This is a genomic window from Microbulbifer mixtoriginis (SeqCode) (genome assembly GCF_052467515.1).
The window spans coordinates 1784386-1899728 of sequence record NZ_CP174314.1; the positions used below are offsets into that span (position 1 = coordinate 1784386).

111 protein-coding genes and 1 tRNA gene (1 of these 112 running past the window's edge) are annotated in these 115343 nt (G+C 50.6%); 79 read left to right on the forward strand and 33 right to left on the reverse strand.

Annotated elements, in window-relative coordinates; all coding sequences use genetic code 11:
- The 3 genes in view from ACJJIT_RS07675 to ACJJIT_RS07685 are tightly spaced (at most 4 nt apart) and all read right to left on the reverse strand, a layout consistent with a single transcriptional unit that may run on beyond the window.
- Window positions 1–369, reverse strand: the 5' portion of a protein-coding gene (locus tag ACJJIT_RS07675; RefSeq protein WP_444900545.1) for an ABC transporter ATP-binding protein. Its footprint begins 336 nt before the window's first position; 369 of the gene's 705 nt are visible here — the first part of the coding sequence; it begins with the start codon at window positions 367–369; the stop codon falls past the left edge of the window.
- Window positions 366–1142 carry an ABC transporter permease gene (locus ACJJIT_RS07680; RefSeq protein ID WP_444900546.1) on the reverse strand — a complete coding sequence of 259 codons (777 nt, stop codon included), beginning with the start codon at window positions 1140–1142 and terminating at the stop codon, window positions 366–368. The genes ACJJIT_RS07675 and ACJJIT_RS07680 overlap by 4 nt, the downstream gene beginning before the upstream one ends.
- 4 nt (window positions 1143–1146) lie before the next feature.
- Entirely contained in the window at window positions 1147–2391 is a 1245-nt protein-coding gene (locus ACJJIT_RS07685) for a glycosyltransferase (RefSeq protein WP_444900547.1), read from the reverse strand.
- 99 nt (window positions 2392–2490) lie between these two features.
- Between ACJJIT_RS07685 and ACJJIT_RS07690 the strand changes: the two genes are divergently transcribed.
- On the forward strand, window positions 2491–3609 hold the full coding sequence (locus ACJJIT_RS07690; RefSeq protein WP_444900548.1) for a glycosyltransferase: 1119 nt from the start codon (window positions 2491–2493) through the stop codon (window positions 3607–3609).
- Window positions 3609–4703: a glycosyltransferase family 4 protein gene (locus ACJJIT_RS07695; RefSeq protein WP_444900549.1), complete on the forward strand. Its 1095-nt coding sequence runs from the start codon at window positions 3609–3611 to the stop codon at window positions 4701–4703. Before ACJJIT_RS07690 ends, ACJJIT_RS07695 begins: the two co-directional genes overlap by 1 nt.
- A gap of 95 nt (window positions 4704–4798) precedes the next feature.
- Here the strand turns inward: ACJJIT_RS07695 and ACJJIT_RS07700 are convergent, their stop codons facing one another.
- From ACJJIT_RS07700 to ACJJIT_RS07725, 6 genes are all read right to left on the reverse strand, one after another.
- Window positions 4799–6502 (reverse strand): BatD family protein, encoded by a 1704-nt coding sequence (locus ACJJIT_RS07700; protein ID WP_444900550.1) that lies wholly within the window; start codon window positions 6500–6502, stop codon window positions 4799–4801.
- Between the two features lie 64 nt (window positions 6503–6566).
- The gene (locus ACJJIT_RS07705; protein ID WP_444900551.1) at window positions 6567–8438 is read right to left on the reverse strand and encodes a VWA domain-containing protein; all 1872 of its coding nucleotides are present in this window, start codon (window positions 8436–8438) and stop codon (window positions 6567–6569) included.
- Window positions 8438–9475, reverse strand: coding sequence for a vWA domain-containing protein (locus ACJJIT_RS07710; protein ID WP_444900552.1), 1038 nt, complete (start codon window positions 9473–9475; stop codon window positions 8438–8440). Before ACJJIT_RS07710 ends, ACJJIT_RS07705 begins: the two co-directional genes overlap by 1 nt.
- The gene (locus ACJJIT_RS07715) at window positions 9468–10019 is read right to left on the reverse strand and encodes a DUF4381 domain-containing protein (protein WP_444900553.1); all 552 of its coding nucleotides are present in this window, start codon (window positions 10017–10019) and stop codon (window positions 9468–9470) included. Before ACJJIT_RS07715 ends, ACJJIT_RS07710 begins: the two co-directional genes overlap by 8 nt.
- Window positions 10020–10119: 100 nt before the next feature.
- The gene (locus tag ACJJIT_RS07720; RefSeq protein WP_444884590.1) at window positions 10120–11091 is read right to left on the reverse strand and encodes a DUF58 domain-containing protein; all 972 of its coding nucleotides are present in this window, start codon (window positions 11089–11091) and stop codon (window positions 10120–10122) included.
- A complete protein-coding gene (locus tag ACJJIT_RS07725) occupies window positions 11091–12062 on the reverse strand; it encodes an AAA family ATPase (RefSeq protein ID WP_444884591.1) in 972 nt (323 codons plus the stop codon). The genes ACJJIT_RS07720 and ACJJIT_RS07725 overlap by 1 nt, the downstream gene beginning before the upstream one ends.
- 315 nt (window positions 12063–12377) lie before the next feature.
- Between ACJJIT_RS07725 and ACJJIT_RS07730 the strand changes: the two genes are divergently transcribed.
- Both ACJJIT_RS07730 and ACJJIT_RS07735 read left to right on the forward strand, forming a co-directional pair.
- The gene (locus tag ACJJIT_RS07730) at window positions 12378–17294 is read left to right on the forward strand and encodes an NAD-glutamate dehydrogenase (protein WP_444891735.1); all 4917 of its coding nucleotides are present in this window, start codon (window positions 12378–12380) and stop codon (window positions 17292–17294) included.
- A 130-nt stretch (window positions 17295–17424) separates the two neighbouring features.
- Window positions 17425–18462, forward strand: a complete 1038-nt coding sequence (locus ACJJIT_RS07735; protein ID WP_444900554.1) for a quinone-dependent dihydroorotate dehydrogenase — start codon at window positions 17425–17427, stop codon at window positions 18460–18462.
- A 139-nt stretch (window positions 18463–18601) separates the two neighbouring features.
- On the opposite strand, the gene rmf is transcribed toward ACJJIT_RS07735, so the two are convergent.
- Window positions 18602–18853 (reverse strand): ribosome modulation factor, encoded by a 252-nt coding sequence (gene rmf / locus ACJJIT_RS07740; protein ID WP_444884593.1) that lies wholly within the window; start codon window positions 18851–18853, stop codon window positions 18602–18604.
- Between the two features lie 438 nt (window positions 18854–19291).
- Between rmf and rlmKL the strand changes: the two genes are divergently transcribed.
- Window positions 19292–21475: a bifunctional 23S rRNA (guanine(2069)-N(7))-methyltransferase RlmK/23S rRNA (guanine(2445)-N(2))-methyltransferase RlmL gene (gene rlmKL / locus ACJJIT_RS07745; protein WP_444900904.1), complete on the forward strand. Its 2184-nt coding sequence runs from the start codon at window positions 19292–19294 to the stop codon at window positions 21473–21475.
- A 195-nt stretch (window positions 21476–21670) separates the two neighbouring features.
- Here the strand turns inward: rlmKL and ACJJIT_RS07750 are convergent, their stop codons facing one another.
- Window positions 21671–24007, reverse strand: coding sequence for a bifunctional serine/threonine-protein kinase/formylglycine-generating enzyme family protein (locus tag ACJJIT_RS07750; protein WP_444900555.1), 2337 nt, complete (start codon window positions 24005–24007; stop codon window positions 21671–21673).
- Between the two features lie 17 nt (window positions 24008–24024).
- Window positions 24025–24957, reverse strand: a complete 933-nt coding sequence (locus ACJJIT_RS07755; RefSeq protein ID WP_444900556.1) for a PP2C family protein-serine/threonine phosphatase — start codon at window positions 24955–24957, stop codon at window positions 24025–24027.
- A 329-nt stretch (window positions 24958–25286) separates the two neighbouring features.
- On the opposite strand from ACJJIT_RS07755, the gene ACJJIT_RS07760 reads away from it, so the two are divergent.
- Both ACJJIT_RS07760 and ACJJIT_RS07765 read left to right on the forward strand, forming a co-directional pair.
- On the forward strand, window positions 25287–26168 hold the full coding sequence (locus tag ACJJIT_RS07760; RefSeq protein ID WP_444900557.1) for an FHA domain-containing protein: 882 nt from the start codon (window positions 25287–25289) through the stop codon (window positions 26166–26168).
- Window positions 26165–26422 (forward strand): glutaredoxin family protein, encoded by a 258-nt coding sequence (locus tag ACJJIT_RS07765; RefSeq protein ID WP_444900558.1) that lies wholly within the window; start codon window positions 26165–26167, stop codon window positions 26420–26422. The genes ACJJIT_RS07760 and ACJJIT_RS07765 overlap by 4 nt, the downstream gene beginning before the upstream one ends.
- Before the next feature lie 130 nt (window positions 26423–26552).
- Here ACJJIT_RS07765 and ACJJIT_RS07770 read toward each other — a convergent pair whose 3' ends face one another.
- The gene (locus ACJJIT_RS07770) at window positions 26553–28556 is read right to left on the reverse strand and encodes a transglycosylase SLT domain-containing protein (RefSeq protein ID WP_444900559.1); all 2004 of its coding nucleotides are present in this window, start codon (window positions 28554–28556) and stop codon (window positions 26553–26555) included.
- Window positions 28557–28719: 163 nt separating this feature from the next.
- Between ACJJIT_RS07770 and ACJJIT_RS07775 the strand changes: the two genes are divergently transcribed.
- Complete coding sequence (locus tag ACJJIT_RS07775; RefSeq protein WP_444900560.1) at window positions 28720–30585, forward strand: ATP-binding cassette domain-containing protein; 1866 nt, start codon at window positions 28720–28722, stop codon at window positions 30583–30585.
- A gap of 59 nt (window positions 30586–30644) precedes the next feature.
- On the opposite strand, the gene ACJJIT_RS07780 is transcribed toward ACJJIT_RS07775, so the two are convergent.
- The gene (locus tag ACJJIT_RS07780; RefSeq protein ID WP_444884600.1) at window positions 30645–31088 is read right to left on the reverse strand and encodes a universal stress protein; all 444 of its coding nucleotides are present in this window, start codon (window positions 31086–31088) and stop codon (window positions 30645–30647) included.
- Between the two features lie 146 nt (window positions 31089–31234).
- On the opposite strand from ACJJIT_RS07780, the gene ACJJIT_RS07785 reads away from it, so the two are divergent.
- The 4 genes from ACJJIT_RS07785 to ACJJIT_RS07800 all read left to right on the forward strand — a co-directional run bounded on the left by ACJJIT_RS07785 (window position 31235) and on the right by ACJJIT_RS07800 (window position 35502).
- Window positions 31235–31759: a hypothetical protein gene (locus ACJJIT_RS07785; RefSeq protein ID WP_252081966.1), complete on the forward strand. Its 525-nt coding sequence runs from the start codon at window positions 31235–31237 to the stop codon at window positions 31757–31759.
- Window positions 31760–31973: 214 nt separating this feature from the next.
- Window positions 31974–34655, forward strand: a complete 2682-nt coding sequence (gene topA / locus ACJJIT_RS07790) for a type I DNA topoisomerase (RefSeq protein WP_444900561.1) — start codon at window positions 31974–31976, stop codon at window positions 34653–34655.
- Window positions 34656–35144 carry a DUF6586 family protein gene (locus tag ACJJIT_RS07795; RefSeq protein WP_444900562.1) on the forward strand — a complete coding sequence of 163 codons (489 nt, stop codon included), beginning with the start codon at window positions 34656–34658 and terminating at the stop codon, window positions 35142–35144.
- 103 nt (window positions 35145–35247) lie between these two features.
- Window positions 35248–35502 carry a hypothetical protein gene (locus tag ACJJIT_RS07800; RefSeq protein WP_152453256.1) on the forward strand — a complete coding sequence of 85 codons (255 nt, stop codon included), beginning with the start codon at window positions 35248–35250 and terminating at the stop codon, window positions 35500–35502.
- A gap of 86 nt (window positions 35503–35588) precedes the next feature.
- Here the strand turns inward: ACJJIT_RS07800 and lexA are convergent, their stop codons facing one another.
- The gene (lexA, locus tag ACJJIT_RS07805; RefSeq protein WP_252081962.1) at window positions 35589–36194 is read right to left on the reverse strand and encodes a transcriptional repressor LexA; all 606 of its coding nucleotides are present in this window, start codon (window positions 36192–36194) and stop codon (window positions 35589–35591) included.
- A 164-nt stretch (window positions 36195–36358) separates the two neighbouring features.
- On the opposite strand from lexA, the gene ACJJIT_RS07810 reads away from it, so the two are divergent.
- The 5 genes from ACJJIT_RS07810 to ACJJIT_RS07830 all read left to right on the forward strand — a co-directional run bounded on the left by ACJJIT_RS07810 (window position 36359) and on the right by ACJJIT_RS07830 (window position 40775).
- Window positions 36359–36997, forward strand: coding sequence for an LOG family protein (locus ACJJIT_RS07810; RefSeq protein ID WP_252081961.1), 639 nt, complete (start codon window positions 36359–36361; stop codon window positions 36995–36997).
- A gap of 393 nt (window positions 36998–37390) precedes the next feature.
- The gene (locus ACJJIT_RS07815; protein WP_444884603.1) at window positions 37391–38023 is read left to right on the forward strand and encodes a TetR/AcrR family transcriptional regulator; all 633 of its coding nucleotides are present in this window, start codon (window positions 37391–37393) and stop codon (window positions 38021–38023) included.
- Window positions 38024–38057: 34 nt separating this feature from the next.
- Complete coding sequence (gene nagZ, locus ACJJIT_RS07820) at window positions 38058–39074, forward strand: beta-N-acetylhexosaminidase (RefSeq protein ID WP_444900563.1); 1017 nt, start codon at window positions 38058–38060, stop codon at window positions 39072–39074.
- A gap of 79 nt (window positions 39075–39153) precedes the next feature.
- The gene (locus ACJJIT_RS07825) at window positions 39154–40260 is read left to right on the forward strand and encodes a mechanosensitive ion channel family protein (protein WP_252081958.1); all 1107 of its coding nucleotides are present in this window, start codon (window positions 39154–39156) and stop codon (window positions 40258–40260) included.
- 299 nt (window positions 40261–40559) lie between these two features.
- Window positions 40560–40775, forward strand: a complete 216-nt coding sequence (locus ACJJIT_RS07830; protein WP_020413094.1) for a cold-shock protein — start codon at window positions 40560–40562, stop codon at window positions 40773–40775.
- A gap of 661 nt (window positions 40776–41436) precedes the next feature.
- Here the strand turns inward: ACJJIT_RS07830 and ACJJIT_RS07835 are convergent.
- Together ACJJIT_RS07835 and mfd are read right to left on the reverse strand one after the other, a co-directional pair.
- Entirely contained in the window at window positions 41437–42396 is a 960-nt protein-coding gene (locus ACJJIT_RS07835) for a CsiV family protein (protein WP_444900564.1), read from the reverse strand.
- Window positions 42397–42533: 137 nt separating this feature from the next.
- Window positions 42534–46013, reverse strand: coding sequence for a transcription-repair coupling factor (gene mfd, locus ACJJIT_RS07840; RefSeq protein WP_444900565.1), 3480 nt, complete (start codon window positions 46011–46013; stop codon window positions 42534–42536).
- 306 nt (window positions 46014–46319) lie between these two features.
- Between mfd and ACJJIT_RS07845 the strand changes: the two genes are divergently transcribed.
- From ACJJIT_RS07845 to ACJJIT_RS07920, 16 genes are all read left to right on the forward strand, one after another.
- Window positions 46320–47780, forward strand: coding sequence for a glyceraldehyde-3-phosphate dehydrogenase (locus tag ACJJIT_RS07845; protein WP_444900905.1), 1461 nt, complete (start codon window positions 46320–46322; stop codon window positions 47778–47780).
- A gap of 393 nt (window positions 47781–48173) precedes the next feature.
- Entirely contained in the window at window positions 48174–49514 is a 1341-nt protein-coding gene (locus tag ACJJIT_RS07850) for a Na(+)-translocating NADH-quinone reductase subunit A (protein ID WP_252081955.1), read from the forward strand.
- A gap of 2 nt (window positions 49515–49516) precedes the next feature.
- Entirely contained in the window at window positions 49517–50728 is a 1212-nt protein-coding gene (locus tag ACJJIT_RS07855) for an NADH:ubiquinone reductase (Na(+)-transporting) subunit B (RefSeq protein WP_252081954.1), read from the forward strand.
- Window positions 50721–51503: a Na(+)-translocating NADH-quinone reductase subunit C gene (locus ACJJIT_RS07860; protein ID WP_444900566.1), complete on the forward strand. Its 783-nt coding sequence runs from the start codon at window positions 50721–50723 to the stop codon at window positions 51501–51503. The genes ACJJIT_RS07855 and ACJJIT_RS07860 overlap by 8 nt, the downstream gene beginning before the upstream one ends.
- Before the next feature lie 2 nt (window positions 51504–51505).
- Window positions 51506–52162 (forward strand): NADH:ubiquinone reductase (Na(+)-transporting) subunit D, encoded by a 657-nt coding sequence (locus ACJJIT_RS07865; protein ID WP_252081952.1) that lies wholly within the window; start codon window positions 51506–51508, stop codon window positions 52160–52162.
- Window positions 52163–52165: 3 nt separating this feature from the next.
- Complete coding sequence (nqrE, locus tag ACJJIT_RS07870; RefSeq protein WP_020413086.1) at window positions 52166–52774, forward strand: NADH:ubiquinone reductase (Na(+)-transporting) subunit E; 609 nt, start codon at window positions 52166–52168, stop codon at window positions 52772–52774.
- 17 nt (window positions 52775–52791) lie between these two features.
- Complete coding sequence (gene nqrF / locus ACJJIT_RS07875; RefSeq protein WP_252081951.1) at window positions 52792–54015, forward strand: NADH:ubiquinone reductase (Na(+)-transporting) subunit F; 1224 nt, start codon at window positions 52792–52794, stop codon at window positions 54013–54015.
- A gap of 14 nt (window positions 54016–54029) precedes the next feature.
- A complete protein-coding gene (locus ACJJIT_RS07880; protein WP_444900567.1) occupies window positions 54030–55088 on the forward strand; it encodes an FAD:protein FMN transferase in 1059 nt (352 codons plus the stop codon).
- Window positions 55088–55330 (forward strand): (Na+)-NQR maturation NqrM, encoded by a 243-nt coding sequence (gene nqrM, locus ACJJIT_RS07885; RefSeq protein WP_252081949.1) that lies wholly within the window; start codon window positions 55088–55090, stop codon window positions 55328–55330. The genes ACJJIT_RS07880 and nqrM overlap by 1 nt, the downstream gene beginning before the upstream one ends.
- A gap of 136 nt (window positions 55331–55466) precedes the next feature.
- Window positions 55467–56864 (forward strand): Si-specific NAD(P)(+) transhydrogenase, encoded by a 1398-nt coding sequence (sthA, locus tag ACJJIT_RS07890; protein ID WP_252081948.1) that lies wholly within the window; start codon window positions 55467–55469, stop codon window positions 56862–56864.
- Window positions 56861–57325, forward strand: coding sequence for a thioesterase family protein (locus ACJJIT_RS07895; RefSeq protein ID WP_252081947.1), 465 nt, complete (start codon window positions 56861–56863; stop codon window positions 57323–57325). The genes sthA and ACJJIT_RS07895 overlap by 4 nt, the downstream gene beginning before the upstream one ends.
- A 212-nt stretch (window positions 57326–57537) precedes the next feature.
- The gene (locus tag ACJJIT_RS07900) at window positions 57538–58572 is read left to right on the forward strand and encodes an acyltransferase family protein (RefSeq protein WP_444900568.1); all 1035 of its coding nucleotides are present in this window, start codon (window positions 57538–57540) and stop codon (window positions 58570–58572) included.
- 2292 nt (window positions 58573–60864) lie between these two features.
- Window positions 60865–62364 (forward strand): vanadium-dependent haloperoxidase, encoded by a 1500-nt coding sequence (locus ACJJIT_RS07905; protein ID WP_444900569.1) that lies wholly within the window; start codon window positions 60865–60867, stop codon window positions 62362–62364.
- 212 nt (window positions 62365–62576) lie between these two features.
- The gene (locus tag ACJJIT_RS07910) at window positions 62577–62771 is read left to right on the forward strand and encodes a helix-turn-helix transcriptional regulator (RefSeq protein ID WP_444900570.1); all 195 of its coding nucleotides are present in this window, start codon (window positions 62577–62579) and stop codon (window positions 62769–62771) included.
- A gap of 196 nt (window positions 62772–62967) precedes the next feature.
- A complete protein-coding gene (locus tag ACJJIT_RS07915) occupies window positions 62968–63294 on the forward strand; it encodes a helix-turn-helix transcriptional regulator (protein ID WP_444900571.1) in 327 nt (108 codons plus the stop codon).
- Between the two features lie 34 nt (window positions 63295–63328).
- Entirely contained in the window at window positions 63329–63649 is a 321-nt protein-coding gene (locus tag ACJJIT_RS07920; protein ID WP_444900572.1) for a hypothetical protein, read from the forward strand.
- A 332-nt stretch (window positions 63650–63981) separates the two neighbouring features.
- On the opposite strand, the gene trmA is transcribed toward ACJJIT_RS07920, so the two are convergent.
- Complete coding sequence (gene trmA, locus ACJJIT_RS07925; RefSeq protein WP_444900573.1) at window positions 63982–65070, reverse strand: tRNA (uridine(54)-C5)-methyltransferase TrmA; 1089 nt, start codon at window positions 65068–65070, stop codon at window positions 63982–63984.
- 55 nt (window positions 65071–65125) lie between these two features.
- Between trmA and ACJJIT_RS07930 the strand changes: the two genes are divergently transcribed.
- Window positions 65126–65530: a secondary thiamine-phosphate synthase enzyme YjbQ gene (locus ACJJIT_RS07930; RefSeq protein ID WP_444884653.1), complete on the forward strand. Its 405-nt coding sequence runs from the start codon at window positions 65126–65128 to the stop codon at window positions 65528–65530.
- Between the two features lie 9 nt (window positions 65531–65539).
- On the opposite strand, the gene ACJJIT_RS07935 is transcribed toward ACJJIT_RS07930, so the two are convergent.
- The 9 genes from ACJJIT_RS07935 to ACJJIT_RS07975 all read right to left on the reverse strand — a co-directional run bounded on the left by ACJJIT_RS07935 (window position 65540) and on the right by ACJJIT_RS07975 (window position 74539).
- Window positions 65540–65875 (reverse strand): TusE/DsrC/DsvC family sulfur relay protein, encoded by a 336-nt coding sequence (locus tag ACJJIT_RS07935; protein WP_444900574.1) that lies wholly within the window; start codon window positions 65873–65875, stop codon window positions 65540–65542.
- A gap of 8 nt (window positions 65876–65883) precedes the next feature.
- Window positions 65884–66174 (reverse strand): sulfurtransferase complex subunit TusB, encoded by a 291-nt coding sequence (gene tusB, locus ACJJIT_RS07940; protein WP_444900575.1) that lies wholly within the window; start codon window positions 66172–66174, stop codon window positions 65884–65886.
- 1 nt (window position 66175) lies between these two features.
- Window positions 66176–66538, reverse strand: coding sequence for a sulfurtransferase complex subunit TusC (tusC, locus tag ACJJIT_RS07945; protein ID WP_444900576.1), 363 nt, complete (start codon window positions 66536–66538; stop codon window positions 66176–66178).
- Window positions 66539–66540: 2 nt separating this feature from the next.
- Window positions 66541–66933 carry a sulfurtransferase complex subunit TusD gene (tusD, locus tag ACJJIT_RS07950; RefSeq protein WP_444900577.1) on the reverse strand — a complete coding sequence of 131 codons (393 nt, stop codon included), beginning with the start codon at window positions 66931–66933 and terminating at the stop codon, window positions 66541–66543.
- A 65-nt stretch (window positions 66934–66998) separates the two neighbouring features.
- On the reverse strand, window positions 66999–67682 hold the full coding sequence (locus ACJJIT_RS07955) for a Bax inhibitor-1/YccA family protein (protein ID WP_152453311.1): 684 nt from the start codon (window positions 67680–67682) through the stop codon (window positions 66999–67001).
- Window positions 67683–67860: 178 nt separating this feature from the next.
- Complete coding sequence (locus tag ACJJIT_RS07960) at window positions 67861–70308, reverse strand: endonuclease/exonuclease/phosphatase family protein (RefSeq protein WP_444900578.1); 2448 nt, start codon at window positions 70306–70308, stop codon at window positions 67861–67863.
- Window positions 70309–70317: 9 nt separating this feature from the next.
- On the reverse strand, window positions 70318–71592 hold the full coding sequence (locus tag ACJJIT_RS07965; RefSeq protein ID WP_444900579.1) for a glycosyltransferase: 1275 nt from the start codon (window positions 71590–71592) through the stop codon (window positions 70318–70320).
- On the reverse strand, window positions 71589–73832 hold the full coding sequence (locus ACJJIT_RS07970; protein ID WP_444900580.1) for a hypothetical protein: 2244 nt from the start codon (window positions 73830–73832) through the stop codon (window positions 71589–71591). Before ACJJIT_RS07970 ends, ACJJIT_RS07965 begins: the two co-directional genes overlap by 4 nt.
- The gene (locus ACJJIT_RS07975) at window positions 73832–74539 is read right to left on the reverse strand and encodes a TVP38/TMEM64 family protein (RefSeq protein ID WP_444900581.1); all 708 of its coding nucleotides are present in this window, start codon (window positions 74537–74539) and stop codon (window positions 73832–73834) included. The genes ACJJIT_RS07970 and ACJJIT_RS07975 overlap by 1 nt, the downstream gene beginning before the upstream one ends.
- A gap of 304 nt (window positions 74540–74843) precedes the next feature.
- Here ACJJIT_RS07975 and ACJJIT_RS07980 point away from each other — a divergent pair, with 304 nt between their 5' ends.
- The 5 genes from ACJJIT_RS07980 to ACJJIT_RS08000 all read left to right on the forward strand — a co-directional run bounded on the left by ACJJIT_RS07980 (window position 74844) and on the right by ACJJIT_RS08000 (window position 83346).
- Complete coding sequence (locus ACJJIT_RS07980) at window positions 74844–76166, forward strand: TolC family protein (RefSeq protein WP_444900582.1); 1323 nt, start codon at window positions 74844–74846, stop codon at window positions 76164–76166.
- A gap of 2 nt (window positions 76167–76168) precedes the next feature.
- On the forward strand, window positions 76169–77275 hold the full coding sequence (locus tag ACJJIT_RS07985; RefSeq protein WP_444900583.1) for an efflux RND transporter periplasmic adaptor subunit: 1107 nt from the start codon (window positions 76169–76171) through the stop codon (window positions 77273–77275).
- Window positions 77276–77293: 18 nt separating this feature from the next.
- Complete coding sequence (locus ACJJIT_RS07990) at window positions 77294–80983, forward strand: efflux RND transporter permease subunit (RefSeq protein ID WP_444900584.1); 3690 nt, start codon at window positions 77294–77296, stop codon at window positions 80981–80983.
- 129 nt (window positions 80984–81112) lie between these two features.
- Window positions 81113–81379, forward strand: a complete 267-nt coding sequence (locus ACJJIT_RS07995) for a hypothetical protein (RefSeq protein WP_444900585.1) — start codon at window positions 81113–81115, stop codon at window positions 81377–81379.
- 1028 nt (window positions 81380–82407) lie between these two features.
- Window positions 82408–83346: a UDP-glucose 4-epimerase family protein gene (locus ACJJIT_RS08000; protein WP_444900586.1), complete on the forward strand. Its 939-nt coding sequence runs from the start codon at window positions 82408–82410 to the stop codon at window positions 83344–83346.
- 215 nt (window positions 83347–83561) lie between these two features.
- Here the strand turns inward: ACJJIT_RS08000 and ACJJIT_RS08005 are convergent, their stop codons facing one another.
- Window positions 83562–84113 carry a hypothetical protein gene (locus ACJJIT_RS08005; RefSeq protein WP_444886374.1) on the reverse strand — a complete coding sequence of 184 codons (552 nt, stop codon included), beginning with the start codon at window positions 84111–84113 and terminating at the stop codon, window positions 83562–83564.
- A 542-nt stretch (window positions 84114–84655) separates the two neighbouring features.
- Between ACJJIT_RS08005 and ACJJIT_RS08010 the strand changes: the two genes are divergently transcribed.
- The 3 genes from ACJJIT_RS08010 (at window position 84656) to ACJJIT_RS08020 (ending at window position 86618) form a co-directional block, all read left to right on the forward strand.
- Window positions 84656–85822 (forward strand): patatin-like phospholipase family protein, encoded by a 1167-nt coding sequence (locus ACJJIT_RS08010; RefSeq protein WP_444900587.1) that lies wholly within the window; start codon window positions 84656–84658, stop codon window positions 85820–85822.
- Between the two features lie 93 nt (window positions 85823–85915).
- Entirely contained in the window at window positions 85916–86440 is a 525-nt protein-coding gene (locus ACJJIT_RS08015; protein WP_444900906.1) for an SOS response-associated peptidase family protein, read from the forward strand.
- Window positions 86397–86618: a helix-turn-helix domain-containing protein gene (locus ACJJIT_RS08020; protein WP_444900588.1), complete on the forward strand. Its 222-nt coding sequence runs from the start codon at window positions 86397–86399 to the stop codon at window positions 86616–86618. The genes ACJJIT_RS08015 and ACJJIT_RS08020 overlap by 44 nt, the downstream gene beginning before the upstream one ends.
- A gap of 46 nt (window positions 86619–86664) precedes the next feature.
- Here the strand turns inward: ACJJIT_RS08020 and ACJJIT_RS08025 are convergent, their stop codons facing one another.
- Window positions 86665–86868, reverse strand: coding sequence for a hypothetical protein (locus tag ACJJIT_RS08025; protein ID WP_252081910.1), 204 nt, complete (start codon window positions 86866–86868; stop codon window positions 86665–86667).
- Between the two features lie 118 nt (window positions 86869–86986).
- On the opposite strand from ACJJIT_RS08025, the gene ACJJIT_RS08030 reads away from it, so the two are divergent.
- The 18 genes from ACJJIT_RS08030 to ACJJIT_RS08115 all read left to right on the forward strand — a co-directional run bounded on the left by ACJJIT_RS08030 (window position 86987) and on the right by ACJJIT_RS08115 (window position 95246).
- Entirely contained in the window at window positions 86987–87241 is a 255-nt protein-coding gene (locus ACJJIT_RS08030) for a hypothetical protein (RefSeq protein WP_444900589.1), read from the forward strand.
- Between the two features lie 3 nt (window positions 87242–87244).
- Window positions 87245–87421, forward strand: a complete 177-nt coding sequence (locus tag ACJJIT_RS08035) for a hypothetical protein (protein ID WP_252081908.1) — start codon at window positions 87245–87247, stop codon at window positions 87419–87421.
- Window positions 87422–87573: 152 nt separating this feature from the next.
- Window positions 87574–87924 (forward strand): hypothetical protein, encoded by a 351-nt coding sequence (locus ACJJIT_RS08040; protein ID WP_444900590.1) that lies wholly within the window; start codon window positions 87574–87576, stop codon window positions 87922–87924.
- A gap of 12 nt (window positions 87925–87936) precedes the next feature.
- Window positions 87937–88413: a hypothetical protein gene (locus ACJJIT_RS08045; RefSeq protein WP_444900591.1), complete on the forward strand. Its 477-nt coding sequence runs from the start codon at window positions 87937–87939 to the stop codon at window positions 88411–88413.
- A gap of 4 nt (window positions 88414–88417) precedes the next feature.
- On the forward strand, window positions 88418–88642 hold the full coding sequence (locus tag ACJJIT_RS08050; RefSeq protein WP_444900592.1) for a hypothetical protein: 225 nt from the start codon (window positions 88418–88420) through the stop codon (window positions 88640–88642).
- 15 nt (window positions 88643–88657) lie between these two features.
- The gene (locus ACJJIT_RS08055; RefSeq protein ID WP_444900593.1) at window positions 88658–88897 is read left to right on the forward strand and encodes a hypothetical protein; all 240 of its coding nucleotides are present in this window, start codon (window positions 88658–88660) and stop codon (window positions 88895–88897) included.
- Window positions 88897–89343, forward strand: a complete 447-nt coding sequence (gene ssb / locus ACJJIT_RS08060) for a single-stranded DNA-binding protein (RefSeq protein WP_444900594.1) — start codon at window positions 88897–88899, stop codon at window positions 89341–89343. Before ACJJIT_RS08055 ends, ssb begins: the two co-directional genes overlap by 1 nt.
- 10 nt (window positions 89344–89353) lie before the next feature.
- On the forward strand, window positions 89354–89593 hold the full coding sequence (locus ACJJIT_RS08065; protein ID WP_444900595.1) for a hypothetical protein: 240 nt from the start codon (window positions 89354–89356) through the stop codon (window positions 89591–89593).
- Window positions 89590–89928: a hypothetical protein gene (locus ACJJIT_RS08070; RefSeq protein ID WP_444900596.1), complete on the forward strand. Its 339-nt coding sequence runs from the start codon at window positions 89590–89592 to the stop codon at window positions 89926–89928. Before ACJJIT_RS08065 ends, ACJJIT_RS08070 begins: the two co-directional genes overlap by 4 nt.
- A 188-nt stretch (window positions 89929–90116) precedes the next feature.
- Window positions 90117–90452 carry a hypothetical protein gene (locus ACJJIT_RS08075; RefSeq protein WP_444884679.1) on the forward strand — a complete coding sequence of 112 codons (336 nt, stop codon included), beginning with the start codon at window positions 90117–90119 and terminating at the stop codon, window positions 90450–90452.
- Window positions 90453–91105: 653 nt separating this feature from the next.
- Window positions 91106–91438, forward strand: coding sequence for a hypothetical protein (locus ACJJIT_RS08080; RefSeq protein ID WP_444900597.1), 333 nt, complete (start codon window positions 91106–91108; stop codon window positions 91436–91438).
- Between the two features lie 218 nt (window positions 91439–91656).
- A complete protein-coding gene (locus tag ACJJIT_RS08085) occupies window positions 91657–91977 on the forward strand; it encodes a hypothetical protein (protein WP_444900598.1) in 321 nt (106 codons plus the stop codon).
- A gap of 176 nt (window positions 91978–92153) precedes the next feature.
- The gene (locus ACJJIT_RS08090; RefSeq protein WP_444900599.1) at window positions 92154–92597 is read left to right on the forward strand and encodes a hypothetical protein; all 444 of its coding nucleotides are present in this window, start codon (window positions 92154–92156) and stop codon (window positions 92595–92597) included.
- Between the two features lie 475 nt (window positions 92598–93072).
- Window positions 93073–93489 carry a hypothetical protein gene (locus ACJJIT_RS08095; RefSeq protein ID WP_444900600.1) on the forward strand — a complete coding sequence of 139 codons (417 nt, stop codon included), beginning with the start codon at window positions 93073–93075 and terminating at the stop codon, window positions 93487–93489.
- Window positions 93465–93911 carry a hypothetical protein gene (locus ACJJIT_RS08100; RefSeq protein WP_444900601.1) on the forward strand — a complete coding sequence of 149 codons (447 nt, stop codon included), beginning with the start codon at window positions 93465–93467 and terminating at the stop codon, window positions 93909–93911. Before ACJJIT_RS08095 ends, ACJJIT_RS08100 begins: the two co-directional genes overlap by 25 nt.
- A gap of 122 nt (window positions 93912–94033) precedes the next feature.
- A complete protein-coding gene (locus tag ACJJIT_RS08105; RefSeq protein ID WP_444900602.1) occupies window positions 94034–94411 on the forward strand; it encodes a hypothetical protein in 378 nt (125 codons plus the stop codon).
- Window positions 94412–94428: 17 nt separating this feature from the next.
- Window positions 94429–94767 carry an SOS response-associated peptidase family protein gene (locus ACJJIT_RS08110; protein ID WP_444900907.1) on the forward strand — a complete coding sequence of 113 codons (339 nt, stop codon included), beginning with the start codon at window positions 94429–94431 and terminating at the stop codon, window positions 94765–94767.
- Between the two features lie 89 nt (window positions 94768–94856).
- On the forward strand, window positions 94857–95246 hold the full coding sequence (locus ACJJIT_RS08115; protein WP_444900603.1) for a LexA family protein: 390 nt from the start codon (window positions 94857–94859) through the stop codon (window positions 95244–95246).
- 98 nt (window positions 95247–95344) lie between these two features.
- Here the strand turns inward: ACJJIT_RS08115 and ACJJIT_RS08120 are convergent.
- The 3 genes from ACJJIT_RS08120 to ACJJIT_RS08130 all read right to left on the reverse strand — a co-directional run bounded on the left by ACJJIT_RS08120 (window position 95345) and on the right by ACJJIT_RS08130 (window position 99304).
- Window positions 95345–95432: transfer RNA gene (locus ACJJIT_RS08120), tRNA-Ser, on the reverse strand.
- 163 nt (window positions 95433–95595) lie between these two features.
- Window positions 95596–98505: an Rne/Rng family ribonuclease gene (locus ACJJIT_RS08125; protein ID WP_444900604.1), complete on the reverse strand. Its 2910-nt coding sequence runs from the start codon at window positions 98503–98505 to the stop codon at window positions 95596–95598.
- A gap of 607 nt (window positions 98506–99112) precedes the next feature.
- Window positions 99113–99304 (reverse strand): hypothetical protein, encoded by a 192-nt coding sequence (locus tag ACJJIT_RS08130; RefSeq protein ID WP_444900605.1) that lies wholly within the window; start codon window positions 99302–99304, stop codon window positions 99113–99115.
- On the opposite strand from ACJJIT_RS08130, the gene rluC reads away from it, so the two are divergent.
- Together rluC and ACJJIT_RS08140 are read left to right on the forward strand one after the other, a co-directional pair.
- On the forward strand, window positions 99303–100298 hold the full coding sequence (gene rluC, locus ACJJIT_RS08135; RefSeq protein WP_444900606.1) for a 23S rRNA pseudouridine(955/2504/2580) synthase RluC: 996 nt from the start codon (window positions 99303–99305) through the stop codon (window positions 100296–100298). The genes ACJJIT_RS08130 and rluC overlap by 2 nt on opposite strands.
- Window positions 100299–100310: 12 nt before the next feature.
- Entirely contained in the window at window positions 100311–100955 is a 645-nt protein-coding gene (locus ACJJIT_RS08140; RefSeq protein ID WP_444900607.1) for an HAD-IA family hydrolase, read from the forward strand.
- Here ACJJIT_RS08140 and ACJJIT_RS08145 read toward each other — a convergent pair.
- Entirely contained in the window at window positions 100945–101544 is a 600-nt protein-coding gene (locus ACJJIT_RS08145) for a Maf family protein (protein WP_252081840.1), read from the reverse strand. The genes ACJJIT_RS08140 and ACJJIT_RS08145 overlap by 11 nt on opposite strands.
- A gap of 107 nt (window positions 101545–101651) precedes the next feature.
- On the opposite strand from ACJJIT_RS08145, the gene ACJJIT_RS08150 reads away from it, so the two are divergent.
- The 17 genes from ACJJIT_RS08150 to bcp all read left to right on the forward strand — a co-directional run bounded on the left by ACJJIT_RS08150 (window position 101652) and on the right by bcp (window position 115294).
- Window positions 101652–102194 (forward strand): YceD family protein, encoded by a 543-nt coding sequence (locus ACJJIT_RS08150; protein WP_252081839.1) that lies wholly within the window; start codon window positions 101652–101654, stop codon window positions 102192–102194.
- A 74-nt stretch (window positions 102195–102268) separates the two neighbouring features.
- Window positions 102269–102463 carry a 50S ribosomal protein L32 gene (gene rpmF / locus ACJJIT_RS08155; protein WP_252081838.1) on the forward strand — a complete coding sequence of 65 codons (195 nt, stop codon included), beginning with the start codon at window positions 102269–102271 and terminating at the stop codon, window positions 102461–102463.
- 3 nt (window positions 102464–102466) lie between these two features.
- On the forward strand, window positions 102467–103513 hold the full coding sequence (plsX, locus tag ACJJIT_RS08160; protein WP_444884690.1) for a phosphate acyltransferase PlsX: 1047 nt from the start codon (window positions 102467–102469) through the stop codon (window positions 103511–103513).
- Between the two features lie 52 nt (window positions 103514–103565).
- Window positions 103566–104510 (forward strand): ACP S-malonyltransferase, encoded by a 945-nt coding sequence (gene fabD, locus ACJJIT_RS08165; RefSeq protein ID WP_444900608.1) that lies wholly within the window; start codon window positions 103566–103568, stop codon window positions 104508–104510.
- Window positions 104511–104555: 45 nt separating this feature from the next.
- A complete protein-coding gene (gene fabG / locus ACJJIT_RS08170; protein ID WP_444900609.1) occupies window positions 104556–105311 on the forward strand; it encodes a 3-oxoacyl-ACP reductase FabG in 756 nt (251 codons plus the stop codon).
- Between the two features lie 222 nt (window positions 105312–105533).
- Window positions 105534–105770, forward strand: coding sequence for an acyl carrier protein (gene acpP / locus ACJJIT_RS08175; protein WP_152453358.1), 237 nt, complete (start codon window positions 105534–105536; stop codon window positions 105768–105770).
- A gap of 195 nt (window positions 105771–105965) precedes the next feature.
- Window positions 105966–107207 carry a beta-ketoacyl-ACP synthase II gene (gene fabF / locus ACJJIT_RS08180; protein WP_252081834.1) on the forward strand — a complete coding sequence of 414 codons (1242 nt, stop codon included), beginning with the start codon at window positions 105966–105968 and terminating at the stop codon, window positions 107205–107207.
- 79 nt (window positions 107208–107286) lie between these two features.
- Window positions 107287–108018 (forward strand): aminotransferase class IV, encoded by a 732-nt coding sequence (locus ACJJIT_RS08185; RefSeq protein ID WP_444884692.1) that lies wholly within the window; start codon window positions 107287–107289, stop codon window positions 108016–108018.
- Entirely contained in the window at window positions 108012–109076 is a 1065-nt protein-coding gene (gene mltG / locus ACJJIT_RS08190) for an endolytic transglycosylase MltG (protein ID WP_444900610.1), read from the forward strand. Before ACJJIT_RS08185 ends, mltG begins: the two co-directional genes overlap by 7 nt.
- Before the next feature lie 5 nt (window positions 109077–109081).
- A complete protein-coding gene (gene tmk / locus ACJJIT_RS08195; RefSeq protein WP_444886359.1) occupies window positions 109082–109702 on the forward strand; it encodes a dTMP kinase in 621 nt (206 codons plus the stop codon).
- 67 nt (window positions 109703–109769) lie between these two features.
- The gene (locus tag ACJJIT_RS08200) at window positions 109770–110789 is read left to right on the forward strand and encodes a DNA polymerase III subunit delta' (protein WP_444900611.1); all 1020 of its coding nucleotides are present in this window, start codon (window positions 109770–109772) and stop codon (window positions 110787–110789) included.
- A gap of 128 nt (window positions 110790–110917) precedes the next feature.
- Window positions 110918–111271 (forward strand): PilZ domain-containing protein, encoded by a 354-nt coding sequence (locus tag ACJJIT_RS08205; RefSeq protein WP_020415211.1) that lies wholly within the window; start codon window positions 110918–110920, stop codon window positions 111269–111271.
- Window positions 111272–111278: 7 nt separating this feature from the next.
- Window positions 111279–112055, forward strand: a complete 777-nt coding sequence (locus tag ACJJIT_RS08210; protein ID WP_444900612.1) for a TatD family hydrolase — start codon at window positions 111279–111281, stop codon at window positions 112053–112055.
- Between the two features lie 28 nt (window positions 112056–112083).
- On the forward strand, window positions 112084–112707 hold the full coding sequence (locus ACJJIT_RS08215) for a dUTP diphosphatase (RefSeq protein WP_444900908.1): 624 nt from the start codon (window positions 112084–112086) through the stop codon (window positions 112705–112707).
- 131 nt (window positions 112708–112838) lie between these two features.
- Window positions 112839–113819, forward strand: a complete 981-nt coding sequence (locus tag ACJJIT_RS08220; protein WP_444890161.1) for a malate dehydrogenase — start codon at window positions 112839–112841, stop codon at window positions 113817–113819.
- A 394-nt stretch (window positions 113820–114213) separates the two neighbouring features.
- A complete protein-coding gene (locus tag ACJJIT_RS08225) occupies window positions 114214–114735 on the forward strand; it encodes a DUF2244 domain-containing protein (protein WP_444886357.1) in 522 nt (173 codons plus the stop codon).
- Between the two features lie 82 nt (window positions 114736–114817).
- Window positions 114818–115294, forward strand: coding sequence for a thioredoxin-dependent thiol peroxidase (gene bcp / locus ACJJIT_RS08230; RefSeq protein ID WP_252081827.1), 477 nt, complete (start codon window positions 114818–114820; stop codon window positions 115292–115294).
- The last annotated feature ends 49 nt before the right edge of the window (window positions 115295–115343 follow it).

A 115343-nucleotide genomic window follows, 5' to 3' on the forward strand; every position in this document is an offset into this window, starting at 1 on the left:
ATTAATTTCATCAAGTTTGCTGACGATAAAACGCTTTTTCAGGCCCATCATCATGCCGCTGATAACCGCGTTTTGGCGGCCGGAAAGATTTTGGTCGTATCCAACGGTCAAAGAGAGTAGCGCGGTCCTGTGGCCATGGTTAATCACTTCCCCGTAATCAGGTTTGATAATACCGTTTAATAGGCGAAGAAGGGTGCTTTTCCCTGCGCCATTCCGGCCGAGAACCCCAAGCGAGTCGCCTTGATTTAGTTCGAAGCTGATATCTTTTAGGGGGCTATATACACTGGTTTCTCGGGTGAATGGAATTCCTGAGCGGTAAGTCACCCGTACATTTTTTAAGCTAATGGCTGGCTTCTTGCTTCCACTCATCGTTGCATCAGTGCTCTTGCGAATACGGGATTTAGCTTTCTCATTATCAACCTAGCTAGGGCATAAAGTGAAATAGCTGCGCAGGTGTAAATTGTCAAACTAGCTAAGTTAGGCATTTGGTTATACATCAATATGTCTCGGTAACTCTCAATGATCCAGACCATTGGATTGTAAGCGAGAATAGCTTGAATGTTTTCTGGTAATGAGCTGACGGTATAGAGGATACCTGAGCCATACATGCCGAGTCGTAGTAAATGGGGAATCAAGTTAGAGAGGTCTGGTACAAATGGAATGAGCGCGCTGGCGATCAGGCCGCAGGCGTAATTCAACAGGAATTGTATTGCCAAAATTAGTGGTAGGTAAATATAGCTCCATGTGGGTGGATACCCCATTACCCACAAGCCGATTAGCAGTAATGTGAATACAATACTGAACTTGAAGGTGTCCATGACGATATTAATCGATGGGAGTACAACTTTGGGAAAGTTGACTTGGCTGATCAGTGCATGATTTTGAGTGATTGCGGCTGAGCAGTGGCTGACACATTGGGCAAACCATTGCCAAACTACCAATCCCACAAGAAGGAAGGGGACAAAATCATCTGTTCCCCTTTGAAATACAACAGCAAATATAAAGTAATAGATCGCCATCGAAAAAATTGGCTCTATTATCCACCAGAGGAAACTCAAGTAGGTTTTTGAGGCTTCCGATCGTAAATTACAGAGCGCCTTGTAAAAGACGATGTCTCTATGATGTTTTTGTAAAAAGATCACGGGGTTAAAACACTTTTTGGTATTCGGAGAAAATTTTTTCAGAAACTGCTTGCGCGGATAATCCCAAAGTAGGATGACCTATTTTCGATATGTCTTTTCTAGCTATATCTAGCAGTTCTTTCAATTGGTTCGCATTATTAACAGAGAAAATGGCGGCTGGAGAAAGTAGTTCTGCACAACCTGGAGTATTAGAAGCAAGTACGGGCTTCTTCCTGGCGGCTGCCTCAAGTAGCACTTGAGGTTGATTTTCTGGTGAGTTGCTAGGTATTACTAACAAGTCCAGAGAGTCTAAGAATTCTTTACTCTGTGACTCGCAAAGCTCACCGGCATACTCGGTAATTTTATAGGAGCCTAGGCACTGTTTGGCATAGCGTTGGTCAGAAATTCTTCCTGCGACCTTGAGTTTTATTTTTGAATCGTTAAGAGTATTTAGTGCATGGGTTAGAGTATGCAGGCCTTTGTGAGGAGCGACAGCTCCAAGAAACCCAACTACGAAAGGGGTAGTGTTCGTTTGTCGGACAGGAACTGTTTCGAACCAGGTATCCGAAAGACCTGCAGGAATATAGTGGCAATTACTGAGTGAGTAGTACTCTTTTATCAGTCTCAGGCTTGTTTTAGATAGGCAAATTACCTTTCTTGCTTTATTTAGGATTGAGGCCAATATTTGTTTACGATTTTTGTTTTCTAGTGTGGTCGCAAATGAAGTATTCTTTAAATATAGAATTTTAGCGACAGAATTCCTAACAAAGGTGAGCTGAGAAGCAGTTTTTAGCAGCTTGTTAGGATGTGTTTCTGCAATACATTGAAAACAAGTTTTTTGATCGATAAAGCCTGAGCAGAAATCGCCGGATTTGAGAGTCAATGTATGTTTGGGGCATAGCCACCAGAAGTCAGTAATCGAAATAAAGTATGGAATGCCTAATTTCTGAGCTGCATTGAGTAAATTAATACCAATATGTGCCGGATTCACCATGTGCAGGAGATCGGGCTTCAATTCAGAAAGTAAAGAAAGATAATTGTCTACTGAGTCACCTTCAGTTGTCCCCCATCCAAAAGTTGGAAGTTTGATTTGGCGAAATCCTCCTTCATCAATGAATGTGCGATTACCTAATATCCCTTCAGGATCGCCGCCCGCGACTATTACGTCACAACCGCGCTTACTTAAATCTAGCGCAAGATTGCGTATGTATTTTTCGGTTCCTTGATTATATCCGGGCCCGAATTGCATGGTAGAGAATAGTATTTTCACGTTGACACCGAGCCGCTGGGGGGCGTTAATATACCTTAATGTGTTATAAAACAACAGGTTACCAGTAGGTTACTAACCCATCAATTAAGCGAGTCTCAATTGTCCCCCGAACTTCAAATTCTCCACTGTTACCGTACGTTTTACCCAGAATCTCAAGGGGGGCTCGAGCAGGTAATCTTAGAGGTTGCACAAAAAACAGACAAGTGTGGTGTGCTAACTCTTGCCGATACTCCCGCAAATTTAAATGTGAATGGTCGGCTTCCTGTTGTTGCAAAAAAGCGTTGGTTCTCAATTGCTTCTTGCTGTATTGGGCCGGGTTTTTTGGGGGCTCTATATCGCTCAAAAGCCAAGCTGTTACATTTTCATTTCCCCTGGCCGTTCGGTGATCTAGCTTATTTTGTGGCTGGAAAGTCACGTCCGCTGGTGGTGACTTATCATTCCGATATTGTCAGGCAACGACTACTTGGTGCTATATATCGGCCTTTGATGCGTTGGTTTTTGGCTCGAGCAGATCGTATCGTAGCGACATCGTACAATTATCAAGAAAGCAGCCCTGTTCTTGCTGCTTATAAGGATAAAGTGAAGGTGATTCCCCTTGGGGTATCCGAGGATGGGTACCCTGAACCTTCGGATAAGACAATGAAAGGCCTTGAGCTGCAATTTGGCCGGGATTTTATGCTATTTGTTGGTGTTCTCCGGTATTACAAAGGGTTGGAATTTTTAATTAGAGCCGCCGCGAATCAGCCCTATCGTGTAGTTATCGCTGGTAAAGGACCTGAGGCCAGTCGCTTGAAATCTCTGGTGGATAAGCTTGGAGCAAGTAACATATGTTTTGCCGGTTTTGTCAGTGATGAGGAGAAAGTCGCGCTAATGAAATTATGCCGAGCCGTCGTATTCCCCTCGCATTTGCGCTCAGAGGCTTTCGGGGTAACCTTGATTGAAGGGTTGATGAACAGCAAGCCACTTATCTCTTGTGAAATCGGTACTGGAACCAGTTTTGTTAATCAAGATGGAGTAACGGGCCATGTTGTGAGACCGGCTGATCATCTTGCATTACGCGAAGCGATGGATGATTTGTGGTCTGACGCTGTTAAAGCTGAGGAGATGGGGTGCGCTGGTCGTAGTCGTTATGAGAGGTTGTTTACTGCTGACAAAATGGCAGAAGCATATCACCAACTCTATCGGGAAGTTCTCTTGGAAAGGGGAGTGGTGGATTAATGGCCAAAATAGCAGTGGATGCTCGGCCACTTTCAATTCCCACTACAGGCATTGGGCGTTATACCCGTGCACTTTTGGAACGAATGTTAAGAAGTGAGCATCATTGGTACTTATATAGCCATCAACCTCTTCTGGTTGATTTTCAATCCCTACCAAATGTGACTGTCCGGTCTGGAAACATTCAAAGGGGGAGTCTCAGTACTTTCTTTGCTCAGGCAGTTTTTCCATTTTGGGCTTGGAGGGATGAAGTAGATCTGTTTTGGTCCCCCCGTCACCACCTACCGCTTTGCCTGGGGGCATCGGTATCTAAGGTGCTCACAATCCACGATTTGGTATGGCAGCGCTTTCCTAAGACTATGTCGCGCTTGGGGCTGCAGCTTGAGAGGTTACTGATGCCTCCGGCTGTCAAGTCGGCTGGCTCAGTTATTGCCGTTTCTGAATCTACAGCAAGTGAGTTGAAGCAGTCATTTTCCGCTTGTGCTGAGAAGGTTGTGACTATTTATGAGGCTCCTTTTCTGAAGGTTTCTGAAGTCCCAGGCCCTCTTGGTGGGTATTTTCTATTTGTGGGTACGATTGAGCCCCGCAAAAACCTTAGGAGGTTACTAGAAGCTTATGCCTCATATCGTACGATAGTGGCAGAGCCGCTTCCGCTGAAAATTTGTGGTGGTAAGGGATGGGGAATGCCTGAGTTGCAAGAGAGAGTGCGGGCGTTGAACCTAGAGAGAAGCGTTGAGATTCTCGGTTATATGGCCGACGATCAACTGCCAAAGCTCTACCGGGAGGCTAGAGCACTACTAATTCCATCGTTATATGAAGGATTTGGCTTGCCAATAGTCGAGGCTTATAGTCAGGGAACCCCTGTTTTGACGGCTAACCGAGGTGCTATGGCTGAAGTTGCTGGGGATGCAGCATTAATGGTCAATCCAGATTCCACTGCAGAAATTACACAGGCACTCGCAGTAATGACTGAAGATCATTTGAAAGTAACTGAGTTGCAATCCTGTGCACTGAAAAGGGCGAGTGAGTTTTCTTGGGATAAGGCAGCCGCTGAGACTCTCTCAGTGATGGAATCTACTTTGAATCGGGCCCAGTAATAGCGCGCTGATCAAAGATATACCTGGGTTGGGGCTTGGCCGGCTAAATCGATAACAGGATTTGGTAGCTGTCAGGTCAAGCCCACTACTAAAATTCAGGTGAAGAGTTTCGGTAACTCTTCAACCTCCGATGCCTTGTCCATACCACCCTCTCGACTCATCAACCTATCAACCAGAACTTTTATCTTCACTATATTTAGCGGTTTAACAGGTTCTTGATAGATGGCTGCGCTGAGCAGCGATTGGATCTCATGAAGCTCCTCAAAGCCTAACTGGTGCGAAACCTCACTTAAATTATTACCCTCAACTTGTGGCCAGCGTTGCTGAAGCCAGTCGAGTAGGGCTTGTTGAATGTGTCTAGGGTCTTCACTTTCAAGAGCCTTCTTTAGCTTGGCTTCGTGGTGCATTTTTCTTGCTGGCTTGGCGCTCGTTGTGGGCTGTTCCAGCCGTTGGGGGCGATATCGATAGAGATAAAAAATCCACAGTAGGTGGGAGGCAAGGGCGGCTATGGCTAGGTTGCGCCAGAAATGATCTTGCTCCTCCAAAGTGGTGGTTCCAGGTACCAATGTGGGGAGATTTCCCGGCTCTTGAGTTTGGGGTGTGGCTGCAGCAGTACCGCTGACTTCAAAGCGGAAGGCGGGTAGCTGGGTGGCACGCTGTTTTTGGCTCTTGGTATCCCACCAAGTGAGTGTGACGGCGGGTAGCTGATAATTACCGGGCTGAGTGGCGACGATTGCGGTAGTTTCTATGCGGCTACCTGTTACCCCATTTGGGCCTATCTGATCTTCTTGTTGTGGTTGATCTGGGTAGGTTTTAAGGTCTTCAATATCCAACTTGGGGAGAGGTGGTAGTTGGGCTGCACGCAGACCTTCTGCCCGTATGGTGAGAATACGGGTTATGGGCTCGCCGACAGTGAAGGTATCCGGATTTTGGCTCCAACTTTGTACGATTCCGAGACTTGCAGCGGGCAGCCAGTGGACGCCGCTGTAGCTGTCAGGCTTGGGAAGGACCTCAATAGTTTTTGCCTGGGAGCGCAATCGTAATCTCTGGCTGTTGCGATTGAACAGTGAGAAAGGATCTCGGCGACCGGCAACCGCAACATAAGTCATTGCGGGGATAGAGAGCTGGCCAGAGCTATCGGGAAAAACGGCATAAGTGAGTTCATATACCGCATGGCTGACACCCCCGAGCTTGCGCTCATAGCGCTGTTCATCGACTTTTTCTACATGGGCGCCGGCTACTTGTAAAGGTTCGGTGGCGATATCGTGCAGACCGATTGTTGTGTATAGGCGCACCTTAACAAGTAGCTGTTCTTGTACGTAGACTTTATCTTTATCTAATTCGATCTCCAGAAAGGCTTTGCGATCGGCACCGTCGGGTGTACTACCGGCTTCGCTGACTTTTATGGGGATTGCATCCGAAACTTGTCCTTTATAGTGCAGAGAGGGAATAAACAGCTCTCCTTCCCGCTTTGGTGCCAGTGTGAGCGTCCATTCGACGAAGCTTTCCGCACGACCATTAATTACCCGATATTGGTTGGACTGCTGACGGGATAGAATATCGAAATCCTGCTCAAGTAATTCGAAATCGGGTTGGCCGCCATTCTCATCACCGGAGTAGCGTACGCGCAGATTCAGGGTCTCATCAATACCAATTTTATTGCGGTCCACGCTGGCATTGAGGTCGCTGCCCCAACTGCTTGCGGGCAGGCAAAAGAGAGCAAGAAAAAATAGCAGGCAATGAAGTCCTGTAAGGTTTAGTGGCCGAGTAAGATTATGTTTTCTAAAAAAGCTATCCATAAGCCTTCCTGGGGTTTGGTCACATCTAAAGCCGAAAATAATGTTGTGCATTGTGGGCATCTTTCTACCACCTCTGGGTAGCGCCGTTTTCAGGAGGCTCCCACTCGCCACTGCGATAGGCACGGCGTCTTTGCAGACTTTCGTATTTAAATTTTTCTCGCATTAAGCCGGCGGGGTCATCGGGAATTTGGCGGAGCCATTGGTCAAGAGCCTGCTGGGTTTCAGGATCTAATTGGCGCTCTTCGGCGCCGGCAGGTTGGGGCTTCCCTTGCTCTTCTTCGCCTTCGCCCTGTTGGCCTTGCTGAGACTGCTGCTCCTGCTCATTTTTCTGTTGCTCAGCATTTTCAGATTGCTGTTGGTCTGATTGCTCCTGCTCTTGGCCGGATTGTTGCTCGGAGGGCTGAGGTTCGCCAGAGGAGGGCTGCTGTTGGCTCTCCTGTTGTTGACTTTGTTGGTTTTGCTGTTGGTTGCCGGCCTGCTGCTCCTGTTGTTGGTCCTGCTTATCTTGTTGTTCTTGTTGATCACCGGATTGCTGTTGGTTTTGTTGCTGCTGGCGCTCTTGAAGCTCCTTGAGTTTCTCGGCAATTTCCCGGTTGTGTTGCGCATCGGAGAATTGCGGGGCTTGGGCCAGAGCCTGGTCATAGGCTTCAATGGCGCGCTCATAGTCTCCCTGTTGCACTAGGCTATTGCCCAGGTTGTATAGGCCTTGCGCATCATTTAATTGGGCAAAGTCCTGCTGAGCAGCGGCATAATCACCGGCGCGATAATTTGCCGTGCCGCGCCATTCCGGGTTGCGGAAAGTTTCGGCGGCTTCGGCAGACTCCCCTTTGTTGAGTAATTCCTGTCCCTGCTGATCTTTGCGTTGCCAGAGGTCTTTCCATTCAAAAGCCTGACCTTCACTCGGTAGGCCCAAGCATAGGGCGAGGGGCAGGGTGCAGGCGAGAGTGCCACGGCGAAACAGTAGGGCGGCAAAGGGCAGGAGGAGTAAAATCAACAAGGGGCCTTCATCGCGCCATTGGTCGAATTCTCGCTCGGTCAATTCGGCCTGCTCGGGGGGTTCGCTTTGCGGTAACAGGTGTTCTATGTCGGCGTCGTTGACGGTGATCTTGGCGTAACGGCCGCCGCTGCCTCTAGCCAGCTTACGCAGCTCCCGTGGGTCAAAATTGGCAATCACAATTGCGCCATTACTATCTGTGACGAAGCCGCCGCTATTGCCGCGGGGGATTGGGCTGCCCTCGCCACTGCCGACAGCGAGGATATTGAGTTCAACTCCAGCTTCGGCCAGGGATTTTGCGACGATATCCGCTGCTGCAGGCTCAATGCCGTCTGTGACTGCGAGCAGTTGCCCGCGTCCCGCAGAGCCATCCCTGAGTAGGCGAATGCCGGTCGATACAGCCATCTCAATATTGCTTCCCGGTACCGGCATAATGGCAGGCGATAATGCGGGGACCAGGTTGGCGATAGTGGCGGTATCTTCTGTCAGTGGTGTGACCACATGGGCTTCGCCGGCATAGGCTACCAGGGCGGTCAGGCCATCTTTGCGCTCACGAAGAATGTCCAGAATTTTCAATCTTGCACGGGTGAGACGGTTGGGGGCGAGATCTGTCGCCATCATAGAGGGAGACAGATCCAATAAAATCACCAGGGCATCTTGATTACTGTAAACCGGTGTCGGCAATTTTCTCCAGGTGGGCCCTGACATAGCGATAATCATGGCGGCGAGTAATGCAAAGATTAGCCCGAATAACCAGGGGCGCTTGGCACCGCCGCGCATTAAAAGGTGCGGTAAAAGATCTGCATCAATCACCTTTTGTAGCTGGGCATTGTTTAGAACGATTTTGCCTAAGCCCCAGCAAATGAGTGCTGCGGGGATTAATAGCCATAGCCAGTAGGGGCGGAGAAAATGAAACGATTGGAGTAGCTCAGGTATGCTCACTATGCCTGGCCTCCGTTGGTAGTGGTTTGTTTATTGCCGTTGCCGGAATATCTGAAATTAGTGGTGAGAGGAGCCACTGCCCAAATAGAAGACAGGAGTAGGGCTACTCCAAGCGGCCATATAAATAGGGACTTCAGTGGGCGGTAGCTTTCTGCTTCCTGCTCCACAGGTTCCAGTTCATCCAATTCCGAATAGATTTCTGCCAGTTCCTGGGGGTTATGAGCGCGGAAATAGCGCCCCCCCGTTGTATCGGCAATCGCCTGCAGGGTCTTGCTGTCGAGATCCCTGGAGGGGTTAATTCTGCGGCTGCCATAGCGGCTGCCCAATAAGCCCGGTTGAACCATTTCTTCGGCACCCACACCGATGGTGTAAACCGTAATGCCCGCTTGCTGTGCAAGTTCGGCGGCTTTCAGTGGGGAGACTTCACCGGCAGTGTTGGCGCCGTCGGTGAGTAGGATTAGCACGCGCTGCTCGGCTGGGCGCTGGGTTAGGCGCTTAACAGAGAGGCCTATAGCATCCCCTATAGCGGTACCCTGGCCGGCGAATCCGATTTGCGCCTCGCGCAGTAGGGTCCCTACAGTTTCCCGATCGTAGGTTAGTGGTGCTTGAAGGTAGGCGCGGGTGCCGAATAGCACTAGGCCCAGTCGGTCGCCTTGGCGTCGCTCGACAAAGTCTCCCACTACCTGTTTGACCGCATTAATACGCATTGCCGGGCGCCCGCCAAGGAGCATATCGGGAGTCTCCATACTGCCGGATATGTCTACGGCAACCAATAGATCCCTTGCGCTGCTGGCTTGGGAAATCGGCTCCCCATACCAGCGAGGCCGCGCGGCAGCGCTGATCAGCAGTAACCAAATCAGTGTGAGCAATAATAAATTGAGATAGTTACTTTGCTCCCCACCGCTGCGTTGGGAGAGTTCGGAGTAAAAGGGTACTTTTAAGGCACTGCTCAATGGCTTTGAGCGGGGCATTAGCCACCGCGCGAGTAGTGGCAGTGGGGTGAGCAGGAAAACCCAGGGCCAGGCAAACTCAAACACCGGCATGTTCCTCACTAACTTGTTTTTCAGGTTCCTGCATCGACAGTTGATGCTGCAGGACCCACTGAATAGCGTATTGTTGAAAAGCCTGGCTGCTTTCTGGTTTGGAAGTGCCGCGATAAAGTTGCTCGAGCAATGCTGTGCGTGCCTCATCAGGGCACTTTAGAGAAGCGCTCTGTTCTAAAAAACTTAACCATGCACTACCGGTGAGGTTGCCACAGCGGGTTCTGCCATAAGTGGTGACAGCAACACGTTTAAGAATTTCGTTGATCTCCCCGGTGGCTTGAGGTCGGCTTATATCCACTGCATTCAATAAACTAACCGCTTCAACTTTGTAGCGGTTGCGCTCAGTTTGTTTGCGCCGAAATCTGATCCATAGGGCAATTCCCAACAGAGATAACATGATTAATAGGGCTAGGAGCCACCAGCCGGGGGCAGGTGGCCACCAGCTTACTGGTGCTGGTTCCTGGATATCGTATAGTTGTGCCAGTAATTCCTGGGCCTCAGGCGAGGGGGGCTGTAGTTGTTGCTGCTTTCTCAGCATAGTTGCCCCTCCGTTGGAATGACTTTGTTGGTAGCGCTAATCGCTCCAATTACATAAAGCCTGCTTGGCGAAAATATAGAGTGTTGCCTATTGCTCACGGCTACTGCCTTTTATTTTTATGCCAACCGTTTTGCTGGCGTGAACCGTAAAAAGACATTAATTCCCCGACAATGGGTTTTGTATTGTCAAAATCTAACAGCGGAAGTCGGTGCCTCCGGCATAATTGTTCAACATCGGCGCGGGCCTGGGCCTGCTTCTCTGCAAAATGCTCACGCAGGGGGCGGTTGCCTGCGTACAAAAATGTGCGCTGGCGGCCATCAGAAATTGTGAGGGACTGATCGGGTAAATGCTGTTCCAGCGGGTCGGTGATTCGCAGTACCTGTAAATCCGCATGTCTCGACAGCAAATATAATGATTGTGAGCAATCCTGATTGAGGTCATGACAATCACTAATAAGAAAAAGTGCACTGCCGGGGCGAGCGATACGGCGGGCTTCCTCCAGCAGAGTCTGCATGGATTGGCTGCCATTCTCGGCGATAGGGCTCTGTAATTTGGATGCTCTGTCCACTGCGCTGTGAATCATCGCTAATACGGCATGGTGGCTGCGTTTTGGGCGCACTGTATCGATGTCGTTATCCGAGAAGAGCAAGGCGCCAATACGATCGCTATGTTGCAGCCCAGCCCAGCCCAGCGCGGCGGCAATGCCGCTCGCTGCTACAGATTTGAAAGCGCGATGGCTACCAAAAAACATCGGTGAGCGCAAATCGAGCAGGATAACAATGGGTCTCTCCCGCTCCTCTTGATACAACTTGGTATGGGTAGTGCCGGTGCGAGCAGTAACACGCCAATCAATTGAGCGCACGTCATCGCCGGCTTGGTAATCCCGTACCTCTTCGAAATTCATACCTCGCCCACGGTAGCGGGTAAGAAGGCTACCAGCCTGGTCGCTACGTACCAGGCGCGGTTTAAAGAGTTGTAGTTGGCGTGCGACATAACGCATTTGTACGAGTGAATTGACTTCCGGATAGGCGCCGCGCAGGTCCAAATCTGATGGAGGTGTTGCTGTGTGCATCAGATAGCCGGCACCTGTTGCAGCAGGCGCTGAATAACCTGGTCGGTAGTGATACCTGCGGCTTCGGCTTCAAAGCTGAGTAGCAAGCGATGGCGTAAAATATCCGGGGCTACATCCATGACATCATCGGGCGTTACAAAATCGCGGCCATCTAACCATGCGCGTGCACGGGCGCAGCGGTCGAGTGCAATTGTTGCCCTTGGGCTTGCACCAAAATCTAGCCATGATGCCAGCTCGCTGTCATACTTCGCCGGCTCGCGCGTAGCAATGACAAGTTGGACAGTATAGGTTTCCACGGCTTCGACCATCTGCATTTCCAGAATCTGGTTGCGAGCCTGAAAAATGGTCTCCTGACTAATGATTTCGGTAGGGCGATTTTCGCCAAGGGTGGCCTCGGATCTGGCCAGGCGCAGGATTTTTGCTTCCGCCTCGGCATCGGGATAGGCAAGATTCACTTGCATGAGGAACCTATCCAGTTGAGCCTCGGGCAGAGGATAAGTCCCCTCTTGTTCAATGGGGTTTTGAGTGGCCATCACTAAAAATAATTGCGGCAGCGGATAGGTTTTTCGACCCACACTAATTTGTCGCTCAGCCATAGCCTCAAGCAGTGCCGACTGTACTTTGGCCGGCGCGCGGTTTATCTCATCCGCCAGGATCAAGTTGTGAAATACTGGTCCCGGTTGAAAATGGAACTCTCCGGTTTCCGGCCGGTAAATGTCGGTACCGGTAATATCAGCCGGCAGTAAGTCTGGCGTGAATTGAACTCGATGGAAGTCACCCTCAATAGCTTCGCCCAGTGTTTTAATCGCCTTGGTTTTGGCCAGGCCTGGCGCCCCCTCGACAAGCAGGTGTCCATCGGCAAGCAGAGCGATAAGAATGCGATTAACCAGCGTTTCCTGGCCTATGATCTGCTCTTTAAGCCAGTCGCCCAGTGCGATGATGTGATCTCTGTTATTCCGGTTTGCTTCCATAGCGTCTCTTCTTCTACAAATGTACCCGCCCTATTCATTCGGGTGGCTATCTACCATCTTTTATATATAGTCGCCGCCAAAGCGGTGGGGCCTGTTGATTTTAACGGCACCAGAGGAAGAGGCAACCACCGCGCCCAAGCCCACTTTTTTGGCGACATTTTTTCGGTGGCACCAGTGCCACTTACAAGGTTACGTGAAAGTTTAATTTTTAGGACTCGTCCCTGCAGCACTTCAGGGATGAGATGACGATCTTTTCGGATCTACAGTCATTGGATTCGATGTGACAAAAATGAGATTGGGAGGTTCCCCGTGAATATGGCGACGGTGATTACCGAAAGCCGTGAAGAATTGGTAGCACAGATTTGTGAGCTGATTCGCGACAAGTTGGCATCTGATGCAGAACCAGTAGTGGCTTTTGCGCAGCAGTTCCTGCACCAGTACCCGCTGGAAGACCTGCAGGGCCGACGCCTGGTAGATATCTACGGTTGTATCTACACCTGGTGGAACTTTATCCAACAACGTTCTGACGGCCTGCCGAAGGTACGGATCTTCAATCCACGCCTGGAAGACGATGGCTGGGAATGCTCGCACACTGTAATTGGGCTGTTGGTGCGAGATATGCCTTTCCTGGTGGACTCGGTGCGTATGGAAGTCAACCAGAGAAACACGGTTATTCATTCCATTAAGAGTACGGTGTTAAAACTAGAGCGCAGTGCCAGTGGCAAATTAAAACACCTACTGCCTCCGCGGGATGAAATTCCAAATCTATCTTTCGACCATGTTACGGCCAAGGATCATAAGCCCGCCAAGGGATCGAAGCTGGTCAGTGAGGCCCTCATTTATATTGAGGTCAATCATGACACTTCCGCCAAGTTTGCCTCTGAACTCAGTGCGGCGCTGAAAGATGTCCTAGGCGATGTAGAGCTGGTAGTGGATGATTATGCGCCGATGCTCGAGACCTGTGGGGGTATGGAAGGGCAGCTGAAAGCCGGGGTCTCGGAGGACGATACCAATCTTCTCGAGGCCTGTGCGTTTCTGCAGTGGATGCGCGATGGCAACTTTACCTTCCTTGGCTACCGGGAATACGAGTTCAGTCAGGTTGATGACAAGAAAATTCTCAGTGAGGTGGAAGATCGCCGCCTGGGTATTTTCAAAAAACTGGAAGAGTCTGCAGCTCCAATGCTCGAAGCTGCCTTTAGCGAGGGTAAGCAGCGCTTTTACCAGGGGCCTAACTATCTGACTTTTGCCAAATCCTCGGTGAAATCCCGTGTGCATCGCAGTGCCTATTCAGATTATGTAATGATCAAACGTTACAACGCCGAGGGTGAGGTAATTGGAGAGTCGGCATTTATGGGGCTATACACTTCCCCTGTGTATACGGAAAGCCCAGCCAAAATTCCGATTATCCGACGTAAGATGGCCTCCATTATTGAGTCCAGTGGCCTTTCCGGTTATGGCCACGATGGCAAGGCGTTGCGCCGTATTTTGGATACCTTCCCCCGCGATGAGTTGTTCCAAAGTAGTAGTCAGGACCTGTTTAAAGTGGTGATGGGTGTGCTCAGTTTGAATGAGCGCGCTCATGTTCGCCTGTTTATGCGTAGAGACCTTTTTGGAAAATTTGTTACGGCCACCGTGTATGTGCCGAGAGATCAATTCAACAGTAACGTACGTGAGTTGATCTGCTCCCATATTTCCAAGGCAATTAAAGCCAAAGAATCGGACTTTACGACTTATTTTTCTGAATCCATTCTCGCGCGTGTGCACTTTGTTTTCCGCATCTCGCCCGATGAACCTGTCGATATAGATGTAGCGCTGTTGGAGGCGCAGATTGTGGATATTACCCGTTCCTGGGAAGACGTTTTTCAAAGATCCTTAGTTGAAAGCAGTGGAGAGGAAGAGGGTAACCGACTTTTCCGTATCTTTGGTCGAGCCTTTCCTGCTGGTTACCGTGAGGATTTTGAGCCGCGTATCGCTGTACAGGATGTGGCAGCAATCCAGAATCTCAACGAAAACAACCGGGTGGCCATGAGTTTCTACCAGCCGGTAGGTGCGGCCCAGGGTAGCTTGCGCTTTAAGGTGTTTAACTGGGGTAGCGGCTTAACCCTCTCCGATGTGATCCCAGTATTGGAAAATCTCGGTCTTAGAGTTATGGGCGAGTTCCCATATACCATTCGCCCTTGTGGCAGTAGTGATGTATGGATGCATGAGTTCCATCTGGAGTTTGGCCTTCCAACAAAAGTTGATGCCCAAGCATCGCGCGGGCTGTTCCAGGATGCATTCGCTGCTATTTGGAATCACACTGCGGAAAGTGATGCTTTTAACCGTCTGGTGCTGGCGGCTCGCCTGAATTGGCGAGAGGTTTCTATGTTGCGTGCCTACGCCCGTTATTTGAAACAAACAAAATCTAGCGCTAGCCAGAGCTTTATTGCTGCGACTTTGGCCAATCAAGTTGAAATTACCCGCAATCTGGTGGCTTTGTTCCGCGCATTGTTTGACCCGCGTCTTAGCAGTGGCAAGCAGGAGCAAACACGAGTTGATCGATTAATCGCTAAGATCCATGACGGTTTGGATGCTGTTGAAAATCTCAACGAAGACTTGGTGCTGCGTCGTTATCTCGAATTGATCCTGGCTACTTTGCGGACCAACTTCTTCCAGGCGGGTGCTGACGGCCAGCCTAAAGACTACATCTCTATTAAATTCAGCCCGCGGGATATTCCCGGTATTCCCGAACCTCGCCCGGAATTTGAAATCTTCGTTTACTCCCCCAGAGTGGAAGGTGTTCACCTGCGCGGTAGTAAGGTAGCCCGTGGCGGCTTGCGTTGGTCCGATCGTTTAGAAGATTTCCGCACCGAGGTGTTGGGGCTGGTAAAGGCCCAGGCTGTAAAAAATGCCGTGATTGTCCCCAGTGGAGCCAAGGGCGGTTTCGTTGTGCGGCGTCCTCCGGCGGATGGCAGTCGCGAAGCCATGCTGGAAGAGGGCATTTCCTGTTACAAAACCTTTATTCGCGGTTTACTAGATATCACCGACAACCTGAAAAATGGTGAGATAGTAGCGCCTAAGCAAGTGGTGCGCAGGGATGAGGATGACCCCTATCTGGTAGTGGCTGCAGATAAAGGAACCGCGACTTTTTCCGATATCGCCAATGGTATTGCTGAGGACTACGGTTTTTGGCTGGGGGATGCCTTTGCCTCAGGTGGTAGTCAGGGTTACGACCACAAGAAGATGGGAATCACCGCGCGCGGTGCCTGGGTATCTGTACAGAGGCACTTCCGCGAGATGGGGGTGGATGTTCAGAAAGAGGACTTCTCTGTCATCGGTATTGGCGACATGGGTGGGGATGTCTTTGGCAACGGTATGTTGCTATCTGAGCATATTCAGTTGAAGGCCGCCTTCAACCACATGCATATTTTTATCGACCCAAGCCCTGATGCAGCGGCTAGCTTTGAAGAACGCAAGCGCCTGTTTGAGCTGCCTCGCTCCAGCTGGAGGGATTACGATCGCACTCTCATTTCCAAAGGGGGCGGTGTTTTTGAGCGCCGGGTGAAGGCAATTAGCATCACACCTGAAATGAAAGAAGCCTTCGATATCAAAGAAGACCGACTCACGCCAAACGAATTAATCAGCGCACTGCTGCGTGCGCCGGTTGATTTAATCTGGAATGGTGGCATCGGTACGTATGTGAAAGCCGGGACTGAATCCGACAGTGAGGTGGGTGACAAATCCAACGACCATCTGCGGGTTAATGGTGCTGAGTTGCGTGCCAAAGTTTTTGGTGAGGGTGGCAACCTTGGTATGACCCAACAAGGACGTATCGAATTTGCCCTCAATGGCGGCCGCTGTAACACCGACTTTATCGATAACGCGGCAGGAGTGGACTGTTCCGACCATGAGGTGAATATCAAGATTCTCCTCGATAAAGTGGTTGCCAACGGTGACTTGACCGAGAAGCAGCGCAATGAGCTGCTGCATGGTATGACAGACTCCGTGAGTGATCTGGTGTTGCACAATAACTATGATCAAACTCGCGCATTGAGTGTGGCGGAATACCAGGTTTCCAAACGCCTTGACGAATACCGCCGCACTATTAATACCCTGGAAGATGACGGTCGACTGAATCGGGCTCTGGAGTTTATCCCCGATAACGAGCAGATTTCCGATCGGGTACATAAGGGGCAGACCCTGACTCGGCCGGAACTTTCCGTTTTGATTTCTTATGTGAAGGTGAAGTTAAAAGAGGAGCTTCAAGAGGCGGAAATCACGGATAACCCACGAGTGCGTGAAGCCGCGGAATCCGCTTTTCCTTCGGCATTGGTGGAGCGTTATAAGGGCCAGGTTTACGAGCACCCCCTACTGCGCCAGATCGTTTCCACCCAGGTGGCCAACGAAATGGTGAACAGCATGGGAATCACCTTCTACAACCGCATCAGCACGGCAACAGGCGCAGATGTCAATGATGTCGCTGCGGCTTATATCAGTGCCCGCGATGTTTATAAGATGGTGGAATTCCAGCAGCAACTGGCTGAATTGGACTACAAAGTACCGGCCGAGCTGCAGACCGAGTTGCTCAACTCCATGATCGGTCGGGTCCGTCGTGCCACCCGCTGGTTCCTGCGCAATCGTCGCAGTGATCTGGAGCCGGGACAAAACTGCGCACTGTTCCAGTCTCAGGTGCAGAGGGTGATCAAGGCCCTGCCGAAAGTCCTGAGTGGTGGTCCGCTGGGTGAGTGGGAACAGCGCTACCAAAAATTATTGGAGGCGGGGCTGCCAGAGGAGATTGCCCTGCTATCAGCATCCCCGACCTACCTTTATTCTGCACTGGGCATTTCCGAATCTGCTTATGCCAGTGACCGCCCTGTAGAAGAGGTGGCCAAAGTCTATTTCAGCCTCTCTGACGAGTTGAATCTACACTGGTTTGGCAATTTGATTGTCGATCTACCGGTGGACAGCTTCTGGCAAGCCCAGGCACGCGAAACGAGTATGGATGACTTAGACAGCCAGCTCGCCACCCTGGCAGTGAATATCCTGCGCCTTGCCACTGTGGAGAAATTGGACGTAGATAGTGCAATGTTGCGCTGGGGCGCTATTATGGCGCCGGCTATTCAGCGTTGGCACAACATGATTGCCGAGCTGAAGGCAGCTGCCGTCGGTGATTTTGCGATGTTTACAGTAGCGCTGCGCGAGTTGATGTACCTTGCCCACGCAACTGCAGACCGCGAAACCCTGGCTGAGTAGGCCGAAGTGAGTTCGGGAAATAGCGCTAGGGAGTTAGTTCTCCTTGGCGCTATTTCACGGGTGGCAATGAAATTCTATCCCCGTTCGTTTACTCCTGGCGGACGGGTTCAGTCCCCACGTAAGGAAAGGTATGTATTCAACTCTGCGTAAAGCTCTGTTTGCGCTCGATCCCGAGCGGGCCCACCACCTCTCTCTGGATGCAATTGGTGCCGTTGAGCGCCTTGGCCTGATGTCTTTTTTCAAACAGGCAGTCGCTCACGACCCGGTAGAGCTGATGGGGTTGACCCTACCAAACCCTGTTGGTCTGGCTGCAGGATTGGATAAGAATGCCCAGGCTTTTAACGGTTTGGGTGCTTTGGGTTTCGGTTTTGTTGAAGTTGGCACCGTGACTCCGCGCCCACAGCCGGGCAACCCGTTGCCACGACTGTTCCGTGTGGAAGAGGCGGGTGCCATTATCAACCGTATGGGGTTTAACAACCTGGGAGTTGACTACTTAATCGACAGAGTGAAGCACCGCCGTTACAGAGGTGTTTTGGGAATCAATGTTGGTAAAAACTTCGACACTCCGGTAGAAAAGGCGGCGGATGATTACCGGCTCTGTATGGAAAAGGTGTATCCCTATGCGGATTACATCACCGCCAATGTTTCTTCGCCGAACACCAAGGGGCTGCGGGACCTGCAGTTTGGTGAGAGCCTCAACAGGCTGCTGGGAAGTATCAAGGAGAAGCAGGCGGAACTGGCCCAAAAGAGCGATCGCTACGTGCCCGTTGCGGTAAAAATCGCGCCAGATATCGAAGGGGATGCCATAGAGCAGATCGCCGAGGCTCTGTGCGAATACGGTATTGATGGCGTCATTGCCACTAATACCACCATTGATAAGTCATCTGTGGCTAATCTGCCCCATGGTAACGAGCAGGGTGGGCTGAGTGGTAAGCCTCTGCAGCACCGCTCCACGGAGGTTATTGCGCAGCTGTCGAAGGCTCTGGACAAGCAGATCCCTATTATTGGTGTTGGGGGTATCTTCGACGGTGACAGTGCAGCAGAAAAAATTCGCGCAGGGGCAACTGCCGTACAGGTTTATACCGGGTTTATATACCGGGGACCGCAGCTTGTTCGCGAAGCGGTGGAGTCTATAGCTATGGAGCGTCGCCGCTCAGCTGGTGAATAGCGTCAGTATTGCCTGGTCCTATAAAACTAGATTGAGATGTTGAATTTCATCTTTATGTCGAACGGGTTCAGAGGGATGCAGGTGTAGCCTGGTGGTGGTCTTGTAAAAGGTGCAGGTGAACCTGCACCTTTCCCGCAGGCTAAATAGTACTCCAGCCGTCTGGATATTGGATATCGGTGGAAATGGCGCCATAGATTTCCAGTTTTTGCGCCTTGGTAGTCCTGTCAAAGCCATTCCAGTAATCTTCCCGCCCTTCACGCCAGCCGTTAACCCATTCCTGGTGTGGGTCATTTTCGACAAAGGGACAGCTATCAATAGACTTATTGTTCAGGGCTGCCAAATACCCTTTGTAGAAAGCCCTGTCGGCGTGATTGCGTTTTTGGCGTTTCATCTATACGGCACCTCTGCTTGTAGATTTACGAACTGCGGCGCAGTCCGTTGGATGCTTATTACGGTTTTGTTGCATCGACAATTAAAGCTTAGCGAAACTTTTACGCGGGCAGTTGTGTGACTCCTATCGCTTCCCACATAGCAAGAATATGGTGGAGACAGCAAAAACGGAAAACGGCTGGGCGTCGCTCTTAAGATATCTACAGAGAGGCATTTAAAAGTGGGGGTGACTGTGTAGACACTAGCAAGATATCCCGACTACATAGGCTCCGCCGCTACAAAGTGGGATAATCACGCCAGAAAATCTGGCCTGTTGAGGGGAATACTGACCTCCGGGTATGTCTACCAGGCTCTTGAAAATCTAATTTGCGCCAAGGGGCGCCATATTTATCCCCCTGATGCTAGGGGTTATCGAGTAAAAGTTTTGATCGACTCACGTATAGAAGAATTTAAGTTTACTGCGACATGTCCGAAAGGATTGGAAAGCTTACTTGCTGTAGAGCTTGGGTCTCTGGGGGCTAAGGTCCTTCGGGAGCAGCCTGCGGCTATACATTTTGCAGGCTCCTTGAAGCTTGCTTATCGTTGCTGTCTGTGGAGTCGCCTGGCAAACCGGATTTTGCTGCAACTCGATCAGGTTCGCATCGGTGATGCTGAAGACCTCTACCGGGCGGTGGCTGCACAGCCTTGGGAGGAGCATATTGGCCCTTCGGGCAAACTGTGGTTGCAGTTTTCGGGGACAAATCGGGAAATCCGTAATAGTCAGTTCGGAGCCCAAAAAACAAAAGATGCCATCGTTGATCGCTTGCGTGATAAAACCGGGGCGAGACCGAGTATTGATAAGCACAATCCCGACCTGACTGTGGCTTTGCGACTGCAGCGGGACAGGCTGGATATTGCCATAGACCTCAGTGGGGATAGCTTGCATAAAAGGGGCTACCGAACGCATATCGGTGCTGCCCCCCTCAAGGAAAACCTGGCTGCAGCCCTATTGTTGCGCGCTCGTTGGCCGCAGATTGCGGCTGAGGGCGGGGCTCTGCTGGATCCAATGTGTGGTTCGGGCACTATTTTGATTGAAGCGGCCATGATGGCTGCTGATATTGCTCCGGGTCTCTTCCGTGAGAGTTTTGGTTTTGAGCGCTGGCTCAACCATCAGAGCGATATTTGGAATGAGCTTCGTGAAGAGGCTCTACAGCGTCGCATTGCCGGTTTGGAGAAGCCTTTGCCGGAAATTCGCGGTTATGATGCCGATGCAAGGGTGCTATTTGCTGCCGAAGCCAATATTGATAGGGCGGGACTCGAGCGCCAGGTGCGGGTGAGTTGCCGGCCGGTCGCCGCATTCAAGGTTCCGAGTCATCGAGAGATCAATACTGGTTTGGTATTGACCAACCCCCCCTATGGTGAACGCCTTGGTGAACAGGAGGCTCTGCGAGAAACCTACGCGGAGTTGGGTAAGCAGTTAAAGGCGGAGTTTCCCGGTTGGCAGGTGGGAATTTTTACCGGCAACCCTGAGTTGGGATATTCCACCGGGCTACGCTCTCACAAGCACTACCAGTTGTATAACGGCTCAATCCCCAGTCAGTTGTTGTTGTTTCAGGTGCGCGAACAGGGGGAGCAGGCCGAGAGCGCACCCAAGGAACGCAAGCTTTCCCCGGAAGCTGAAATGGTGGCCAATCGATTGCGCAAAAATTTGCGCACAACAGGCAAGTGGGCATCTAGAAACGCTATTGACTGTTATAGGCTCTACGATGCTGATTTACCGGAGTACGCCGCCGCAGTAGATTTATATCGCACCTTAGAGGGGGAGCTCTACGCTCACCTTCAGGAGTACCGCCCGCCGGCCAGTATTGATGAGGGTAAGGCGCGCAACCGGTTAAGGGATCTGTTGAGAGCCGTGCAATCCGTTTTGGAGCTGCCTAGAGGGAAAATTAGTATTAAGGAGCGTCGCCGCCACAGCCATAAAGGTGGCCATAAGGGCGCTGGCCAGTATCAAAAACAGGTTGACGAAAGGGCTAGCTTGCAGGTGCAGGAGTACGGCGCTGAGCTGGAAGTGGATTTATGGCGCTACTTGGATACAGGGCTGTTCCTAGACCATCGTCCGGTGAGAAAGCACCTGCGCGAAATATCCTCTGGGAAGAAATTTCTCAACCTGTTTTGCTATACCGCAACGGCCACTGTACAAGCTGCTTTGGGTGGCAGCATGCAAAGTACCAGTGTGGATATGTCCAAAACCTATCAATCCTGGGCTGCGCGAAACTTCCGTGCAAATGGTATAGATCCCTATAAGCACCAGCTGGTGGAAGCTGATTGCCTGCAGTGGTTGGCATCGGCTCAACAAAATCGCAAAGGCCATTACGACCTGATCTTCCTCGATCCCCCGAGCTTTTCCAATTCGGCCAAAATGCGCGGGGTGCTGGATATTCAGCGCGACCACGCCAAGCTGATCAGCCAATGCATGGCATTATTGGCCCCGGGGGGCACTCTGATTTTTTCCAATAATTTGCGCAGTTTTAAAATGGATGTGGCGATTACTGATGCCTTTGCCGTGCGGCCTTTACAGTTGTTGGATAAGGATTTTCAACGCAACCCTAAAATCCACAACGTTTGGGAAGTTCGGGCTAAGTAGTGGGAGTTGGCTGCTAACCTAGGGTCTGAATGATGCAGTGAGTTAATGCGGCACAGGGAGGTGTTACCGCTGCTGGCAGTCATTGGGTTAGATTATAAAGAATTTCTGTATCACTATTTGGTTGGTGTAAATCAAAAGCTACAGCCCCAATGAAAAACAGGGTTATTTTTTGCTTCGAAAGTAGCCTGGGGTCGGTCAATAAAGTTCCATAACAATCCGCATTCCTACATCCCTTGCACGACTATTTTCATTGAGGCCCTTGCGATAATCTGCCCCAATTCTGCTAGACGGGTCCCGCATTGAGCCACCGCGAACGCTGCGTAACTGACAGTTTTTGATTTTCAGTGGTGCAGATGTGTTGTGGTTTTTATCGTAACCGGGTTGGTAACAGTCTTGCACCCACTCTGCCGCGTTGCCGGCCGTATCGTATAGTCCAAAAGGGTTGGCTTGGTAATTCGCTACCGGTCCGGTTTTCGTGATAAAGAGACTGTTAAATTCACTGTCACATCCGCGCCTGCAATTGGCTTTTCCCCTTGCATCACTGCTTTTCCACCAGAAAGGTTGGTCAGTGCCCGCGCGGGCTGCATATTCCCATTCGGCCTCGCTGGGCAAACGATATTTTTGTCCCGTTTGCTCTGAAAGCCACTCAACATATTTTTGTGCATCCCGCCAGGTAATATTGGTGACCGGTCGCCTCCCTCGGCCCCAGCCTGAGTCACTGGGCTGATTGGTCCCTGTGGCGAGAGCAAAGCGGTCGTAATCCTCAAAAGTGATTTCTTGAGTTGAAATGGCAAACGGTTTGGGAATTTTTACTTGGTGCTCGGGGCGGCTATTACTGCGCTTATTGCTGCCCATCATAAATTCTCCCGGGCCTACTACGATCATCTGAGGGCCCTCACCGCCGGAGGAGAGCTTGGAGCGTATTTTCTTTCCGGCAAAATAGGCTTTTTGTAGCTTTACAGAAAGCTGGTGGTTCTGATCCTCGATAATGATCCAGTCACGATAGCGGTCATAGCCGGGTTTGCTGACCTCTACATCGTATCGCCCGGGCTCTAGTTGAATGCCCGGTGCATAGCGCGGGCTTATATTCATAATACGCACGCGGGCATCTTCGGGTTCAGTTTTGACCGTAAATGTAAACTTTGGTACAGAGTTTGGTTGCTCCTGTGAAATCACAACCGAGGTTTCGGTGGGTAGATTGCCCGATAGTGAATTATCCGAGGATTGGTTGCTTATGGAATCATCTTGAGAGATCTCCTGCCCTTGTGTCTGTACCAGATCTTTAACTGGAGGCTTCTCTACATCTCTGACTTGTACTTCTTCAGAGCGATCGGCGCTGGGCGTAGTATCGGAGGTATGGCGTCTTGCGCTGTCGGATAAAGTGATCTGGCTAAGCCAAGTTTCCTTACCACTGAAAGTGCTATGAACGCTCCAGCCAAAGAGTAGCGTAATGGCGGTGATGGCGGTTAGTGCCCATGGGCGCCTGTGCTTTGTTGGTTCACTGACCAGCTGTCGTAAACGCACCAGGGTATCCTGATCTTTACGTACGGAGTCCACTTGCTGAGGGTTTTCCAGTCTCACCTGCCAGCCTTTAATAAAGCGATCCCGGAGGCTGCTCAACAGAGTGAGAAAAAGTGCACGGGCCAAACTGGAAACACCGACAGAGGCGTTGTTTAACTGGCTGATTTGCTGGCTGGGCTTGCCGGCTAGGGTTGCAACTAACTGATCGGTTGCATCTGCGACATCCAAGCCCCGTTGAAATCGTTTGGCCGGCTCTTTGGCCAGGGCGCGATCAATGATCGGCTGGTATAGCGCGTGCCGAGCAGGTAACTTGGGGATGGGGTCGGTCAGGTGCTTGATGGCAATAGCCACCGCTTCCTCTGCTTGGTAGGGGACGGCACCAGTGAGCATTTCATACAAGACAACACCTAGGCTGTAGAGATCGGCCCGGCCGTCAATAGCATTACCTCTGGCCTGCTCGGGGCTCATATAGTGTGGTGTGCCTACCACCATGCCGCTATTGGTCATTCTTGTGGTATGTGCAACAGCGCGCGCCACGCCAAAATCACTCAATACGGCAGAGCCATCCTCCCGAAACAGTATATTTTCTGGTTTTAGGTCCCTGTGCACATACCCCTTGCTGTGGGAGTGGTCCAAGGCCATGGCGATTTGGCGTACAACATTGAGGGCTTCCAGTGGCTCCAATGGCCCTTTGGCGAGTCTTTCAGAAACAGAGCCCCCAGCCATATAGTCCATGGCGATATAGTTAAGGCTGCGATAGCGTCCAATATCATGGATGCCAACGATATTTGGATGGGAGAGCTGTCCGACAATGTTGGCTTCCCGTTGAAATCGCTCACTGAAAATTGGGTCGGCATTGAGAACCGGCGACATAACCTTGAGGGCCACTTGTCGACCGACACTGCGCTGAATGGCTAGGTATACCGTGGACATGCCACCCTGGTTAATTTTGCGGAGAATGCGATAGCCGGGGATTTGTAGCGACGAATTGCCACTCTTTACGAGCTCCATGGTGTGTTATGGCCTCGTTAAAATAGCTGGAATATTCCGCCTGCCAGTGCGGCAATTGCTCCGCAAGCAGCAAGTAAGACCAGAAGTGGTCGCCAGCTTCTATTGCTTTGGCTGTCACTATTAGTTTCGTTTTGTGCAGTGCTGTTGTGAGATTCTTGCGAAAAGCTTGGGGGAGGGGCGATAGCTGGTGCTTCGATAATTTGAACGGTGATATTGTCCTTGCCACCGGCATCAAGGGCTGCGTTTATGAGAAGCTCAACTATTTGGTGGTTATTGGGGGTTTCAGCGATGATCCGGTTTATTTTTTCATTGGGTACTTCGGAACTGAGTCCATCGCTGCAAAGTAGAAGTTTTTGTCCTGAGCTCCAGCGATGAGATACCCGGTCAACTTCGAGCTTGGGGTTGGTACTACCGCCGATACATCGGGTAATAACGTGGCGATTTGGATGGGTTGCGGCTTCCTCTGAGTTGATGGCACCAGAATCCATCAGCATCTGAACATAGGAGTGATCACTTGTCAGTTGGCTGAGTTCGCCGTTTTTGTCGCCCGGTGTCCAGAGGTAAGCTCGGCTATCTCCAACCCAATAGATGTGATAGTAATCGCCTTCCTCGGCGAGCACTACTGCGGTTGAGCCCATATTGGCAGTGCTGTGCTCATCACCAAGCAGTAGGGCGTGGGCCCTTTGTAGGGCGCGTTCATAGTGGCGGTCAGTTGACGCGCACTGTTGGATTTCTTCTACTACGGTCTGGCTGGCAATCTCTCCGGCGTGGTGCCCGCCCAAACCATCGGCGACAACCCAAATGCCTTTTTCTTCATCTGCCCAATAGGCATCTTCATTCTGCTCTCGCCGGTAGCCGGGATGAGTGGCGCCAGCGCTACGTGTAGCACTTGGGGTGTGTTGAACTACTTCGCTGTGCCGCGATACCTCGCGAACTTTGGCTTCACTCACTGGTGTGCAACTACCTGTTATGGTTTCTCATCGTAACTGACGGTGATAGCCGATTTGGCAAAGATCCGTCTTTTCCTTGTGGTGCTGCAAGTGTACTTTACCCAACGACACCATTGGCAGCTGAATTGGTCACCCCTGCCTGAGCCGGATATTAGACCTTTGCGCCATTGTAAGCTGCAAACCCAATCACACGCTAATGATATTGCCCGTGTTAAACTCGGTTTTATCTTCAATCTGCAAATTTTTTTCAGGTTTTACTGTTACTTGGGACAGTCCCTTTATTTAGGCTGCCCTATATTCAGTCTCCTTAGGGCTGAGGAGCGTGATCAATGCTAAAACTTTGTGATGTAAACGATTCTGGCCAGAGTGTTTGGCTGGTGGCTCCCGGTGTAACGGTGGGGCGTGATCAGGGTTGTGATCTGTGTATACCGGATGACTCGATTGCGAAGTTACATCTAAAGATCGCGATTAAGGGGGGGCAGCTTACCCTGGGGAATGTTTCTGGAGACTCCCATGTATTGGTTAATGGGAAGCCGATAGCATCAGCCTGTCGAATCAAGCTGAACGATCAGATAACAATCGGTACTCGAACACTACAAATTATTGACCCCAAAGTAACAAAACTTAATTCGAGCAAGTCGAAAAATACCGCCTGGGCGCTACGAGCAAATCACAAGGCAATAGCGGGGAAAGTGTTTCCTGTAAAAGGGGGCGCGGTGGTAGGGCGCTCTGAGGAGTGCGATATCACGTTTTCCTTGTCACACCTTTCGCGTCGCCATGCAAGGTTGGAGGTGCGTGAAGGGTTGCTGTTCGCAATTGATCTCGGCTCGGCCAACGGGACATTCGTCAATGGTCGACGGATCACGGAAAGCCGTGTGCGAAGAGGCGATGAGCTGCGGTTTGATTCGTTGAGTTTTTCTGTTGTGGGCCCTGTGGATGATCTTGATCGCACTGCAGTGCGCCCTGCAATCTCTTCACATCTTATGAAGTCTCCAAAAATTGGCTCAGGTGAAGTGGCAGCTGAAGATGTCACTCAGAGATCCTTCTCGGCTTCTATCGCCGGGCTGCGGGAAGAGAGCCCAAGTTTGGCTGAGCCCCAGGAGGAAAAACTTCAGCCACGTATCCCTATAAAAGCCTTGGGCTTGACTCTGTTATTGGTTGCCGGTGCTGCCGGATATTTTTGGGTTAATAACCAGGGAGTGTTCTCATGAGTTCGTCCCGTGAATTGCTGCTCTATACCACCCTTGGATGCAGCCTGTGCGAAAAGGCCAAGCTGGAAATATGGCCCCTGCTAGAGCAGTTTGGGTTGCGTTTAAGGGAGGTAGATATTGCAGATGATGACAATTTATTCGAGCGCTTTAGTCTTTTGATACCCGTGGTGGGGCTCGGTGATCCTGAAGACACTTATGCATGGCCCTTTCAGCAATCTCAGCTGCAAGCCTGGTTAGCCAAACGAATTGGTTAGGCGCCCTTCATTTATTGGGAGATAACTCCCACCTTAAGTCCTAATGACTCGGGTGCCCAAGGGGGGCTCTATTCCTATTTAAACGGTATCAACGTTAGGGCAGAGGTTTGTAAGGTTATTCTGAGGCACCTTAAAGTTTATTCCCTGCCTCATGCGCCTTGAGAAGTTGCAGCTTGGTGCCGCTCCGATAGGCATAAATTACCGTATAAGCGAGTACATTCTGTACATAATTCCTTGTTTCACTATAGGGAATCGTCTCGATCCAGACATCGTGTGGCAGACGCTGACGAGTCTCCTTTAACCACTTGGCAACCCGCGTTGGCCCCGCGTTGTAAGCGGCAGCGGCGAGGAAGCGATTGTTATCGAATCGATTTAACAGGGTGCTCAGGTAAAAGCTGCCAAGGGCAATATTAGTTTTGGGGCTTAGTAGATCCCAGCTGCGTCGATAGCGTACACCGGCGCGCTTTGCCGTTGCGCGTGCGGTAGAGGGTAGCAATTGCATTAGGCCCAATGCGCCAGACCGTGATTTGGCGTCGTGGCTGAAGTGGCTTTCCTGGCGGGCAACTGCGTAAATCATATAGGGCTCTAGAGGCGTGCTCTGCCGTCCAACCTGCTCACTTACACTTTCTACAATATCGGCAAAGGCCAGGGGGAAGCGGAGTTCCAGATCATCCAGGTAGTCTGCCGCAAGAACAGATTGAATGGATTTGTGATACCAACCCCATGCGCTTGCCACTTTGCCCGCGGCTAATAGCTCCTCGTGATCCATTTCCCGAGTAGCGTAGCTCCACTCACGCCGAGCATGGAATAGTTCACCAATAGCCTGCAATTCACGTGCCCTTTGTAAGCCGGTGTGCTGGGCCATCTGCTGTACTTGAATTGGCGTGATTGGCGCGGGACGATCTACAAAGCTGTAATTTTGTCCGAGGGTATCGGCAGCAAGGAAACCGTAATAACTGCGTTCCCGTGCAGCTTTTCGATAGAGCAGGGAGGCTGCGCCAGACTGCGCTTTACCATAAAGTTCTTCCAGTGAGCGGGCTTTCCAGTAGAGCCAGCGATCGCGCTGTTGCCGTTCGAGTGGCAGGCGATCAATCCAAAAGGCAACCTGCTCCCAGTCGAGCTCTCGCAGGGATTGCCGCGCCAGCCATTCAATGGAATATCCATCATCCATTGTGTGATTTTTGGTCAGTTGTAGCAGTCCCTGGGTATCGTCTTGACGAGCAAATTGTCGAGCCAGATGGCGGAGCATATTGGCTTGCTCCTTATCGTTAAACAGGAGGCTGGCACTATAGCGCTGCCATGCCTGTTCAGCGACGGCTGCATCTTCCCTAGCTAATCGATGCAATCCATGCAGAATGATTTCCCTATGATGCTCCGGTGACTGTAAGAAGCGGGGGTAATTGAGAAGAAGCTTGGGTGATTTGTGCACCTCCCTTAGCAGGGCTGCTCTTTGTTGGAAGGGTTTGTCCATTTTCCTGGCGATATAGGAAGCGAGTTCTAGGTTATCCTCTTCTAGGGTGAGTAAATGGCGGGACCAAATCTTTTCTTGGGTTAAGCCGCCATTGCGCTTCCAGCGGGCAAAAACTGGGTCACACTCCTCTACTTGTGAGTGCCCAACCAGCCAGAGCTCGGTGGTTACTTGATCGGCATTGTCTTTGCTGCCATGGCGAAACAGTGCGTCGGCATAATAGCAACGCAGTGCCGCGCGCTTGTGTTTCTCAGGTTGAAAATATTTTAGGTAGGTCTGAAATTGTCTCTGTTGCCCCAGCTCTCTAAGTAACCTAATACGCATCCAGTCACCCACCGCTGTTCCCTGATTCTCAACGAGAAAGCGATCAATATCTTTTAGGGGCAATTGGCGTAATTTTCTTCCGATCGTCCAGTAGTCGAGATAGGGCACTAGAGGGTAATTCGCCAACTTGGCTTTCAATTGCTTTAACTGTTTTTTATTGCCGTATTTGATCGCTATCCTGGCTTGTTGTAATAGCTGGCGCTGGTTGGATATACCTGTGGCTGGCTTGTCTTGCTGAGACAACTCCTTCGATGATGCTTGTGGCTCTGCCTGGGCGCTGAGGCAGATCCAGACCATTAAAGGGGCAATAAACTGGAAGAGTCTACTTGTGCTAACTGACATGACAGTAACCCCAAAGTTGAGTCTGGTCGCGCAAGTTTATGAGACGGCTTGGCAAAAAAGCGTAAAATAGCGAATTTTTCACAGGACCCGAAGTATCAATTTTCGTTTCATTCAACTAACTAGCGAGAATGTTAACCGGGTCTGTTAATTGTAGTGCCTAATTATGTTGCTTCTATTGGATGGGGTCAGTCTGCGTTACGGGACCCAGGTACTTGCTGAAAACGTCAGTGCAAAAATTGAGCGGGGCGATCGTATTTGCCTTGTTGGCCGCAATGGAGAGGGTAAGTCCAGCCTGTTGCGTTTAATTGCGGGGCAGGTGGACCCAGATGCTGGGGAGATTGTGCGCGCGAGTGGGATGGTTATGGCAACCCTTGAGCAGGAGTTGCCCGCAGGCTGTCTCGACTCTGTCTACCGATATGTTGCCGAGGGTCTGGGCCCTATAGGGGGGGTATTGGCTGGTTATCGGGAGGACCCATCGGCCGAGCTACAGGCCAAAATTGAAGCGGAGCACGGCTGGGATCTCCTGCCTAGAGTCGATAGTGTGCTCGACCGCCTCGGCTTGAGTCCCGATGAATCCGTGGCTGATCTCTCTGGAGGTTGGCAGCGCCGTGCAGCTCTCGCGCGCGCACTGGTTACAGAGCCCGATTTGCTCATTCTCGATGAGCCCACCAACCATTTGGATATTGCCGCTGTGGAGTGGTTGGAAGGGTTCCTCGATACTTTTAGAGGCGCGTTATTGTTCGTCAGCCACGATCGTGCTTTGGCGCAGCGGTTGGCCAGTACAGTCTGGGATTTGGATCGTGGATACCTACGGGTTTTTCGCTGCAAGTTTGGGCGTTACCAGGAAGAAAAAGAGAAACTTTTAGAAGAAGAGGCCAGGAACGAAGCGCTATTCGACAAAAAGCTAGCCCAGGAGGAAGCCTGGATTCGCCAGGGTATCAAGGCGCGACGCACCCGTAATGAAGGGCGGGTTCGGGCCTTGCAAGGACTCAGGCGCCAGAGAGAGGCGCGCCGAACTCAACAGGGCATTGCCAGAATGTCTCTCGATAGTGGAGAAACATCCGGTAAGTTGGTGGCTGAGCTTAGTAACGTTACCTTTGCCTACCCCAATGAGTCCCCCCTGATTCGCGACCTTTCATTTACCTTAATGCGCGGTGATAAGGTGGGATTGATTGGTCCTAATGGAGTTGGTAAAAGCACCTTAATTCGAGTGTTGCTCGGGGACCTTCAGTCTCAGTCTGGTCAGGTGCGTTTGGGTACAAAGCAGCAGGTAGCCTACTTTGATCAGCGCAGGGACCAATTAAATCCTGAACTTACCGTATTGGATAATGTTGGTGGAGGGCGCGACTCTGTCACCATTGGCGGCAAAAGCCGCCACATCATGTCCTATTTATCCGATTTCCTCTTTAGCGGTTTGAAAGCGCGGACCAAGGTAAGTGCGTTGAGTGGTGGTGAGCGCAATAGGGCTCTTCTGGCGAAATTATTCAGTCAGCCAGCCAATATTCTGGTGCTCGATGAGCCGACCAACGACCTGGATGTAGAAACCCTGGAGCTGCTTGAAAAGTTACTTTTGGAATTCACAGGCACAGTGTTATTAGTCAGTCACGACCGTGCATTTCTCGATAATGTTGTGGATTCCTGTCTGGCCTTCGAGGGAGATGGTCGTATCCGAGAGTATGTGGGTGGTTATGCGGACTTCATTCGCCAGGGAGGTAGTTTTGAACAGGAGTCAAAAGAGGAAAAAGTCCCCGAAGGCAAGGTGAAAGCGAAGCCGGTCGAAGCGGACAAGCCTCAGGTTAAGAAAAAGAAGCTCAGCTATAAGCTGCAACGTGAACTGGATGGCTTACCAGCCTTGATCGAACAGCTTGAAGTTGAAATTGGCGCTATAGAGGCTGAAGTAGCAGACCCTTCTTTTTACCAACAGGAGCAAGCCCAGGTGCAAAACCGGCTCAATTTACTGGCGGAGAAACAAACTCAATTAGAGACCGCTTTTGATCGATGGTCGGAGTTGGAGGGGGGCGAAGAGTAAGGCTTGAGCATTGGAGAGAAGTGGTGCCATGCACCCCTTCTCTCGCCGAAAGAGGGGGCTTACTCTTCGTCCACATATACCCTGACAGCTAAAACATCGCACTTGGCGCCGTGAAGAACCCCATTAGAGGTTGAGCCCAGCAGAAGAGCCAGGCCATGGCGTCCATGGCTACCGATAACAATAAGATCGACTTCTAGATCTTTGGCTAGGCGATGTATCTCGGTGGATGGTTGGCCCAAAATTACATGCTGTCGTTCAGTGGGGATATTCAGCGGTAGAGCGGCTTTGTGAAGCTGTTCCTTGGCCTGTCTCTGCAGCTGATCCTGTACCTCTGATAAATCCATGGGGATATCCCCACCATAGGCAAATGTCAGTGGCTCAATGGCATGCATCAAGCTGATTTCGGCATTGAAAGCTTCAGCGAGGGAGGCCGCTTTTTCCAGTACTTGTGAGGATTCTTCCGAGAGGTCCAGGCCCACCAATATTCGTTCATATTTCGCCATTTTCCATTAGCTCCTGTCTTTTCTATTTGCCCAGTGGGGCCTCTTACGACAGCTATTTTCAGTCTATCGCAAAAAAAACTGTTTGACATGGATCATATATGGCGCCGCAGAATAGGCCGTTTGTAAAACCATCACAAGGAACTTTTATGTCCGAATGGCTACCGGTAATCATAATTGGCTTTGCTATTGCCCTGGTGCTGGGGCCAGTGATGTGGCTGAAGCCCAATCAGCGCGACAGCCGTCTGGCTGATTTGCGTGGCCGTGCCGCCAGGGCAGGTATTACCGTGCAAATTCAAGCCTTACCTGAAGCTTTGGGGGAGGGGACCGCAGCGGTTTATTACTATCGGTGGAAGGATAGAAAGCGTCTACAGATTGGTTGGAAGCTACAGCGCCAGCGGATTACGCACGAAATGAATTTTGCCGGTAGTTGGGATTGGGGCAACAGTGTGAGAGCCCCCCAGGCAGCATGGCAGCAATTGCACCAGTTGTTGGATAGCTTGCCGGCGGATTGCTGTGCGATTATCGCAACCGATGTCGGATTGGGCGTGCAATGGCAGGAAAACGGTGGGGTCAAAGCTTTTTCGCAGCTGTCTGAGAGTTTGGCGGAGTACACCCCTCTTATAGAAGAATCTGTACGCAAGATCAGTCCCATTAAGCTCCCAGAAGACTAGGGCGACAGGCATTTTAGCGGGCTGCTCAAATAGGGAAAATTGTCACAATTTTACCCTTTTCTGGGGGTGAAATTTGGCGAATAAGCACTAAAAGTTGTCAGCTTTGCTTGACCGCGCCTTGACTGAGGCTTATATATTCGCGCAGCGTAGGCCCGATTGATGGGCCTGAAATGCTTCGGATAGCAGTAAATCTTTCATTTGAAATCAAAGGCTTATGGGTAAATCACTGGTCATCGTCGAATCACCGGCCAAAGCGAAAACCATCAATAAATATCTCGGCAAGGACTTTGTTGTTAAGTCTAGCGTCGGTCATATTCGCGATTTGCCAACCGGTGGCGGCAACAAACAGCCCGTTGACGCAAAAGAACGGGCAAGGCGTGCGGCAGAGACTCGTAAGCTTTCCCCTGAGGCGAAAGAGGCTTACAAGCGCAAGAAAAATCGTGCGCAGCTGATCAAGCGCATGGGGATCGACCCGGATAATAGCTGGCAGGCTCACTACGAAATTTTGCCAGGCAAGGAAAAAGTAGTTAGCGAGTTGCAAAAGCTGGCTGAGAATGCTGATCACATTTATCTGGCAACGGATTTGGACCGCGAGGGAGAGGCGATCGCCTGGCACTTGCGGGAAGCAATTGGCGGTAATGACGAACGCTATCGCCGAGTGGTTTTTAATGAAATCACTAAGTCCGCGATCCAGGAGGCGTTCAAAGATCCCGGCCGCCTGAATATCAATCGGGTTCATGCCCAGCAGGCTCGCCGATTCCTCGATCGTATTGTTGGCTATATGGTCTCCCCACTATTGTGGGAGAAAGTTGCCCGAGGACTCTCTGCTGGCCGGGTGCAGTCAGTGGCAGTTCGTCTCGTGGTAGAGCGCGAACGTGAGATCCGCGCTTTCATTCCTGAGGAGTACTGGACGCTTTTCGCTGATACCGCTACCAGCAAAGCGAACAAGCTGCGGCTAGAGGTTAAAAAACAAGCTGGTGAAACTTTCCGCCCCACCAATGAAGCCGATGCGAATAGCGCGGTGAAATTGCTTCAGGGTAGTGAGTTTGTTGTTAGCGGTCGTGACGATAAGCCTACCAGTTCCAAGCCTAGTGCTCCCTTTATTACTTCGACACTGCAGCAGGCGGCTAGTAATCGCCTCGGTTTCAGTGTCAAGAAAACCATGACCCTTGCACAGCGTCTCTACGAAGCCGGTCATATTACATACATGCGTACCGATTCGACCAATCTAAGTAAAGAGGCGGTTGAGTCGGCCCGGCAATATATCGGTGAGAATTTTGGCGATAAGTATCTGCCAGAAAAGCCCGTTAGTTATAGCAGCAAGGAGGGAGCGCAAGAGGCTCACGAGGCAATTCGTCCCTCCGATGTACGTGTTGCCCCCAATATGCTCTCAGGTGCGGAGCGGGATGCGGAGCGGGATGCGGAGCGGCTCTACAATCTGATTTGGCAGCAGTTCGTCGCCTGTCAGATGACCCCAGCAAAATACACTTCAACCTCAATTGTGGTGAGTGCCGGTGACTTTGAGTTGCGTGCTCGCGGCAGGGTGATTCGTTTTGATGGCTTTCTCAAAGTTGCCCCTCCTGCGGGCAAGAAAGATGAAGATCTGCTGCTGCCTGATGTTCAGGTTGGCGATAAGCTGTCTCTGCAGCAGCTGGACCCGAAACAACATTTCACCAAGCCTCCGGCTCGTTTTAGCGAAGCCGCTCTGGTGAAAGAGCTGGAAAAGCGTGGTATTGGCCGGCCCTCAACCTATGCTTCTATTATTTCCACAATTCAGGATCGGGGCTATGTGCGGCTTGAGAACCGCCGTTTTTATGCGGAAAAAATGGGTGATATTGTCACCGACCGCCTCAGTGAAAGTTTTAAAAATCTGATGGACTACGGTTTTACCGCAAGCCTAGAGGAATCTCTGGATGCGGTTGCCGATGGCGATAAAGGTTGGAAGCAGTTACTCGACGAGTTTTATCAGGATTTCTCTTCTCGGTTGGAAAAAGCTCAGTCCAGTGATGCGGGTATGCGGCGCAACACGCCGACAGATACCGATATCGAGTGCAGTAAGTGCGGTCGCCATATGCAGATCCGCACAGGTTCTACCGGTGTATTCCTTGGTTGCTCCGGTTACGCGCTTCCTCCTAAGGAACGCTGCACCAACACGATGAATCTGGTCTCAGGCGATGAGGCCGTGGACGCGGATAAGGACGAAGATGCCGAAACCCGCCAGCTGCGGGAGAAGCGCCGCTGTCCCAAGTGCGGCACGGCGATGGATAGTTATCTGCTTGATGAGCAGAGAAAGCTACATATCTGCGGAAATAACCCAGACTGTAATGGTTACGAGGTAGAGCAGGGCACGTTCAAAATTAAGGGCTACGACGGTCCGATTATTGAGTGTGATAAGTGCGGTAGCGACATGCAGCTGAAGTCAGGTCGTTTTGGTAAATACTTCGGCTGTACTAACGAAGCCTGTAAGAATACCCGCAAGCTATTGAAAAATGGCCAGCCGGCGCCACCCAAAATGGATCCGGTTCCTATGCCGGAGTTGGCTTGCCTGAAGGTTGAGGATCATTACATTCTCCGCGATGGTGCCTCCGGATTATTCCTGGCCGCCAGCCAGTTTCCGAAAAACCGTGAGACCCGTGCCCCGCTGATAAAAGAGCTACTGCCTCACCAAAGTGAGATTGACCCTAAGTACAGCTTCTTGTTCTCGGCTCCTTCACAGGATGATCAGGGGCGAGATACCGTAGTTCGTTTCAGCCGTAAGACCCAAGAGCAGTATGTTCAGTCCGAGGAGGATGGAAAGGCCACGGGTTGGAAGGCTTTTTACCGGGATGGCGCCTGGAAAGTCGAAGCGGCGGCCAAGAAAAAGCCGGCAGCTAAGAAAGCGGCGGCAAAAAAGTAAATGAGTAACCCCTATACCGGCCTAGTCACTTCGGCATTGCGTAAGAGCCAGCTGCTGGCCACAAGTAGTTATGACTCTACTATTCAGCGAATAGCCCTGGAAGAAGGTGCTTTGTTGCAGCTGTGGAAAGCCTATCAGGCTTTCCTGGCTGAACTGTCACACCAGCTGCAATTGGGTTTTGAGCCGGAGTCTGTAAAGGTTATTTTAGATAGCCTGAACAGTCAGGGGAGAGCGAGCCTTGAAGTAGGTGAACTGCAGTTATTGCTCTCAGAGCCAGGGAGTTGGCTTAGCGAATTATTACGCGCGTGGAACCAGCTCTTAAGGCTGCCTACATTAGCGGAGGAAAAAGGGCAAGCTGATAACCTTATTCCGACCCACAATATCGCCGGACCAGTACCAATTGAGCTTTCTTTTGAAGCGCTGCTTAAATGGCACAAAGCTCTCAGTGAGCTGATACTTAGACAGCGTGCCAATCTCGAGGAGTGCTAAGAGGGCTCCGCTACCTTTCTATTCATCTTTTTGCGCCCACTGAAACTTCTAAATTGCCTGTGGTACACTGGGCGCAAACTGATGTGCAGTGAAGGGAAAGCAAATGTCCTCCGAAACTTTTGAGATTATCGAGTTGGCCAATGGCGATGTGGCTCTGCGCCGTGCCGGCCATGAGGAGGACCCTCTGGTGAGTATTCGTTTCTCAGCCGAGAGTCTCCAATTTTTGCGAAAGCACAAGGTAGCAGTAGCCCGGGCCATGTTAGAGGCGGGTATAGAAGCCGTGCAAAATCTCGATGACCTGGAGCCAGGTTACTTTGAAGAGGAAGAGTCGATGCCGGTTAACCATACGATTCACTAATCTATGGTAAAGGCGAAAAATTAAGTGAAACAACAGCGGCTAGAAGCCGCTGTTATTGTATTTGATTGGCGGTAAATCTTTTAGTCTCACGGAGTTTGGCGAATAACGCCCACCGCTAATCCTTCGATCACAAAGTTCTTATCTCGCATATCTACTTGAATGGTATCAAAGTCTTCGTTTTCAGGCAGGAGTTGTACCGTTGCCTGATTTCCTTTACGGCGGAAGCGCTTAACGGTTACTTCATCATCAATCCGCGCAACTACAATCTGCCCGTTTCTGATTTGTTCGGTCTTCTGCACTGCCAGAAGGTCCCCATCGAGAATGCCGGCATTTCGCATACTCATGCCGTGTACCCGCAATAAATAATCTGCCGGTGGGTGGAAGAAGCTGGCGGGCAGGTCGCAATAATCCTCAATATGCTCGGCTGCCAGAATAGGGTTGCCTGCGGCGACACGCCCCACGATGGGAAGTCCCGATTGGTGGTCGGGAATTCGAATACCTCGGGAGGCACCGGCAACCATCTCAATGGCTCCTTTTCGTGCCAGTGCTTTGAGGTGTTCCTCTGCAGCGTTGGGCGAGCGAAAGCCCAGCTCTTGGGCGATTTCTGCGCGGGTGGGAGGGTAACCTGTGTCGTCCAGGTAGGCTTTTATCAGCTCTAATACTTGAGTCTGGCGTGCGGTGAGATTGGTCATAGATTTACCTAGCGTTTCTGTATTTTTATACAGTTGCTGGGATTATATACAGATTTAAGGATCTCGCAAACTGAGTACCTGCCTGTAGTCCAGCTGCTACATTGTTTAAGAAAACAAGGAATGAAAAGAATAGTTGAAAGAACTGACAGCAAGGGAGAACAATAATGCTTGATGCGAAAATGGCTGAAGCCTGGAGAGTTCTGCGCATTCAATCTGAGTTGGTTGATGGAATTGAGCGTTTGGTTGCGCTTAACGGGGCGGTAACAGTTTTTGGCGGTGCGCGTTTCACTGAAGATAGCCAGGAATATCAGCAAGGGGTGAAGCTTGGGGAGCTTTTAGCAGCAGAGGGGATACCTGTGATGACCGGTGGCGGGCCGGGTCTGATGGAGGCGTGTAATCGTGGGGCTTTTGAGCAGCCTGGTACTTCAATCGGATTAAATATCGAGCTGCCTTTTGAGCAGGCAGCCAATCCTTACCAAGATATCAGCTTGAATTTTCGCTATTTCTTTGTGCGTAAATTTATGTTTGTGAAACATGCCGTGGGCTTTGTGGGTTTACCCGGGGGCTACGGCACGCTGGATGAATTATTTGAGGCGCTGACATTAGTACAAACTCAAAAAGTACGGCGATTCCCGATAGTTTTGGTGGGCAAGCGTTATTGGGGAGGGCTGTACGATTGGCTGGTAGATACGGTATTGGAACGAAATTGTATCGACTCTGCTGATCTAGACCTGTTTCATGTGGTGGATGCAGTAGAAGAGGCTGCAGATTTGATTATGAAATATATGCGAGCCAGGGATTAAAAAGTTTTCGAGATGTCTAGGTTACTTTTTTTATTAATTAACAATCGGATAGGGCGAGGAGTAGGGGAGGCAGAAAAAACAGGAATACAGGAAGTAGAGGCCAAATACAGAGCCTACGGCTGTGCCTCGTCCCTAAATAGTAGTAAGCACCTCTATCTTTCTTCCCGCGCAGTGGAATGCACTAAGGCCTATGGGAAGAGGTAGTGGTCAGTCGCTTCGGTAATTAAATCTTATCCTGCCAACTTACCAAACCAATTTTGCCCATGGGGATTCGCCAGGTCGGATTTCCCATACAACCGTTCTTTCTGTATGTGCAATAAGCCGCCAGCGAGCTGGGGAGTGTGCTACTCTGGCCGAAATTAAACAGCTGTTTTAAATGGTGGTTTGATATCTATGAGTCAGATGGATACCGTTAACCGCATCTTGGATGCTGCCGAAGCGCTCTTTGCCGAGCGCGGCTTTACTGAGACATCTCTTAGGACTATTACGAGTACTGCCGGAGTCAATCTGGCGGCGGTCAACTACCACTTTGGTTCTAAAAAAGAGTTGATTCAGGCGGTCTTTGAGCGTTTCCTAACACCATTTACCGATGCCCTGGAAGCAGAGTTGGATCGACGCATAGCTTCTGGCCAGCCACTTAAGGTTGAAGGGTTGTTGGAGAGCCTATACCGAGTTGGATTGGGCAGTCTGAGCCAACTTGGGCTGGATGCTCAGCGCTTTATGCGCCTGCTGGGACTAGCTTATACGCAGTTTCAGGGGCACTTACGCCGCTTTATAGTGTCTCGTTACGGTGATAGTTACCGACGCTTCGCAGGCCTACTGGCCGAGGCCTTACCGGGAGTTGATCCCGTGACTTTCTACTGGCGCCTGTATTTTATGTTAGGGGCCACTATTTTCACCTTGTCGAGCTACGATGCCATAGAGGCTATCCTGAGAGAGGATTTTGGTGCTCAGAGCAGCCTGCCGGAAACTTTGGAGCGCCTTGTGCCGGCCGCTTCGGCAATGCTAAAGGTGGAGTCCGGTTAAACTGCGCAGCTGGTGAATCTTAGAGGAACTGAATATGCCTGCATCACTTGGACCGGTGATGATCGATATCGAAGGGCAGAAGCTCACTGATGAGGATTGCGAGCTTTTGCGCCACCCACTTGTGGGTGGTTTGATTTTCTTTGCGCGCAATTATCGCGATCGCGATCAGATTCAAGCTCTGATTGCCGATATTCGATCTGTGCGCCCAGAGATACTGCTGGCTGTTGATCAGGAGGGTGGGCGAGTACAGCGTTTTCGAGAGGGGTTCACGCGTTTGCCTTCCATGCAAAAGCTGTCCGCCGAGGCTTCAGCAGTAAAGTTGCAGGATGTGGGTTGGTTGCTCGCCTCTGAGTTATTGGCTGTAGGGATGGATTTCAGTTTCGCCCCGGTATTGGATGCCGATGACAGCCACAGCCGAGTTATTGGAGATCGCAGTTTTTGTCCCGACCCCCATCACCTGACGGCTATTGCAAGGCCATTTATTCAAGGGATGCGTGAGGCCGGTATGGCTACAACCGGCAAGCACTTTCCAGGACACGGGCACGTGCTTGAAGACAGCCATGTGGAGCTTCCTCAAGATGAGCGCTCTCTGGAGCAGGTGCTGGCCAGCGATGCCTTGCCCTTTATTGACTGCATAGGGGCCGATGAACTGGATGCGGTGATGCCCGCTCACATTCGCTTCGTCAATATAGACAGTCAGCCGGTGGGTTTCTCCCGTTACTGGCTACAGGATATTTTGCGAGGACGGCTGGGTTTTAATGGGGTTATCTTCAGTGATGATCTGTCCATGGAGGGGGCGGGAGCTGCCGGTGGTTATGGGGAGAGAATCCGCGCTGCTCTGGAAGCGGGTTGTGATATGGGCGTAGTCTGCAATAACCGTGCAGGGGCTTTGGAGTCTCTCGCTGGGCTGCAGAACTTTATTCCCGCAGCGGAATCGAGTGAGCGTCTGAAAGCCATGCGGGGTAGACCCTTAATCACCTCCTGGGCGGAACTCGAAAAAAGTGAGCGCTGGCATAGAACTCGCAGCTGGTTAGCTTCAATAATGCAGTAGTTGAGAAATACCGGTTTCCGCAGCTTGCTCCAAGAACCTATGGGCGGCTGGAGCCGGTTTTATAAGCGGAGGGGGAATTGTGGAGTCCGTAGAGAGTGTGCTGTTGTCCTGGCTGGGTGATAACCGGGTTTGGATAATCTCTGTTTTTCTTATTGTATTAGCTTCCGCACTGGCGGCCTGGATTTTCGGCCGCTTTGTGCAAAAACTGGCTGCCAGGGCTGAGAAGACCGTCAATCCCTGGGATGATGCGCTGGTAGGGGCTCTCTCCCCTCCTGGACAAGTATTAATCTGGCTGTTGGGGCTCACGGTGGCCGCCCAGCGTGCGGGTCAGGCGACGGGTGCAGAGATTTTCTCCCTGGCAGAGCCTGCCCGCGAGATAGGCCTTATTTTGGTCCTCTCCTGGTTCGCTTGGCGCTTCTCGCACAGCGCGGAGCGTAACCTTTGCAATCCCCGCTATATTGGCAAGCCGATGGATGCCACCACGGTTAGAGCCATCGGCAAGCTCGTGCGGGCTTCGATCGCTATCACTGCGGGTATAGTGATTATGCAGTTCCTAGGCTATAGCGTCAGCGGCGTTTTGGCCTTTGGTGGCATTGGGGGGTTGGCGGTAGGCTTTGCCGCTAAAGACTTGCTGGCGAATTTCTTTGGTGGGCTGATGATTTACTTAGATCGCCCCTTTGCGGTTGGCGATTGGATACGCTCCCCGGACAAGGAGATTGAGGGGACTGTAGAGGATATTGGCTGGCGCCTGACTCGCATACGCACCTTTGATATGCGCCCAGTTTATGTGCCTAATAGTGTCTTCACGCAGATTTCTGTCGAGAACCCTTCGCGAATGCTCAATCGCAGGATCTTTGAAACTATTGGGGTTCGTTATGAAGATGGTCATTTAATGGCGCAGATAGTGGCAGATGTTAAGAAAATGTTACAGCATCACCCGGAAATAGATGCCAACCGAACTCTTATTGTTAATTTTAATAGTTTTGCAGCCTCATCCCTTGATTTCTTTATATACACCTTTACCAGAACGACAGAGTGGGTGAGATACCATGAAATCAAACAGGATGTTTTGTTGAATGTACTCAATATAATTGAGCGCCATGGTGCTTCTTGTGCATTTCCGACCTCGACGGTACATATTGCCGATATTCCTTCATTAGCGCGAGAAGCCGCGTTAGACAGTTGAGTATTGGGAGTGCGATAAGGTACAAATGTTTAGTTTAAATATCGCGCTTAATTGGGGTTTTGACGGTTAATTACGCCTATTGGTAAAAACGTAGTATTTATTTCACATAGAAACCTAGACACTGGCGCTGTTTTATCTAAGAATCAGGTTACGCCCTTTGGGTTACTCTCAATAGGGTGAAGCAAGATAGCATTCTGCATGGAGCAGTTTGTTAACAATGGGGTGGCGTTTGCCCCTCTTGCCGAATTGAGCAGTGAGGTAATAGAGGTAGGCGCAATAACAATAATGAGGTTTTCTCAATGAGTGATCGCGTTACAGGTACAGTGAAGTGGTTTAATAACGCACGGGGTTATGGCTTCATCACCTGTGGAGAAGGAACTGAAGATATTTTTGTTCACTATCGCAGCATTCGCGGAGAGGGTTATAAAACCCTTAACGAGGGGCAGGCGGTTGAGTTCGAAATGCAACAAGGTGACAAAGGACTGCTGGCGGAAGATGTTGTTCCCTGTGAGTGATTTTCGGATCACTCGTTGAAAGAACTGTTGTCGCGTAGAGTTTGCGGTGCCAGCCGCCAGCTCTGCCAGCGCCTCCAAAGCGGGCTTTTCAGCTCGCTTTTCTATTTCTCCATTCGCTTGGTTCAATATGTGTCTTATGGCGGTCTGCATGCATATATGACCCGTTCCACGAGTTTCGTTATATTTTGAAATGTATTAATTACCTGCGCCTTTAGTTTCTGAAAGCACTCCAGGCTATTTATGAAGCTTTAATAGTCTTGAAACCAATTTAATGTTAGGAGTCAGGGTTTCAGTTCTGTCTGGCGGAATAAATTTAAAAATCTTTATCGCTGCTTCTTTATTAAGCTTTTTTATTTTATTTGGCTATTTTGCTTTTCTAGTGATTTTCACTTGAGCGAGGGTGTTGTAATAATGGGGTGAGTTTTTCTCTTCGCCTTCCGTGTCTTTGTACTTGTTTCTTGCCGGATATCGTTAAGTTGCTGCCTTTGTAAAATTTTATTTTATAAATTGCAGTCAAATTGGTTTGGTTGTGTTATCTGTTATGCCGGATTCGATTCGGCTTTTATAGATTTAAGAAAGTGTAATTTGTTTGGTTAAATATGCTATTGCATATGGAATACCCCCTTTGAAGGGGGTATTTAAAAGAGTATTAATTGGCTGTTTATAAGGTAACTGGGGTGGTTTCTTCTGTGACTTCTTCGTTGTTTTCAGCCACAGTGCGAATTTCAATCAAAATACCAAAAGCCGGGTGGTCAATATAGTGCAGTTGGCCGCTTCGCATACGGCGCTCATGTTGTAAATGAGCGGCCCGCATAACATATACCGGTTGCTCAGCTGGGGCATCTAAGGTTATGGGCTCCTGATCTCCTGCTGCGTTTGAGAAGTTATGCCTATTCGGATTGGAAGCAATAAGCCCCTCATTCGTGGCAGAGAAAGAAATTGTCTCCTCGGAGGGTGTTGGAGCAGCCTTGGGTCGATGAGGCAGGCGGATACCCTCCGCAGATGCGGGAGCAGAGAAATCATTGAGCCAAAGGTTTGTGCTCAGGTGCAAATAGCGTGAGACGCTCAGGGTAACTGACCCTTCCAGCTGGCTGTGCCCTGAAAAGGTTTCGCCACCATCAATCAGGATTGCTGGTGACTTATGTTTTTGCTCCAAAACTTGGTGCCAAGCTTTGTGGAATAAAATGCGATCCCCGCCTCTCACTAGAGCTGCCGCCTTAGTATCCAGCTTGGTGTCTACGGGGGAGAGGAGTAAGCGGAGGGGGGGAGCTTGGTCAATATTGTGATCGCCGAACTCGCTGACTGCAAAGCTGACAGGCTCCTCGTCCAATGCTGTATCTTCTTGGGGGAGCTCTGTGGATTCAGGGAATGCGGTTGCGACAGGGGATTCTGCTTTTTCCTCCCGGGGTGCAGGGGTTTCAAAGTCCACCCAGCGAGCAGGGTATGTGAGGCTCGGCTCCGCAGGCCAGGTTTCATTGGTTTGTGCCATACCTTGGGGGCGTTCGAACACGATCATCTCGATTTCGAAAGTATTGCCGGCGTAGTTCGCCGCCTGTGAGGTCGTGGCGGAGAGTGCCAGGGCAAGTGTAGAGCAGAGGTGCACTATCTTTTTTATGGTCATTGGGTTACCACTTTCTTCCATCTGTCCTGTCTATCGTCAGAGCAGGGTGAGTATTTCGCGGCCAGCTATATAGGCCGGGATTGTGGCAGGGGGTGGCCCCCCTGTCGATCGATCAGGTCACTAGCTACCGGATACTATCACTGGGCTAAGCGCTCCAGCACTTCGCTTATTTCCTGTAGCTTGCGGTCGGCGCCCTCTTCATCGAGGCTGAAGTTCAGCTGGTTGGCGCCGGCCAGCTGGTAGCGTCCCGGCTGTGTTTGCACCAATTTCACCAGGGTGAGGGGGTCTACTTGGGTATTTTCGGCAAACTCGATGCGACCTCGGGCGGCGGAGGCTTCCAATTTGCGAATGCCCATTTTATCGGCCTTCAGTTTTATTTCGGTGGTGCGGAACAGGTGTTTGACCGGTTCTGGCAATAGACCAAAGCGGTCGATCATCTCCACCTGTAACTCCTTCAGTTGTTGGCGATCAACGGCATTGGCGATACGTTTGTACATCATTAGACGGCCATGGACATCCGGCAAGTAGTCCTCTGGAATCAGCGCCGGTACCCGCAGATTGACATCTACAGCCGGGGACTCCAGGGGGTCGTCGATATTGGGAGTGCGCCCCTCGCGAATGGCTTTTACCGCGCGGTCGAGCATCTCCATATACAGGTTGAAGCCGACACTCTGGATTTGACCGCTCTGTTCCTCACCAAGTAACTCGCCGGCGCCACGGATTTCCAGATCGTGGGTGGCCAGGGTGAATCCAGCCCCAAGATCCTGGGCTTCACTGATGGCTTCCAGCCGCTTGACCGCGTCGCCAGTCATTGAGCGTTTGTTGGGGGTCAGCAAGTAGGCATAGGCTTGGTGGTGGGATCGCCCCACACGACCACGCAGCTGGTGCAGCTGGGCCAGGCCAAATTTGTCTGCGCGTTCGATCAGTATTGTGTTAGCAGTTGGGACGTCGATACCGGTTTCGATAATGGTGGTACACACCAAAACATTAAAGCGCTTGTGGTAAAAGTCACTCATGACCTGCTCCAGTTCGCGCTCACGCATCTGACCGTGACCGATACCGATGCGGGCCTCGGGAATCAGCTCCTGTAATTCTCGGGCGATACGCTCAATGCTTTTCACTTCATTGTGCAGGAAATACACCTGGCCGCCACGGAGGATCTCCCGCAGTATGGCCTCCTTCACCAGTGCATCGTCGCGCTCGCGCACGAAAGTTTTTACAGAGAGGCGTCGCGCCGGCGGCGTGGCGATGACTGATAGATCGCGAATGCCGGCCATTGCCATATTTAAAGTGCGCGGGATCGGTGTGGCGGTTAGGTTGAGGATATCCACTTCGGCGCGCAGGCTCTTGAGGCGTTCTTTCTGGCGTACCCCAAAGCGGTGTTCTTCGTCGATAATCAGCAGTCCGAGATTCTTAAAATCCAGGTCGCTCTGTAGAAGCTTATGGGTACCGACAAGGATATCCACTTTGCCACTGGCTATCTTCTCTTTCACGCTGTCCACTTCTCTGCCTGAACGGAAGCGGGAGATCACTTCAATATTGATGGGCCAGTCGGCGAAGCGATCTTGGAAAGACTGAAAATGTTGTTGCGCTAATAGGGTGGTGGGTACCAGCATGGCCACTTGCTTGCCGGCATGGGCGGCGACAAAGGCCGCACGCATAGCGACTTCGGTTTTACCAAAGCCCACATCGCCACACACCAGTCGGTCCATGGGCTTTTTCGACTGCATGTCGCCAATCACGGCTTCAATGGCCTGCTGCTGGTCTGGCGTTTCCTCGAAGGGGAAGCCGGCTGAAAATTCTCTATAAGCCAGCTTGGGGTCGGCAAAAGCGTGACCTACACGGGCTTCACGACGCGCATAGATATCCAGGAGTTCGGCAGCGGCATCACGAACTTTTTCGGCGGCTTTGCGCTTGGCTTTCTGCCACTGTTCGCTGCCCATTTTATGCAGTGGAGCCAGGGCCTCGTCGGCACCGGAGTAACGGCTGATCAGGTGCAGGCTGGCTACGGGAACATAGAGCTTAGCTTCATTGGCGTATTCCAGAGTCAAGAACTCGGCAGGCTGTCCATCGATTTCCAGGTGTTGCAGGCCGCGGTAGCGTCCCACTCCTTGATCGATATGCACTACCGGGGCGCCGATACGCAATTCGGCCAGGTTTTTGACTGCATTGTCTGCATCATCTTTGGCTTTTTTGCGGCGGCGCTGTTGTAGCACCCGCTCGCCAAATAACTGCGGCTCAGCGATCAGGTTGACGGCAGGATCGGTAAGTAACAGGCCCTGATCCAGGGGCGCTACGGTGATCCCGATGGATTCATTGCTTTGGAGGAATTCTTCCCAGCTAGCATAGGTTGGGGGAGTCAGGCGAATACCTTTTAAAAGCTCCAGCAATGCCTCGCGGCGCCCACCGCTTTCGGCACAGAAGAGCACTCGCCCGGAGTACTCCATCAGGTAACTTTCCAGGGCGGCCATTGGTTGCTCGGCCTTGCCGTCTACCGGTAGGGTTGGAGGTACTTGGGTGGCAAAGTTGTAATTGCCCTGGGCATCGGGCAGCGTCTCTGCAGAGAAGATGGCCCTTGGCATCGATTTGAGCGCGCCATTGAATTCATCGATATCCAGCAGAATCTGGCGTGGTTGAAGAATTGGGCGGGTCAGATCGCCGCGGCGGCTCTCATAGCGGTTGCTGACCTCGCGCCAAAAGCTATCAACAGGTGCTTGCACATTTCCTTGGATAAAAGCTTGGCTGTTCTCGGGTAGGTAGTCGAACAGGCTCGCGCAATTGTTATCGAAAAATAGTGGCAGGTAGTATTCGATACCCGCTGGGGCAATTCCTGCACTGATATCCTGGTAGATGGGCACAAGACTGGGGTCCACCTGGAATTGTTCATGCCAGTTCTGCAGAAAGCCGGAAAGACCGGCCTTGTGCATTGGGAACTCTCTCGCGGGCAGCAGGTGAATAGTTTCCACCTTATCCACTGTGCGTTGGGTTTCTGGGTCAAAGGTGCGCAGGGATTCAATTTCATCGTCGAATAGATCGATGCGATAGGGCAGTGGACTGCCCATAGGGAAAATATCCATGAGTGAGCCGCGCACGGCAAACTCACCGTGTTCATAGACGGTATCTACACAGTGATAGCCTGCCTGCTCTAACAGGCGACGCTGGATATCAATATCAAATTGTTGCCCCTCATTGAGGATCAGCGCATTGCCGGCTACGTAATCACTTGGCGGCAGGCGATGCATTAAGGTGCTCACGGGCACTATGACAATACCGCTCCCCATTTGCGGCAGGCGGTAGAGGGTTGCCAGGCGGTCCGAGATAATATCCTGGTGTGGGGAGAAGGTATCGTAGGGGAGAATTTCCCAGTCTGGAAAATGAAAGATCTCAAAGTCGCCCTCTGAGGCTGCATCTCTCCGCGCTTTGTTAAAAAATTTCAGCTGTACCTCTAAGCGGTGCGCCTCGAGGCTGTCACGAGTGATCAGCAGTGTGGGGGATTGACTGTTGCGAGCAGCATTCAGAATGGCGAGTGCGGCCGCTGCGCCGTGAAGTTGTCCCCAGAATTGCCGGTCGGTGGTGCTGTGAAATTTGGGGGGAGTCAGGGGCTGTATATCGGTCATCGTTCCTTAAATATCCGCGCTTTCATTTGCTGTAGTGCCAGGGGCGGCTATTGTAGCCGCGATCGGATCGGGCTGCAGTCTATGATATCTGTGCCTGTGGTTTCGATCTCAAACGGCTGCAATTTTTAGGGGATTGCGTATCGCGAGGGCTTGTGACAACAAAAAGGTAGTTTTACTACATTTTTTTGGTTTTTTTTTGCGCAGTTGCGTAGCAGCGGGTGAATACTGATAATGCGCAGCCATACGGCCCCGAGTGGTTTGTGGGCCGTGATTTCCTGCCTATTAAACACATTGCAGAGGTGTCCGATAGTGACTCAGAAGCGACCGAAGCCCGCGGACTTTTTCAAGGACTGGAAACAGCGAGAAGCACTGGCTGAATCCATGATCCCGATGATTGGAAAGCTCAACCGTGAGAGCAACGTCGGTATTTATATGTACGGCCGCAACCTGGTTAATCGCTCAGTGCTGAGCATTATGAAAGCGCACCGTTTCGTGCGCCAGGTTGAGGAAAATGAACTCTCCGAGTTTGAAACCTTCCCTGTATTGGAAGCCATCTGCAAGATGGAGCTGGGTCCCGTACATATCGACCTGGGAACCATGACCAACAAGTACATGCGCGACGATCGCGGCTTGTCTGTGGATGAGTTTGTACGTGAAGAGCTGTCCGACGCAGCGGGTGCCGGCAAGCCTCTGCCTGAATCCAAAGATGTTGTGATCTACGGTTTTGGCCGTATCGGCCGTCTGGTTGCCCGCCTGCTGATTGACAAGGCCGGTAGTGGTGACGTTCTGCGTCTGCGCGCTATCGTACTGCGCAAGGGTAAGGCCCCCAACGATCTGGTGAAGCGCGCTTCTCTGCTGCGTCGCGACTCCGTACACGGTGCTTTCCAGGGCACTATCCGTGTAGACGAGGAGACCAACTCCCTGATCTGTAACGGTAACGAAATCAAGATTATCTACGCCAACTCCCCGCAGGAAGTGGATTACACCCAGCACGGTATCAACGATGCGATTATCGTTGACAGTACCGGTGTATGGCGCGATGAAGAAGGCCTGAGCCAGCACCTGCAGAGCCCCGGCGCCTCCAAAGTGCTTCTGACTGCACCGGGCAAGGGCGATATCAAGAATATCGTTTACGGTATCAACAGTGGCGACATCAAGCCGGAAGATAAGGTGCTGTCTGCCGCTTCCTGTACCACTAACGCCATCGTGCCTGTGCTGAAGGCGATGATGGACGGTTACGGCGTTGAGCACGGCCACGTAGAAACTGTACACGCCTACACCAATGACCAGAACCTGATCGACAACTATCACAAAGGTGAGCGTCGCGGTCGCGCAGCAGCGCTGAATATGGTTCTGACTGAAACCGGTGCTGCCAAGGCGGTTGCCAAAGCGCTGCCCGAGCTGAAAGGTAAGCTCACCGGTAACGCAATTCGCGTTCCGACCCCTAATGTTTCCATGGCGATCCTGAACCTGAACCTGGGTAAAGAGACCACCAAGGAAGAGCTGAACGAATATATGCGCGATGTGGCACTGCACTCGCCACTGCGTCAGCAGATCGATTTCACCAACTCCCCGGAAGTGGTATCCAGCGATTTTGTTGGCTCCCGCGTTGCCTGCGTATTCGATTCCACTGCGACTATCGTGGATGGTAAGAACGCAGTGCTCTACTGCTGGTACGACAACGAGTTCGGTTATAGCTGTCAAGTGGTTCGCTGCTTGGAAGATATGGCTGGCGTTCGTTATGAGCTGTTCCCTAAGAAAGACTAAGGCGTCAGCTTAAAGTCTGCAGGTCGGCTCTTTGGGCTGACCATGAGGGTGGGGCGGCAGTCACAGCCGTCCGCCCACATCTTTCCAAATCCCTGTTTTTTCAGTAGAAATTTCCCTTCTTAGTGCCACTTTGGACGCTTCCAGACTGGTAAAGCTTTTGCCCCATCTTTATAATGCGCGCGATTTTGCGGGGCGGCCGTGCGCCGAGAAGTTAGCGCGCACAACCTTTAGTTAGCTTCCTTCCGCCCGGTCTACGGGTGAAACGGCATAAGCCCTCGCAGCACAGAATTCCACAGTATGGCTCGCCAGTCCGGGATTGACTGTTTTTCAGTTTGAACCTGGGCGGGTGGGCTTTATTGCAATTTTATAAACTAGAAACTTAGGCATAGGCGTATGAGAAAGATCCGTCGGGGATTGGACTTACCCATATCCGGCGCGCCCGAGCAGGTCATCCACAAAGGACCTGCGATCAAGACCGTTGCTGTTCTCGGCCCCGATTATCACGGGATGAAGCCGACAATGGCAGTGGCTGTAGGGGATCGCGTCAATCTTGGTCAGCTACTGTTCAGTGACAAAAAAACCGAAGGCGTGCGCTACACCGCGCCGGCCGCCGGTCGTGTTGTTGCTATCAATCGCGGTGCTCGCCGTGTTCTGCAATCCGTTGTGATTGGCATAGACGGCGATGCAGCAGAACAGTTCCAGAGCTATAGCGTAGATAAGCTATCTGGTCTGACGCGCGAACAGGTCGTTGAGAACCTGGTTGAATCCGGTATGTGGACCGCACTGCGTACCCGCCCGTTCAGCCGCGTGCCCGCTTTGGATGCTAAACCGGAAGCGGTGTTTATCAATGCGATGGACACCAATCCTCTGGCTGCCAACCCAGAAGTGGTCATTGCCGAGAATCCCAAAGCCTTCTCTCAGGGCGTTGAGATTCTTTCCAAGCTGGCGGAAACCACTTACGTCTGTACCGCTCCTGATGCAGATATCCCCGTACCGAGCGCTGCGAATATTCGCCGCGAAGCTTTTGCCGGCCCCCACCCGGCGGGCCTGTCCGGTACCCATATCCACTACTTGAACCCGGTTTCTGGCTCTCGCAGTGTATTTACCATTAATTACCAGGATGTGATCGCCGTAGGCAAACTGTTTACCACCGGTAAACTGTTCACCGATCGCGTTGTTTCCCTGGCCGGCCCTCAAGTTAAGCAGCCCCGACTTGTGCGCACTCGTCTCGGCGCCAGCCTGGAAACTTTGACTTCCGGTGAGTTGAAAGGTGATAACGACCGCGTTATTTCCGGCTCCGTATTTGGCGGCAGCACTGCTGAAGGTCCTTTGGGTTACCTGGGTCGTTACCATAATCAGGTGTCTGTGCTGGAAGAGGGTGGTGAGCGTCCTTTCCTGCACTATCTGCGTGCCGGTAACAAGCGCTTCTCAGTTTTCCCGATTTACCTTTCGCGCCTGTTCAAGAACAGACTGTTCAACTTCACCACCAGTACTAACGGTTCCGAGCGTGCCATGGTACCGGTCGGCACTTATGAGAAGGTCATGCCGCTGGACGTACTGCCGACCCAGCTACTGCGCTCCCTGATCGTGGGTGATACCGCTATGGCCCAGAAACTGGGTGCTCTGGAGTTGGATGAGGAAGATCTGGCACTGTGCACCTTTGTGTGTCCGGGCAAGTACGAATACGGCCCCATTTTGCGGGACAACCTGACCCGTATTGAGAAGGAGGGGTAAGTATGTTGCGTAAATTCCTCGATTCCATCGAACCGAAATTCCACAAAGGCGGCAAGTTCGAAAAGTTCTATGCCCTCTTTGAGGCCATTGATACTGGCTTGTTCCAGCCGGCTGATAAAACCAAGACCACCTCTCATGTGCGCGATGGTATCGACCTGAAGCGTATTATGATCACCGTGTGGGCTTGTGCGATGATCCCTGCCTTCTACGGTATGTGGAATATCGGTTTCCAGGCCAACACTATTCTGGAAGGTATGACCAATCCGGATCTGTCCGGCTGGCGTCACGCCATTATTGGTGCTCTGACCTCCTATAACCCTGCGAGCCTGTGGGACAACTTTGTCTACGGAGCCATGTACTTCCTGCCGATTTATGCGGTCACCTTTATTGTGGGTGGTATCTGGGAAGTGCTGTTCGCCGCTGTGCGCGGTCACGAAGTGAACGAAGGTTTCTTCGTAACCTCCATTCTGTTTGCCTTAACCTGTCCGCCGGATCTGCCTCTGTGGATGGTGGCTATGGGCATCAGCTTCGGTGTGGTGATCGGTAAGGAAGTATTCGGTGGTACCGGCAAAAACTTCCTCAACCCGGCACTTACCGGTCGTGCGTTCGTATTCTTCGCCTATCCGGCAGCGATGTCTGGCGATGCAGTATGGACTGCGGTTGACGGTTACACCGGCGCTACCGCGCTGTCTGTCATGGCCAGTGAAGGTATCCAGAACGGTATCGTGAATGCTGCGGTTGGCCAGGTAACCTGGTTCGACGCTTTCTTCGGCAAGATACATGGTTCCATCGGTGAAACTTCTACCCTGGCTATCCTGATTGCCGGTGTAATTCTGATGGGCATGAAGATCGCCAGCTGGCGCATCGTAGCCGGCACTCTGCTGGGTATGATGGCCACCGCATTTATGTTCAACATGATCGGTTCCGAAACCAACCCGATGTTCCAGGTACCCTGGTACTGGCATCTGGTGGTGGGCGGTTTTGCTTTCGGCCTGATCTTTATGACCACTGACCCGGTTTCCGCTGCTATGACCAACACTGGTCGCTGGTGGTACGGCATCCTGATCGGGGTGATGGTTGTCCTGATTCGTGTAGTGAACCCGGCCTTCCCGGAAGGCATGATGCTGGCGATCTTGTTCGCTAACCTGTTCGCTCCGCTGTTTGACCACTTTGTGGTGCAGTCCAATATCAAACGGAGGTTGGCACGTGGCTAATAAAGATTCCGTAACCGGTACTCTGATTGTCGCGCTGGTAATGTGCCTGGTGTGCTCTGTGGTGGTTTCCACTGCGGCAGTAATGCTGAAGCCTGCCCAGCAGGCGAATGCCGAGCTGGACATGAAGCGCAACGTACTGATGGCTGGTGGCCTGCTGAAGGACTCTCGCGCTAACAAAGCGGAAGTAGAGAAAGCCTTCGCCGATGTGAAGATCAAATACGTTGATCTGAACACCGGTAAGTTCACCGATGAAGCGCCGGCTGGCGGCAGCGGTCGCGCTGCTTCCAAGATTCCCTCTGCCAGTGAGAGACTGCCGGCAGACGAGGACACCGCCAAGATTATCCGTCGGGAAAACATTAAAGAGGTTTACCTGGTAGAGAAAGACGGCCAACTGGACAAGATCATTCTGCCTGTCCGTGGCTACGGACTTTGGGGTACCTTGTACGGTTTCCTCGCGCTGGAGAGCAACCTAGACACCGTAGCGGGCCTCGGCTTCTACGAGCACAAGGAAACTCCCGGACTGGGTGGCGAAGTGGACAACCCTAACTGGAAAGCCCAGTGGGTTGGTAAGCAAGTCTTCAACAAGCAAGGCGACGTAGATATCGCTGTAGTCAAAGGCCAGGTTAACCCCAACAGCCCGAATGCGATTCACGAAGTAGACGGCCTGTCCGGTGCAACTCTGACCAGTAAGGGCGTTAGCAACCTGGTGAACTTCTGGCTGGGTAACCAAGGTTATGGTCCCTTCCTGAAAAACCTGAAAGCAGGGGAGGCATAAGCATGAAAATCAAAGAGACTCTGCTAGAGCCGATTTTTAACAACAACCCGATCGCACTGCAGATCCTGGGCATCTGTTCTGCACTGGCTGTAACCAGCTCGCTGCAGGTAACCCTGGTAATGTGTATCGCTCTGACCTCGGTTGTGGCCTGTTCCAACGTTGCGGTATCTCTGATCCGCAACCAGATCCCGAACAGTATCCGCATCATCGTTCAGATGACCGTGATTGCCTCATTGGTAATTCTGGTGGACCAGTTGATCAAGGCATTGGCATACGACATCTCCAAGCAGTTGTCCGTATTCGTTGGCCTGATCATTACCAACTGTATCGTAATGGGGCGTGCGGAAGCCTTCGCTATGAAGAACCCGCCGCTGCCCAGCTTCTTCGATGGTCTCGGTAACGGTCTGGGCTACAGCGTTATCCTGATTGGTCTCGCGGTAATCCGTGAACTGTTCGGCGCTGGCAAACTGTTCGGTGTAGATATCCTGACCACCGTAAGCAACGGCGGCTGGTATATCCCCAACGGCCTGCTGTTATTGCCGCCCAGTGCATTCTTCCTGATCGGCCTGTTCATCTGGGCAATCCGCGCCTGGAAGCCTGCCCAGGTTGAGCAAGACGAGTTCAAGATTGCGCCTAATTCCCAAGCGCAGGAGGCCTAATCCATGGAACATTATATTTCTTTGATTATTCGCGCCGTTTTCGTTGAAAACATGGCGCTGGCCTTCTTCCTCGGTATGTGTACCTTCCTGGCCGTATCGAAGAAGATCGAAGCTGCGATTGGCCTGGGTGTTGCGGTTATCGTGGTACTGACTCTGACAGTACCGGTGAACAACCTGATTTACACCTACCTGCTGAAAGACGGCGCACTGGCCTGGGCCGGTTACCCCGACGTGGACCTGAGCTTCCTCGGCTTGCTGTCTTACATCGGCGTAATTGCGGCACTGGTACAGATCCTGGAGATGTTCCTGGATAAATATGTACCAGCGCTCTACAACGCCCTGGGTGTATTCCTGCCGCTGATCACCGTGAACTGCGCCATCATGGGTGCCTCCCTGTTCATGGTTGAGCGCGAATACGCGTTCGGTGAGAGTGTTGCCTACGGTTTCGGTGCCGGCCTCGGTTGGGCACTGGCGATTACCGCTCTGGCCGGTATTCGTGAAAAGCTGAAGTACAGTGACGTTCCGGATGGCCTGAAAGGTCTGGGCATCACCTTCGTAACCGTTGGCCTGATGTCCCTGGGCTTCATGTCCTTCGGCGGCATCGATATCTAAGCGGGGAAAACAATAGAATGAGTATTGAAATTATCCTCGGCGTAGCGATGTTTACCGTCATCGTACTGGCGCTGGTGGCGGTGATCCTTGCGGCCCGCTCGCGCCTGGTAAACACCGGCAACGTCAACATTTTGGTTAACGGTGAGAAGACTCTCACCGTGCCAGCCGGCGGCAAGCTGCTGCAAACCCTGGCTGCCAATAACCTGTTCCTGGCCTCCGCCTGTGGTGGCGGCGGCAGTTGTGCGCAGTGTGTGTGTAAAGTGACTGCGGGCGGTGGCGATATGTTGCCGACTGAAGCGGCTCACTTTACCCCGCGCGATGCAAAAGAAGGCAAGCGTCTTTCCTGTCAGGTTGCGGTTAAGCAAGATATGGAAATCGAAGTGCCGGAAGAGGTGTTCGGAGTGAAGCAGTGGGAGTGCACTGTGGAATCCAACCCCAACGTTGCCACCTTCATTAAGGAGCTGACCTTGCGTCTGCCCGAAGGCGAAAACGTTGACTTCCGTGCTGGCGGTTACGTACAGCTGGAAGCCCCAGCTCACCACGTTAAATTTGCCGACTTCGAAGTAGAAGACCAGTACCGCGGTGACTGGGAGCACTTTGGCTTCTTCAAGCTGGAGTCCAAGGTGACCGAGCCTGTGGTTCGCGCCTACTCTATGGCTAACTACCCGGAAGAAAAAGGTGTTGTTAAGTTCAACATCCGTATTGCGACTCCGCCACCCCGTACCGAGGGTATCCCGCCGGGTCAGATGTCTTCCTACGTGTTCAGCCTGAAGCCGGGTGACAAGATCAAGGTGTATGGACCCTTCGGTGAGTTCTTCGCCAAGGAAACCGACAACGAGATGGTGTTTATCGGTGGTGGTGCCGGTATGGCGCCGATGCGTTCACACATCTTCGACCAGCTCAAGCGTCTGAATTCCAAGCGCAAGATCAGCTTCTGGTACGGCGCGCGTTCTCTGCGCGAGATGTTCTACGAAGATGACTACAACGGTCTGGCTGCTGAGTTTGATAACTTCAAGTGGCATGTGGCCTTGTCTGATCCGCAACCGGAGGACAACTGGACGGGTTACACAGGTTTCATTCACAACGTGGTGTATGAAAACTACCTGAAGGACCACCCGGCTCCGGAAGACTGTGAGTACTACATGTGTGGGCCACCCATGATGAACGCCGCAGTAATCAGCATGCTCAAAGACTTGGGCGTAGAGGATGAAAATATCCTCCTTGATGACTTCGGTGGTTAAACGGAGAGCTTAGTTTGCTAAACGCAATCAAAGCCCCGATAAAAGCAAAAACAGGGCCCGTTCTTCCGGCCCTGTTTTTGCTTTGGGCGACTGTAATTTTCACTGCCTGTACTCCGGCAGTGGAAAACTGGCAGCTTAGTGGCCGCACCATGGGGACCACTTATCACATCACGGTTGTCGATGTACCGCAAAGCGTAAAGCGTAGCGAGCTGCAATCGTTAATTGACGATGAGCTGCAGCAGGTCAACCAGGAGATGTCCACCTATATCGAGGACTCGGAGTTGATGCGTTTCAACCGCGGTCCTGTAGGTGAGGCCATCCCGGTCAGTGAGCCGCTGGTAGATATTGTGACGCTGTCTCTGGATATTTATCGACGCAGTCAGGGTGCCTTCGAGGTTACCGTTGGCCCATTGGTTAACTTGTGGGGATTTGGTCCCCAACCAGAGCCTGAGAAAATTCCCTCCGATGCGGAGATAGTCGGCCTGCAAAAGGTAGTCGGCTCCGATGCACTTAAAGTGACCCGTAAACCGGATACGATCACTCGTCAGAGACCGGTAGAAATTGACCTTTCGGCTATCGCCAAGGGGCACGGCGTCGACCGGGTTGCACTGTTGCTGGAGCAGCAGGGAATTCGCAACTACTTGGTCGAAATCGGCGGTGAACTGCGTACCCTGGGTGTGAATCCAAAAGGTAAGACCTGGATAATTGGTATTGAAGCACCTGACTCATTTGGCCAGATGGTTCAACAGCCTATTGGTGTTAGTGGTAAGGCGGTGGCTACCAGTGGTGATTATCGGAATTACTATGAACGCGATGGAGTGCGCTATGCACACAGTATCGACCCCCGCACTGGTCGACCGTTACAGCACAAGCTGGCCTCGGTAACCGTGCTGGCAGATACCTGTGCTGAAGCAGATGGCCTTGCTACCGCTCTCAATGTACTTGGGGCTGAAGAAGGGTTGGCTTTGGCCGAACGTGAAAACCTGGCTGTTTTCATGCTGGTAAAAACTGATAAGGGTTTCGAGGAGCGCTATAGCCGCGCCTTTGCACCCTACTTAGAGAGGTCTGAGTAATGACAATATTTATCTTTGCTTTTATTGCCATGCTGTTAGTAGTTGCCGGAATGGCACTCGGCGCCATGGTGCAAAATAAGCCACTAAAAGGCTCTTGTGGCGGCCTGAATAATATCGGAATGAAGCAGGACTGCACCATTTGTGGTGGCAACGACGACGAATGCGAAAAAGAGCAAGAGCGTAAGCGTCAGCAAAAGGTTGCCGCTGAAGACCTCGCTTACGACGCGACTAAGCGCAAGTAAGCAATCTCTCACAAGCCCGTAATTAACGGGCTTGTTGTTTTATATCATTGGCACCTTCTGTGCTGATTTTAGTAGTGAGTGTGAGGCATTCTTAAATCTCATACTCCGTTTTGGAAAAATAGAATTAGAGCTATAGATGGCAGAGCAAAAGTTTGACTTGGTTGTAATTGGTTCTGGTCCCGCTGGTGAGGCCGCCGCAATGAGCGCTGCGAAAAAAGGCATGCGTGTCGCAGTGATTGAAAAACGCCAAGTAGTGGGCGGTAACTGTACCCATAAGGGCACCATTCCCTCCAAAGCTCTGCGCCACTCTGTCAAACAATTAATGCGTTATAACACTCAGAGTGTTTTTCGTGCTTTGGGTGAACCGCGCCGCCTAACCTTTCCTCAGGTGATGCAAACGGTCAATAAAGTGATTTCCTATCAAGTGGAAATGCACACCTCTTTTTATGCGCGTAATCGGGTTGAGCTAATCGTTGGGGCGGCAAATTTCCGCGATGCGAATAGTGTAGAAGTACAGCTGCCCGATGGCGCCACAGAAATTGTCACCGCGAAAAAATTTATTATTGCCACGGGTTCCCGTCCATATCGTCCCGCAGATGTGGACTTTGATCATGAGCGTGTCTACGACAGCGATATGATTCTGGATATGCAGCATACACCGCATTCCATCATGATCTACGGCGCCGGCGTGATTGGCTGTGAATACGCTTCTATTTTCGCTGGTCTTGGTATCAAGGTAGATTTGATCAATACCCGCAGTAGCCTGTTGGAATTTCTGGATGATGAGATCTCTGATGCCTTGAGTTACCACTTGCGAGATATGGGCGTTACCGTTCGCCACCAGGAGGAGTATGCGCGTGTGCTCCCTAATGATCAGGGCGTGATTATGGAAATGCAATCAGGTAAGCGTATCCATGCAGACGCGCTGCTCTGGTGCAACGGTCGTACAGGTAATACCAGCTCCCTGGGCCTGGAAAATGTCGGCCTCGAAGCGAATCACCGCGGCCAGTTAAGCGTAGATGATCATTACTGCACGGAAGTGGATAATATCTTTGCAGTGGGCGATGTTATTGGTTGGCCCAGCCTTGCCAGTGCCTCCTATGACCAGGGTAGGGCGGTAGCAGCAGCTATTGCCGGCCGCGGGCACCGTGTAATCGAGGATGCGCCCACTGGTATTTATACCCTGCCGGAAATTTCCTCAGTAGGAAAAACAGAATCCGAACTGACAGCCGCCAAGGTACCCTATGAGGTGGGGCGTGCGCTCTTTAAACACACTGCACGCGCACAGATCTCTGGTGAGCGCGTGGGCATGCTCAAGATCCTGTTCCATATTGAAACCCGTGAAATTCTCGGCATTCACTGTTTTGGTGCCGAAGCGGCAGAGATTGTGCATATTGGTCAGGCCATCATGAAGCAGCCCTCGCCAAATAACACCATCGATTATTTCGTTAACACCACATTTAATTACCCCACCATGGCAGAGGCCTACCGTAGTGCCGCACTGGATGGTCTCAACCGGGTTGCAAGATTATGACAGAGCCCTCTCCCCATGAATTTCAGGAGTTGGTAAAGGGATTTTTTGAAAAGATCCCTTTTAATCAGCAGATTGGCCTTGAAATGCGCTCCCTAGACCTAGAGGCCCTTACCCTTTCCGCCGGGTTTCAACAACGTCCGGAGTTGATAGGTAACGTCTGGACGAATATTTTGCACGGTGGCGTAATTGCCACCGCCCTGGATACTGTCGGTGGCCTTACCGCAATGGTTGCTGCATATCAGCGCATGGGGGATCTGCACTGGAAAGAAAAAGCCGATCGCCTTTCTAAGCTGGGTACGGTAGATATGCGCGTGGATTATTTAAAGCCCGGAAGGGGTGAGCACTTTCTCTGTGAAGGCTCAATTCTACGCACAGGCAATAAACTCGTGGTTGCGCGTATGGAGTTGAGTAATGACCGGGAAGAATTAATTGCTACTGGGACTGCCACATTTCTCTATTGATGCCTGGTTGCCTTTCGTTAAATATAAAGGTTAATCAGCGCCTTTGAGCTTTATGGGTGTTGGTGAGTATTTTCTGCAAAATAAACATGAGAGAAGATAATGATTTTCTAAGCTGTTGGCATATGTAAAAGCTTGTATTAAGAGGCTGGCTAAGTTTCCGTGGTTAAGGGCTAAGCTAATTTTAACTGAGATTGACTGTTATATAGTGCATTATGAGAGATGTAACTTTAGATAATTTTAAGTTTATTCTAATATTCTTGGTGGTTCTTGGTCACATGGTTGAGCCTGTGATGGGAAGGTATGAATGGGTTAAGTCTATTTATGTATTCATTTATCTGTTCCATATGCCGATGTTTGCTTATGTTTCGGGTGTAGTATCATCACGTGATTTAAACGATAAAATGGTTCGCGGGCTTATTGCTAAGCTGTTGGTCCCCTACTTTTGTTTGGAGTTAGTCTACTCTATATTTGACTATATTCTCTTTTCTAAGGGGAGTTTAAATGTGTCGCCATTGATGCCGTACTGGATCTTGTGGTATTTGTTAAGTCTTATTTTTTGGAGGCTGATGCTTCCAGTTTTTGTTCAGTTGAGGTTTCCTGTAGCTATAGCTGTAATCGCAGGCTTAGCCTGTGGAATAAATAATCTTGATTACAATTTATCTTTCTCAAGGACTTTTGTATTTTTCCCTTTCTTCTTGGTTGGCTATTTCTATCATTCGCGTATCGTTGGGAAAATGCAAGGTTTTAATGGTAGTGCGCTAGTGGGTTCCAGTGTTATCTTTTTGGTCTTCACGATACTGTTGGCTGTACCAGGTGTTCAGGAATTTAAAGTTGGCTGGTTGTATGGGAGTAGATCTTATGCTCGATTGGGTGCTGAGTGGGAATATGGTGTCTTTTACCGGTTTTCTCTATATATTTTGGCGCTGATTCTTGGCCTTTCATTGCTTTCTATTGTGCAAAAGACTAAAAATATTTTTACGAGTTATGGCGAAAATTCGCTTTATATATATGTCTTGCATGGGTTTGTTGTTAAAGGTTTGGTTTTTCTGGGAGTGTTCAGTTATGTTGATAGTTCCCTTAAGGTTGTTTTTTTGATTCTCGGCTCATTGCTTCTGTTGCCTGTGTTGAGCTTGAGATATTTAAAGGTTTTAGCCCGCCAGATGATGAATCCATTTGGGTTGGTTAGTTTGGTTTTGTCGAATAAGCGGGAGCGCATCACCGAGTTTACATATCAGCGTCAACAATAGGTTTAAGCAGGGAGCTGGAAGGCTTCCTGTTGTTTGTGCAGTTGTTGGTGTTTTGCTACCTTGTGAAATGGGCGGTATGATGAGTTTTTCTGAAGGTTAATTTTTAACAAGTAATTACATCTTATGTGTAAATGGCGAGTGTATAGTTGTCCAAAATTTAAGTGGCTTTTGGGTGCTTAGGTTTTTGTATTTGAGGTGTGGAGCCGGTGTGTTGTTGGTGGTGTTTTCAATGTTTATTCCTTTTTTTGAAGTTTGGTAGTATATAAGTAATTTTACAGGGAATACAATTTTAAGTGTGGCTCGAACTGATAAATAACTTTAAAGGGTTTATGTTTTTTGGGTCGTTTATGCGTTGCTTGTTGGATGATCTGCGTAACTTCCAGCTTGATTTGAGTTCTTAAGGTCAGCTTGCTGGAGGGGGTGCCCCTATCTGGATGTCGAGTTTCGTTTTAGAGTTCAAAGGGATACGCTGATAATATCTATATCGAATTAATGCTCAAATTCTTTAAGTAGCTTTAAAAATTTATAGTGCAATTAACCTTCATGCAATATGGAAAAGGTACGAAACGAGGATAAATCATAATTCCATTTTATTCCAAGTTGTGATGATTTCTGGTCATGCAATAGTGATCTCAATTTTTAAGGCTGCTTACTTTTTTGGGCCGCCTCCTATCCTACCTTGATACTAGGGAGGTAACTCCAATTTGTAGTGGTCAACTATCTTTGGGTGGTATGTTATGGTTTTCAACCGCTTTCGTGGACGTCACTTAGCCATTTTGTTGGTGGGGATACTCCTTGTTGTAGTGGGTCATTAAATAATGGCTAATCTCTCGGCTTGTTTTCTGATGGCGGTGTAACCGCGAGAGGGAACCCACTCACTTTCCAGAGTTCGAAATGGTCTTTCTATTGGTGTATTATCCCAGCAATTTCCACTTCGACTTATACTTTGGGTCATAGGGAAGCGCCACAATCGTTGGCAGAACTGATGGCTTGTGTGCTGGCTCCCTTGACCCGAGTGGAACATAGATTCATCGGGCTTTCCTTGCTGCTCCTAGGTCATTTCCAGTGTCTTTATCCTAGTGCAGTATCAGGTTCCCCTGAGATGGTCCATTCAAAGATACGGTGGGTATGTAAATCTATAATGGTAGCTAGGTAACACCAGCTTAAACCAGTCCAGATAAAGGTAATTTCACTTGCCAAACTTGATTGGATTTTCTAAATTAAACTGGAGATCAATTGCATTTGGTGTGTCTAATTGCTCAGCGCTTGCTCTCTCATGCTTGTAAGGATCAGATCCTTTACACACCAAGCCCGCCTTGCACATTAGTCTTTGGACTTAAAAGTGATCTCCGACTCAAAAATTGAGTATACGATTGTGTTGCTTCCGGTAGAGCTATGGTTGTACTTGGATACCTCAGCGGTTTTGGAGCAGAGTGCCATTCTGTGTATGCCAGCGGAAACCTTGCTTTTCCTATATTCGTAGAAGCATGATTGATGTATTTTAAATATTGTGCAGGCCAGTTCTACGGATTCCTATTCACTCAATTGGTCTATCTGTACGTACGATTCATCTCGTCGTACATCAAGTGAGCGGCTTTCTTTTTAGGGACTCTTTGCGAGTGAAAGATTTTGCCGGGGTATTTACTGAATTTTGTGTTAGAGCCGTTAACAAAACTTTGTAGTCACCATGAAAGTCATGACTGAGGAATTTTTCCGGGTGACTATTTTGGCTCATTGAAATAAGTTGATATTTTCGCATGTAGCTGAATGGCGCGCCACACAAATTAAAAGCAGCCTATTGTACAGGTCAGAGGTTAAATAACATATTTAAAGCTCATGAGAAGAGTGTTTATGTGTGCTTTAGTTTTCATTGTTTGATATCTATTGCTACTTTAATTTCTCGCCTATTTAGTTATAGGTCTGTAAGTTCTTGTATTCTGAGGTATTTGGCTGTGTCCCTTCCATCGGTTAGGCTGCTTGGTAAATAGTAGGTGCGATCTAATAAGAACTTTATATGTATCGTTTGCTTAACAGCCAGCAGCTTCTAAGTACTTAATACGAGAAGAACTGTAATGGTGATTAGTCTCTTCTTGGCTTGACACTACATATTTAGAATGCTTGCGTTGGGTGACAATATTGCAGTAATGCGGGCGTTATGATCACTATAAAAGGTAATGGGGGGTAGTAGTGTCAAAATTTTGAAATAGCCTATGTGGCTTTTTCTGACGACGGAAATGTCTTATGGGACGAAAGTTCTGTTATTAATGTTAATCAAATGAAAAGGGAAATTTTATGCAAAAAAATAAATTTTATAAGCAGGCTCTAAAAGGAGTTTTGGGTTTTCTAGTTGTTTCAGCTAGCTGGCAGGCTCAAGCCTTCACTTGCCCACAATTGGCCGATGTTACATTGCCACCAAAGTGTAGCTCTGTAGACTTAGAGAGTTGCAATGCTGCAGTACAGAATATAATTCCTGCTGCGGCCTGCGCAATTTTTGAGGTTTCGCCCGCTGCTAATGATGCAACTTTAGTGCTACGTTTTACGACATTAATAACCAACTCCTGGTTTGATGCAACAGCACCTTATCACCCTACTGCAAAAGGTGTTTATTCTGACATTGCAAGGATGCCTCAGCCATCGGATAACAGTGAATTAAATATTGCACTTTCTTACGCATCTCATAAAGTGCTAAGTGGGTTGTTTCCACATTTGGTACCGGAATGGGATAACATGCTGGTTGAATTAGGTTTGGATCCCTACAACCTTTCTGAAGATACTACTACGCCGATTGGTATTGGCAACTATGCCGGCCGAAAGGTATTGGAAGGGCGCGTCAATGACGGTATGAATCAATTGGGTAATGAGGGAGATCAGCTATATCATCGTTTACCCTATGCCGACTATACCGATTTCAAGCCAGCTAATACGGCATACAAATTACGTTTCCCTTCTAAGTGGCAACCAGCTGTTTTAATGGAGCGCCCTGGCGTATTCCGGGTTCAGCAATTCGTAACCCCTCAAATTGCACTGACAACACCCTATAGCTATGAGTCTCCGGACGAATTCACTTCTCCAATACCTCTAAAGTCAAAAATTTGGAACTATCCAAGTTATGTTGCGCAAGTTAATGATGTACTGAATACGTCAGCAAGCTTGACGGATGAACAGAAGATGAAAGCCGAGCTGTTTGATATGAAGATATTCAGCTTGGGCTTTGCTGCTGTATTTGCATCTGAATCTCAAGGTCTTTCGTTGATGGACTTCATTCATTATGACTTCCTCACCAATATGGCCGCTTTTGATACCGCTATTGCAATTTGGAAAGAAAAGCGTCGCCATAATTCAGTACGGCCTTTTTCTGCCGTTCGTTATATTTATAAGGACGAGCTAGTTACTGCTTGGGGTGGCGTAGGCAAAGGAACAGTGAACGACTTGCCAGCTAGCCAATGGACAAGTTATTTACCTGTAGCAGATCATCCGGAATATCCCTCTGCATCTGCCAGTTTTTGTGCAGCTCACGCAGAAACAAGCCGCCTATTTTTACCTCAAGGCGATACGTTAGGGTATAGCGTACCTGCTCCTGCGGGAAGCTCACAGATTGAACCTGGTATAACACCGCAAGCTGATATGTATTTGCATTTCCCGACCTGGACATCGTTTGAGGAAGACTGCGGAAACAGCCGTGTTTGGGCTGGTGTGCACTTTGAACCTTCAGTACCAGCGGGCCAAAAGATAGGTCGTGAAATTGCGAGCCGTGCCTATCAATTTTATCTTTCAAAAGTGGCAGGCGAATAATAAGGATTTATCGGGGCGGAGAGTGTATTTGCTGATTCAATGGTATGATTAATGATTACACTCTGCGTCTTGCTCCTTAATGCGCAATCTTTCCGCTTTGTCATAGCGGCGTATCGGAACTTGGGTGAGGTGACTAGATTTTCCTGAGCTGTTAAAGTGTTTGTTATTTTGATTAATTTTTCCTTAGTTATGGATAGAGAGATGTAACCAAAATGAGGAAATCAGATAGGCTTTTTCAGCTTGCGAACATTTTAAGAGCTTACCAGCCTATAACTGCAAAAGAACTTGCCGAAAAATTATCTGTTTCTGAACGGACAATATATAGGTATATGGATGATCTCTCTGTATCGGGGATTCCTGTTTATGGTGAAGCATGTGTAGGGTATCGCCATTTCAAATGGGTTTGAGCTTCCCCCATTACAATTAACACAAGAAGAATTTGAAGCACTTATTATTGGTTTAAATTTACTGTCTTCATGGACTGGGGCTGAGTTAAAGCAATCTTCACTTTCACTGTTAAGTAAAATTGAAGCTGGTTTACCTGATCTTGGGAAGTATGACCTCCATAAAACAGTTAGGGTACCAGGTAAGCATTTAAGATCAGTGGACTTCAGTTTGTGGGACCAGCTTCATAAAGCGATTAGTCTAAAGCAATGGATTTATCTTTCATATACTTCCCTGGTAGGCAGTAGGTCAAAGAGAATCGTTTATCCCTTGGGTCTCTTCTATTGGGGTGGCAAATGGACCCTTGGTGGATGGTGTGGTTTAAAGCAAGATTATCGTGACTTTAGAATTGATCGTATTGAAAGCCTTGACCTGGAAGTGCCCCAGCGTGAACTTCCCACTAATGTAAGCTTGTCAGATTATATTGAAGTGCAGAAAAGCTCATCTTTGCAAAACACTACTGACACAATGCTGTCAGGAGTCTAACCCGATAATGCGACCTCCACAGAAGGAGTGAATCATGTTATATCACAATCGAACGGCTGATTTTATAGGTTTTGAATTTGCTACATTTCGTCTCGGGGAAGGTGTTTCGGAGAAAGACTTGATAGCACTCTCAAAAGAGGTGGATGATGCGTTTTTATCCAAGCAAGAAGGTTTGTTATCTCATTTCCTTCTGCGAGGTAAAAATGACATCTACGCTGATGTCGCTTTAGCCTCAACCCAGGAAAGGGCTGAACAGATTTATCAGTTGTGGCTGGATAATGAAGTTACAAGAAAGTATTTGCAGCTCCTTGACTCGGAATCTGTTGATATGACATTTTGGTCGAAAATTGTTTGATGGATAGCTAGGCACAGAACGAAAGTAATAAGGAGTATCACTTTGTGCTGCTCCTTATTTATAACAGTTTTGATCCGAACTGAGAGGATGTCTTCGAGAAGTACTTATTTTGTTCAAATGTAAGTACTTCAATTGTTCCTTCGGGTGTAGGTTTCGCCTTGCTGCAATAACTGGTAGGAAGTAATGTCCCTCTCCTCAAAAGTTCCCCTTCAAGGTTTCCTCTTGCTTTGGGACTGTCAGGTCTTCAATTGATTTACAGTGATGATTAGAGCGATGTAAGGCTGTTTCGGGGGCAGTAAGAAGTTGCCCCCGAGTAATACCTTCATTGGACGTTATTTGCGCACAAGTAACAAGCCGGTTTCGGTGTGGTCTGTGTAGGGGAATTGATCAAATAAGGCAAAGCGCTCGATGCGGTGGGTCCTACTCAAGAATTTGAGGTTTTCCAGCTGGGTCTCCGGATTACAGGAGATATACAGAATGCGAGGGAAGCGCGCAACCATTGCACAGGTATCTTCATCCAGACCGGCGCGGGGGGGATCTACCAGCACAGTGTCAAAACTGTAACTATCAAGGTCTATATGAGCGAGGCGGCGAAATGGGCGAACCTTATCGATAGCCTGGGTAAACTCCTCACTGGATAAGCGCACGATATCCAGATTATTGATGCCGTTTACCTGAATATTCTCCTGGGCAGAGTTGACCGAAACCTTGGAGATTTCAGTGGCCAGTACTTTCTCAAAATTTTCACTGAGTGGAATGGTAAAGTTGCCATTGCCGCAATAGAGTTCAAGCAGGTCGCTGGAGTTTTGGCCGCAGGCATTCTTGGCCCACTGGATCATGGAGCGGCAAATGTGCCCATTGGGTTGGGTAAAGCTGCCTTCTACTTGTTTGTACTGATAGCTCTTGCCATCGATATCCAGTTTTTCGGTGACGAAATCTCGTTCTAACACCATTTTCTGCTTGCGAGAGCGCCCAAGGATAGGGAAGCCCAGTTTTTCTTGTAAGGCCCTTGCTTCCCGCTCCCAGCTCTCTTCCAGCTGTTTGTGATAGATGAGTGTGATGAGCGCATCACCACTCAAAGTGGTAAGGAATTCGGCGGAGAACAGGCGCTTGCGCAGTATCTCGCTGCTGTTAACGGCCTCCAAGACCTTGGGCATTAGCTGATTCATTAGCTCCGAGCCCACGGTAAATGTATCGATGATAAAAGGCTTTTTATACTCACCCTGGCGATACATGGCGTAATGAGCTACGCCGCCTTCATGCCAAACCTTGAACTCGGCGCGAAGCCGGTAGTGAATGGGCGGAGATGGAAATAGCTCAGGCTCCAGATTAGTAAATTCACGATAGGCCTCGGCCAGGCGCTTGGCCTTTGCATGGAGCTGGTCTTGATAGTCGTCGGTGTTAACGCGGTGCAGTGCCATATTAAAATACGGTAGTCTCAATGGTAGAGCGGGCGCGAATTATATAGGAATCCGTATGGCAATAGGTGAGATTGCAATAAGAGTGTCTGGGCAGGGGCTTCAGGAGTTTACCAGCCAAGTGGCCGATTGGGTGTCGAGGCTCAATGTGGGGGAGGGGCTTTGTACGCTATTTATACAACATACTTCGGCGAGCCTGCTGATCCAGGAGAATGCCGACCCCAGCGCGCGCAGGGATCTTGAGCAATGGCTCAATCGGCTGGTGCCAGAGGATGATCGCCTATACACCCACACACTTGAGGGGCCGGACGATATGCCGGCCCATATCAAAGCGGCCCTGACTGCCACCAGTCTCTCGATCCCCGTTCAAAATGGGCGGCTAATGTTGGGTACATGGCAGGGTATCTATTTGTGGGAGCACCGACACCACCACGGTGAGCGCAGAGTCATTCTCCATATCTAAATGTTCGGCCTAGAGGCAGTTGGTGGGCTTGGGGAGGCCGGCAATTTTGCTGGCAATCTTGGCAGGACTTGGTGGGAACAGCTGCATGAGGTAGATGCTGCGGCCTTTTTCTGAGCCCAGGTGCTGGCCGATAAACTTTACTAGCGGACGCATAGCGGGAGACAGTTCAAACTGGCGATAAAATTCCTGCAGCAGCTCAATGACCTCCCAATGGGCGTTGGTCAGCTCGATTTTCTCGGCGTGAGCTAGTTCTTCGGCCACATCGCGGCTCCAATCATTGAGGTCTCGCAGGTAACCCTCTTTATCTAGAGGGATTTCCCGGCCATTTACAGTTAGGTTGCTCATTGTATTTATCACCGGAACCAACTGACGATGGGGTTATGCTCGGTACATAATTGCACCCAGCGAGCATCGTTGATCATCTCTACTGAGGCGAGTGGCGAGCTGGCCTGTATGCCACGGGCTTCGCTATCGGCTATCAGGCAGTAGACCTTTGTTTCTTGTAGGTCGTGCAAGGCTTGGTGCTTCAGGGCGTAGACCCCGTCTTCAAGTAAGAGCAGGGCATCGCCTTCGGTGAGACTCTGCAGGCAATCGTATAGGGCCTGGCTGCTAAAAGGCGATTTACTGACAATATGTAAGGTCATTTCAAAAACTCAACACGCACTGGTAAACAGCGATTAGCTTCCCAGGCTTAGCAACCAGGGAGATTTCCGCTCCGGGAATCTGTATTTGGTCAGGGTGAATACCTCTTTGCTCCAGGCTGTGCTGGCACACATAGAGCTGTTCGACACCAAACATGGGGAGTGCCATAAGGTTCCGGTACAGGTTTTTTTGTTCTATGACCTCTGGAGCTTGGTTGTCCAGTAGTTGGAATACGCCATCGCCCAGGAATAACAAATCAACGTCCTGTTCCATAGCCGCTGAGGCGAGCACAGCTTCAATCCCCTCTCGTGCCAGGGCGCTACCATAGGGTGCAGCCCTGCATAGGGCCAGGGTCTGGTTACCCATTGTTAACCTCCAAAAGTGATCAGGCGCTCAGAGTTGGCAACGGCATCGGTGAGCTGGCCAAGGCCGGCCAGTTCGAAGCCTTCTGCAAGATTGGCTGCGGGCTTTTCCAGGCGGTTTGCTTCCCGCTGGCTTAAGACACCGCGTCTCTGCGCGGCGGCGATACAGACGACCAAATCCAGGTTGTGTTTTTGTTGCAGTGATTGCCACTCACCGATCAGGTCGGCTTCGTCCTGGGGGGGCGCGGCAATATTGTTGCCGTTTTGTATGCCATCACAGTAGAAAAAAATCCGGTAGATTTCATGACCCTCGGCCAGTAGTGCTTTGGCAAAGCGCAATGCGCTGGCTGCCGATTGCGAGGCGTGTGGAGCGGAGTAAATTGCCAGGGAAAACTTCATAGGGGGCCAAATAGTAAAATGCCCCGCAGAGCGGGGCATTGGGTCTAGCTCAGCAGCACTTATGCTTAGTCGTCAGAGGAAGCGAACCCAAGAATGTGCAGCAGGCTGGTGAACAGGTTGAAGATATTCAGGTACAGGGAAGCCGTTGCCATCAGGTAGTTGGTTTCACCGCCGTTGATGATACGGCTGGTGTCATACAGGATGAAACCTGACATCAGCAGGGCAACAACACCACTCAGGGCAACGCTGACCAGAGGCATATGAATGCCGAAGAAGCCTGCGATGATGACTGCCAGGAAGCAGACCAGTACAGCGATCAGGCCAACAGCCAGGAAACCACCCATAAAGCTGAAGTCTTTGCGGGTAGTCAGTACGTAAGCAGACAGTGCAAAGAAAATCAGGGCTGTGGTACCTAAAGCTTGCATTACGATCTGGCCGCCGCCAGCGAGGCCCAGGTAATGGTTAAGCAATGGGCCGATAGATGCGCCCAATAGGCCGGTGAATGCGAAAACAACACCTACGCCGGCGCTGGAATTGGCAGTGCGTGGCAGAACGAACCAAATCAGGGCCAGGGCTCCCAGAGAGCAGATCAGGCTCATGCCGCGGCCCATGCCGACGGCCATAGAGATACCGGCTGTGACAGCACTAAAAAGTACAGTCATGGCCAAGAGGGCATAGGTATTGCGCAACACCTTCGCCGATTCCGAGCGGTCCAGTGCACGGGTATTTGTATAAGCTTGCGGTTGCATTTAGCGACTCCTGCTATTTAATCGATACCGGAATCATATAGCTCGCGGTGGGGACCATCAAGTCGGGAAATCCCTTTTAGGCGCTGGCTATAAATTGAGTTGAATTCGAAAAACCGCAGTTTTTTCAGGGTTTTAGTCGAATCTTCTCCTGCTATTAATAGGGACCGCTGGAGATTTTTCAAGGGGTTTTGCTTGCTTCGGGCCTAAAAGGCACCTCGATATCGACAATCAAAGGCAGGTGATCCGAAGCTTGTCGGGTCAGCACGGTACGTGGCACTCGCACTTTTTTTATCACAATGCCGGCGCTCAAGAAAATATGATCGATTCGCACCTTGAGAAAAGTGCCTTTAGGGCTATGCCTGGGTGCTTGCTCCTGGGCATCGCGCAGGTAGCCGCAGAGGCGTTTACACTCGGCGGAAGTGGGCAGTGCATTGAAGTCACCGAGTAAAATCCGTTCGCCTTTACAGCGAGGGTTGCTCAGCCATTCTGGTCCCAGCAGGGCATCCACCTGCAGTAACCGCTCTGCGCGCGAGAGTCCGAGATGCGTATTGATCACCTGAATTTTGCTGCCATTATGCTCAACCTCTACCCAAATGGCGCCGCGAGGCTCATCTGCAGCGGGATTGAACAAGCGCCCCTTACCCTTGGGTGGCCCCGGTAAAATTCCTTTTTTGATCAGTTTTGCCGGCAGGTGAGTGAGAATGGCGTCGCCGTAGCGCTCTTCATTGAGGTTAATGGCTGGCTGAAAATGCACATCCATTGAGAGCAACCGTGCCAGCCGCTCAGCCTGATCAAGCCCCCCGGTGCGTTTACGTCTCACATCCAGTTCCTGCAAGGCGACAATATCGGGGCGGTAGCGGGCGATTACCCTGGCAATACGCTGCGGTGACAGAGTACCGTCGGTTCCTTTACAGCTATGCACATTGTAAGTCATGACTCGCAGAGTTTTTTGTGGCAGCTGGTGCTCATCCAGTTTCATTGGGTGGGCGCCGCGCAGGTAGGCCCTCGCAGCAGTGCGTAGATCCTGGGGGCGCCAGTAGCCCAGCCGCGGATCTGGCGGCTGTATATCTTTAGGCATTAGGGCAAAGGCGTGGGTTTCCCTGGGACCGGCGGCACCGTGGCTGCCGTTTTCCATGGCGAAAGTCAGAGGCTGTTCCTCGCTAGAGCACCAGCCGTACATCATAAAGTCGCCGGAGTCAGGGTGACTGCACAAGCTGATCATGTCGGCAATGGATTGCTCGGGGTAGGGGTGTTCGTCCCCCATCAACTTGCGGCCGTCTTCGGGCAACCTCACCGGGCCGTGTTTCCACCATCCGTGCACCGGGGACTTTGCCGAAGTGGGGTCCACCCGATAGAGCACCAGAGGCACATGGGCCTGTTCAACTATTTTGCGAGCGACCTCTTCTCGGCTGATATTACCCAATTCCAGGTTGTAGAGCATGGCCAGAGGGCCAAGGGCGGTGAGTGCCAGAGGGGTTTTACTGGTGCTGCAATCAACAGACTCCTCCTGTTTTTCTATGTCTTTTTTATCCATCCATTCGCTGCCAAATAAGCGCGCCCGCTCCAGCTGCACGCCGTGCCTGCTTTGGCCTGGCTCAATTTCTGGCGGTTTTGCAAGATCGGACAATGTCTCTGAGAGGGCATCGCCAAGGCTGCGGCCAAAGACCTCTTCGTAGGGCTTGGTTTGTTCCTGGCCGTGATCGGAAAAAATCCACACATCGTAGTGGCGCCGATCGGAGGCATGGGCGGCACGCCAAATGCGGGCTATGGCATCGTCGATACCCTTCAATACCCAGTGGGCGAACGCCGAGCGTGGGCCGCGTCGGTGGGACTGCTCGTCATAACCGAGCAAATTGACATAAATAATGGGTAGGCCGCGGCTGATGTCCACCTTGACCCCCATGGTGCAAAATTCTCTTGAGAGAATGGTGATACCGACCCGGGTGGGGACAAACATCAACTCCTTGAGCAGGTTTTGCCCCTGCATCACGCCGCGTATGCAGTCTACAAGGGATAACAGCAACTCCACCACAATCAGTGCAGCTGTGCGTATCAGACTCCATAAGTTGGTCAGGATTAGAACGGCAATAGTCCAGGGACTGGCACTGCGCAGGGCTGGGCCCCAGCCCTGATCGGCTGGGCAAAAGTGTGCCTCGCCGGTCTTGGTACCGGCGCGAAACAAGCTCAGGTAGCAACTGCCATCGCGCAGAAGGGGGTCACGCTGTTTGAACATATCCCTGCTTTCCACCAGCGCGGCCACTTCCGGGTCGTACATACGGCCGAGTTTTTGGGTTTCATGAATAAGAAAGCCAAAGGCCGGTACTGCCTGGCGCACACCGTAGAACAGCTCTGCCTGTACGGCGGGGGTGGTGGAGGGAATCCCGGAAAACATGTGTTCCAGGCGGTAGTGTTCTTTGCGGATCAGGCCCTTTAAGAAAGGCATCCGGCCCCCGGAAAGGGCCTTTAAGAGTTCCGGATGTGCCAAACCATCAATCTGGATCAGGATCAAACCCGGTGCGTGGGGTTGACGGCCGCTGGTGGAGAGTCCTAACAGTTTGGCGATCCACTCGCTGCGGCTGAAGCGGCGGCGCCAGCGCCTAATGGAAAGTCCGACTCTGCTTAACATAATGGGCGGCTATGGCTCCGGTGCCTGGCCAAATGCCGCACCGGCGGCTCCGGTCAGCCCTTCGATAATTTCCCACTGGGCACCAATAAGATTGCGCATGCGCATCCACTGGGCGAAGAGGGAGTCATCCAGGGCCCATCCGTATTTGAGCAGAGGTTGATAGAGATCCAGCGCTCTCTGTGCACAGCTGTGCATAGAGAAATCCCGTGCGGTGTTTAGGGCTTCTCGGTTGAGAGCCTGGCGTTGTTCCGGGGGTAGCTGGTAAAGCCAGCGGATTGCCTCAATAAAGCTTTCCAGGTTTATTTCTGTCACCAGTCGCCCATTTTTACCATTGCGTACCATTTCCCGGGAGCCGTTGGCATCCAGGGCAATAACCGGTACCCCTCCAGCCATGGCCTCAGAGAGCACTAGCCCCTGAGTTTCACTAGTAGAGGCGAAAACAAAAGCGTCCATGGCGTTGTACATGTCCCGGCGCGCCTCGCCGAGCACTGCACCGGGCATATGCAGACGCTGGGAAAGCCCCCGGCTGGCAAAAATTGCCTGCAGCTCATCCTCAAGTGGTCCGCTGCCGGCAAACAGGAAGTGAGTGTTGCCTTCATCTCGCATAAATCTCGTCACTGCATTGCAGAGGAAACGCAGATTTTTTTCCTGACCAAAGCGGCCCAGGTGGCCCACCACAAATGCGGATTTGGGAATACCCAGGCGCCGACGCACCTTGCTGCCGTCGCCGTTGTTGTAATCCTCCAGTTGAACGCCCGTGGGCACCTCGGCGATGGGGGTTTGAACGCCGCGCTCGCGCAATAATTTAACAATGCTGTGGCTGGGTGCCAGTACCAGGCTGGACAGGTTGGCATAGCGTGTGGCCAGCTCAATCACGAAGCGTTTCAGCACTTGAGAGTCAGCGGGTACATAGTGGGTATAGTGCTCATAGAGCGTGTGGTGGGTGAAAACCAGCGGTAGCTCCCGCTGCCGGGCTACCCGAAGGGCAGTCATACCCAGAAGAAAAGGGTGGTGGGCGTGAACGATATCTGGCTTGAATTGATCTAGCCGATCACTCAAATCCGGTGAAAAAGGCAGTGCTACTGAGAAGTCGCTGCCATTGAAATTTTGGATGGCGTGGATGCGTACAACGTGCTTTTCCCCGGCGATTTTCTCTGGAAATTCCGGGGCCACGATCAAAACCCTGTGCCCTCGCTTGCGATATTCCTCGCTGAAAGCAGCGACCGAGTGCGCCACGCCACCGACATGGGGTAAGTAGGTGTTGGTCAGCATGACGATATTCACTGGGACTTTAACTCCACAGATTGCAGCCCCTCGCCAACCAGTGTGGGTGGAAAGCCAATGGGGTTAACAGCAATGGCCGGTGGCTTTCCGTACCAGTCTGCGGTCCAGGAGACCTTTGGGCGGACTCCGGGAGTGATCTCTAGGGAAATCACTCCAAAGCGCGTCGGCGCTGGGCCGAAGCGAATGGGGACCTTGGCAGACGTATCCTTGAGCCATTCCGGCGGTAATCCTGAGACCAGTATCAAGGCGTCCTGTTCCTCTCGCACAAAGCAATTGCGCTGCATGGCGACCCACTCTGCAGCGGCCCAGGCATGCTGCCCGTCGCCCATGCAACCGCCCAGAGAGTGGGGGTGGATGGCTTCAGGCCACTGGCCGGTGGGGGAGGCCAGTTTGGCGACACTGCGCATCAACTCCAGGCATCGCCGATCCCCGGCGCGCAGTAAGACCTGGGCAATATGTAGTGTGAGGTAGGCATTGATTCCCGAGTGGATCATATCCTGAAAGAAACCGCCGCTGACAAAGCAGTTGTCGATCAAGAAGTCAGCCAGGTCGATCAAGCGGGGATCATCCGGGGGGTAGAGCTGTAGTGGATAGCCTGCCACCACGGACCCGATAGCTCCGGCATCCAGGCGCCGGTTGGGAGAGGCCGGCATGGCGGATCTTCCGAGCCGTTCTTGAGCACTGCTGAGGCTTTCGTCAATGGTGCGCTGAAAATCATTGGCGGCGGTGCTGAATCGGTGTGCATTGTCGTCGATGCCTTCTCTGGTGCAGATGGCGGCAGCGGCGTGTAATCCGGCTACTCCCCAAAAGTCATCCCAGTAATAACAGTCGTTGGGGCCCAGATGCTCTGCACTGAAGCCCGCTGGTAGCAGGCCCGCACAGAGGCTGCCATCCTGGGGCAGGCGCTTGTTGATAATCCATCTGGCGCCCTTGAGGATGGGCTCGCACCAGAATTGCTTAAGCGGCTTATTTGCCAGTTGGCAAAATAAGTTGAATATCCAAAGAGCTTCGCCGTTGGAATCCCACTCACCATCCTGGGAGTGAAAAAAACCATCGCGTTTTTGTCGATGGGGAAACTGATCCAAAGCCCGTTCTGCGCGATCAATCAAGCCTGCGTAAAGCAGTGACTGGATCATAAAGGCGGCATCCCGGAACCAGAATCGCTTGTAGGTGTAAGGGCCTGGGTACACATCTTTGGGGGAGTGCAGAATTAGGGTGCGAATGGCTGAGTCGTAAAGGAATTGGAAGTCCCGATCTGGAATCTCGAGCGCGCAGTGGCCTGCCAAGCTTTCCGCCCAGCTTTTCGTCTCTGTGTCTTTAGGGGTTTCGCTGTCGAGGGGAATTGAAACTTCCAGCTTCAGGGGTTTGTGACGCTCTAATCGAAACATGGCTGCAGCGGAGGCCATGCCCACATCACATTCACCCTGCATACGCCCAGTTTCGTCTTTCAAGTGCAGGTAAATATCCCCACCGCGATAATCTGAGGCCAAGTGCTTGTCGATGGGTTGACTGAATAAAACCGCTTGCTTGTCTTCAATGAGCCACCCCCGGCCTTGGTCATTGAGGCGCACCTTGTGTACAAAACTGACCCCCTCTGGATTACATGGGCGCAGGACTACCAGTAGCCAGCCGCTGTTCCGGCAACTGGCGGTAAGTTTGATGTTGCAGTGGGGGGCTCCATCAATGGCTTCTACGGCTACAGTGTTGCGCAGTTTGAGTCCGTGGCGAGCGGATTCCGTAACCACAGAGAGGTGATCATCCAGTTCCTGGTGTTGCTCACAATAGGTGAGGGAGGCGGGAGTTAATTCCTCGCCACCGTCGCCGATTACCCAGGCATCAATAGACCACCCGTCGTAGTAGGGTGTGACCAGGCCACGGGGATCGACCACCGGCAAAGCCTCACAGTCCGGCAACCCCACAGCGGTCCAATTGCGGTGGCTGAGGTTACAGTGGGTAATAGAAAAAGCCCGGGGGATAAACGAATTATCTCGTGGGTCAAACTGGCGTTGTATCCAATAGGGCCAGACCCAGTCCAGATTGTGCTGGATTACTTTGCTGTTGATCAGTGCACGGGCGTGAAATACCGCACCCGCACGCAGTAGCTCAATGGGCTCGCTGACTTCTGAGGGTTCGGCGAAGCGCTGTAAGCGAGCCATCAATGTCAGCGGATCAAGAAAACCGTGGGCGGTGGCAAATCGGCGTACGAAGAAGCGCCACGGTAGCCATTTCATCCAGGGCATCAGAGATCCTCTTCTTTCACGATCTTCTTCAGGGCGCGTCGCGCCATGCGTGTGAGGCCGATCAAGGCTAGTACAGCAAGTACAAAGCCCATGATGTAAAGCGCCCATTGCACCGTAGTGCGCTCCTCCACCTCACCCAGGGACGTTAGATCCGCGGCGATGGAGCCTACATATACATTGTTCAGAGTGAGGGGGATTACCCCCAGAGCATTGCCCAGTACGAAATCCCGCAATCGAACTGGTGTTAGCCCAAAGAAATAGTTGGAGAGCTTGAAAGGGAACAGTGGTACCAGGCGGGTTAACATGATCATCTGCCAGCCCTCACGACGAATCACTTCGCCCACCGTGGCGGGCTTTATGTGGGACATAATCCAGCGTGATGGCCTCTCTCCGAGCAAGTAGCGGGCAATCAGAAAGGCCAGGGTTGCGCCTAGGACGGTTCCCACCAGTACCAACAAAGTGCCTTTGATTACTCCAAATACAAATCCTGCGCCCATGGTGAAAATAACACCAGGCAACAACAATACGATCGCCAGGGCAACGATTAACACGAATAGCAGGCTGGTTTGCCAGCCCTGCTCATTGAGCCACTGGAACAGTTCGATCAGTCGCTCATCTAGGTTGAAATACATCATCAGGCTGAGCGCACCGGCCACGGCGATCAGGCAAATCAGAATCACAATTACCGGTAGGAATTTCACCGCCATAGAACTGCTCGGGAGCCAACAACAAGCGGTTTTGATCGCCGCCAGTTATTAGCCTAGCCAATGGAAAAGGGCAGGTGAAACTTCATTTTGACGCACCCGGATTTTATCGGGCGCTAGCACCTATAAAGGATTTATTGGCGGGGAAATGGCTCAGGCAGATATAAAAAAAAGAAATATGTAGGGGGAGTACACTGGTTGGCGTGGGGATAGGCGTGCTGACTAAGCGGTGAGCATGAAGCACATATACTTACTGGAATAATTGCATATTGTGCGGGTGTGTGCTGCTGCCAAGAAGGGGTGATCGTTGTTCAAGGGCGGGTTCGCAATATGGATCTTTATCGGCGCTGCCTGGAGCTCTGCCCCTGAGCCTGTGCTTCCGCTCAATGATGCAGTACAAACGGCCATTCGTACCAACCTGCGGGTGCAGGGCGCGGCTCTAGAAGTCGATGAGGCGGGTGATATGGTTGAGGCGCTAAAGACACGCCGTTACCCGCGATTGGAACTGAATGCCGCCATCAATCACAACCTCACCACCCAGAGCTATACCTTCCCTGAGGGTAGCCTTGTTCCCGATTCTGAAATAGGACCAATCCCACCAAACAATGTGGAGATCACCACCGAGCAGGGAACTACTGAGATTGTCTCCTTCAGTGCGCGCCAGCCTCTTACCCGTCTCTACACTATTGCCTTGGAAATCTGCGAGGGCTATGTCACCACGGCGATGGCGGTACAAAAAGTGCGTTGGACGCAGCAGGATGTCGCTTTTTTGGTAAAGCTGCAGTATTTCGAGGTGGGCAGGATTATCGGTGACCTCCAGGCAATTGATGAATCTATTTTGTTCTTGAGTTCCCTGAGTGACCTGGTGCGCAATTATGTCGACCAACAGGTGGCTCTGGAATACGAGTTGCTGGATGTACGTGCCCGCTTGGCCCAGCGCCAACTGGAGCGCCAGCGCAGGATTGATGAGATGATTACGGCCAAGGAGCGACTCAATGCGCTATTAGGGCGCGATGTAGAAACGCCATTTAGCGTCGAGCACCTCCCTGTACCTCATCAAGTCGTGTATGACACCGATGCATCCCTAGTGTTGGCCTTTGATCAACGCCCTGATTTTATTGAATCACTGTTGGCCATTGAGAAGGCTGAATACAGCTACGATGTTAAGAAATCTGAATATATTCCCGATATAGACTTTCACTTCAGCTATCTCAAGCTCTTTAACGTAAGCCTTGTGCCCGATGCCGAGGCAATCGTTGCTTTAGATTTACGCTGGGAGATTTTTGACTGGGGGCGCAAGCGGGATGAGCTGGCCAGCCGCGCGAGTAAAATTGCTGGGGCTGAAGTCAAAATGGGGGAGGTTCGCAGCCAAATTGAAATAGAGGTGCGTGATAGCTTGCGCAAGTTGCGGACTGCGCAGGAATCGGTAGCCGTAGCGCGAGAACTACAAGCGGCATATCGGGAAAAGTTACGGGTAATGATCAATCGCTATCGTGAGCAAACGACGCTATTAACCAACGTACTGGAAACGGAAACCCAGCTCGATCGCGCCAACAGCGACTACAACAAAGCGGTACTTTCTGTTTGGGGGGCGCTAGCCGAATACGAAAGAGCGGTGGGGGAGGTGTAACGATGTTGCGTTTACTCCTTTTACTGATGTTTCTGCTCTTACTGTCAGCCTGCCAAAGTGAGCCGCCGGGGAAAAGTCCGGTGCCTGTGCAAGCTACAGTGGCTCGTACAGAAAGTGGTATTGAGGGTTATCCATACTCTGCTGTGGTCCATCCCTATACCCAAGTAGATGTAGCATTTCGAACAGAGGGATATATCGATGAAATTCCAACTCGCCGGGCTCTTGGAAAAATAAGAATATTGCAGGGCGGGGACCGTGTGATTCAGGGAGAGCCACTGGCTATCGTCAACGACGAGCAATACAGAGATAAGGTGATTGAAGCGGCAGCGAATGTTAGTAAAGCAGAGGCTGCACGGAGGAAGGCGGACCTGGATTACAAAAGAGCTTCGGCTCTTTTTGCCACCGCAAGTATCACGGCACCGGATTACGACGCCGCCCGGGAGGAGTATGAGATCTCTCAGGCCTCTGTTGTAGGTTCTAAGGCGCGCTTGGATAACGCTAAAGAGAATCTCAATGACACGGTATTACGTTCACCCCTTACCGGAATTATTCTTCAACGCAATATAGAGGTCGGCACTCTGGTGCAAAGGGATGCCGTTGGTTTTGTGGTTGCCGATATCTCTCGTGTCAAAGTGGTTTTTAATGTGCCCGATGTGGTGTTGAGCTTTGCCAAACTGGGTAGTGTTATCTCTATGATGACAGAGTCCCAACCAGGCAAGACTTTTACTGGCCAGGTCACAGAAGTTTCCCCGAAAGCAGAGGAACGCACCAGAGTTTTTGCCGTTACCGTAACCGTGCCTAACCCCAATGCAATATTAAAACCGGGCATGATTATGAGTCTTTTACTGGACAAAATGCAGCCTCAGCCAAACCGGGTTGTGGTGCCCCTTTCATGTTTGGTCCCGCAGTCAAATGAATCGGAAGGCTTTGCCGTTTTTGTATTGGAAATTGACAACAATGTTTTACAGGCAAAGCTGCGCAGAGTGGTTCCAGGGCCGGTAGTGGGTAACAACATTGTTGTTTTACACGGCCTCAAGGAGGGGGAGCGGGTTGTGTCTAATGGTGCGTCACAATTACAGGATGGTCAGGCGGTAAGGATAGTGCCCTAGTGCCTCAAGGGAATATCAATGGCGGTTAAAGACGAAAAAACCAGAGAAGAAATCCTGGAAGCTGAAAGTGAGCACCGTTTTAATACCGCTCGCTTTTTTGTCGATAACTCCTCCATTTCATGGGCGCTACTGGTTGGGGTTATGTTTTGGGGACTTATCTCTTATATCGCGATGCCCAAAAGTAAGGACCCAGATATTCCTGTTCGTATAGCCACAGCAACAACTAAATGGCCAGGGCAAAGTGCTATCAAAGTTGAGGAGCTGGTAACACGACGAATTGAAGATGCCATCGCCCAGAGTGAATATCTATACCAGCCCGATGCGCGGTCCTTTGCAATAAAATCACTGACCCTTAACGGTGTGTCCGTAGTACAAACTCAGCTTGCCCCTCACACCGATGTCACCAAGGCATTTAATGATATAAACCTGAAACTTATTGACGCGCAGAGTCAACTGCCTTCAGGGACACAGGCTACTCAATTCAATGATGAATTTGGGGATACGGCTGCCGTGCTTTTGGCAGTGGCCAGCCCAAGGGCTGGAACTACTGAAATTAGCCTCCGAGCAGAAAACATTCGAGAAGCATTATCGGAGGTTCGCGCCAAGTATAAAAACCAGGGAGTAGAGCAGAGGGTCAGTATTATGGTGGCCCTGCCGCTTTCAGTGCATGGGGTGAATAGCTTGGCTGCCTTCAAGGTCTTGTCCCGGTGGATGGAGAAGCAAGGTTATGGCACTGCATTTAAAATTCTGTCGGGCCCCGGTTATATCGGCGTAGATTTTACTTCTGATAAAAGCGATGAAGAGTTGATGCGCGCGGGATATCGTTTTTTGAATGAACGACTCAGTGCACAGAGATTCTTTCCCGATGCCTGGGATCCATTTATTGTGCGAGATCTTGCTAAAACTCGTGAACGTCTTACCCAAGTAGCCGGGGCAAAATATAGCTATCGGCAGCTGGACGATTTCTCTGATCTGATTGCTTCGAATATTTATACTATGCCTCAGGTGAAACGGGTGCTGCGTTCCGGGGTGCTGCAACAGCAAGTTGATTTGGTTTATTCCCAGGAGCGGCTTGCTTCTTACGGCCTGCGCCCGGATATGATTGGCCCAATACTCAATGCTCGCAATACAACCATTCCTGGCGGCAATCTGACCGTTGAAGATATGGATGTCGCAATATTCCCCAGTGGGGACTTTAGCAATTATGAAGAAATTGGGGACGTACCGATCACTTTAAGTGATGATGGTACACCGGTGTACTTACGGGGTGTACTGGATGTTTCAATGGGGTATGAGTCGCCGCCAGAACTATTAAATTACTATGTTAGCCAGTCTAAACACGATGGAACATGGCAACGGCATCGCAGTGTCAACTTATCGGTACAGATGCGTGATGGTGAGCAAATCGGCGAGTTGGGTAAGGCACTCACTAAGCTGTTGGATAAGGTTAGGGCCGACTTGCCGCCAGATTTAATTATTGAAAAAGTATCTGATCAGCCCAGACAAGTAAAGGAAAGTGTGGGGCTTTTTATTGAAGCGTTGGTTGAAGCCATTATCCTTGTGGTTATTGTTGCTTTTATCGGGTTTTCTGATTGGCGTTCCGCTGTCCTACTGATGATCTCAATCCCGATTACTTTGGCAATGACTTTCGGCTTTATCCAGTTTATGGGGGTGGATATTCAGCAAGTCTCTATTGCAGCCTTGATTATTGCCCTTGGGCTTTTAGTGGATGATCCTGTTGTTGCCGGGGATGCGATCAAGCGGCAGATGGCCGCGGGTAAACCATCGTTTATTGCTGCCTGGCTTGGGCCAACCCTACTTGCGAAAGCCATTTTTTTTGCGACGCTCACCAATGTGGTTGCGTATTTACCTTTTTTACTGCTAACCGGTAATCAAGGTGATTTTTTGCATAGTTTACCAATTGTTATGGCCTGTGCATTGATCGCCTCCCGTATAGTATCTATGACTTTTCTGCCTTTCATAGGAAATCTTCTCTTGCGCCCACCAAAGCGTACAGAGCCAACACTGGAGGAGCGGCGGAAATATGGGCTTACAGGTGTGTACTATCGAACCGCCAGCTGGGCAATAGATCACAGGAAACTTGTGCTACTGGCATTTTTACTTATTCTGGTAGTAGGAGTGGTATTGAAAACGCAGTTAAAGAATGCTTTTTTTCCAGATGATATTCAATATTTGTCCTATGTGGATGTCTGGTTGCAGAATGATGCAAGCATTGATGAAACAGATAGTGTTGCCAAACAAGCGGAGCAGGTGATTAGACAAACAATAGAAAAGTATCAAAAAGAAAATGGTGGAAATTCTGATGAGCCAATTCTACAAGCGCTGAGTACTACCGTTGGTGGAGGCGCACCGCGTTTTTGGTATACAGTGAACCCTCGGCCACAGCAGGCTAATTATGGTCAAATTATTATCCGTATCAATGATAAAAATTTGACTCCAAAGTTGGTCCCGATTATTCAGGAAGCCCTCAGTAAGAATATCCCAGGAGCCGATCTGGATGTGCGCCAATTGCAAACTACTCCGGTAGATTATCCCTTTGAAATAAGGGTTTCAGGGCGTGTGACAACCGGTTCTGAGGAAGAGCGTAAGGATATTATCATCTTGCGAGATATTGCCGAGAAAGTGAAAAATATTGTACAGAAATCGGCATATGCTCGTACGGTTCGCCAGAACTGGGGAGAGAGGAGTCTTGTGCTTTATATGAATGTTCTTGAAGACCGGGCAGCGATGTCTAGAGTCACGAATGCCGATATTGCCCAGGCTTCATCAACGGCAATTAATGGTAATGAGGTGTCCACATTACGGGAGGGAGACAAAGAAATACCAATTGTTGTTCGCCTCCGACTGGATCAGCGTGGGCAATTGCAGGATATTAACAACCTTTATGTGTTTTCATCAGATACGGAAGTAAGAGTTCCCCTAGAGCAGGTGGCTACAACAAGAATTGACTTTAGAACTGAGCGAATTCGTCGTTTGGAAAAATTTCGCACGATTTCCGTTTTTGCATACCCTTATGCTGGATTTATTGCCTCAGATATTATGGGAGATGTGAAAGATGAGTTAGATGCCTTGCAAAAGACGCTGCCCAGTGGTTACCAAATACAAGCTTCTGGAGATGCGGCTAACTCAACACATGGGTTTGCACAGCTACTCATGATACTTGGTGTTTCCTCAGGGGCTATTTTTTTGGCTCTGGTTTTCCAGTTTAGTAACTTATTGAAACCCTTGGTGGTATTTGCCACCGTACCACTGGGTATGGTGGGTGCCCTTGCAGCGCTTTATATCACTGGCCAGGCATTCGGGTTTATGGCTTTTCTGGGGATAGTAAGCTTGGTAGGGGTAATTGTCAGCCATATTATTGTCTTGTTTGATTTTATAGAAGTGCGTCATGCCGCAGGCGACCCTTTCAGAGAGGCATTGTTGGACGCGGGGATCCTACGACTAAGGCCAATCCTGATCACAATAGCGGCTACTACCTGTGCCCTGGTGCCTCTCGCTTTCCATGGTGGTCCTCTTTGGCAGCCTTTATGTTTTGCCCAGATAGGAGGCTTGATATTGGCAACCTGCGGTACTTTGCTACTGGTGCCGGTGCTTTATACCCTGATGGTGGTGGATTTAAAGTGGATTCACTGGCACGAGAGGGATTCAGGCGCGGAAGACGGCAGTAGAAACATGGTAGAAGCATAAGAACTCTACTTAGCCACCAGTGTCCTTCAGCGGGATTAGTCACCTCATATCGCTTAATTGGTTTGGTATTGACTATGGTTGGAGCCTAAACCTTAATTCCCCAACAGAGGAAGCCCGATGCGCCTGTTAATGAAAATCCTGATCCCCGTTAAAAGTGGCAATAATGCTATTGCAGACAAGTCCATGCCGAGAGCCTTCAATGATTTTATCGCTTCGGCTGAGCCTGAATCCTCCTATTTCTTTTTAGAGGAAGGTAAGCGCGCGGCTATTTTTATTCTTGAGGAGAAGCGGCAGGATCATCTGATGGCTTATAACGAAAAGTTTTTTTCAGCTCTGGGTGCGGAAATTTGGATTACCCCAGTGCTAAATCAAAAAGAACTACAAAAACACCTTTAAGTCTTGACGTAGGCAAGTTTGATTTCTCCGAAAGAGCGTAGTTGGGGCTTAAGCTTCGCGACACTAGACTAGCGTTTTAGTTTGTTTACAGTTTAAGTCTCTCGCTTCGGACTGTCCGGGCATCTAAATTTATTAGGATCTGCTTATGCCTACAAATGGTAATAAACGGATTGGAGAGTCACTAATTGGTTTAAGCGGTCTATTGATAGTTGTCATTTCCACATTCTCAGCCGTCACTATGGGGTTTGATACCGCCCCTTTAAATGGTTTTAGTGCCTCTAAATGGTCAACGTCTCATAGGTTAACGACATGGCCAACGCCTAATAGGTTAACGACTAGTTACTATCTAAAGAAGCTTCCTTTGGGTGGCACTAGCCCGGTTCCAGTAATATGTTTGTCTAAGAGGAAACTGTTAGCCGTTTCACCCATTGGTTTTTTCTCAGATCAGCCCGCGTTAACCACGTTACGCTGGGCTATCCCTTCTAGGGCCATTGCTAAAGGGGGCGCGACATCGCAAAGGATTATAGCTTCGCCTATTCGCCACTTTGATGCGGTAATAGATAAAGACTTTAAAGCAAATTTGGCCCGCAAAAGATACCATCGCATCTGTGACCGTAAGGTTCCCAGAGATCTTAACCCCTGTGCTGAGGCTCGCTGGCATTATCGGCAAGCCAAGGCTTGCTTGGCAGCCCGAGAAAAGTGGGAGATTAAATGGGGAACCGCAGAAACTACAGAACCCCATGCGCGGGCTCTAGAGAATGTCAGAGCCAGAGTGAAAAATGCTGGCAAAGCTCAGCTTCGGTTTTGCAGCCTTAGAGATCAAAACTAAAGCTCGAATAATAGATAAGAGAGTATTCGAACCCCTCTGCTGATTACTTTTGAGTTGTCTAATCATTTCTTAGTCAAGATACTTTTATTTTCAGGCTGCCCGCTAAGAGCTCTTTATCGTCAACCCTTCCACCAGTGACTCAATGCTTCCCCATCTGTAAACTACTTCCTGATGAAATTAATTGATATGGGCGGGGCTTGTGGAAGCGCGAGTATTGTTGACCGGTGCCAGTGGCTTTATTGGAAGTGCTCTTTTATCAGCCCTGCGATCTAAAAGGGTTAAGGTACTGCCCGTGTATCGCCATGAGGTAGAAGGGGGGCTTTATGTACCTCGCATAGATGCGGAAACTGACTGGGGTACCACACTGAACAACATTGATGTGGTGATCCATACTGCCGCGAGAGTTCATGTGATGCAAGAAAGTGCTGTCGACCCCTTGGCAGAGTTTCGCAAAGTGAACTTGGAAGGTACCTTACAACTGGCCCGCCAAGCTGCATCTTCAGGAGTAAAAAGGTTTATTTTCTTAAGCTCTATTAAGGTGAATGGGGAATCCACTACTGGCAGAGGCCCATTTACCGCAGAGGAGCCCTCAAATCCTGTAGACTCCTATGGGATTTCAAAAAAAGAAGCTGAGGATGCCTTGCTCGCTCTGGCAGAGGAAACTGGCCTGGAAGTGGTTGTTATTCGCCCACCACTAGTCTATGGACCTGGAGTAAAAGCTAACTTTCAATCCATGATGCGTTGGCTGCAGAAAGGTATTCCACTGCCGTTAGGTTCAATTAACAATCGGCGCAGCCTGGTTTCTGTCTATAACTTGATCGACTTGATCACAGTTTGTATTGAACACCCGAACGCAAGAAATCAAGTCTTCCTTGTATCTGATGGTCTTGATATGTCTATCACGGATTTATTGCGGCGGCTTTCAAGGAGCCTAAGATACCGGGCTCTATTGATACCTGTGCCAGCATCTGTTCTGATCTTTACTCTCTCCCTACTGGGGAAAAGGGCTGTTGCCGATCGTCTATGTGGTTCTTTGCAAGTGGATATTGGAAAAACTATGAACCTGCTTGATTGGCAGCCACCGGTATCGGTAGAAGAGGGGCTTGCTAAGACTGCTGAAAGCCTGCAGAAATCTTAGTTTATAGATTATAGAAGCCTGGGAGTATCTGAATGATCCCGCCAGGCTTTCGGCTCTATTTTTTGGGAGTGTTCAAACTATTCACAAACCTGGTATGAAGACTTTGCCTCGTTAAGCAAGCCAGGCGCTGAAGTCTGTATAGGTATTCCGGAGCTACTCAGAGATCCCACAATTTAAAGGTCACACAATAAGTAATTGTGATGGCCTTCCAGTTTTTAGCCCCGCCTATTGACAATACTGGAGTAAAAACCCATCAGATAAGAGCTGGGCACTTCGATAACCGAGCGATGACCTGACTTTGCATAAAGCTTCACTCTAAGGCTTTCTCGCTTCTTGAGAGCATTGGTGATCTGATTTTCACTCAATGTGACTTCCAGAGTTTCTTCAAGCATGCATTTAAATGCTGATGCACAGTTGAGGACTTTTCGATCGAGTTGGGATAGCTCAACCTCGTTTCCACCACTAAATGTGGCTGTGTCATAGTTACGCCAGTTTTCCCGGTATGTGATATCAATACGCAGTTGGTATTGGGGGCTTCCGCCATTCTTGGGGGCAAGAGCACGTAGCATATAGTAATACAGGTTGTGATCCGAGCCATCGGTGGTTGCCTGCATTGGAGGGCCGCTATATTCAGTTGCGTTATTTTCGGAACTATTATGTATCGTTACCGCCTGACGAACTTCACTAGCACTTTTTTGTGTGATGCTTGTGGTGGCGCTACATCCAGCTAGTAAGACAGCTGACAGGTAGGTGGTGAACTTAGTCATAGGTCTTTTCCCAGTTTATTAGGGTTCTTTTATGGGGGGAGTATCTCACATTTGACGCTAATTGTAGGGATTGATGCATTTTTTTTGACAAATGCCAGCGATAAAGTTTTGCATAAGATTTGAAAGACCAGGCTGCTAATGAATCAGTTAAGTCTGTTAGAGCATATAGTGTGAGCAAGCTTCGAGAGGCTAGGCGTAACGTTCGTTAAGGATAATTGTAAGGCTATGAATAGGATAATGGCAGTAGGGCATGAGTAGTCAATATCTGTATTTGCCTAAAGGGAAGGAAAGCCACTAGTAATTCGTTCTCATATTTTTCGAAAAAAAAGGATTATCTAGCTCTTTTTATGTCTATTCGGATAAGTGTCTTGGGGAGTGAAATTTTATATAGGTTTAATACTTTACTTGGGGGAATTTGTTTGTGGTATGTTATTTTTGATAAGACACAAGTCTCTCTAAATAGAATTTGCAGCTAGCTTATGATGGTGGAGTCAAACTTAAGGTTTGTGCTTATACTTTGTATGTAGGGTAGAGGTGCTGAAATGAAAATCAAGCATTCTGTAGTCATTTTATTTTTGTTAGTAGTGGCTCTAGGTTTGCTGGTTTTTTCTTACAATTATGTTTTTGTTCGCGGTATCAAGTTTGATTCCCAGCCAATTACAGAGGAGTTCATAAAAAGCAATGAGGCGTTAGAGAAAAAGGAAACAATTAATATTCTGATCATTGAAGGGGGTGGTGTCAGGGGGCTTATTCCTCTCTATGTGATACAGCATATTGAGAAACAATTGGGAAAGCCTGTAGAGGAAGTGTTCGACGTCTTTAGTGGAGTTTCAACAGGTGCGATTATTGCCACCAGCTTGAATATTCCCCTTTCTCAATTGGGTCGGCTTGATTTTGATCATGACAATATTTCCTCAAGAAGTGAAAGGTTAATAAAGGTATATGAAAAAGAAAGTGAGTTTTTGTTTTCAGTGCCCTGGTATCATAATGCCTTGACTTTAAATGGATACCTCTCGCCGCAATTTATGGGTACCCATCTTTCAGAAGTCTTGGAGAGAAATTATTCTCCGGCGATGAATTTCACCAGCTTAAATAACTATGTGATTATCCCGTCGCTGGATGTACATAATGGAAGGTTGCATCTATTTAAGAATAGAGGGATAAAAGCTTTAGATTTGCCTACTAATACGCTTTATCAGCTTGTTGCTGCTGCATCGAGTGCAGAGGCTTTTTTTACCCCTGTTGATTTTGTGGGGCCAGACAAGAAGATTACCCATCGTTACTTTGCAGATGCAGCAATCACGGCTAATGATCCGGCTAACGTCATCTTGCATGATGTAATAAAAAATTTTCCAGGAAAAAACTACTACTTGCTGATTCTTGGTTCTGGAATACACCCTGTTCATACTATGGGTTTTGATTATAGAAGTCTAAAGAGTTGGGGTAAATTACGCTGGTTCCATGATGCAATATTTAGCATGACACGATCAATGGATTATCAGCAGATATTTTCTCTGGAAATTGCCGAGTCTTTGGCACCCTCGCGGGTGAAATATGATTATCTTAATGTTGAGCTTATTGACCCCTTTGTGGGTCCTTTTGATTACAAGTCAATTGACAAGCTTAAGATTCTTTCAGATAGGCTTATTGACGAAAATGAAGAGGAGATTGATAAAATAGTGGATTATCTGAAGGGCGAGGGCAGGTGATACGTTCCTCTTAAATTCTCCTTCTTCTTTTAACCATCTAATGAGTGTGGTTCAGGCCACACTTTACGGTGAATTTCCATGTGCTACTCCTTGATGGTCCCTAGTGACAAGACGCTGTCATCACTACCTGTAGGGTTTAGAGCGGATGTGAATGCCTGGAATCAATTCCGGTTCAACCAGAAGTGGGAAAGCTACTCTACTAAAGCAGAGGTTCGCAATGCTCTCGGTTTAAAGGGGCTGCCTCGTGTCAGTCAATTCCGCCTTACAGGGTCAGGCGAAAGAGTATACCCCCGCTATTTTGCTCCGGGTATAGTATGTGATGGAGGTAAGAATTGGTTGCGCCCGCTACGTTACTCGATACGCCTATCCAACTTGGCTTGGGATCTAGCAGCAAAATACAGTCTATATAACGCTCGGCTAGATAGATTGCTTGAAGCAAAAACCTGGAGACCCCTGATTGGCTACCAGCATGGGATATTACCATTCACGAGTTTCTTTGAGTGGGTCGAACACAAGGGTAAGAAAGCTCAGGCCCAGTTTACCCCAAAGGGTAAAGATTTGATGTGGGCACCAATTGTCGCTTGCGAATTGTCACAACGAGTCAAGCGGGCAATGTAATCCCTCGATTGCTTACATTGCTCAGGCAACGGGCCTTAATCGGAAAACTGTCATCACAGCTATGGAGCAGCTGGAAGAACCAATTCTGATTATCCGCGTCAAGTCGAACGGGTCCAGCAATCAATTCACTTTAAATTTTGGCCAAATCACCAGTACCAAAAACGGACCACAAATCTAAAAGGAATCTAAAAGAACCTAAAAATATTAATAGGGGATCAGATTTTTCATCTTGGCCAAACAATCCAGAGAGCGAAGTCTTGCAGGACTGGAAAAAGGTCCGCAGCAAACCGCTCACCCAAATCGCAATCAACCAGATCGCGAAACAGCTCCATCTGGCCAACCAACACGGTTACAGCGTTGACCACTGCCTTGCTGTCAGCTGCTTGCGTGGTTGGACCGGATTCCAGTTTGAGTGGTTGCTGAACCATGAAAACCAACTGCGGCGAAAGCCAGCACCCCCAGGCAGAGGATCAAATGGCAATCGCCCCTCTCGCGATATCTCCATCCCCGACATGCTTAACGACCAGTGGTAACAGGGGAAACACTATGAGAACCATTGAATTCACCATTCCCCTGGCCACTCCTTCGAACAACCAGCTGCTGCGCATGCATTGGGCAAAGCGTCGTGCTTTGAAAAAACAACTGGCCCTGGAAGTGACTAGCGCGCTGGTGCGCAGTGGTCAGCGCCGCCCCAATGAGCCGCTTGCGCAGGTGTATCTGGAGATTGACCGCGGTTCTTTTGGTGAGCTGGATGAAGACAACCTGCAGGGCGGTACCAAGCCGCTGGTGGATGTGCTGTAGAAGGTGAGTCGCAGCAATCCCCATGGCTTGGGCTTGATCGACAACGACAGCAACCGCTGCGTGGTGCAACGCAAGGTAACCCAAGCCCCGGCCAAACGTGACCAGGGATTTACTCGAGTTTTTATCGCCGAGGTACTGGAAGACAGCGAATTTTCTTACCGCTTTGGGGGTGCTCAATAATCGATATCCATACGCCAGCCAGCCGGAATTATTTCACCGATAAGGAGCTGCAGTGTAAGTGCAATAGCTGCACCTCAGAGCGGGGCAGGGGTGAGCTGTGTGCGGGTGATGCTCGCAATATAAACCCCGAATTTTTAGCGCATTTAAACCGGGTGCGCGAGCGCGTTTATTGCCGCTCCATGCCAGTGACCAGCGGCTTCCGCTGTCGCCGTCATTCCGTAGTAGTGGCAAAGCGTGAATCTGCGGAACTTAACGGCAAGCCCTATGTGCGCGGTGATCATGCTGGGGGCGTGGGCGCCGATGTGCATGTGTATGGCAAAGATGCTCACCACCTCATGCAGGCGCTGCACATTTACAACTGCTTGCACGCCCAAGCAGGCCTGCCGCAGCCCTTCACTGCTATCTGCCCTAACCAGCGCGGCGCCTCCTTGGAGAGATTTATCCATATCGGCGGCAACGTTGAAGCCCCTGGGCGCCCACGCCCCTGGTTGTGGACCTACTGAGGGGGCTGGCGCATGGGGGAGCGTATCAGCCCACGCCTAATCGAGGCGCTGGAAGACAAGTTGTATTTGTGGGGCTCGGTGGCCCTGGACCTGGGTGGGGTGAACGGCAGCAGCGTGCTCTGTTCCATCGAGGTTCACACCGCGCACAGTGCTTCAAGGCTCAGACAAAAACAACGCACCGCACTGGCCAGTGCCAGCCGAGGCAACCGCAACAGTGGCCTGGGTATTAGCGATGAGGTAGCGGCACCGGTAGAGCGGGCCATGGTAGGGATAAAACGCGAAAGCCCGAAACTGTACGAGGTGCTGAAAGTGGAGGCCCGTTCGCTACTGCTGCACGAAGGCCTGGACGAACAAAGGGCACGCGCCCGCTATCTGCGCATCAGTCTGCGCACCTATCAATCCCGCCTGCACAAGGGGCGGTTATTTCTCCCTGGTTTGCTGTTTGGGCCGGCTATCGCAACGCAAAACATCGACGGAATGGGGGAGTGAGCCAGTGAGCCGTAAAACCAATGAGCGTGGTGAGTTCTTTTGCGCTGGCTGCTACCAGTGGAAAGCCCCGGAAGAATTCCCGCGCAATAACAGCCCTTTAAGTCGCTGCGGCCATGCCAGCCGCTGCAAGTCCTGTCGGGCGACATATCGCAGAGCCTACCGCGCCCGCCAGGCCCAGCAATTGAATATCACCGCGCTGACTCAGCGCAGAACATACCAGTTTTTTTAACTCAGGGAGGAGCTAGTGAGAAAGCAGTACTTAAACCGTTTCGCAGTCTTTAGCGGCACCTACAACCTAATGATGGGCGGGGCCAAAGATTTTAAAGAGTCCCTCCCCACCAAAGAGGCCGCAGAGGAAATGGCAAAGGAGATAGCCAGGAGTGAATTTTTTACCAGCTGGGTGCAAATCTTCGACAAGGTAACAGACCAAATAACCACCTATCGCATTGTCGATGGGGAGCTTAAGCAAGAGGAATGCGAGTAATGGCCAGGGGGATCAATAAAGTTATTTTGATTGGCAACCTAGGTAACGACCCGGAAGCCAAGTACATGCCCAGCGGTGGGGCGGTAACCAATATCAGCCTGGCCACCAGTGAGAGCTGGAAGGATAAGCAAACCGGCCAGGAGCAGGAGCGCACCGAATGGCACCGTGTGGTGTTCTTTAATCGCTTAGCAGAGGTTGCCGGCGAGTATTTGCGCAAAGGCGCCAAGGTTTATGTGGAGGGTTCACTGCGCAGACGCAAATGGCAGGACAGGCAAACCGGCCAGGACCGCTACACCACCGAGATCGTCGCCAGTGGCATGCAGATGCTAGACGGCAAGGGGGAGCAGGGTGGCTTTCCCCAGGGCGCAATAGGTCAGCCCGCCCTGCAACAGGCCCCCAATCAGCCTGGGGGTGAAAATTCCTTTGATGACGATGTGTCGTTTTAGGGGGTGATGCGTGACAGTAACCCATTTCCCCCAGCCCGAAGCCCTACGCCAGGCCCAGGAAAATATCGACAGCAAAATAGCACAGTTTCTGGCCAGCGGTGGAGTGATTAAGCAGATACCGCGCGACCAATCTGGTGAGTGCCTGCGCGTGGCGCCATGCACTGCGGACACAACCCGGCGCAGCTGGGCAAAAGTACAAAACAAACAGCAGATTAAAGTGAGCAGCGAAAAGAAGAGGGCAAAGAAATGATAGGGCATCCCGATGGCGATCCGGTTTATAAACTGGATGATCCAAATTATCGGCGCTTAGCCGATGTATTAGAGCGGGCATACGATCAGGCTGCGCGGGGGAAGGGAGAGGAGCGGCACGCTAATGGGCAGCGCTTCGAAGACCAGCCTATGCAAACCATTAGCGGGCTATTGGCGACCGATGACGGTATGGCTTTTCAGGCGGTCAAAAAGATTCAGGAAGCCCGCCGCCTGCCAACCCGTGAGCGCCGTGTGAGGGAATTGCTAGGGGCGATCAATTACATCGCGGGCATGATCATTTATGAGGAGAGTCATAACTTCAACCAAACAGAATAATAAATTTAGGAATATGGTTGATAAATGAGGGGCATTACAGTCGCTCAAAATCCAATCCGGCCGATGGTAATTTGTCCCAAAATAATAATTTTTATTGAAATTTATTCCCAAAATAATTTGACGCTATAGTTTGGTTGGATTATAAACTACGCGCTTCCTATATTTTATAAAGTTTGAAGGATTATTAAATGTTTAAGTATCTTGCCGTTTCTGCAATCGCTCTTTTTTCTCAGGTTTCATTTGCAGGTGCTACTGTTGCAAAAATAGAATCATTCTTGCTGGTCGATAGTACGAAGCTTGTCTATGTCTATCCAGAGGGCGGGGTCAATAATCCACCTGCATGTCATGGTGCAAATGGTGATTACATTTCATTCAGCATGGATAGACCAATGGCCAAGGAATATCTGAGCGCAATTATGTACGCGCACGCTTCAGGAAAGACAGTAAGTATTCGTACTCACGGCGCCTGCGTAGATCAGACATATTCCGATACGCTTCATTATTTAAGCGTGCTAAAAGACTAAGAGTATAGATATTCTTTAAGGGGTGTTTGTTCTGCTTCTTTTTACATGAAATGGAAGAGACTCGGATTCAATACCCCATAAATATGAATACTTAAATAAGTATGAAGAGTCCGCGCTTGGATTTTTCGTCAATCAATGGAAAGTATTATGTACTCTAAGTATCTTTTTGTGGCAATAGTCGCAACCTTATGCTTTAGCGCGAAAGCTTCAGCAGATGAAGTTCTTTTAATACCGTATGAGGGTATTAATATCCCAGTGGTAGTTGCTTCGCCGGAGCCGGAGCCGGAGCCGGAGCCGGAGCCCGAGCCCGAGACAGTAGAAACAATATTTAAGGCGAAGGGTTTTGGATATTGCAAAGCAGATCTATATGTAGATGGGAAATTTATTCTGACAATTGACTCCCTAAGAAATTACCAATTTTCGTACGATTTGCGTCGTGGGTCTCACACTATGCGCTTACAAAATTGGGCCTCATCGTGTGGGGTGGGTAATGGACATGTAAATGCGGTTGAGGCAGAAGTCAGATTAAATGGTGTGCAAGTGGGGTATGTTAACTACCAGGACCAGTACGCTTTGTTCAAGATTTAAAGGGCTGACTAAGTCAATATGGCTGATTTTGTATTGAAAATTACAACCAAAAATATGGAAATATGATGAAAAAATTACTTTCTATCCTCATGCTGTCTTCTATTAGTGGAATGGCGTTTGCAGAGTGCACAGTGGGTGTATGTAGTAACGTTGAAGTTGATAGGGTTTATGCAACTGTTGGCAATACTGTATATGTTGGGACTACTGGTGATGAGCGTAACTTAGGCTGTGGTGCAGTAGCAGATGTTTATGGAAAATTGGATATGACTAATCCCAGCGCTGATGCCGTATATTCTGCGGTATTGGCTGCGCAAATGGCCAAGAAAAAAATAGTAATGAAAGTTGACGAAAATGTAGCAGGTTGCCCAATCTCTTATGTAGTGGTAGAGAGCGACTAAGCGACTTGCCTCCACTCGATATGCGAGTGGTGTATTTATAGTAGTGGGTACCAAGTTAGGTACCCACTACTATAGTTAACAATTATTCCTTTGGGTATCTCTTTTAACCAACCTCGATATAGTTTTAGCTAATCAGATAAAGAGTTATTTGGAGTCGTGTGAGATATAAAGAGTCTCACTGTTGTAGAGCTTATTACTTTTCTGTTAAGGGTTTGATAATGAAAAAATTACTTTCTATCCTCATGCTGTCTTCTATTAGTGGGGTGGCGTTTGCAGACGTTAGCACAGGAGTTATTACTGATATAATTGCTTGGCCACATGTTTCAGAGGTCGTGGTGAGGTTAGATAATCCAAGTTCTGAGTGCCCTGGGGGTTATTGGTTCGAAGGCAGAGATAAGGTAGGATCTGCAATTTTAGTAAGCACAGCATTAGCAGCAAAGCATGCAAAGAACTCGGTGACTATCCATGCAGATGAGAATTCTGATTGGAATGGAATATCATCAAAGCTGTGTGAATTAAATGCATTAATTTCGGAGTAGTGATAACTGTCACTATAAGGTTGGTGTGATAATAGTGATAGGTGTTAAATCTGACACCTGTCGCTATAGTAACTTAAATTTAGTTATTTCTTTAGGGAAATTTTTTAACCAATCTCCATATAAAGTTAACGAGCTTGTTAAGCCAATACCCCGTATTCACTTCAATGGAATGTATCATGCAGTCTAAATTTCTCTTTGCGGCAATAGTCGTAATCTTATGCTTTGGCGCCAAAGCTTCAGCAGATGAAGTTATTTTAATACCGTATGAGGGTATTAATATCCCAGTGGTAGTTGCTTCGCTGGATGGTGAGCCTGGACCTGGACCTGGACACGGCGAGGTGATTTATTGCAAAGATAAAGATGAAGGAACAATCTTCGTGCCAGAAGTTAGTTATTGTTCTTATTTTGCATACGAAAGTGCAACTAGTAGTAATTATTATGAGGCTGATGAACACCGCAGTGGATACGATAGTTGCCCTGATTATTCGGGAGTAATTCAGGCTTTATATAGTTGGTATGATATTAATACTATGCTTTGGTGGAACAGATGGGTCACACAAAGAAATTTGCCACTGAAATCACAAGTGAAAGTTAATGGTGGCTGTTGGGTTAACGGCTAAGTGCAATATATAAGTTAGCTTTGCTCTCAAGTCTAACCCATTACTATTTTTGGGTGACGCGTTTTTGGTACTTTTGCGTTTGGGAGGTATAAATAAGGCACTTTGCGATTGTTGCCTCTGCCAGATGCCACGCATTGTTCAACCCCTTGGACCGGCCCACCCAGGCCGGTTTTTTTTGCCTGGAGAAACTGTATGACTGGACAGGGAGCCGGAAGCACAACCGTAACTGCGGCAGGGGTGGCGCTTACCCAAGTTCCATTTAATTGGCTGCAGGTAGTGGGGGTGCTGCTCGCCGTGCTCGGCCTTGTTTGAAATGTTTATGCAGTGATTACCCGCAACCAGCACAACCAATTTATTCGCGAGCAGCGCGAAGAGTCAGACCGAAATAAAATCCCATAACCTTTTTCGCCGCCCGGTGCTTCCTCCCCCCATATCACCTGGCATCGGGTGGCCCCTTATTTCTGGAGATAGCGGCATGAGCTTTTGGTCCCGTTTATGGGGTAGTGAGAAAGCCCTGGAAAAAGGTGCTGATGCCCTGATCAAAACTGGCGATGCGCTGTTTTATACCGCTGAAGAAAAAGCCCAGGATAGCGACCAGCGCAACGCACAGGTGCGTGAATTCTTGTTGCAGTGGATCAAGTCTACCAGCGGGCAGAACATAGCCCGCAGGCTGATAGCTCTATCGTTTACTGGCGTTTATCTGTTGTTGCTTTTGGTTGTGGCAATCTTATCTGTACGGGCAGCACTGGCGGACCCAGGGCAGGGCGCCACTGCTTTGGCTGCAGCAGCTACAGCAGCTGAGGGGGTACTGGCAAAAGCCACCGAAACCTTGGCGTTATATTTCAGCGGGCATAGGAGCCACATAGTTTGGGTAATTGGGATGGCGCAATAATTCGCAGTGTGGGTTGGGTTTTACTCTTTGTGGTTGCTTATTCATTCTATGAAATTGGCATTCCTATCCTTACTTATCCACCTCAAGATTTCATTGCCATATTTGGGCTTTTCGCTACTGTATATTTGGCTATATCTGTTGTCGGTTGGCTCGTAATCGGTCTCCCATTTCATTGGGCGGTATGCAATTGGTCTCAGCCAAAGTTCATATATTATTTATTAGCTGGTGTAAGTGTTTCTTTGGTTGTTTCAGTAGTTAGTAGCATAGAGGCTGGTATTATTTTCGGTCTAGCTGCAACTGCTCAAGCAATAGTGTTCAGGTACTATGTATTTAAATCAAAAAAATATAACAATGGTAGGCAAAATCGCCCGCAAAAGGCGCGGGCTGGACTCGCTAACGCTCGCCTTTGCTACCGGCGTTAGCTTTCTTCGGATGAGTTAACGCAGATTCTTGCTTTACTGGAAGAATAGCTGATTTAAACGCTTGCTATCATTATTGCTGGATTTTCAAACTCAGCTTGAATTTTGCAGTGTGGAGGGCTCTCATGTGTTACTCCTTTGCTGTGCCCAGCAATGGATTGCTCTCGGAGCTACCAATTAATTTCCAGAATGACGGGTTGTCTTGGGACCAGCTGCGCTTAGATCAAGAGTGGGAGAAATCTTCTAGTAAGGAAGAGATTAAACATGTGCTGGGCTTGAGGGGGCAGCCCCGTGCGAGTCAGTTCCGGCTGGTAGAGCCTGGTCAGCGCGCATACCCTCGATATTTTGCTCCAGGTATCGTGTGCGATGAGAGCAAGAATTGGCTGCGCCCATTACGATATTCGATCCGCCCATCAAATTCAGCTTGGGACTTATCAACCAAATACAGCCTTTATAACGCCCGCCTGGATAGGTTGCTGGAGCAAAGACTTGGCGACCCCTGATAGGTCATCGGCATGGTATCTTACCATTCACCAGCTTCTTCGAATGGGTAGAACGGAAGGGTAAGAAAACCCAGATACAGTTCATACCAGAGGGGGGGAGCTTAATGTGGGCGCCAATTCTATGGGATTACTGGACGTCTCCGGGTAAAGAGGTCGGCTACTTCTCATGCACCTTGATTACTGATGACCCTGCTCCTGAAGTTGAAGCAGCAGGACATGATCGCAGCCCAATTTTCCTTGATGCTGATTACGTGGAAGCTTGGCTTGACGCGGAATCAGGCAGCGCAGAGGGGTGGCAGGAATTTCTGAAGGGGCATCGTGAGACAGTAGCTTATCGCCACTCTTTAGCTGCATGACTAAAGCAGGCTTACTGGTCAAGTATTTCGCTTGGTAGTCACCATTCTACATCCGTATGCTGTATATAAATACAGTGTTTAGGTGTTTCATGAAATCTATCCCTTTCATTAGTGGCGGCGTTCCATGCGGCTTTCCCTCTCCAGCAGATGACCACCTGGAAGCGGCTCTTAGCCTTGATGACCATCTAGTTACCAGGCCGGCTGCAACGTACATGGTCCGCGCTAATGGTGACTCTATGATTAATGCTGGCATCCACGATGGTGACCTTCTCATAGTCGATCGGTCTCTTGCGCCAGTGCACGGCGATGTGGTTGTTGTGGCTCTGGATGGCCAGCTCACTTTCAAGATATTGGATCGACGTCGTGGAAGATTGCTTCCGGCTAACTCTAACTATCCAGCAATACCCATATGGGAGGGACAAGAATTGATAGTGGAGGGGGTGGTTCAGGCATCAGTGAGGTATCACAGGGGTGACTAATGGTGGGCGTCGAGTGAAGCGCTCCAAAAATTAAGTGGGGGACCACAAAAAGCAGAAACAAAAAAGCCCTGAAAAATCAGGGCTTTCTGTATGAATAATGGCGGTGGGGCAGGGATTCGAACCCTGGGACCTGTTACAGTCAACGGTTTTCAAGACCGCCGCTTTCGACCACTCAGCCACCCCACCAAATTGTGCTGTGCATTATACATAGCTTCGTGCTACATACAAGTGCCGTTTTAAATTTTTTCAATTAGTTCAATGGGTTAGGTGATTTATTGACCAGTCAAGGGCAATTCTTCAGATGTAAAAAGCCGCCAGCAGTTAAACTGCTGGCGGCTTTGATGGTTGCTTAGCCTGCTTCTGCAGAATTGTGGTCAGTATTGGCCTGTGTTACTTGACGTGCCATACGCGGGTCATTGGCTGGGCGTGCAAGTGCGCGAGGGCTGTGCTGGATGGCCGCTGGTTGAGCGGTGTCTAGCGGCTGCTGGGAGCCTATGTCACGATGCTCAGTCACGATTGCCAACTCCAGCAATGGCTTGGGGTTGATGCGCGGGTCGTTGCCGGCGCGTCCCTGAGTTGCCGGCGTAGCGATTTCCTCAGAAGCTTTAGCTTCTGCAGCCATCATTTCCTCTCTGGCGATAGCGTCGCCTTGCTCTACCGATGCCTTTGCGGCTTCACTGGCTTCTTTTAGGGCAGTTTCTTCAGTATCTTCAGTTGCTGAGGTAGCCTCCACGTTAGTAGCAGGTGCCGACACTTTTGTGGCTTTTACTTCTTGAGAGGCTTTGGGGGTTACCAGGGTAGGTGAGGGTTGCTCTTCTCTGGTTGCAGTAACCTTTTCAGGTGTTACTGGCTGTGCCTTTGGGGGGGGCTCTGCAACTGGTTTTACTTCCGCTTGGCTTTCAGAAACCTTAGGCGCAAAAGGCTTTTGCTCGGGAGCCTTCACTACAGGCTTGGGCTCGGTTTCCTGGGTGGGCTCGGGAGCTTTTTGCTCTTTGTGCTTGGGCTTCGCCGCCTCACTCACAGGAGCTTCGCTTAAGTTTTTGGCTGCGGTATCCCTGGATTTCCTGGCTTCACTTTCCGCTTCGTCAATCGCTTCATTGACTTCGCGATTTAGCTCTTCCTGGCTCTGAGCTACGGCTGTGGCGGCAGTGTTTTCTGTACGGCGGCCACGACGACGAGCTTGTGGACGGCCGCGAACATTGCTGGGGCGACGTGCCGGGCGATCCTGATCAGCGCTTTCATCTACCTGTGCGATGTTTTCGTTAGTGTTACCCTCGGAGACGTTGCCGCGATTTTCATCTTTACGGCGATTGTCTCCGCTGCGGCGGCGGCGGCGACGGCGCTGTCCTTCACCGCGGTCGGCTCCGCTATCACGCTCATCGAACGGCTTTGCGGCCTGCCTGGCTTCGCGCAGGTCATCGCTCTTGCCATCTTCACGGCGATCGTCTTTGCGGCGAGCCTGGCGCTCATTGCGATTACCCCGGTTACCACCGCGCTGATTGCGATTGCGGTTGCGATTGCGCTGGTAATCTTTACCGCGGTTTTGGGACTTCTGATGTTTCTTGGGCTCTTCTTCTTTGCTGGTGAAAAGCTCAGCAATAGCGCTTATCAGGCGGCTAAACAGACCTGGCTCCGGTTTTTTCTCCGGAGTCGGGGCCGGTGCGGTGTGCGCGAGCGGCTGTACAACAGGTTGTGCTTGTGGGCGCTTTGGCTGCTCTTCTTTCTTGGTGACAGTTTCCTCTACGCTTCCAGATATTTTATAGGAGGTTTCGAGGGTAGATGTGTCGTCATCGCGTAGGCGCTGAACCTCAAAGTGCGGCGTTTCAATTTCCGCATTAGGTACGACCACTACGCGGGTTTTATTGCGTGACTCAATTTGGGAGATCGCCTTGCGCTTCTCGTTGAGGAGGTAGGTGGCAACATTTACCGGGGTAATTGCGCGAATCTCTGCGCTGCGCTCCTTCTTGGCCTCTTCTTCTACTAGGCGCAAGATAGAGAGGGCCAGAGATTTGGTGCCGCGAATAGTGCCTTGGCCGCTACAGCGGGGGCAAACGCGGAAGGTGGTTTCACCGAGAGATGGGCGCAGGCGCTGGCGTGACATTTCCAGCAAGCCGAAGCGGGAGATGCGGCCAACTTGTACACGGGCGCGGTCCATGCTGAGAGCTTTCTCCATGCGCTTTTCAACTTCGCGCTGATTGGACTTGCTTTGCATGTCGATAAAGTCGATCACGACCAGGCCGCCCATATCGCGCAGGCGCAGCTGGCGGGCAATCTCATCGGCGGCTTCCAGGTTGATGTTGCGCGCGGTCTCCTCAATGTCTCCGCCTTTGGTGGCGCGGGAGGAGTTGATATCAATGGAGACCAGTGCTTCAGTCACATCAATAACGATTGAGCCACCGGAGGGAAGTTTTACTTCGCGTTCAAAGGCGGTCTCAATCTGGCTTTCGATTTGGTATCGGTTGAAGAGCGGAATGCTATCTTCGTAGAACTTTACCTTGTGGGCGTAGTGGGGCATTACTTGTTCAGCAAAGCCCTTTACTAGTTTAAAGGCATCCGCATCATCAACAATAACTTCACCAATATCATCGCGCATGTAATCGCGAATCGCTCGGATGATTACATTGCTTTCCTGGAAGAGGAATTCGGGCGCGCTATTTTTGTCCGCTGATTCTTTGATTAAGCTCCACAGTTGCAGGAGGTAGTTGAGATCCCATTGCAGCTCTTCGCCACTGCGGCCCACACCGGCGGTGCGTACAATCATGCCCATGCCAGAGGGGACATCCACGCTGGCTAGGGCGTCACGTAGTTCAGAGCGTTCATCGCCCTCAATGCGACGGGAGATGCCGCCGGCACGGGGGTTGTTCGGCATTAGTACCAGGTAGCGCCCGGCGAGACTGATAAATGTGGTGAGGGCAGCGCCTTTGTTGCCGCGCTCTTCCTTATCTACCTGGACAACAACCTCCATCCCCTCTTTGACGACATCTTTAATCTTGATGCGGCCTTCGATGTCCTTGGGTTGCTTGAGGAAGTATTCTCGGGAAATTTCTTTCAGGGGAAGGAAGCCGTGGCGCTCTTCACCGTAGTCGACGAATGCGGCTTCAAGCGAGGGTTCTACACGGGTGATTTTACCTTTGTAGATGTTGGCTTTTTTCTGTTGACGGGTGCGATTTTCAATATCCAGGTCATAGAGCCACTGGCCGTCCACCAGTGCTACACGCAACTCCTCAGGCTGGGTTGCGTTGATCAACATTCTCTTCATGCGTGTCGATTTCCTTGCGTTGCGCAAAGGTGAGACACCGCTCATTGCAGGCTTGCTTATGGGCCGCCAAGAGGAGATGACCTGGTGGCGGGGCAGGGAAGTTAGAGAGGCTGTCTGTTCCGCAAATTCAGTCTACGCGGCCTTTCGAGACGAGCGTTCGCCCAACATTCCACTGCAAAAACTCCGGATATGCGATGCTGTGCTGCTATCCGTTGGCACTTACTAGTACCTTTCTTCCTTTAGTACCTTACGTTTAGTACTGCCCTGTACCGGGGCCGTGGGTTTCCATGGCCGGGTTGGGCGCCACCCTTGGGTCAGTTTCAAGCTGGGTGGCAAGGTTTGCGTCATCGTTTCTAGCTCTGTAGCTCGGCTTTTGGCCGCTACTCTTCTTCTATATTTTGTTGACCAGGTTAAAGTAAGCAGTTGTCTCCTGGTTGCCAGTTCGGTCGCTGGCATCATCTACAGAGCGGGACGCAAGTTTTGAGTCGTCCTTTCAAGCGCTGCGGGTCGCGGCCCGTCTTACCTTCGCGATTGTTACCCACTTAACTGTGGGCTGTTGTGCTGGTGAGGCCCCCTTGAGATTCTCGTTTTGGGGAGTGCTCATCAGCTAAGTTTTTATCAATAACACGGGTATGCCCGCGCACTGGCCGAACAGCAGTATTTTCTCCGAAGCCATGGCTATTTCTTCATGTGGGAAGCCGCCGATGACCGAAAACCAGCCGAATTCAGGCTGGCCGAATATAGCACGGGCAGGGAGGTGCTTCAATTGTCCTTGCAGCGGCGCTATGATGCGCATCATGCGAAGTACACCTCCCCTGAAAACGGCTGCGGCCGACACTCCCTCTGATACCTGGAACCCCTCTGGCGGCGTGCAGTTTTTGACTGTGCCTGAAGAGCTGGCTGGGCAGAGGATTGACAATTTCCTTCAGGCGCGCCTAAAAGGTGTGCCCCGTTCACGCGTTTACCGAATCCTGCGCAAGGGTGAGGTAAGGGTAAATAAAGGACGGGTAAAGGCAGAATACAAGCTCGCGGCGGGCGATGTGGTGCGTGTGCCGCCAATTCGTGCGGCAGAGCAGGCTCCTGCCCCCCATGCTGGAGAGCAGCTGCGCCAGTTGGTACACGACTCCATACTTTATGATGACAAGGGCCTACTTGTGATCAATAAGCCTGCCGGCCTTGCCGTTCATGGCGGTAGTGGCGTCCGGCTTGGCTTGATTGAAGTGCTCCGGCAGATGTATCCGCAGAGCCCATTTATTGAGCTTGTGCATCGCCTCGACCGGGATACTAGCGGTGCGATCATGGTGGCGCGCAAGCGTAATGTTTTACAGCATGTGCAGGCGGAACTGAGGGGCGGACGGATTGGGAAGTCTTATCTGGCGCTGGCGGTAGGTAAATGGCCTCGAGGTAGGAGGGTTGTTGAAGCCCCGTTGCGTAAAAATACCCTCAAGAGTGGTGAGCGGATGGTCTCGGTGCATCAGGATGGAAAGGCTTCCGAGACGCGCTTCCAGGTGTTGGAGCGTTTTAAAGCGGCAACACTGCTGGGCGCAGAGCCGGTAACCGGGCGCACCCACCAGATTCGCGTGCACGCCCAGTTTGTTGGTTGTCCCCTGGCGGGTGATAGTAAGTACACCGGTGATGAGGATAGCCGTGCGTTTCGTGAGCGAGGTCTTAAGCGTCTTTTCCTGCACTCGGCTTCTGTGCGCTGCACGCTTCCAGACGGCACCGATGTGCATGTTGAAGCGCCGCTACCCACTGAAATGCAAGCGCTATTAAAGAAGTTGCGAGACGAGTAAAGGGGCGCGGCGATGCTGGTTATTCTCGATTGGGATGGCACTGTTTGTAATTCCGAGGCGCGGATTGTTGACTGCATGCTGCGCGCAGCGGCGCGAGTTGGTTTGCCGGCACTTTCTCCTGGAGCGGTGAGCAATATTATTGGGTTGGGTTTGCCGGAGGCGGTGGCCACTCTTTTTCCCGAGGCTGTTGATAAAGATCGGCAAGCCTTGAAGCAATTCTATTCAGAGGAGTGGATGGCGGCGCGAGTGGAACCCCTACCTTTATTTGATGGGGTTTTAGATACTTTGGATGCGTTGCTTTGCCAGGGGCATCAGTTGGCGGTCGCCACGGGGAAGAGTCGTCGAGGCCTCAGTCGGGAGTTTGAAGAGCATGGCATGGAGCACTTATTTATAGCGAGCCGCTGTGCAGATGAAACTGCTTCCAAGCCAGACCCATTGATGCTGAGTGAGCTGCTAGCTGAAGTTGACTGCGGTGTTGATGATGCGGTGATGGTTGGTGACACCACTTATGACTTGGCAATGGCGGCAGCGATTGGTATGCCCGCCGTGGGGGTTAGCTATGGCGCCCATTGCCCAAGTCGCCTGCGGGAGTGTAATCCTCAGGCGATTATCGATGAGTTTTCCGGGTTGCTGGGTTGGCCGCCGCTTAGCTCTTAGCAGTTGATTTCAGTGGATCTATACCAAATTCGCCGAGCAGATCTACCAGGCGAATTAGGGGTAAACCTATAAGAGTGTTAATGTCGGTGCCGTCGAGCTTTTCAAATAATGCTATACCGAGGCCCTCCACTTTAAATGAGCCTGCACAATCGTAGGGCTCTTCCAGCTCAATATATTTTTCAATTTGCGGAAGGCTGAGTGGCCGGAAATACACTGTAAAGGTTTCCACGGTGCTCACTTGGCGGTTGCTTGCGCTTTCCAGCAAAGACAGCCCTGTATGGAAGGTAACTTTGTTGCCGGAGCAGGCCTGTAGTTGAGCAATGGCTTTGTCGCGATTACCGGGCTTGCCCAGAATTTGCCCCCGGCATTCTGCAACCTGGTCGGAGCCGATGATCAGGGATTGGGGGTTGTCTCGCATTAAAGCGCGAGATTTTTCCTGTGCGAGCCTTAAGGCAAGGGCGCCAGCGGCCTCCCCTGGCTTGGCATCTTCATTTATATGGGGAGACGCGGTCTGAAAGGGGAGGTGGAGTTGCTTCAGTAGCGCCCTGCGGTAGGGGGAACTGGAAGCTAGTATCAGTGTGGAGGCCATTATTTGGGCGGTTCCATGGTTGTTAGGTCAAAGTTTGTGACCGAGCGATACTGCAGTGACTGAATTGTTTTGACAAGGGTAGGGTGAGTCCATAGAATTGCGCGCTTATGTCGATAGCCCCCTCTAAATCAGTATTGCCTAAGAGCGTTGACGCTCGAAAATTGGTGCAGCGCGAGCAGTATCTGGAAGGTATTTTGCCTCTGGAGTCACTGCAGCGACTACGTGAAGCCGTTGAGTCTGTGAAAGGGGAGGTCGAGGCTGAAATCCAATTTGGCCGCGACCTGCAAAATCACCTCACTGTTAGCGGTAAGGTGCACTGCACGGTGGATTTGTTATGCCAGCGTTGCCTGCATCCTGTGGGCGAGCAGCTCGAGGCGCAGTTTTGCTGGGGTATCGTTTGGTCTGAAGAGCAGGGCAAGGCTCTTCCCAAAGACTTGGATCCGGTGATTCAGGATGGCGATGAGCTGGACTTACACCAGATCCTCGAAGATGAAATTTTGCTCAATCTGCCGATGGTGGCTTATCACGATGAGGAGTGTGTCTCTAAGGAGACTTTCCATATTGGTGAGAAGGCATCTGAAGCGGGTGAGCAACGGGAAAACCCCTTTAAAGTGCTGGAGCAGTTGAAGGGTTCTTCGGGAAAATCCTAGATTTTCTCTTAGAGTTTGGGCTCGCCGGTAGGCGCCCCGGTTCCAGCGAAATTTGTTTATTTTAGGAGCTAGCAATGGCTGTTCAACAAAACAAGAAGACTCGTTCCCGTCGCGGTATGCGCCGTTCACACGACGCGCTAGGCGCCGGTGCAACTCTCTCCGTAGACCCGACTACTGGTGAAAAGCACCGTCGCCACCACGTGACCAAAGATGGTTTCTACCGTGGTCGCAAGGTGATCGACATCGGCGGCGGCTCCGAAGAAGAGTAAGCTTTGTCCAGCCAATTGCGATTGGCCGTGGATGCAATGGGCGGGGACTTAGGTCCCCGCTCTGTCGTTCCGGCCTGTATTAGATTTCTTCAAAATTTCCCTGAAGCGCAGTTGAAACTTTTCGGCCCGCGCGCGCAATTAGAAGCTCTGCTCCTCGAGCAGCGCCACGCCCAAATTCCCGATCGCCTTGAAATCATCCCTTGTGAGCAGGTTGTTACCCAAGAGTGCAACCCTTTGCAGGCGGTTCGCCATAAGCGCAACTCCACCATGGCACAAGCTCTAAAAGCTGTGGCGGAAGGTAGTGCCCAGGCAATGGTTACCTCTGGAAATACCGGCGCCCTTTTGGCCTTAAGTCGCAGTGTTCTGGGTAATATTGAGGGCGTTCGCAAGCCGGCACTGGGCAAGTCTGTACCCTCAGGGCACGGTTCCTGCTACCTTTTGGATCTCGGCGCAAATGTGGGGTGCAGCGCGGAAGATCTACTGCAGTTTGCGCGTATGGGTATTGAGGCTCAGCATCTCCACACTGGCGTTCCGCGTGCGGACATTGAGGTTGCACTGCTGAATATTGGTGCCGAGGCGCACAAAGGTACTGCTGAAATACGCAGGGCGGCCGAGCTCCTCGAGGGGGATCCACAGGTTAACTATGTGGGTTTTGTGGAGGGGCACGACATCTTTACCGGGGCTGTCGATGTAGTTGTGTGCGACGGTTTGATGGGAAATGTTGCCATGAAATCCGCCGAAGGCGTGATTAGACTGATGGGTCAAAAAGCGTTCACCATTGAGAAAAAGGGGTGTTTCAAACGTTTTTTTGGCCAATTAGCCATAAAGCTGTTGCGAAAATGGCGCACACAGGTGGAACCCGCTCGCTATAATGGCGCCAGCTTTGTAGGGGTGAAGGGCAACGTGATTAAAAGTCACGGGGGTGCCAGCAGCGAAGCTTTTTACCGGGCTATGGTGACGGCAAAAGAATGTGCCGATGCCGATTTGGCTGCCAGAGTTGGCGCCGCCTTGGTACAAGCTGGCGAGCGAAACTCAAAGGAAATGGGGTAGATACTACACCTCCCTCCTACTGAAATTTGCCAAACAGGTTTAAGGATATCTTATGACCAATGCCGCGCTTGCATTCGTCTTTCCGGGGCAGGGATCTCAAAAGATCGGCATGCTCTCCGAAATTGCTCAGGAGGCCCCTGAAATCCAATCCACCTTTGCTGAAGCCTCAGAAGTTCTGGGATATGACCTCTGGGATCTCTGTCAAAATGGTGAGCAGGAAGCAATCAATCTTACCCAGCGTACACAACCTCTTCTTTTAGCCTCCAGTGTTGCTCTCTATCGCCATTGGCGCGCTCGTGGTGGTGCGGTGCCCGCTCGCATGGCAGGGCATAGTCTTGGGGAGTGGTCGGCATTGGTGTGTTCCGGTGTCCTGGCTTTTAAAGATGCTGTCCACCTGGTTCGTGAACGTGGCCGCCTGATGCAGGAAGCTGTACCCGTGGGTACAGGAGCTATGGCCGCAGTGATAGGGCTTGATGATGATGTGGTGGGAGAGCTCTGTGCTAAAGCCGCTCAAGGTGAAGTGGTGGCTGCGGTGAACTACAACTCTCCGGGCCAGATCGTAATTGCAGGCAATAGTGCTGCTGTAGAAAGGACGATAGATGCCTGTAAGGCGGCCGGTGCAAAGCGTGCCATGCCTTTGCCGGTGAGTGCGCCATTTCATACTGAGTTAATGCGTCCGGCAGCGGAGAAGCTCGCCCCTCAGATCGAGGCGGCGGAATTCAGTGCCCCGCAAATCCCTGTTGTACACAACGTGCATGCCGAAACTGAATCTGATCCTGCGAAGATCAAGGCTTTGATGATTGAGCAGATATATAGTCCGGTTCGCTGGACTGCCTGTGCGCAAAAGCTGATAAACGATGGTGCTTCCCAGCTGGTCGAGTGTGGTCCGGGTAAGGTGCTGGCTGGTCTCATCAAGCGTATTGATCGCAGTGCCGTTTGTCACGGTATAGACACTCCCAGCAGCTTTAATGAAGCGCTGAGATCTACAGCCGCCTGAGTTGCTCAGGCACGATGGCAATGGTCAAATAAGGATAAAGCAAGTATGAGTCTGAAGACCTCCCTTGAGGGCAAAGTTGCCCTGGTCACTGGTGCCAGTCGCGGCATAGGTGCAGCAATTGCGGATATGTTGGGCAGCCAAGGCGCAGTGGTCATCGGTACTGCCACTAGTGCTGGTGGTGCCGAAAAAATTAGTGCGCGTTTCGCCGAGCAGGGCTTCAATGGCGCAGGTATGGTACTTGATGTCACCAGTGTGGAAAGTATCGCTGGGCTGCTAGAAGTAGTGAAAAATGATTTTGCGGCGCCGGCCATTTTGGTTAATAACGCGGGAATCACAAAAGACAATTTGCTCATGCGCATGAAAGATGATGAGTGGGACTCGGTGATCGAGACAAACTTATCCGCTGTCTACCGTATGACAAAAGCCTGCCTCAGAGATATGACTCGGGCGCGCTGGGGGCGTATCATCAATATCAGCTCCGTGGTGGGTAGCATGGGCAACGCGGGTCAGAGCAATTACGCGGCCACCAAGGCTGGAGTAGCAGGTTTTGCTCGGTCCCTGGCTGCAGAGATTGGCTCTCGCGGAATTACTGTGAATACGGTCGCCCCGGGTTTTATTGATACCGATATGACCAAAGTACTGCCTGAGGCGCAGCGCGAGGCGCTTCTTGGTAAGATCCCTCTGGGTCGTTTGGGGCAGCCCGAAGAGATTGCCTCTGTTGTGGCCTTCCTGGCGAGTGATGCCGGAGCTTATGTCACGGGGGAGACGATACATGTCAATGGCGGCATGTATATGGCCTGAGGTACGTTGAAAATATTTCAATAACCTATTGATTTTTAAAAGTTTTTTGTATTTGCTGATGGTGCCGCAGAGCCGTGCATTACAACCCTAAAAACTTGGGGTACAATGGCCTCTGAATTATCCAAAAGCTGTGTGAGCCGGTCGTTATCGCTGTTAATTGGATTGGCGAAATAACAATAGCGACTAAAACAGATTTTTACCCACTAGGAGTTAAATTGAATCATGAGCAGCATTGAAGAGCGCGTTAAAAAGATCGTTGCTGAACAACTGGGCGTGAAGGAAGAAGACGTTAAGCCTGAAGCCTCTTTTGTTGAAGATCTGGGCGCGGACTCACTCGACACAGTTGAGTTGGTAATGGCTTTGGAAGAGGAATTCGAAACCGAAATCCCCGATGAAGAAGCTGAGAAAATCACAACTGTTCAGCTGGCAATTGATTACATCAAGGACAACCTTGGTTAATTCCTGCTGGGTGGTTTAGGCGCGAACAGTTTTATTACTGTGCGTAGCCAAGCGTTTCTGAGAGCCGTTCTATGTTACATAGCGCGGCTCTCTTTATATTTGCACTATGGAATTGTGACTGCTGTTCTAGTGTTGATTCCTTCGTATGTAGATTGAAGGGAGAGCAGTGGCAGTAAGAGTTTCGGGGGGACCGCAGTGTCGCACAGAAGAGTTGTTGTAACCGGAATGGGCGCAGTGAGCCCGCTGGGTAACACCGTAGAGGAGACTTGGTCTGGCATCCTAAAGGGCGTCAGTGGAGCTGCTCCAATAGAGTCATTTGATGTTTCGGCGTTCTCAACCCGCTTCGCCGCTATGGTGAAAGATTTTGATCCGACTCCTTATGTAGCCGCAAAAGATGCGCGCAAGATGGACACTTTCTTGCAATATGGCCTGGTTGCGGGTAACCAGGCGATGGAAGATAGCGGTCTAGAAATTAATGAAGAGAATGCGTCGCGTATGGGGACCTGTATCGGTTCCGGTATGGGAGGCATTTTGGCTATTGAAGATAATGCCCTGTTGATTGCCGACAAGGGCCCCCGACGAGTGTCACCATTTTTTGTGCCGGGTGCCATCATCAATATGGTCGCTGGCAATTTATCGATAAAATTTGGTCTTCGGGGCCCAAATCTCGCTGTCACAACAGCCTGTACTACTGGCACTCATGCTCTGGGATTGGGTATGCGGACCATTCAGTATGGCGATGCGGATGTTATGGTGTGTGGCGGGGCCGAAATGGTCACTACGCCTGTTGGGCTCGGTGGTTTCTGTGCGGCCAGAGCGCTCTCTACGCGCAATGATGACCCCAAGACGGCCAGCCGCCCGTGGGATAAAAGTCGAGATGGTTTTGTGCTGGGAGAGGGAGCTGCAGTACTTGTCCTGGAGGAGTACGAGCACGCGAAAGCCCGCGGCGCAAAGATTTACGCGGAGCTTGCAGGCTTTGGTATGAGTGGCGATGCCCATCATATGACTTCGCCTCCAGAAGATGGTGCTGGGGCTGCGCTCTCCATGCAGAATGCGCTTAATGACGCCGGTATGAATGCTGCTGATATCCAGTATATCAATGCACATGGCACCTCTACGCCATTGGGAGATACGGCTGAAATTCAGGCTGTTCGTGAGGTTTTTGCAGATTCTTTAGAAGAGCTGGCGGTAAGCTCTACAAAGTCTATGACTGGCCACCTTCTCGGTGCTGCAGGAGCTCTTGAAGCAGTTTTCTCTGTCCTCGCTCTGCGCGATCAGATGGCACCGCCAACAATCAATTTGTATGACCCAGACGAGGCTTGTGAAAATATCAACCTAGTGCCTCAGGAGGCCCAGCCTAGAGTAATTAATTCGGTACTATCTAACTCTTTTGGGTTTGGTGGCACCAATGGTTCATTAATCTTCAAGCGAACCTGATCTGTCTGCCCGCCTCTGGGCGGGCAACTCCCATCCTGATATGTGCAAATTGCCACAATTTTTTCTCAGAAGCCGACCTGTGCTGAGCTTGCCTGCTGATGAGAGTTACGAAGATGGAATCCTCGAAACCATGCGCTGTCACAACGGAAGGTTGCCGCTGTGGCCGCTACACCGAGAGCGCCTGGCCCGGAATGCTGGTTTGGATGAGCTGCTCCTTAAAGAGATTGATCAGTGCATACCCCGGTTGGTTGAGCAGCTTAACCAGAAAATGGCTATCGCCCGATTGCGGCTGGGTTCGGTTGGTGGTGAGTGGTGCTGGGATCTGTCCTTGTTGCCGCTAAAGTTGACTGCCGAGACTGAACTTGGAGTTCGACTTTACCCCTGTAAGACCTATCTACCACTTTCAAAAAGTAGGAACTTAGGCAGCAAACTTCTATGTCGCAATCGATATAATAAGGCGAAATCTGAGCTTCCTGACGGGGAGCGTATCGATGGCCTGATGTTAGATAGTGAGGGCAGGGTTATCGAGAGCTTGCGCTGTAATTTACTGGCTCGCTTTGGTAATACCTGGATAACGCCTGATTTGCATCGCTGTGGTGTCCGGGGCGTCATGCGGGACTGGTTATCCAGTGAGATTCAGTGGCAGGAGCGAGATTTAGAAATTCGGGATCTGAGCGGGGCTGATGAAGTAGCATTGTGTAACAGCGTGCGCGGGGTATTGCCGGTTGTCGAGATTATCGGTCGTCAACGTTGGTCGATCGGGGCTGGTGTTCGAGGGTTGCAGCATTTGATCATGGAAACATTGTGGTAAAGAAAAAGCGGACAAGTTCTCCTTTCAAGTTTTGGAAAATCCTGTTTAGTGGTTTTCTCCTCGTTGCCTTATTGGGCGGAGCCTCTCTGTGGATGTTACAGATGGCCCTAGCGACTCCACTGGCTGTGGGAGAAAAGGGCCTGCAATTCCAAGTGCAAAAAGGCAGCAGCTTATCTGGAACCTTGCGGAAACTGAAAAGTGACGGGGTGATTAGCTGGCCGCGATTGATTCTTGCCTATGCCTATTGGGAGGGCAAAACCGATATCCACTCTGGTGAGTATCTGATACCCAGCGGAAGTACGGCAGTGGATTTAATTACCCGGTTAAACCGGGGTGACGTCACCATTTATCGACTTACTTTAGTCGAGGGATGGACTTTCCGGCAGGCGCTGCAAAAGATTCGCTCGGGGCAGAGGGTTGTTAGATCTGAGGCTGGCAGTAGTGTCAGTGCCGCGGCCAGGGCTCTTGGCCTGAAAGAGGGTGCTGAGGAAGGTTGGATTTTCCCAGATACCTATGTATATCGCTCTGGGACTACAGATATTGAGCTTTTACGCGAAGCGTATGAACGTATGCAGCGCGTGCTGGATGAAGAGTGGCAGGCAAAAGAGGATGGCCTCCCTTACGCAACACCCTATGAGGCCTTGATTATGGCTTCGTTGATTGAAAAGGAAACTGGTCAGCCTTCCGAGCGAAGTCAAATTGCCGGAGTTTTTGTGCGGCGCCTAAATATGGGCATGCGCTTGCAAACCGATCCCACCGTAATTTATGGGCTGGGGGAAGACTATGATGGTAACCTCACCCGAGCACACCTTCGCCTGCCAACCCCGTATAATACTTATGTAATCAATGGGCTCCCCCCTACGCCAATTGCACTGCCGGGACGCGCGGCTATCCGCGCCGCACTGAACCCAAAGCCCGGCAAAAGCCTGTATTTTGTAGGTAAGGGGGATGGTTCACATCATTTCTCAGCCACTCTGACAGAGCACAACCGTGCGGTGCGGGAGTATCAGCTGAAAAGACGAGCGGATTACCGCTCCAGTCCGGCAAAAGGAAATTAGAAATAGTGTCGCGCGGAAAATTTATAACCCTGGAAGGCGGGGAGGGGGTTGGCAAGTCTACCAACCTGCAGTTTATCACCCAGTGGTTAGCTGATCGTAATATTCCATTTATTCAAACCCGTGAGCCAGGCGGCACTCCCCTGGCTGAGCAGCTGCGGGAGTTGCTACTGGCTAAGCGTGACGAGGCTGTTGATCCCACGGCGGAGCTGCTTATGGTTTTTGCCGCTCGAGCACAACATCTGGCGAAAGTGATTATCCCGGCCTTGAAACGGGGTGACTGGGTGATTTGTGACCGCTTTACTGATGCCACTTATGCCTACCAAGGTGGGGGGCGAGCGCTTGACAGGGCTCTAATCGAGCGCTTAGAAAATGATGTGCAGGGCGATTTGCGGCCTGATAAGGTGCTTCTTTTAGATTTGGACCCGCAAATAGGTTTACAGCGCGCTGCCAGTACTGGAGCTGCCGACCGGTTTGAAAGTGAGCAGCTGGCTTTCTTCCACCGGGTGCGTGAAGCTTATCGTGAACGTGCTCAGGCAGCCCCTTCGCGCTATGCCGTTGTCGATGCTAGTCAACCTTTAGTGCAGGTCCAGCAACAGCTGGGGCAGGAGTTACAGCGGCTTCTTTGATGCACGCTTTAAAATATGGTCACCACGAGTGTGGTGAAGTTTCCAGTTACAAATTTGGCAATTGGCAGTGTCTGAAGTACCTGAACATACCCCTATTCCTTCTTTACTACCCTGGCAAACGGAACAGTGGCAACGGCTTGGTACCCAGTGGCGCGCTGGTCGATGCCCTCATGCCCTATTACTGAGTGGCCAGCCTGGTCTTGGCAAACGCGCTTTTGCTGAGGCTTTTTCTGCGCTGGTATTGTGCGAGCAGCCCAGAGAAGGGCAGGCCTGTGGAAGTTGCAAGGATTGCCACCTTTGGCAGGCGGGGTCGCACCCGGATTTTCTTCGGGTAGAGCCTGAAAAGGTAGGCGGTCCGCTTAAGGTTGAACAGATTCGCCAGCTGGGGGATTTTGTCTCCCGCACCAGTGGGCGCGGGGGGGCGCGCTTGGTCTGGCTGGCGCCAGCGGAAGCTATGAACATCAATGCGGCCAATGCGCTATTAAAAAACCTGGAGGAGCCTGCGGCATCAGTGATTTTCCTTCTGGTCAGTGACTCTCCCGCAGGTTTACTGCCAACAATTCGCAGTCGTTGCCAAGCTGTTGCTTTTCCATCCCCTTCTGCAGAAATGGCATTGCAGTGGCTGCATGGATATGGTTTGAAGGAAGGTGCGGCAACCAAGGCCCTGGCGTTGGCCGGTGGGGCGCCATTATTGGCTACGCAATTGGCCGAGCCAAAATGCGAGGAAGTTCGGGAGCGCTTTCTGGGGGAGCTAATTGCCCTGGCTCAGGGTAGTGCAAGGGCTGTGGCAGCTGCAGGTCGCTGGGAGACTCCGCCCGAGCCTGCAGATCTGGCCCAGCTTATTCAATTTTGGCAGCAATGGGTTGCCCAAATGGCTAGGGTGCGCAGTTGTGATTCCACTGGCGATACTCAGGTTATGGCCCTTCTTCAGAGGTTCCCAGGAATAGGGCAAGGCAGTTTGCGCCCACTGTTTGGTTTCTACGATCACCTCGTTCAGGCGCGTAAGGGGCTTGCGAGTGGAGCGAATCCCAATCGCCGCTTGTTGCTGGAGGAGTTGATGATACGGTGGTCTAGGCTTTTTGCTTAATGAGAAATGTAAAGCCGTAACCTCACGCGGGGGCATTAAGCTTCTTTCTACCGGGAAGGTGTAGTGTTCTGGACAGAAACAGTACGCTCAGATAAGTTAGCGCAACATTTAAAACATTGAGGTTGAGCATGAAAGCCATGGGAGGCGGTGCCCGAAACGGCATCCTATCGCTGAAAATCCAGGATAAGTCGGTTCTCTATGCCGCTTATATGCCCTTTGTAAAAAATGGTGGCTTGTTTATCAGCACGGATAAATCCTACAGCCTCGGCGATGAAGTATTCCTGTTGTTAAGCTTGATGGATGAGCCGGAAAAAATTCCGGTGGCAGGCAAGGTTATCTGGATAACCCCTAATGGAGCCCAGGGAAACCGTACGCCGGGTATTGGCGTTCAGTTTGGTGACAAGGACAACATTGCACAAAACAAGATAGAAACTTACCTGGCTGGCACCCTTGAATCCAGTCGACCTACTCACACGTTGTAATTTTCACATGCTCGTAGATTCTCATTGTCACCTGGATAGACTGAAGCTCGATAAATTTGATGGCGATCTGGATGCAGTCTTGGAGTTCGCACGCAGCCGAGGAGTTGGGAAATTCCTATGTGTTGGTATCAGTCTGGAAAATGCAGATGCCGTCGTAGAAATTGCCTCAAAATATGAGGATGTTTTTTGCTCTATTGGAATACATCCGCTGGATGTTGAATCCGGTCTCGCTGGGGTGGACGAACTGATCGCGATGGCTGAGCGTCCCAAGGTAGTGGCACTTGGGGAGACTGGTCTTGATTATTATTACAGTACGGACACCAAAGAGACCCAACAGCAGAGCTTTATTGCTCACTTGCAGGCCGCAGGTCAGCTGGGGTTGCCGGTTATTGTGCACACACGCGATGCTCGTGAAGATACAATTCAGTTGATTCAAGAGTACGGAAACCCACAAACAGCCGGTGTATTGCATTGCTTTACTGAGAGCTGGGAGATGGCCAAGGCCGCATTAGATCTTAACTATTACATTTCCCTCTCCGGTATTGTGACATTTAAAAATGCTGAGGATCTGCGCGATGTTGCGCGCAAACTGCCCCTCGATCGCCTGTTGGTGGAAACAGATTCTCCCTACCTTGCACCGATTCCTTATCGTGGCAAGCCCAATATCCCGGCTTATGTGCGAGAAGTAGCCGAATTTATTGCTGAGTTGCGCGGAATTTCATACGAGCAGCTGGCTGAAATCACTACAGAAAACTTTCTCCGATTATTTCCTCGGGCTGCCTAAGCCCGGCTAGTTAGAAGTTCCCTATATGATGAAGCAACAATTGCAGGTCATGCTGACCCTGCAGGACGAAATTAATACCGTTGTTAACAAAAACTGGCGTGCGCAAAATTTTGCCTGGTATCGCGCGATCTGGGTAGAAAGCGCGGAACTCTTGGATCATTACGGCTGGAAGTGGTGGAAAAAGCAGCAGCCGGATATCGACCAGGTAAAGTTGGAGCTGGTGGATATCTGGCATTTTGGCCTGAGTCTTGAGCTGCAACAGGGCTCTCCGGCCCAAGTCGCTGAAAAGATGCTTAAGGAATTAGAGGCTGGCCAGCGAGAGCCCGGTGATTTTCGTGAAGATCTGGAGGCCTTTACTTTGAGCACCTTGGCAAGTAAACAATTTGATCTGCCAGGGTTTGCGCAGCTTCTTGCCGACACAGAGATGCCTTTTACTGAACTGTATCAACGTTATGTAGGAAAGAACGTACTCAATCGATTCCGCCAGGATAACGGGTACAAAGAAGGAACTTATGTGAAGAACTGGGGCGGACGTGAAGACAATGAGCACTTAGCGGAAATCGCCGCTGAGCTTGATGCCTCGGCAGTAGATTACAGCGAGCAGGTTTATCGTATTTTGCAGCAACGTTACCGGGAAGCTGCCTCGGCTTGAGCCTTTTTTTGGCGTCTCTTATAAAAAATTAAAGTTTTGTTAGGCAAATTGAGTTGAGAATTGCTCCGCTTGAGGTGAAATTTGCTCAAGAGGCCCTATAATGCGGCCGCTTACAAACGAGGAGAACTATCGTGAAAGCACCTGTTCGTGTTGCTGTTACCGGCGCTGCCGGTCAGATCAGCTATTCGCTGCTGTTCCGCATCGCTTCCGGCGAGATGCTGGGTAAAGATCAACCAGTTATTCTGCAGCTGCTGGAAATTACCCCGGCACTAGAAGCGCTGAAAGGCGTTGCTATGGAGCTTGAAGACTGCGCCTTCCCGCTGCTCGCGGGTATCGTTCAGTCCGATGACGCTACTATTGCGTTCAAAGATGCAGATTATGCTTTGCTGGTCGGCGCGCGTCCCCGTGGACCGGGTATGGAGCGCAAAGACCTGCTGGAAGCTAACGCTGCTATCTTCTCTGCACAGGGTAAAGCCCTGAACGACGTTGCTTCTCGTAACGTAAAAGTACTGGTTGTTGGCAACCCGGCTAACACCAATGCCCTGATTGCTCAGCGCAATGCGCCAGACCTGGACCCGCGTAACTTCACCGCGATGACCCGTCTGGATCACAATCGTGCTCTGTCCCAGCTGGCGAATAAAACTGATTCCAGCGTTAACGACATTACCCATATGACCATTTGGGGCAACCACTCTTCCACTCAGTACCCAGACCTGCACCAGGTGAAGGTTGCCGGTGCTGCGGCGATGGATAAAGTGGAGCAGGAGTGGTACGAAAACGACTTCATCCCGACGGTTCAACAGCGTGGTGCAGCTATCATCAAGGCGCGTGGTGCTTCCTCTGCGGCTTCCGCTGCCAATGCTGCTATCGACCATATGCGCGATTGGGCTCTGGGCACCGCTGAGGGTGACTGGACCAGCATGGCTGTATTCAGCGATGGTTCCTACGGTATTCAGGAAGGCCTGATTTACTCTTTCCCTTGCACCTGCAAAGGTGGGGATTGGGAAATCGTACAGGGTGTTGAGATCAATGAGTTCTCCCGCGAGAAGATGACTGCAACCGAGCAGGAGTTGGCGGAAGAGCGTGATGCAGTCGCTCACCTGCTGCCCTAAGCCTGTCGATTGATCGGCCTTGATGGCTGGTTCGTCTAAAAAGCCCGCACCAGTGTGCGGGCTTTTTTATTTGGCTCTTCGGCGCTGATTTATTGACTTCGCTGTAGCTATAAAATCGCCAGCTAGTCCAGATAAAAAAGTTTGCGTATTTCAGGTAAGAAGTAAGCGATACCAAGTGAGGGCATTTCCTCTTATTTTTTCAATCCCGCCAACAGTGGCTTATTCAGAAAGGCTAGATTAGGGTTCCTTTAGCCGCAGCTTAATAAAGTGACTTTTGCTAATGGTATTTAAAATAGAATGAGGTAGCCTGAATACTGGCGGGTCTATATACGAGTGTGGGCTGATGGCGGCGGCACTACACTGATTAGGTAAGTATTGTCTGGAAGTATTTGCCATGGTCACAGAAGTCGGCCGCCAAGCCCCTCGATGCGCCTGTATTCTTCTTCAGCCTAATCAATCCCTGTCGGCAACGGGAAATCTTTGGGTGTTCTTTTCCCTGGTTGGTGTTTCCCTTGGTATTAGTTTGGCTTTTGCCTTTGCTGGGGCTTGGATGATCCTGCCATTTGCAGGGTTGGAAATTTTACTACTCGCAGTTTTATTCACCTATGTCTACCTAGAGGGGACCCGTCGCGAAGTAATCCGCATTAGCGATGAGCGGGTTGTGTTCGATTGTTGTAAAGGGTTCCGCCAGCAATCTGTCTATCATCGGGAGTTCTCACGGGGAAATCTTGCCTTGCTGGTGAGGATGGGTAACAGTCCGGCTGAGCCTGCCTCGGTGACCTTTAGCGGTCCAGAAGGATGCCTGGAGGTAGGTGAGTTTTTAACCGATGCAGAGAAGGCAGAGTTAGTGCAAAAGCTGAGGAAAATAGGCATTTTTGCGCGCAGGGAGAAGGAGTTTCGCCTGCACCAGTTTTGAATGATGGAGTTCTTGGCATTTCAGTTAGTACTTTTCGTTATAATCCCCCCAAAACGTAAACCAACACTTCAGGGGATTTCTTATGTCTTTTCCCAAAATTGGCAATTTGGCACCGGCATTCACACTGACAAACCAAAGCGGAGAGAAGGTTTCACTGAAAGATTTCCGCGAAAAAAGCAATGTTGTGCTTTATTTCTACCCAAAGGCACTGACCCCAGGTTGTACAACACAGGCTTGTGGTATCCGGGATAGTGCCGATGCGTTTAAGGAGCTAGACACTGTTGTTCTCGGTGTGAGCCCAGACCCAGAAGCCAAGTTGCAGCGATTTATTGATAAACATGAGCTGAACTTCGACCTCCTGTCCGATGAGGATCACAAGATTGCGGACAAGTACGGTTGCTGGGGGCTGAAGAAGTTTATGGGCAAAGAGTATATGGGGCTAATCCGGACAACTTTTATCATCGACAAAAGTGGACGCTTACGCCATGTTATCGACAAAGTGAAAACCAAGACCCACAGTGATGATGTGCTTGGCTGGGTGGCTGAAAATCTGGATTGATTATCTGTTACACAGCTTCTGCAAACTCTTTCTAAGGGGGTAGGGTAGC

What these genes read in the sequence shown, in the direction of transcription:
- sthA (WP_252081948.1), top strand. Translation starts at nt 55,467, where the DNA reads ATGGCAGAGCAAAAGTTTGACTTGGTTGTAATTGGTTCTGGTCCCGCT.
- ACJJIT_RS08030 (WP_444900589.1), top strand. Translation starts at nt 86,987, where the DNA reads ATGAGAACCATTGAATTCACCATTCCCCTGGCCACTCCTTCGAACAAC.
- ACJJIT_RS07775 (WP_444900560.1), top strand. Translation starts at nt 28,720, where the DNA reads ATGTTGCTTCTATTGGATGGGGTCAGTCTGCGTTACGGGACCCAGGTA.
- ACJJIT_RS07810 (WP_252081961.1), top strand. Translation starts at nt 36,359, where the DNA reads ATGCTTGATGCGAAAATGGCTGAAGCCTGGAGAGTTCTGCGCATTCAA.
- nagZ (WP_444900563.1), top strand. Translation starts at nt 38,058, where the DNA reads ATGCCTGCATCACTTGGACCGGTGATGATCGATATCGAAGGGCAGAAG.
- ACJJIT_RS07830 (WP_020413094.1), top strand. Translation starts at nt 40,560, where the DNA reads ATGAGTGATCGCGTTACAGGTACAGTGAAGTGGTTTAATAACGCACGG.
- ACJJIT_RS07850 (WP_252081955.1), top strand. Translation starts at nt 48,174, where the DNA reads ATGAGAAAGATCCGTCGGGGATTGGACTTACCCATATCCGGCGCGCCC.
- ACJJIT_RS07970 (WP_444900580.1), bottom strand. Translation starts at nt 73,832, where the DNA reads ATGCCCTGGATGAAATGGCTACCGTGGCGCTTCTTCGTACGCCGATTT.
- ACJJIT_RS07900 (WP_444900568.1), top strand. Translation starts at nt 57,538, where the DNA reads ATGAGAGATGTAACTTTAGATAATTTTAAGTTTATTCTAATATTCTTG.
- topA (WP_444900561.1), top strand. Translation starts at nt 31,974, where the DNA reads ATGGGTAAATCACTGGTCATCGTCGAATCACCGGCCAAAGCGAAAACC.
- ACJJIT_RS07715 (WP_444900553.1), bottom strand. Translation starts at nt 10,019, where the DNA reads ATGCTGAGAAAGCAGCAACAACTACAGCCCCCCTCGCCTGAGGCCCAG.
- ACJJIT_RS08130 (WP_444900605.1), bottom strand. Translation starts at nt 99,304, where the DNA reads ATGATGCGCATCATAGCGCCGCTGCAAGGACAATTGAAGCACCTCCCT.
- ACJJIT_RS07695 (WP_444900549.1), top strand. Translation starts at nt 3,609, where the DNA reads ATGGCCAAAATAGCAGTGGATGCTCGGCCACTTTCAATTCCCACTACA.
- ACJJIT_RS08085 (WP_444900598.1), top strand. Translation starts at nt 91,657, where the DNA reads ATGAAAAAATTACTTTCTATCCTCATGCTGTCTTCTATTAGTGGGGTG.
- ACJJIT_RS07700 (WP_444900550.1), bottom strand. Translation starts at nt 6,502, where the DNA reads ATGGATAGCTTTTTTAGAAAACATAATCTTACTCGGCCACTAAACCTT.
- ACJJIT_RS07855 (WP_252081954.1), top strand. Translation starts at nt 49,517, where the DNA reads ATGTTGCGTAAATTCCTCGATTCCATCGAACCGAAATTCCACAAAGGC.
- trmA (WP_444900573.1), bottom strand. Translation starts at nt 65,070, where the DNA reads ATGGCACTGCACCGCGTTAACACCGACGACTATCAAGACCAGCTCCAT.
- ACJJIT_RS08225 (WP_444886357.1), top strand. Translation starts at nt 114,214, where the DNA reads ATGGTCACAGAAGTCGGCCGCCAAGCCCCTCGATGCGCCTGTATTCTT.
- ACJJIT_RS07955 (WP_152453311.1), bottom strand. Translation starts at nt 67,682, where the DNA reads ATGCAACCGCAAGCTTATACAAATACCCGTGCACTGGACCGCTCGGAA.
- ACJJIT_RS07750 (WP_444900555.1), bottom strand. Translation starts at nt 24,007, where the DNA reads ATGGAGCTCGTAAAGAGTGGCAATTCGTCGCTACAAATCCCCGGCTAT.
- ACJJIT_RS07760 (WP_444900557.1), top strand. Translation starts at nt 25,287, where the DNA reads ATGCTAAAACTTTGTGATGTAAACGATTCTGGCCAGAGTGTTTGGCTG.
- ACJJIT_RS08075 (WP_444884679.1), top strand. Translation starts at nt 90,117, where the DNA reads ATGTTTAAGTATCTTGCCGTTTCTGCAATCGCTCTTTTTTCTCAGGTT.
- rpmF (WP_252081838.1), top strand. Translation starts at nt 102,269, where the DNA reads ATGGCTGTTCAACAAAACAAGAAGACTCGTTCCCGTCGCGGTATGCGC.
- ACJJIT_RS07780 (WP_444884600.1), bottom strand. Translation starts at nt 31,088, where the DNA reads ATGGCGAAATATGAACGAATATTGGTGGGCCTGGACCTCTCGGAAGAA.
- bcp (WP_252081827.1), top strand. Translation starts at nt 114,818, where the DNA reads ATGTCTTTTCCCAAAATTGGCAATTTGGCACCGGCATTCACACTGACA.
- ACJJIT_RS08070 (WP_444900596.1), top strand. Translation starts at nt 89,590, where the DNA reads ATGATAGGGCATCCCGATGGCGATCCGGTTTATAAACTGGATGATCCA.
- ACJJIT_RS07930 (WP_444884653.1), top strand. Translation starts at nt 65,126, where the DNA reads ATGGCAATAGGTGAGATTGCAATAAGAGTGTCTGGGCAGGGGCTTCAG.
- ACJJIT_RS07990 (WP_444900584.1), top strand. Translation starts at nt 77,294, where the DNA reads ATGGCGGTTAAAGACGAAAAAACCAGAGAAGAAATCCTGGAAGCTGAA.
- ACJJIT_RS07910 (WP_444900570.1), top strand. Translation starts at nt 62,577, where the DNA reads ATGAGGAAATCAGATAGGCTTTTTCAGCTTGCGAACATTTTAAGAGCT.
- ACJJIT_RS07765 (WP_444900558.1), top strand. Translation starts at nt 26,165, where the DNA reads ATGAGTTCGTCCCGTGAATTGCTGCTCTATACCACCCTTGGATGCAGC.
- ACJJIT_RS07725 (WP_444884591.1), bottom strand. Translation starts at nt 12,062, where the DNA reads ATGGAAGCAAACCGGAATAACAGAGATCACATCATCGCACTGGGCGAC.
- ACJJIT_RS07905 (WP_444900569.1), top strand. Translation starts at nt 60,865, where the DNA reads ATGCAAAAAAATAAATTTTATAAGCAGGCTCTAAAAGGAGTTTTGGGT.
- ACJJIT_RS07795 (WP_444900562.1), top strand. Translation starts at nt 34,656, where the DNA reads ATGAGTAACCCCTATACCGGCCTAGTCACTTCGGCATTGCGTAAGAGC.
- nqrF (WP_252081951.1), top strand. Translation starts at nt 52,792, where the DNA reads ATGAGTATTGAAATTATCCTCGGCGTAGCGATGTTTACCGTCATCGTA.
- ACJJIT_RS07735 (WP_444900554.1), top strand. Translation starts at nt 17,425, where the DNA reads ATGTATTCAACTCTGCGTAAAGCTCTGTTTGCGCTCGATCCCGAGCGG.
- ACJJIT_RS08005 (WP_444886374.1), bottom strand. Translation starts at nt 84,113, where the DNA reads ATGACTAAGTTCACCACCTACCTGTCAGCTGTCTTACTAGCTGGATGT.
- lexA (WP_252081962.1), bottom strand. Translation starts at nt 36,194, where the DNA reads ATGACCAATCTCACCGCACGCCAGACTCAAGTATTAGAGCTGATAAAA.
- ACJJIT_RS08105 (WP_444900602.1), top strand. Translation starts at nt 94,034, where the DNA reads ATGTGTTACTCCTTTGCTGTGCCCAGCAATGGATTGCTCTCGGAGCTA.
- ACJJIT_RS08025 (WP_252081910.1), bottom strand. Translation starts at nt 86,868, where the DNA reads ATGGTTCAGCAACCACTCAAACTGGAATCCGGTCCAACCACGCAAGCA.
- ACJJIT_RS07815 (WP_444884603.1), top strand. Translation starts at nt 37,391, where the DNA reads ATGAGTCAGATGGATACCGTTAACCGCATCTTGGATGCTGCCGAAGCG.
- mfd (WP_444900565.1), bottom strand. Translation starts at nt 46,013, where the DNA reads ATGACCGATATACAGCCCCTGACTCCCCCCAAATTTCACAGCACCACC.
- tusD (WP_444900577.1), bottom strand. Translation starts at nt 66,933, where the DNA reads ATGAAGTTTTCCCTGGCAATTTACTCCGCTCCACACGCCTCGCAATCG.
- fabG (WP_444900609.1), top strand. Translation starts at nt 104,556, where the DNA reads ATGAGTCTGAAGACCTCCCTTGAGGGCAAAGTTGCCCTGGTCACTGGT.
- ACJJIT_RS07895 (WP_252081947.1), top strand. Translation starts at nt 56,861, where the DNA reads ATGACAGAGCCCTCTCCCCATGAATTTCAGGAGTTGGTAAAGGGATTT.
- ACJJIT_RS07975 (WP_444900581.1), bottom strand. Translation starts at nt 74,539, where the DNA reads ATGGCGGTGAAATTCCTACCGGTAATTGTGATTCTGATTTGCCTGATC.
- ACJJIT_RS07920 (WP_444900572.1), top strand. Translation starts at nt 63,329, where the DNA reads ATGTTATATCACAATCGAACGGCTGATTTTATAGGTTTTGAATTTGCT.
- tusB (WP_444900575.1), bottom strand. Translation starts at nt 66,174, where the DNA reads ATGACCTTACATATTGTCAGTAAATCGCCTTTTAGCAGCCAGGCCCTA.
- nqrE (WP_020413086.1), top strand. Translation starts at nt 52,166, where the DNA reads ATGGAACATTATATTTCTTTGATTATTCGCGCCGTTTTCGTTGAAAAC.
- ACJJIT_RS08090 (WP_444900599.1), top strand. Translation starts at nt 92,154, where the DNA reads ATGCAGTCTAAATTTCTCTTTGCGGCAATAGTCGTAATCTTATGCTTT.
- ACJJIT_RS08015 (WP_444900906.1), top strand. Translation starts at nt 85,916, where the DNA reads ATGGTCCCTAGTGACAAGACGCTGTCATCACTACCTGTAGGGTTTAGA.
- ACJJIT_RS08140 (WP_444900607.1), top strand. Translation starts at nt 100,311, where the DNA reads ATGCTGGTTATTCTCGATTGGGATGGCACTGTTTGTAATTCCGAGGCG.
- ACJJIT_RS07785 (WP_252081966.1), top strand. Translation starts at nt 31,235, where the DNA reads ATGTCCGAATGGCTACCGGTAATCATAATTGGCTTTGCTATTGCCCTG.
- rmf (WP_444884593.1), bottom strand. Translation starts at nt 18,853, where the DNA reads ATGAAACGCCAAAAACGCAATCACGCCGACAGGGCTTTCTACAAAGGG.
- acpP (WP_152453358.1), top strand. Translation starts at nt 105,534, where the DNA reads ATGAGCAGCATTGAAGAGCGCGTTAAAAAGATCGTTGCTGAACAACTG.
- ACJJIT_RS08080 (WP_444900597.1), top strand. Translation starts at nt 91,106, where the DNA reads ATGAAAAAATTACTTTCTATCCTCATGCTGTCTTCTATTAGTGGAATG.
- ACJJIT_RS07720 (WP_444884590.1), bottom strand. Translation starts at nt 11,091, where the DNA reads ATGCACACAGCAACACCTCCATCAGATTTGGACCTGCGCGGCGCCTAT.
- ACJJIT_RS08115 (WP_444900603.1), top strand. Translation starts at nt 94,857, where the DNA reads ATGAAATCTATCCCTTTCATTAGTGGCGGCGTTCCATGCGGCTTTCCC.
- ACJJIT_RS08125 (WP_444900604.1), bottom strand. Translation starts at nt 98,505, where the DNA reads ATGAAGAGAATGTTGATCAACGCAACCCAGCCTGAGGAGTTGCGTGTA.
- ACJJIT_RS07985 (WP_444900583.1), top strand. Translation starts at nt 76,169, where the DNA reads ATGTTGCGTTTACTCCTTTTACTGATGTTTCTGCTCTTACTGTCAGCC.
- ACJJIT_RS07835 (WP_444900564.1), bottom strand. Translation starts at nt 42,396, where the DNA reads ATGACCATAAAAAAGATAGTGCACCTCTGCTCTACACTTGCCCTGGCA.
- ACJJIT_RS07865 (WP_252081952.1), top strand. Translation starts at nt 51,506, where the DNA reads ATGAAAATCAAAGAGACTCTGCTAGAGCCGATTTTTAACAACAACCCG.
- ACJJIT_RS08210 (WP_444900612.1), top strand. Translation starts at nt 111,279, where the DNA reads ATGCTCGTAGATTCTCATTGTCACCTGGATAGACTGAAGCTCGATAAA.
- tusC (WP_444900576.1), bottom strand. Translation starts at nt 66,538, where the DNA reads ATGGGTAACCAGACCCTGGCCCTATGCAGGGCTGCACCCTATGGTAGC.
- ACJJIT_RS08045 (WP_444900591.1), top strand. Translation starts at nt 87,937, where the DNA reads ATGGGGGAGCGTATCAGCCCACGCCTAATCGAGGCGCTGGAAGACAAG.
- ACJJIT_RS08150 (WP_252081839.1), top strand. Translation starts at nt 101,652, where the DNA reads ATGTCGATAGCCCCCTCTAAATCAGTATTGCCTAAGAGCGTTGACGCT.
- ACJJIT_RS08010 (WP_444900587.1), top strand. Translation starts at nt 84,656, where the DNA reads ATGAAAATCAAGCATTCTGTAGTCATTTTATTTTTGTTAGTAGTGGCT.
- rluC (WP_444900606.1), top strand. Translation starts at nt 99,303, where the DNA reads ATGCGAAGTACACCTCCCCTGAAAACGGCTGCGGCCGACACTCCCTCT.
- ACJJIT_RS07935 (WP_444900574.1), bottom strand. Translation starts at nt 65,875, where the DNA reads ATGAGCAACCTAACTGTAAATGGCCGGGAAATCCCTCTAGATAAAGAG.
- fabD (WP_444900608.1), top strand. Translation starts at nt 103,566, where the DNA reads ATGACCAATGCCGCGCTTGCATTCGTCTTTCCGGGGCAGGGATCTCAA.
- ACJJIT_RS08145 (WP_252081840.1), bottom strand. Translation starts at nt 101,544, where the DNA reads ATGGCCTCCACACTGATACTAGCTTCCAGTTCCCCCTACCGCAGGGCG.
- ACJJIT_RS08095 (WP_444900600.1), top strand. Translation starts at nt 93,073, where the DNA reads ATGAGCTTTTGGTCCCGTTTATGGGGTAGTGAGAAAGCCCTGGAAAAA.
- ACJJIT_RS08215 (WP_444900908.1), top strand. Translation starts at nt 112,084, where the DNA reads ATGAAGCAACAATTGCAGGTCATGCTGACCCTGCAGGACGAAATTAAT.
- ACJJIT_RS07730 (WP_444891735.1), top strand. Translation starts at nt 12,378, where the DNA reads ATGGCGACGGTGATTACCGAAAGCCGTGAAGAATTGGTAGCACAGATT.
- ssb (WP_444900594.1), top strand. Translation starts at nt 88,897, where the DNA reads ATGGCCAGGGGGATCAATAAAGTTATTTTGATTGGCAACCTAGGTAAC.
- ACJJIT_RS07800 (WP_152453256.1), top strand. Translation starts at nt 35,248, where the DNA reads ATGTCCTCCGAAACTTTTGAGATTATCGAGTTGGCCAATGGCGATGTG.
- ACJJIT_RS07995 (WP_444900585.1), top strand. Translation starts at nt 81,113, where the DNA reads ATGAAAATCCTGATCCCCGTTAAAAGTGGCAATAATGCTATTGCAGAC.
- ACJJIT_RS07770 (WP_444900559.1), bottom strand. Translation starts at nt 28,556, where the DNA reads ATGTCAGTTAGCACAAGTAGACTCTTCCAGTTTATTGCCCCTTTAATG.
- ACJJIT_RS08205 (WP_020415211.1), top strand. Translation starts at nt 110,918, where the DNA reads ATGAAAGCCATGGGAGGCGGTGCCCGAAACGGCATCCTATCGCTGAAA.
- nqrM (WP_252081949.1), top strand. Translation starts at nt 55,088, where the DNA reads ATGACAATATTTATCTTTGCTTTTATTGCCATGCTGTTAGTAGTTGCC.
- ACJJIT_RS07960 (WP_444900578.1), bottom strand. Translation starts at nt 70,308, where the DNA reads ATGTTAAGCAGAGTCGGACTTTCCATTAGGCGCTGGCGCCGCCGCTTC.